Raw genomic sequence first — 115,343 nt, 5'->3', positions numbered from 1 at the left:
ATGGCGCCCTTGATCTCGGCGACCGTGAGCTCCTCACCGCCGAAGTACTTCTCGAGCAGGTGCTCGTCGGACTCGGCGACGGTCTCGAGCAGCTTCTCGCGGTACTCGGCGGCCTTGTCGGCGAGGTCGGCGGGGATCTCCTGGACCTCGTACTTGGCGCCCATGGTCACGTCGCCCTTGGCGTCGCCCGGCCACACCAGCGCGCGCATCTCGACCAGGTCGATGACGCCGACGAAATCGCTCTCGGCGCCGATCGGCAGCTGCAGCACGAGGGGCTTGGCCTTCAGGCGGTTCACGATGGTGTCGACGGTGAAGTAGAAGTCCGCGCCCAGCTTGTCCATCTTGTTGACGAAGCAGATGCGGGGGACTTCGTACTTGTCGGCCTGACGCCACACGGTCTCGGACTGGGGCTCGACGCCCTCCTTGCCGTCGAAGACCGCGACGGCGCCGTCGAGGACGCGCAGCGACCGCTCGACCTCGACCGTGAAGTCCACGTGACCGGGGGTGTCGATGATGTTGATCTGGCGGTTGTCCCAGAAGCACGTCACAGCGGCGGACGTGATGGTGATGCCGCGCTCCTGCTCCTGCTCCATCCAGTCGGTCGTGGCCGCACCGTCGTGCGTCTCGCCGATCTTGTGGTTGACGCCCGTGTAGAAGAGGATGCGCTCGGTCGTCGTCGTCTTGCCGGCATCGATGTGCGCCATGATGCCGATGTTGCGGACCTTGTTGAGGTCGGTGAGCACTTCTTGTGCCACGGGATGTCTTCCTTATCTGTCTCTCCGCCGGCCGGGCGGTCCGTTGTGCGGACGGCCCGGCCGGCGGGATGAGCGGGTGCTTACCAGCGGTAGTGCGCGAAGGCGCGGTTCGACTCGGCCATCTTGTGGGTGTCCTCGCGGCGCTTGACCGCGGCGCCCAGGCCGTTCGAGGCATCCAGGATCTCGTTCTGGAGGCGCTCGGTCATCGTCTTCTCACGACGACCCTTCGCATAGCTGACCAGCCAGCGCAGTGCCAGCGTGTTGGCGCGGTGAGGCTTGACCTCGACCGGCACCTGGTAGGTCGAACCGCCGACGCGGCGCGACTTGACCTCGAGGGTCGGGCGCACGTTGTCGAGCGCCTTCTTGAGCGTGGCGACGGCGTCCTGGCCGTTCTTGGCCTCGACGCCCTTGAGGGCGTTGTAGACGATCGACTCGGCGAGCGACTTCTTGCCGTCGACGAGGATCTTGTTCACCAGCTGGCTGACGATCGGAGCGCCGTAGACCGGGTCGTTGACGACGGGGCGCTTCGGGGCGGGTCCCTTGCGAGGCATGTTTCTCAGCCCTTCTTCGCGCCGTAGCGGCTGCGAGCCTGCTTGCGGTTCTTGACGGCCTGGGTGTCGAGCGCACCGCGGACGATCTTGTAGCGGACACCCGGGAGGTCCTTCACACGACCGCCGCGCACCAGCACGAGCGAGTGCTCCTGCAGGTTGTGGCCCTCGCCGGGGATGTAGGCGGTGACCTCGGTGCCGTTGCGGAGCTTGACACGGGCGACCTTGCGCATCGCCGAGTTCGGCTTCTTGGGCGTGGTCGTGTAGACACGGGTGCAGACGCCTGCCTGCTGCGGGTTCGACTTCAGGGCGGGCGCCTTGGTCTTCGAGACCTTGGGCGTGCGACCCTTGCGAACCAACTGCTGAATGGTTGGCACGTTCTCTCCTTGTAATGCTGTGCGGTTCTCTCGCTCCGCACAGGTGCTGCACGGTGACAGCGTTCGTGGTTTCACCACAGATCCACCCGCGCGGCAAGACCTGCCGAGCGTTTGTGTGGTGGATATGCCGTGGGGGTGGCCTGTTCGCAGACCGTTTCCCGAGATGCGGCGCACCGCAGGCCGACTCCCGCGCCGAGGCACGGTGGACGGCGCGCAATGCGCACACCCAGTCAATGATACGCGTGATCGGGGACTGCGGCAAACGAGCCGGTATCGCCACCCGGTCGCAGCGCCGTGTCAGCCCGCGTTCATCAGCGCGACGAGGACGACGACCGCGATGATCACGAGAGCCGCTGCCGCGACGGCCGCGACCAGCGCGCGCCGCCGGCCCCGCCGCCGCGCCGCCGCGCGGGCGGCGGCCGTGTCGACCGCGGGCTGCGGCGCGTGCGGTTCGACCCCGGCCCGGACCGCCGTCGCGGGGGGCGCCTGCCGCGGAGGGTACGACGCCACGACTCCCCCGCTCGGCGTCTGCGCGACGCGGTTCGAGGCGGCCGGCGCGGCGCGGTCAGGCGCGGCGTCTTCTGCGCCGACAGAGCCCGCAGGCTCGGAGCCGGGGCGCCGCGCAGGGCGCTTCGCGCTCGGGATCGTCTGCTCGGTGTCCGACGGGACGCCGGAGCGCGAGACGACCACCGTGCGCTCGTCGGGCAGGGGCGAGGCCGGGCCCACGCGCCCAGAGGCTCCAGGCGACGCGTCGGCGGTGCCCGGAGGCGACATGGGGAGCGTCACCGAATCGGACGCGCTCGGCGCTCGACGCGAGAGGGTCGTCCGCTCGTCGTCGGGATCGATCACTCCTGGCTCCGCTGCAGCTGCACCTCGGCGTCACCGAGCAGGAACCGCTCAGCGACCTCGACCTCTTCGCCCGGCGGCACCTCGACCTCGGCGCCTGTCTCGGTCGTGAACAGCACCCCGTTGGTGGAGTGCAGGTCGGTCACCCACCAGCGGCCGTCGCGCAGGCGCAGGCGCGCGTGGGTCTTCGACACCGTGCCGTCCAGGATCGCCACGAGCTGCGCCCCGGGGAACGCCGGGTCGCCGTTCGGACGTCGGCCGAGGAAGACGACCTCGGCCGTGAGGGCGACCGGGTCGCCGATCGGCGGAACGAGGGTCCAGTCGGTGCGCTTGCGGCGCGCGATGATCGTCTCTTCGAGCACGTCCTCGTCGTCGGGGATCTCGGGCTTGGTGTGGAACGCCGACACCGACAGACGCGCCGACCGCGGAGCGCCGGCGTACGGCGCGTCGGCGACCGCCGAGACCGGCCCCGACGACTCGGGGAACGCGTCGGCCTCGCTCGCCGGGGCCCACGGGTCGCGGTCGTCCGCCGCAGGGACCGGCAGCGGCACCCGCGTCACGGGCGGTCGCGTGATGTCTTCCAGGCGGGGTGCCTCGTCGGCCTCGTCGGCCTCCGAGCGCCGGCGAGCGCCGACCGCCGCGGTGGGCGGCGCGACGGTCCCCCCGCCCTCTCCACGCGTCGCTGACGCACCGCCCGGAGCCTCGGGGCGCGTGGGCCCAGCCGCGGGCGCGGAGGGCACCGCCGAGATCGGCGCGGGCGCCCCCGCCACGGCACCGGTCACCTCGCCGGTCTTGTCGGTCGTGTCGAGCACGAAGCCCTGCCACGGATCCCTCTCATCGAACGCCGGCGCCGCCGGGGCCGCCGAGACGGGCCTTCCCGGGGCGACCGGGGGCGTCCAGGCGGCGGTGCTCGTCTCGACGTCGACGGTGTCGTCGGACGCGACGGCGGGGGCGGGCACCCCCGCGGGGGCTGCGGCGACCGGCACGGCCGGGGCGGGAGCGGCGGGGGGCGCCGGAGGGCGCGGAGGCATCACGGGAAGCGTCCCGCCGTACACGCCCGCGGGGGCGGGGGGCACGGCGCCCGGCGCGGACGCGCCCGCGCCGTGGTGCGGCATCGGCGGAAGGGACGACGCGGGCGGCGCGAAGCCCGCGGCCGCGGCCGGGACGAAGCCCGCGGCGGCGGGCGGAAGTGCGCCGGTCCGCCCGCCCGCCGGGTAGCCGGGCGGCGAGGCGGGGGCCGGGAACCGGGGCAGCGGCGGCAGGCCCGCGGCCGCCTCGGTCGAGGCGCGGTCCACCGCGAAGGACGCACGGGCCGAGGCATCCGGCGCCCGTCCGATCCAGCGCGCGCTGCCCCAGCCGACGACGGATGCCCAGATGGGAAACGCCACCACGCCCACGACGGTCATGCCGGCGCCGTACCCGAACACGACGTTGAGGCGGTACAGCACCATCGAGAACAGCACGATCATCGCGATCACGTTGATGACCGGCAGGAGGCCCAGCAGCAGCAGCCACGGCGAGTACCCCACCAGCTGCACCAGCACGACCGAGTTGAGGATGGGCACCCACGCCTTCCACGGCTCGACACCGCATTTGCGGAAGACCGCGGCCAGCGCGGCCGACGCCCAGACGTACACGCCTGCCCACAGGAACAGGCCCAGCAGCGGACCGAGGATGGACGCGGTGGCATCGTTGTTCATGACGTGGGACGCACGGCCTCGAACCGGCGTCGCCCCCTCTCGGTTGTTCTCGTGCGGGCGCCCCGTGCGGGCGCCAGCGGTCGCAGCAGTGATGTCAAAGATACGGTCGCGCGCAGCCCGCGCCAGAATCCGTTTTCGCGGCGCAGCTCGCGGCGCTCGGCCTCGACGACCGACCAGAACCGCTCGGCGTCCTCGGGCGTCAGGTCGGCGGGCGAGAAGACGGCGCGGTCCGCCTCCCGTGCGAGGGTCGCCCCGGCGGGCGTCGCGAAGGCGGCGGCGAGCTCGCTGCGGGTCAGCGACGCAGGCGCCGGGCGGCCCTGATCGACGGCGGCGTCGACGTACTCGTCCCAGCCGCCGGCGATGCGCTCCTGCGGCGCTCCGCCGCGGCGGCGGCCGCGACGCCGGGCCGCCTTCATCCACACGATCGCCAGGAACGGTCCGACCGCCAGCGCGAGCACGATGAGCGCTATGCCCCCCAACCGCAGCACCGGCCACAGCCAGGCCAGATCGAGTGCGGCATCCGGCGCGTCATCCCGGCCCGCGGCGGAGTCCTCCTGCGTCGGATCCGGCGGCACGACCTCTTCGACCGAGTCGGGGCGCACCTCGGTGACGTTCTCGGGGTCGCGCTGCTCGGTCACGTCGAGACTCGGGGACTGCGCGTACTGGGGTGTCACGTCGATCGGGATCCAGTCGCCGTCGGCGGACTGCACCTCGGTCCACGCCGTGAGATCCTCGGCGCGGCACCGGCCCGCCTCGCACACCGCGAGCCCGGGCTCGGCGGCCTCCAGCCGCGCCCCGAGCACCACCCGCGACGGGAACCCCAGCTCGCGCGCCATCAGCGCCACGGCGACCGCGAACTGCTCGTCGTCGCCGATCGCGGCGACGTAGTTGTCGGATGCCTCGGCCCGCGGATCGCTCTCGCGCTCGAGCAGGCGCGAGAACATCGTGTCGATGCGCGCGAGCGAGTGCCCGGACGCGCTCGGCTGGAACGAGTAGTCCCCGAGTGCCAGGGTCCACTCGGGCGCGGTGTCGCCGACCATGAGCCCGTGGCTGAGGTACCCGCGTTCGCGCAGCAGCGCCACGAGCCCGGCCAGCTCGGCACCGCCCGAGCCCGCGCCGTTCTCGTCCATCCACGCGCGCAGGCTGTCGGGCACCGGCACGCCCCCCGGGCTCCCCGGGGCGTCGATCTCGTCGAGGACCGGAATCTCGGGCACGACGCCGCGCGTGAGGTACGCGTCGCCCTCGGCAAGACCGCCCCCCACGGTGTGCACCGCGGCGGAGGCTGCCGCGTTGTAGTAGAAGCGGTCCTCGAGCGACGCCGCCCGGCCGCCGTGGAACTCGACGTCCTCGAGACGGCCGACCGTGGGCATCCAGATGCGGTCCCAGGCCTCGATGCGCACCTGCACCGCGACCTCGGCGCCGGGGCCCGCGTCGAGGGCCGAAGGCACGCGCACGAAGCGGCCCGCGTCGGCGGCGCCCTCGCCGCCCGAGCGGAACACCTCGCCGTCGTACGCGTCCAGCGTCGCGATCCGCACACGGTCGGGCAGAGCCCCCTCGACCGGGGTGACCGTGAACAGCACGGATTCCGCGCGCCCGTCGGCGAACAGCGCGCGGTACTCGCTGAGCGGGCTCGGCTCGGCCGAGAAGTCGATGTCGGGCCCGACCGCCGATCTGAGCACCTCGCGGTCGGCTCCGCGCGCAGCGTACGGCACCACCGCAGCCGAGATCGCGAGGGCGCCGACCACCATGCCCGCGCCGAGCGCGAGCCGGCGGCGGTCTGCGGCGGTCGTGCGGCGCGAGATGCGCACACCGCTGGATGCCGCGGCCCGCTGCAGCGCCCGCAGGCGCTCGTCGTGCGTGCGCCAGGCCAGCCACAGCATGCAGGCCAGCAGACCCGCGATGCCGATCGCCGTCTCGACCGGCGCACGCAGCATGACCGGGCCGACCACGAGCGGGGAGCTCACCGACGTGCGGCCGAAGAACAGGCCGAACGACACCATGCCGAGCGCGACGGGCACGGCGGCGTACGCCCAGCGCTCCTCGCGCCACGACAGGACAAGCACGAGGCAGGTTCCGATGAGGAACACCACGAGGGCCGGCACCAGCAGGTTGCGGTACGAGCCCACCGGCAGCTCGACGGTCACGAGGTCCTTCCAGCCGAACACGACGCCGTTGCCGAGTTCGACGAGCCCGCGCAGCAGATCGGGCACGCCGCCCAGCCGCGACGGCACCGCGAGCGGCACGCCGAGGATCAGCATCGCGGCGGCCACGACCCCGGCCACGATCGCCCCGTTCCAGCGGCGCCGGTGCGCCACGGCGGCGATGGCGCCTCCGGCGAGCGCTCCCCCGGCCACCAGCAGCACGAAGGAGCCCGACCGGTGGATCGGCCACGCCGCGAGCGCCGCGGCGGCCACCACGATCACCGTGAACGCGGCGCCGGCGGCCACGCGCGGCACGATCCAGGGAACGCGCGTGTGCGCGTCGGCGACGGATGCCGCCGCATCCGTTCCCCGCCCGGCGCCCGCTCCGGCGCTCACGAGGTCGCCCCGCGAAGCAGAAGACCGGACAGGTCGTCGATGAGGCCGACGGTGAGCACAGTCATGGCCGACAGCGTCTGCATACGCGGATGCGCGCGCTCGTCGCAGATGACGGCGATCACCGCGGTGTCGGCCGAGAACGACAGCGCCGCGTGCTGCAGGCGCGCGAGGGGCACACGAGAGCCCGCCACGACGAACGCGATCGAAAGCTGCTGCGTCGACTCCGCGGTGAGGCGGCACACCTCGCCGACGGGCATCGTGTTCTCGAGCAGTTCGACGCCGCTGAACTCGTCGAGCATCGGTCGCGGCGCGCTCGCCGGGATGCGGCGGATGGCGCGCAGGCGCCCGCGCACCACACGCGGGATCTCTGATCCGACCACGATCTGCACGTCGCGCGCGTCGTGCACGGCACGAAGCCCCAGCGACGCGGCGCACGAGACGGCGAGCTCGAACTCGTCGGCGTCGAGGTACTCGGCCTCGGCGACGCCGAGCACCACAGCCATGCGCGATCGCCGCGACTCCTCGTACTGGCGCACCATGAGCCGGCCGGTCTTGGCGGTCGACTTCCAATGGATCTGGCGGCGGGAATCCCCCGGCGCGTACTCGCGGATCGCGTGGAACGACATGTCGGAATCGACCAGGCGTCGCGTGGGGCTGCCCTCGAGGTCGCGGATGAGCCCTGCGCTCGTCGAGGGCAGTCCCGTGGTGCGCGGGTGCACGTACACCTCATGCACGTCGTCGAACGCGTTCTCGCGGCGCAGCAGCCCGATCGGGTCGCTGCGCACCGTCGTGGCGGGACCCACCGTCACGATGCCGCGACGCAGCCCGGGGATCTCCAGCGGCTGCGCGATCGTGTGCCCGGGCCGCAGCAGCGGCACCCCGAACTCGACCAGCCCCGCACCCACCGGAATGTCGATGCGCCCCGGCAGCGACAGCCGGTGGCCGCCGTTTCGCACGACGATCTCGCCCGAGAGGTCGCCGCCGGCCACGACACGCTCGTGCGCGAGGGTCAGCTCGACGTCGTACGAGCGCACGCCGAACAAGAACGGCACCGCCGCGAGGAGCAGAAGCACCGATGCCGCGCCGGCGACCATCCACTCCATCCATCCGAACACCATTCCGAGCACGAGACCCGCCGTCGCGGCCAGCACGACGAGGGCACCGGCCGGGCGGATGGTCGCGGCGGTCCACTCCGCGGCCGTGGCCACTCGCGAGCCGGCGGTCCGCCACGCGGCCGTGCCCCACACCGCCGCACGCACGAACGCACGGCCTCGGCGCGACGGACCCACGCTCGTCGAGGTGACGTGCGTGCGCTCGGTCCCCCCGCTGCGCCCGATGGCGCCGGTGGACTGGACGGTGCGGGCGAGCCTCGACTCGGCGGCGCTCATACTGGTTCGCGTTTCGAGGGCGGCACGACATCGAGCAGCACCTGCCCGACCACGGTCTCCTGCGTGACCCCGTCGAACTCGGCCTCGGGGTGCAGAATCAGGCGGTGCGACAGCACCGGCACGGCGAGCGTCTTGACGTCGTCGGGGGTCGCATACGTGCGCCCCTGCGACGCCGCACGGGTGCGGACGGCACGGGACAGAGCGAGGGCCCCGCGGATGCTGACACCCAGCCGCACCTCGTCGGCCGTGCGGGTGCCCTCCACGAGCCGCGCGATGTAATCGAGCACGAGCGCGTCGACGTACACCTGGCCGGCGAGATCGGCCATGCCGACCATGGCCTGCGGCGTGATGATGGGGGTCAGGCGCGTCGTGGCGACGGCCGCGCCGTCGAGGATGCGCACGGTCGCGGCATGGTCGGGGTAGCCGAGCGACGTTCGCATCATGAAGCGGTCGAGCTGCGCCTCGGGAAGACGGTAGGTGCCGGCCTGCTCCACCGGGTTCTGCGTCGCGATCACCAGGAACGGCACGCCGACCTCTCGCGAGACGCCGTCGATCGTGACGCGCCCCTCCTCCATCACCTCCAGCAGCGCCGACTGCGTCTTCGGGCTCGCGCGGTTGATCTCGTCAGCGAGCACGATGTTGGCGAAGACGGGTCCCGCGTGAAACTCGAACACGCCCTCCTTCTGGTCGTACACGCTGAGGCCCGTGATGTCGCCCGGCAGCAGGTCGGGCGTGAACTGGATGCGCGTGTTCGTGCCCTGGACCGACTGCGCCATCGCCCGCGCGAGCGAGGTCTTGCCCGTTCCGGGCACGTCCTCGAGCAGCACGTGGCCGTCGCTGAGCATCGCGGTGAGGACGAGTTCGACCACATGACGCTTGCCGAGCACAGCACGCTCGACGTTGTCGGCGAGCTGGCTGAACGTCCGCGCGAACCAGTCGGCCTGCTCCTGCGTGATGGTCATGTCGTCGTCCTCGGGGTCGTGATGGCGGGTGTGATGGCCGGATGCCGACGCCTCAGGGCGCGGGCGCGGGATCCGGATCGGGATCCGGATCGGGATCCGGATCGGGGTCGGGATCGGGATCGGCGGGCGGCGGCGGGGGATCGTTCGGCTGGCACGACGCGGCGAACGAGGTCGACACCGGCGCCAGGCCCCAGCCCTGGGCGTCCCAGTTCACCGAGACGCCGATGCCCTCGACCCGGACGGCGCCGACGGGGACATCCCACGTTCCGTCGGCGTGCGGCAGCACGCGGTCGTGCTTGTCGTAGTAGACGAGGTCGTCTTTGGCGAACGAGAACTTCGCAGAGGAGCCGTCTGGCGCGTTCGAGGAGCGGCCGCGCGGGGCGAGCGCACCGCCGCCGACGCACGCGGGAAGATCCCACGTCGCCTGCACCTGGTACGGCGCGCTTCCGGCGCGGGGAAGGACCGTCGACCACGGGGTCGCCGTTCCCCACCAGTCGTGGACGTAGCGCACCTGGATGCCCGGATCCTGGCCGAACACCGTCGTTGAGGGGCCCCAGCCGCTCCAGTCGAGGTGGTTGCGGTTCGGGATCCGCTCGGAGCTGGTCGGCTCGGCGCGGATGACCCAGTCCGCGCGCTGCCCGTTCACGTTCGGGGTGGCATCCACCGCGAACGTGTAGCCCCTCGGCGCCATGCCGGACTGCTGGGCCTGCACCCGCTGGGTCGTCTCTGCCCGGCCGAACGACCTGTCGCCGTAGTAGGACTCGACGCAGACGCGGAACGTGTACTCCTCGCCGTCCGGAACAGTGAACGTCGCCTGCGAGCCCCCCGCGGCGACCACGCAGGACTGACCCTCCGGGACGATGCCGTACCGCAGCGACGAGCCGTCGCCGTTGCGCTGCGAAGAGGCGATCGCGGTGATCGTCGCGGTGTCGTCGCCGTTCGACACCGCACTCAGCGTCAGCTGCGGCGCCAAGGGCGCGCCGATCCCGTTCGCGAGCAGCCGGTAGATCCCGCCCGACGTCGATCCGGGAAGACCCTGCGGGATCTCGAACCGCGAGAACGCGGTCACCGTGACCTCGGTCGCGAGGTTCGTGCCGATCCGGTACGAGGGCACGACCAGGCTCGTCTCGTCGCCGCCGACCTGCACGCGCACGGTCTCGCCGGTCTGGCTCGCGATCTCGAGGCTGCCGGTCGCCCCAGGGTCGACGCCGTCGATCACGAGCGACACGAAACCGCCCTGCTCGTCGCCGGTGACGACAGGTTCGGCCGTGACGCTCGCCGGCGCACGAGGCGGGTCGTACGCCCACGCCTCCGCGCGCGCGCTCGTCTTGGACTCGCCCACGGCGTTCACCGCCCACGCCTCGTAGGTGCGCAGCTGCCCGTTGGGCGCGACGAACGGCGGGCACGCCCCGTCGGCGTCGCAACGAACGACCTCCTGCCCGTCCTGGCGGATCACGAAGCCCGTGAGCGCGGGGTACGCCAGCCGCGCGTCACCGGGATCCACGCGCAGCGTCACGCTGTCGTTCGCGTACGCCACCTGCCGGACGCTCGCGGGAGCTCTGGGGTAGCCCTGCAGATCGAGCAGCACCCGTCCGTCGCGCTCGGAGTTCGTGACGCGGCCCTGCGCGTCGCGCACCGAGAACGAGGCGGTGCACGTCGCGCCCGGGGCATCCGCCGTCCACGTCGCCGTGATCGACGTCGCCGAGGCCACCGCGAAGTCGACCCCCACGCACGCGCCGGTCGCCCGCACCTCGATGACCTCGAGCGGCGTGCGCGGCAGCGGGTTGACCTCGCCGCCGACGCCCACGACGCCGATCGCGCACGAGGATCCGGTCGCCTGCGAGCACTGCTGCACGACCGATCCGCCCTGGGGCAGCGTCGACGGCGCGGCGCCCACGCGCAGGATGAGCCGTGCAGGGGTCACCGCCGTGTGGCTGGTGACCGACACCACCACGACCTCCTCGCTGCCCGGCACCGCGCGGTCCTCGCCGGTCACGGTCAGCTCCGAGCCCTCCTGCACGACCTCGAAGGCGCCGGAAGCGTGCTCAGTGTGGTAGACGATGCCCTCCCAGTCGGCCCGCAGCTGCCACGTGGTCATGTTCCGCAGATCGAAGGTCGCCGTCTCTCCCGGGCCGACCGTGATCGACGCGGGGCGCAGCTCCGGCTGCGGATCGCGCGGGTGCACCGCGATCGGCACCGACAGGTACGTCCAGTCCTTCGTGCCGACCAGGCGCACCGGCACCTGGCACGCGTCGACCCACGGCGCGCCGGCGCCCGCGTCGTAGCGGATCCTGGTGCCTTCGTCGACCGCGCAGGCGCCCTCCGCGCGGGCACCGGATGCCTTCGCCTCGGCGCCCACCTCGATGCTGCTGCCGCGGGGTCGGGCAACGAAGGCGGTCATGTCGAACGTCGTGGACTCCAGCTCCGTCACCTCGGGAGCGGCCGCGCTCGCGCGCAGCGTCAGCGCGAGATCGTCGTCGCCCGGCACGCGCAGGAACCCGTACGAGACGACCTCCCCCGACGCGCCCTCGCCGGTGACCGCGAAGGGGATCAGGCGGGTCTTCTTGGGCAGGTCGCCGCGCAGCTCGGAACCGTTCACCGACACTCCGGCGGGGTCGCCCCACAGCGACACCTTCAGCGTCGACACGTTTCCGCCCGACCAGGTCACCTTGTCGGCGAGAACGTCGACCCCGCGCGGGAAGTCGTCGCGCGTCTCGACGGTCAGGTTCGTGTCGGCCACGACCGGATAGTCCGGCACGCTCTCGCGCACGACCTTGACCACGACCAGGCCCCGGCCGGTGTTCCCCGAGGACGACTCGATGTCGTAGAGGAACGACATCGTGGCAGGCGTGTCACCCGCCGAGATCACGACGGTCGCGTCATCCCTGTCCAGAATGCGGTCGCTCAGGCGCTCGTACTCGGGGTTGGGGCTGCCGTCGATCAGCGAGGTCGGCACGTCGGGCCGGATGTCGGTGATCGTGAGCGTCCCCATGGTCGGGTCGACGTCGTTGGACAGCGGGCTCACGCGGATCGTGTTGCCCGCGCCGGCCTGCACCTGCACGTAGTCGGTGTAGGTGATCGGGCTCGGGTTGGCCTCGCTGTCGAGCACGCCCACCCGCACCGTCCCCTCGGCGGCCTCGCCGAAGGAGTCCACGACGCGGTACCGGAACGACACCTGACCCTTGTCGCCCGCGACACTGGTGTAGAGGATGCCCGCGCCGTCGGCCGAGATCGTCGCCGCTCCGCGCTCAGGCTGGGCGACGATCCGGTCGAGGGTGACGACATCGCCGTCGGGGTCCATCCCGAACCCGTCGAACCCGATCAGCACCGCCTGGCCGCTGAGCACCCGGCCTTCGAGCCGGTCCGCGGCGGGAGCGCGGTTCGCGTCGTCGTCGATCACGCGCACGCGCACGGTCGCGGCATCCGCGAGCGAGGGCGCACCGGTCGTGAAGACGGTGTAGTCGATGCCGTACTCTCCCGGCTCGCTCGGTGCGAGGTAGCGCAGCAGGTCGCCGGAGGCGAAGGCCAGCGCGTCGGGCGTGGACGAGGCGACTGACGCAGGATTGAGCGTGGGGCGTCCGCCCGACGGAGAGATGTCGTTGTCGAGCACAGGGATGTCGATCTGGGCGCCCGCGCGCACCACGACCGTGTCATCGACCGCGATGGGCGCGAGCTCGGGCGCGGGCGGCAGCAGGTACACCGTGGCCTCGCCCTCGACCGACGAGCCCGAGTCCTCGGTGCCGTCGCTGACGAGGTACGACACGGTGCCCAGCCGCCCCGGACTGCCGTCGGCGGTCGAGCCCGACACCCGCAGGTGGTTCTGACCCACGGCATCCACCGACAGCGTCGCGCCGTCGTCGGCACGAGCCACCACGTCGCTGAGCAGCAGCACGCGCCGCGTGGGGTTGGCGACGGCGTCGAAGACCTGGAGCGTCGCATCCTGCTGCGGGTGCACGAAGGCCACCACCGGCGAGGTCGCCAACTGCGCCGGGGCGTCGGCGGGCAGCAGGGTGATCCGCACCGTCCCGGTGGCCTCGCTCGTGCCGTCGGTCACGGTGAAGTCGACGCGGAACGTGCCGGGATCGCTCGCCGAGAAGTCGAACGAGGTCGAGCCGCCCACGACGGTCGCACTCGCCGCAGCGTCGTCGAGCACGCGCACCGAATCCAGCGACAGGGCCCCGGCGGTGCCGGTGACGTGGCCTTCCACGTCGACCGTCAGTCCCGACGCGACCGTGTCGGTCACCGCGAACGACTGCACCGCGAGCTTCGGCTGCGGCGAGACCGTCACCATGAGGTTCTTCACCGCGGTCTGGCCCTGCGTGTCGGACACCGTCACGGCCAGCTCGACGGTCTGCTCCCCCGCGACGCCGTCGTCGCTGTGCTGATAGACGACCTCGCCGCCGGGGGTCGCCGCGACGCTCCCGATGCCGGTCGTGTTGTGCACCGACAGCAGCAGCAGCGGATCGCCCTCGGGGTCGACCCAGCCGTCGAGCACCGGCACGGTCACTGTGCCGCCGACGGCGACCTCGGGCTGCGGCCACTGCACGAGGCACCGCTCCACACCGCACCACTCCGGTGCGGACTCGGCCGACGACCCGGCCAGAGAGAGCGTCACCGTCGTCGGCGGCGAGCGCAGCCCCCCCACCGCGGTACCGTCCGTGACGGCGTACTCGAACACCGCCGACCCGTGGGCGTCCGGCGCGACCTTCACCGCGAACCGCTGGCCGTCGTCGGTGATCGTCACCGTGCCGAACGCCGGGTCCAGGCCCGACACCGAGTCGGGATCGATCGTGAGGACGTCCTCGTTCGGGTCGTGGTCGTTCAGCAGCACCGGAAGCGTCGCCAGCGCGCCCGCGCGCACGCCGAACGCGTCCGGCTCGGCGATCGGGGGCTTCGGGTCGAGCACCACCTGCAGCTGCTCCTCCGAGGGCACCGCGTCCGGATCCGTGCGGTCGTCCAGTCGCCAGTCCTGGCTCGACGGGATCAGCTTCCCGTCGGGCACCGACCACGCCCACCCCGACCGCGTCTCGTTGAGGATCATCGCCGACTGGCTCGCGACGAACGCGGGCCGACGCTGGTCAGGCAGAGCCTCGCCGTCGTAGTCCAGCGGCACCTCGACTCCGTCGCCCGACCGCCACAGCACTCCCCCGTCATCGCCCTGCCCGAGCCAGGCGGCGTAGGTCTGGCCCTCGTGCGCGATCGGCTGGGCGGGCTCGCCGAGCACAGGCCCCGCCTCGCCTCCCACGCGAGTCTGCATCGCGGCGCCGTCGACCGGCACGCTCACCAGCGATCTGTCGTCGACGAGGTACACGCTCGAGCCGCCGGTGCTTGGAGCGCCCACCCGCACGGCTCCGCCGAGCGGGGCGCGGGTCGAGGCATCCTGCCCCCGCAGCCACACGTCGGCGTCCTCGGTGTCGACGACCGCCCACATGTCGCCCGCGGCGGTGATCGCCGGCGAAGCGAGTCCGTCGACGTCGAGCGGATCGCGCCCGCGGACCTGCTGCTGGCGGATGTCGTAGCGCAGCACTGAGCGGTCGGCGCGCGAGTACGCGAACAGCATGCCGCGCGCGTTGACGGCGATCGCCTCGGCCGTGTACTGGGGCGCGTTCTCGTCGCCCGACGGGAACGGATCCAGCTTCGCGGCGCCACCGGCCGACAGCCGCCCCGCGTACACGGCGCCGGAGTCGGTCAGATAGGCGACGAAGTCCCCCGCGGTGACGACGTCGATCGTGCCGGAAGGGGTCTTCTGCGAGGTCTGCAGGGCGTCCTCGTCGAGGTTCACCGGCGACGCCTCGTCGATGCGGGTGAGAGTGCTGAAGCTGCCGCTGAACAGATACGCGGCGTCGTCGGTCTGCACCACCTGGTCGGGGTTGCTGATGCTGCGGACCGTGTCGAGTTCGCCGACGGCGGTGTTCACGCGCGCGTAGCGGCGGCCGTCACCGGTCTGCAGCGCCCACACCGCCGAATCCACGCTCGGAGTCTCCTGCGCGTCGAGCCCCGGCCACACGACGCTGACGGCGATGACGGATGCCACGACCGCGCCCGCCGCGCCGAGGCCGATCAGCGTCCCGCGCCTCACCCCAGCCCCCCGACGGCCAAGAGCGTGCCGATCACGGCTGCGGCGCCGACGACGACGCCCGCGCCGATGCCGACGACCCACGGCAGCACGCGGGCGCGGCGGCGCGCGGGAGCCGAGATCTCGGTGTCCTCGTCGCGCGCGAGCGCCGCGACCCCGGATCCGCTGCGCGTCTTGCGCGTGCGCTCGCGCTCGACCTGTGAACGAGCCGGCCCGCGCAGCGCCGAGTCCGAGAAGTCCACGGGGGCCGATGCCGGCGACCACTCGGCATTCGGAACCTCGAGAGGCGTCGGAGACAGCCCGAGACCCGCCTGCACCTCGCGCAGCGCGTCGCCGAACGCGCGCGCCGACTCGTAGCGCTTGGCCGGGTCGCGGCTCATCGACGCCGCGAGCACCCGCTGCAGCGCCTCCGGGACGTCGGCGCGCGGGATCTCGACGTACGTCGCGCGCGCGATGCGCCGCCGCAGCAGATCCTTCGTGTTCTGCCCGCGCTCGCGCCGCTCGAACGGGCTGTGCCCGGCCAGCAGCGAGTACACCGTCGCGCCGAGGCTCCACACCTCGCTCGCCACGGTGCCCGACGTGCCCTCGGCCACCACCTCGGGCGCGCTCCACGGGATCGACATCGCCACGACCTCGCCCCCGCTCTTGCGCTGCAGCGACGCCGAGATGCCGAAGTCGGCGAGCACCGGGGTGCCGAACGTCGTGATGAGGATGTTGCTCGGCTTCACGTCGCGGTGGATGAGGCCCGCGCGGTGCGCGGACTCGAGCGCGCTGGCCATGCGCACCCCGATCGCGAGCACCTCGTCGACCGGGAGCCGCTCGACGCGATACCGCTGCGCGAGCGAGCCCGGGCAGTACTCCATGACGATGTACGGGCGGCCGTCGGCCGAGATGCTCGCCTGATAGACGGTCACGATGGACGGATGCGCCGAGAGGTGCGCGAGCACGTCCGCCTCGGCGTTGAACATGCGCCGCAGCTCAGGATCGCGCACGTCGCTGGGCAGCACCTTCACGGCGACGTCGCGCCGCGGCATGTCCTGCTCGTAGAGGAACACGTCGGCGAAGCCGCCGGAGCCGAGCGGGCGGATGTAGGCGAGCCCGGGAAGGATCGGAGGTGCCGAGGGGAGCCGCGTGGCCATGGCAACTCCTCCTTCGCGGCGATTCGACAGTGCAACAGGTGCCGCGTCCGACAGCAAACCCGGCCATGCTAACAAAACCGGATCAAAACCCCCTCCGATCGCGTGTTCGTGACACGCGGCCGCCGGGGTGGGTCAGTCCGGTCCCGCAGCGTCTTCCGGTTCGTGCGGGTCGAACGGCGCGTCCAGCGAGCGGGTCAGGTCGGCGAGCATCGCCTCGATCTGCGGCTCGACGTACTGGGTGACGGCCGCCTGGATGCGCAGGCGGTGGTGCAGCAGGATCGTGCACACCTCGCGCCCGACCATGTTCGCGTAATCGTCGGCGAGCCCCACCTCCTGGCGCAGCGCCGCCTTCGCCTCGTCGCTGAGCGGCGGAAGGGCGGGCACGTCGGCGTCGGCCTCTTCGGCCAGGCCCGCGATCGTGAAGAGGAAGGGGGCTCCGGGCGTCGGCTCGGGATCCAGCGGCAGCCCCTCGAACTCGGGGTCGAGGTCTTCGGCGGGTCGGTAGGTGCGCGCACGGTTGCGCGCGGCCTGCTGGTCGAGCTCGGACTGCAGCATCGGGAGGTTGCGTGCGGTGTAGTCGGCGACCGACTGGTCGACGATCGTCTTGATGCGGGTCGAGAGCCCGTGCTGCACGCCGTGCGGCACATCGGTCCCCAGGCCCGCGGCCGACAGCACCGGCGAACCGAAGCAGCGACGGCATGGGGCCACGCGCCCGCGGTGCGTGGAGGGCTCCCACCGGGGCAGCCACCGCAGCCAGGCGTCCACCGCCTGGCTCACGCGGGTCTCCAACGACCGCTCCTGCATGCTCCTAAAGTAGTCGCCCCAGCGCCGCTGCACGCCTGTTCGCCGGCGTCGGATGCTCGCCAAGCGCCGGGTGCGGGCACGGATGCCTCGTCCCCGGCGTCACTGCTGCTCCCACGGCCACTGGGGGCGATGCGCCCGGGTGCGCGTGAGGGCGATGCCGCCCCACGCCGAGACGAAGGCTGACACGAGCACGACCACGCCGAACCAGCCGGTGACGATGCGGCCGGCCGCGGCTGCCGCCACTGCGAGACCCGAGCCAGCCAGCAGCGCTCCCAGCCCCGCACCCGCGACGTACGCGAGGGCCGTGGCCAGCGCTGTCCACAGCGCGCCCCAGAACGACGCCCTCGCCGGACGCAGCGACAGCGCGAGCCCGACGACGAACACGACGGTCGCGAGGCAGGTGCCGACGACACCAGGCAGGGGCCCGAGATCGGATGCCGCGATCACGTCCTCGTCGAGCAGCAGGCTCGTCATCCCGAGCCCCGCGATCTCGAGCGCGACATACGCGATCGTCGCGAAGACGACGGCGACGGGCTTGCGCACCGGGCCGCCCTGCGACGGGCCCGGTGTGCCAGGCGTGCCCGCGCTCACTGTCGGACGAGCGTCGGACCCGCCTCGAGCGTGCGCTCGTACTCGAACTGGGCCGCGTTGTTGAGCTCGGCGACCTTGCGGCCCCGCGCCGACGCCCACGCGCCGAACCAGATCGTCAGCTCGCGCGCGAACACGAACGCGAACACCGCGAGCGGGGCGAACAGCTGCGACTCGACCAGGGCGAGGCCCTCGCGCGCCGTCAGCAGCCAGAACGGCGCCTGGAAGAGCTGGCCGAGCAGGTGCCCGCCGTAGCCGGCAAGCCCCACCAGCACGCCCACGACCACCCACACGCCCCACCGGCCGCGGTTGATCATCGCCCCCAGCAGCCAGAACGCGAGGTAGAACACGACGATCGGCACCCACAGCGACCACGTCTGCAGCGCGTCCACGGCCGCCGTGCCCACGTTGTCGGCGGTCACCTCGCCGTTCACGGCCCCGATGCCCAGCCACGCCCCGAGGTACAGGACCCCGAACGACAGCGCCGCGAGGAGGCCGATCGCGCCGGCGGCGGCACGGTTGCCGCGAGGCGTGGGCGGCTCGGGCGCCTGCACGAAGATGGGCGCGACCGACGCGACGGCCACGCCCGCGTCGGCGACCGGCTCGCTGGGCGCCACCACAGCGGTCGGCACGTACTCGTCGTAGGCGGTGGTCGGCGCGTCGTACGCGGTCGTCTCGGCCTCGACGGGGTACGCGGTGGTGGCGGCGTCGCTGTGCGAAGCGGCCGCGTCGTATGCGATCGTCTCCTCCGCGGCGCGAGCGGGCTCGGCCGCAGGCTCTGCCCCGGCCGTCTCGGACTCGATCGTCGCGGCCTCGATCGTCGCGGCCTCGGGCGTGGACTGCGGTGCCTCGGGCGCGGGCGCGGCGACCGCGCCACGGCCGGCGGCCTCGGCATCCGCGAGGCTCTCGTTCACGCTCCCGACGACGTCGTCGACGTCGTGACGCTCCTCGGCGACGGGGTCGCCGCTGGTGTTCGTGGGCTCACTCATGGCGGCCGGACTCCTCACGCGGGGGACATTCCGCACCGCGAGGGTAACGCGCCGCGTGCGCCGCGACGCGCAGGCGTGCCGCGAAATGCGCGCGCCACGCTGACCGCGCCGCAGGCGCGCCCCTAGGGTGAGCGCATGCGACACCCACGACCAGAACCTGCCGAGGACCGCCGCCGCACCGCGGGGCCGCGCGCCGCGCGGCGGCCAGGACTGCGCACGGCGGGGGCGGCGGCATCGGCGCTGCTTGCACTGGGGCTGCTGGCGGCGTGCGCGTCCGAGACGCCCGCGGCCCCGTCCGCGGGCCCGAACCCGGCGCCCACGGCGCTGCCGCACGAGTCGATCACCGCCGCGCCCGACCCGTCGCCCAGCGCCACCGCCGCGGTACGGGCGACCATCCCCGACGACTGCCGCGCGATGGTCGATGCCGCGGTGCTCGCACAGCTCGAAGGCATCCCGCTCAACGACCCGGCGTTCGGCCCGTCCGGCGTGCAGCCCGACGGCAGCCTGGTGTGCGTATGGGCCGACCCCGGGGCCGACACCACGGGGCTGGTCACGAAGATCGAGTACAGGTCACGCGGGCCTGCGCTGGACATGCTCAACCAACTCGTCACCGCCGAGGGCTTCACCTGCTACACGCCCGACGGCGGCACCCGCTGCGAGAAGACCTGGCCCAACGCCACCTACCCGGTCACCGACGGGCGCACGCTGTTCTGGCGCGACGACGTGCTCATCGACACCCGCTTCTCGAACCTCGCGCCGTCGGGCTACACCTCGGCGATCGTGGCGAGCATCTGGGGCTGAGCGCCGCAAGGCGCTCAGCCCCAGATCGGTTGTCGAGTAGGCGAGGAACGAGCCGTATCGAGACAGGGGCTGAGCTCGATACACCCGCTGCGCGGGCACTCGATCGCCGCCGTCTCGCGACATCTGCTTCGCGGGCACTCTCGCGGGTTCCGCGGCGCTCACTCCCACACGTGCGCCGCGACGCGCGCGCTGTAGTCGAGCGGATGCCACGCCCTCTCGACGCTCCACAGCCACACGTCGCCGCGGAGCACCTGGTCCTCCACGACGTCCCCCGACGTGCGCGTGCAGACAAGGCTCGCGTCGGATGCCGTCGCGCACGTGAACCCCTCCCCCCGCAGCGCCGCCTCGGCGACGGAGACCGCGTCGGCCGCGCCCACTCGCGCAAGCGTCGACGCGACCTCGCGCCCCCCGTCACCCGTCCACGCGCACGAGACGATCACGCTCGGCGACAGCGCGTCGACGAGCGGCCCCGCATCGGCGGCCCTCAGCATGAGCGACTGCGACAGCAGCACGTCCGGCGTCCACACCAGCTCCGCCCACAAGTCGTTCGGATACAGGCCGCGACAGTCGGCCAGACCCCCCTCGAGCAGGGGCGTGCGCGTCGGCTCCGCTGCCCGCGGCGTGCTCGCCTGGCGCAGCGTATCGCCCGTCCACGCGACGACCACGGGCGTCATCGGAGCCGCCAGATACACGAGCGCGCCAACGACCGCGGCGCACACCATTCCCACCGGCACCGCGATCCACAGATTGCGTCCGCCCACTCTCGCCACGTCTCACCCCCACCTTCACGGTACGTGGGACCTCGGCGACGGGCGCCCCGGCACGCGCGGGAACGCCGAAGGGCCCCGGCGCAGTGCCGAGGCCCTTCGGGTGGCCCGAGTCGCGTCAAGCCCGCTGCGCGGCCGTGACCCGACTCGCGTCTAGTTGTAGTTGCCCGAGAAGTCGTCCGTCGTGAAGCTGTCGAAGTCGACGTAGCTCAGATCGGCGTCCGAGAACGCACCGTCCGAGGCGAAGATGCGGTTGGGGTACCGCTCGCTCTTGGCCTCTTCGGTCGCCTCGACGGTGACGTTGCGGTACTTCGACAGGCCCGTCCCCGCGGGGATGAGCTTTCCGATGATGACGTTCTCCTTGAGGCCGACGAGCGGGTCGCTCTTGCCCTCCATGGCCGCCTGCGTGAGCACGCGAGTGGTCTCCTGGAACGACGCGGCCGACAGCCACGACTCCGTCGCGAGCGACGCCTTCGTGATGCCCATCAGCTCGGGACGACCCGACGCGGGGCGCTTGCCCTCGGCGACCGTCTCGCGGTTGATCTGCTGGTAGCGCTTGAAGTCCACCAGCTCACCCGGGAGCAGCTTCGTGTCGGCGTGGTCGACCACCGTGACCTTGCGCAGCATCTGGCGGACGATCACCTCGATGTGCTTGTCGTGGATCGGCACGCCCTGCGAGCGGTACACGCCCTGGACGCCGTTGACGAGGTACTTCTGCACCTCGCGAGCGCCCTGCACACGCATGACCTCCTTGGGGTCGAGCGTGCCCACCAGGATCGGCTGGCCGACCGTGACGTGCTGGCCGTCCTCGACCAGCAGCGTCGCGCGCTTGAGCACGGGGTAGACGTGCGGCTCGTCGCCGTTGTCGGGCGTCAGGATGACCTTCTTGGCCTTGTCGGTCTCGTCGATCGTGATGCGGCCGTCGGCCTCGGCGATCGGCGAGGCGCCCTTGGGGGTGCGGGCCTCGAAGAGCTCCTGCACGCGGGGAAGACCCTGCGTGATGTCATCCGCCGACGCCGACCCACCGGTGTGGAACGTGCGCATCGTCAGCTGCGTGCCGGGCTCGCCGATCGACTGGGCGGCGATGATGCCGACCGCCTCGCCGATGTCGACGATCTTGCCGGTCGCAAGCGAACGGCCGTAGCAGTTCGCGCAGACACCGACCGCCGAGTCGCACGTGAGCACCGAGCGGACCTTGATCGTCTCGACACCGGCCTCGACGAGCTTGTTGATGAGCACGTCGCCCACGTCGTCGCCGGCCTGGGCCAGGACCTCGCCCTTCGCGTCGACCACGTCGGCGGCGAGGGTGCGCGCGAACACCGAGTTCTCGACGTTCGCGTCCTTGACGAGGGTGCCGTCGAACGACGCCGCCGCGATCGGGAGCTCCAGGCCCTTGGTCGTGCCGCAGTCCTCCTCGCGAATGATGACATCCTGCGAGACGTCCACGAGGCGACGGGTCAGGTAGCCCGAGTCGGCGGTACGCAGGGCCGTGTCGGCCAGACCCTTGCGGGCGCCGTGCGTCGCGATGAAGTACTCCGCCACCGACAGACCCTCGCGGTACGAGGAGATGATCGGACGGGGGATGATCTCACCCTTCGGGTTGTTCACGAGACCGCGCATGCCCGCGATGTTGCGGATCTGCAGCCAGTTTCCTCGCGCGCCCGACGACACCATGCGGTTGATGGTGTTGTCGGCCGGGAAGTTGTCGCGCATCGCCTTCTGGACGGCGTCGGTGGCCTCGGTCCAGATCTTGATGAGCTCCTGGCGACGCTCGGCGTCGGTGGTGAGACCCTTCTCGAACTGCGCCTGCACCTTCGCGGCCTGCTTCTCGTAGCCCGCGACGATCTCGCCCTTGTTCGGGGGCGTGAGGATGTCGCTCAGCGCGACGGTCACACCCGAACGCGTGGCCCAGTAGAAGCCGGCGTCCTTGATGCGGTCGAGGGATGCCGCGACCTCCACCTTCGGGTACTCCTCGGCGAGCTTGTTGACGATCTGCGACAGCTTGCCCTTGTCGGCCTGCTCGCGAACGAACGGGTAGCCCTTGGGGAGCGTGTCGTTGAAGATCGCCTGGCCGAGCGAGGCGTCCACGAGACCGTGGCGCTCGTAGCCCTCGGGGCCTTCGCCCTCGAGGAACGACAGACCCGGGATGCGGATGCGCACCTTGGCCTGCAGGTCGAGGGTGCCCTCGTCCTTGGCCAGGATCGCCTCGCCGACCGAGCCGAACACGCGACCCTCGCCGAGCGCGCCCTGCTTGACCGTGGTCAGGTGGTGCAGGCCGATGATCATGTCCTGCGAGGGCAGGGTCACCGGGCGGCCGTCCGACGGCTTCAGGATGTTGTTCGAGGCCAGCATCAGGATGCGGGCCTCGGCCTGCGCCTCGACCGACAGCGGCAGGTGCACGGCCATCTGGTCACCGTCGAAGTCGGCGTTGAACGCCGCGCACACGAGCGGGTGCAGCTGGATGGCCTTGCCCTCGACCAGCTGCGGCTCGAAGGCCTGGATGCCCAGGCGGTGCAGCGTCGGCGCACGGTTGAGCAGCACGGGGCGCTCGCGGATGATCTCTTCGAGGACGTCCCACACCTGGGCGTGCATGCGCTCGACCTGGCGCTTGGCCGCCTTGATGTTCTGCGCGTGACCGAGGTCGATCAGGCGCTTGATCACGAACGGCTTGAACAGCTCCAGAGCCATCTGCTTGGGCAGACCGCACTGGTGGAGCTTGAGCTGCGGACCCACGATGATGACCGAACGGCCCGAGTAGTCCACGCGCTTGCCGAGCAGGTTCTGACGGAACCGGCCCTGCTTGCCCTTGAGCATGTCAGAGAGCGACTTGAGCGCACGGTTGCCGGTCCCGGTGACGGGACGACCGCGGCGGCCGTTGTCGAACAGCGCGTCGACGGCCTCCTGCAGCATCCGCTTCTCGTTGTTGACGATGATCTCGGGGGCACCGAGGTCGATCAGGCGACGGAGGCGGTTGTTGCGGTTGATCACGCGGCGGTACAGGTCGTTCAGGTCGCTGGTGGCGAAGCGGCCACCGTCGAGCTGGACCATCGGGCGAAGCTCCGGCGGGATCACCGGGACCACGTCCAGGACCATCGACGCCGGGCTCATGCCCGTCTGCAGGAACGAGTTGACGACCTTCAGGCGCTTGATCGCGCGGATCTTGCGCTGACCCTTGCCCTCCGAGATCTGCAGGTGCAGGCTCTCGGACTCGGCGGCCAGGTCGAAGGCCTCGAGGCGGCGCTTGATCGACTCGGCGCCCATGTGGGCCTCGAAGTACTGGCCGAAGCGATCCTGCAGCTCGTGGAAGATCTCGTCTTCGCCCTTGAGCTGGCCGACCTCGAGCGTGCGGAAGTCCTCCCACACGCGCTCCAGGCGCGCGATCTGGTCGTCCGCGCTCTTGCGGTACTGCGCCATGTCCTTCTCGGCGGCGTCCTTGGCCTTCTTCTTCTGGTCGGCCTTGGCGCCCTCCTCCTCGAGCGCGGCGAGCTCCTCCTCCAGCTTGGCCAGGCGGCCGGCGACCTTGGCGTCGCGGCGGTCGCCGAGCGTCTTCAGCTCGAGGCGGATGTTGTTCTCCTGCGTGGCGAGGTCGCGGTGGCGCGCGTCCTCGTCGACCGAGATGACCATGTACGCGGCGAAGTAGATGACCTTCTCGAGGTCCTTCGGCGCCATGTCGAGCAGGTACCCGAGGCGCGACGGGACGCCCTTGAAGTACCAGATGTGGGTGACGGGCGCGGCGAGCTCGATGTGGCCCATGCGCTCGCGGCGCACAGAGGACTTGGTGACCTCCACGCCGCAGCGCTCGCACACGATGCCCTTGAAGCGCACGCGCTTGTACTTGCCGCAGGCGCACTCCCAGTCGCGGGACGGGCCGAAGATCTGCTCTCCGAACAGGCCGTCCTTCTCGGGCTTGAGCGTGCGGTAGTTGATGGTCTCGGGCTTCTTGACCTCGCCGTAGGACCAGCGACGGATGTCGTCGGCGGTCGCCAGGCCGATGCGAAGCTCATCGAAAGTTGTTGCGTCGAGCACGGATTCTCCTGTGTCTCAAATTTCTCGGTGATTGAGTAGGCGGCTTGCCGCCGTATCGAAATCGGGGGGTTCGAGGGCGATTCCGGATGCCTCGGCCGAGGCATCCGGAACCTGCACTAGATCTCGTCGATCGACGAGGACTCGAACCGGGTGGAGATGTTGATGCCGAGCTCCTCCGCCGCGCGGAAGGCGTCGTCATCCGTGTCGCGGAGGTTCACCGCGGTGCCGTCGGCCGAGAGCACCTCGACGTTCAGGCAGAGCGACTGCATCTCCTTCATGAGCACCTTGAACGACTCGGGGATGCCGGGCTCCTGGATGTTCTCGCCCTTGACGATCGCCTCGTACACCTTGACGCGGCCGAGGATGTCGTCGGACTTGATCGTGAGGAGCTCCTGCAGCGCGTACGCCGCGCCGTAGGCCTCGAGGGCCCACACCTCCATCTCGCCGAAGCGCTGGCCGCCGAACTGCGCCTTTCCACCGAGCGGCTGCTGGGTGATCATCGAGTACGGACCGGTGGAGCGCGCGTGGATCTTGTCGTCCACGAGGTGGTGCAGCTTCAGGATGTACATGTAGCCGACCGAGATGGGCGCCGGGAACGGCTCGCCGGAGCGGCCGTCGAACAGCGTCGTCTTGCCGCTGGAGCCGATCAGGCGCTCGCCGTCGCGCGTGGGGTTCGTCGAGTCGAGCAGACCCGCGATCTCCTCCTCGAACGCGCCGTCGAACACCGGGGTGGCGACCTTCGTGCCGGGGGCGGCCTCACGGGCGCCCTCGGGAAGGCGCACGGCCCACTCGGGGTTGCCCTCGACCTTCCAGCCCTGCTTCGCGATCCACCCGAGGTGGGTCTCGAGCACCTGGCCGAAGTTCATGCGACCAGGGATGCCGAGCGGGTTGAGGATCACGTCGACCGGCGTGCCATCAGCGAGGAACGGCATGTCCTCGACGGGGAGGATCTTCGCGATGACGCCCTTGTTGCCGTGGCGGCCGGCAAGCTTGTCGCCCTCGGTGATCTTGCGCTTCTGGGCGATGTAGACCACGACACGGCGGTTGACGCCCGAGCCGAGCTCGTCGTCGCCGTCCTCGGCGTTGAACTCCTTGACAGCGATGATCGTGCCCTGCTCGCCGTGCGGCACCTTCAGCGACGTGTCGCGCACCTCGCGGCTCTTCTCGTTGAAGATCGCGCGCAGCAGTCGCTCCTCGGCCGACAGCTCCGTCTCGCCCTTGGGCGTGACCTTGCCGACCAGGATGTCGCCGGGCTGCACCTCGGCGCCGATGCGGATGATGCCGCGCTCGTCGAGGTCCTTCAGCAGGTCGGGGCTGACGTTCGGCAGATCCCGCGTGATCTCTTCCTTGCCGAGCTTCGTGTCGCGGGCGTCGACCTCGTACTCCTCGATGTGGATCGAGGAGAGGGTGTCGTCCTTCACGAGGTTCTGGCTGAGGATGATCGCGTCCTCGAAGTTGTGACCCTCCCACGTCATGAACGCCACGAGCAGGTTCTTGCCCAGCGCCAGCTCGCCGTTCTCGGTCGCGGGGCCGTCGGCGATGACCTCGCCGGCCTCGACGCGGTCGCCCGCCGACACGATGACGCGCTGGTTGTACGACGTGCCCTGGTTCGAGCGGTCGAACTTGCGCAGGTAGTACTCCTGGGTGCCGCCCTCGTCGAGCTGCACGGTGACCACGTCGGCCGAGACCTCCACGACCACGCCGGCCTTGTCGGCGGTGACCACGTCACCGGCGTCGATGGCTGCGAAGCCCTCCATGCCGGTGCCGACCACGGGCGACTCCGAGCGCAGGAGCGGCACGGCCTGACGCTGCATGTTCGCACCCATGAGGGCGCGGTTCGCGTCGTCGTGCTCGAGGAACGGAATGAGCGAGGTCGCGACCGACACCATCTGGCGGGGCGAGACGTCCATGTAGCCGATCTCGTCGGCGTGGAACAGGTCCACCTCGCCGCCCTGGCCGCGACGGGCCAGCACGCGGTCGCTCGCGAACGAGCCGTCGGCGGTCAGCTCGACACCGGCCTGGGCGACGATGTAGTCGCTCTCTTCGGATGCCGTCAGGTAGTCGATCCGGTCGGTGACCTTGCCCTCGACCACGCGGCGGTACGGCGTCTCGATGAAGCCGAACGCGTTGATGCGGGCGAACGACGCGAGCGAGCCGATCAGGCCGATGTTCGGGCCTTCCGGCGTCTCGATCGGGCACATGCGACCGTAGTGCGACGGGTGGACGTCACGGACCTCGACGCCGGCGCGCTCACGGGAGAGGCCGCCGGGGCCGAGCGCCGACAGCCGGCGCTTGTGGGTCAGGCCCGCGAGCGGGTTGTTCTGGTCCATGAACTGCGACAGCTGCGAGGTTCCGAAGAACTCCTTGATCGCCGCGACGACGGGACGCACGTTGATCAGGGTCTGGGGCGTGATCGCCTCGATGTCCTGCGTGGTCATGCGCTCGCGCACGACCCGCTCCATGCGCGACAGTCCCGTGCGGACCTGGTTCTGGATCAGCTCGCCGACCGCGCGGATGCGACGGTTGCCGAAGTTGTCGATGTCGTCGATGTCGAGACGGATCTCGGCGGCCTGCCCGTTGCGGTGGCCGTCGAAGGTCGTGTCGCCGCGGTGCAGGCGCACGAGGTACTTGATCGTGGCGACGATGTCGTCGACGGTCAGCACCGAGGCGGTCTGGTCGGGGGTGAGCCCGAGCTTCTGGTTGATCTTGTAGCGACCCACCTTGGCCAGGTCGTAGCGCTTCGGGTTGAAGTAGAAGTTGTCCAGCAGCGCGCGCGCGGCCTCGGCGGCCACCTGCTCGCCCGGACGGAGCTTGCGGTAGATGTCGCGGAGGGCGTCCTCCTTGGTGAGGATCGTGTCCTTCGAGAGGGTCTCTTCGATCGACTCGAAGCCGGCGAACTCCTCGAGGATCTGCTCGCTCGAAAGACCCAGCGCCTTGAGGAACACCGTGACCGACTGCTTGCGCTTGCGATCGATGCGCACGCCGACCTGGTCGCGCTTGTCGATCTCGAACTCGAGCCACGCACCGCGCGAGGGGATGACGCGCGCCGACACGATGTCCTTGTCGGAGGTCTTGTCGGGCGTCTTGTCGAAGTAGACGCCGGGCGAGCGGACGAGCTGCGACACCACGACACGCTCGGTGCCGTTGATGATGAACGTGCCCTTGTCGGTCTGGAGCGGGAAGTCGCCCATGAAGACCGTCTGGGTCTTGATCTCACCGGTCTGGTGGTTCATGAACTCGGCCTCGACGTACAGAGGCGCCGCGTACGTCTTGCCGCGCTCCTTGCACTCCTCGATCGAGTACTTCTCGGGCTCGAGGTACGGGTTCGTGAACGAGAGCTGCATCGTCTCGCTCAGGTCTTCGATCGGCGAGATCTCTTCGAAGATCTCCTCGAGACCGCTGGTCGAGGGCACGTCCGTGCGGCCTTCGGCTTCGGCCTCGGCGACGCGCGCCTTCCACGCCTCGTTGCCCACGAGCCAGTCGAAAGACTCGGTCTGCAGGGCCAGGAGGTCGGGGACGGTCAGCGTGTCGGAGATCTTGGCGAACGAGAGGCGGGATGCTCCGCGTCCGTTCTTGAGAGTGGTGGTGGGGTTGGATGCGTTGCGCGCAGCAGCCAAGGGGATTACCTCCGTGGGCCCGGGCGAGGGCTCGTTACCTTGTCGTCAGTTATCGTGCTCTTGTTCCCCGATTGCCTGCGCGACGCACTCCACAAGAGAAAATATGATCGCGTGGGGCGCACAGGCACAGCCGACCACCATATGAGGGCAGGGAGAATCCAAGAGCGCAACTACCCACTATACGTGGGAATCGGTGTCGTGTCTACTTGGATTCTTGAAAACTTCCGAATGCTGCGGTATAAGACCGTCGGGCGACGAATCCTGAGTGTGTTCATCCGCTGAGCACTTCCCCGTCCGGCGTGGACGCGCTACTGTTCCGCCATGACTGGGGTTGAACACCCCGTGATCCATACGCCCGACCAGCGGATCCGGGTGTTCGTGAGCTCGACTCTGCGCGAGCTCGCGCAAGAGCGGCTCGCCGTGCGCGGCGCCGTCGAACGGCTGCGGCTCGCGCCGGTCATGTTCGAGCTGGGCGCCCGGCCGCACCCGCCGCGAGACCTGTACCGGTCGTATCTGGAGCAGAGCGACGTGTTCGTCGGCATCTATGCCGCCAGCTACGGCTGGACCGCGCCGGGCGAGGACGTGTCGGGTCTTCAGGACGAATACGACCTCGCGCCGCGAGAGATGCCGAAGCTCATCTACATCAAGGACGTGCCGGAGCGCGAAGAGAAGCTGGAACGGCTGATCGCGCGCATCCAGGCCGACGACACCGCCGCTTATCTGCACTTCTCCACGGCCGAAGAGCTCGGCGAGCGGGTCGCCGCCGACCTCGCCACGCTGCTGGCCGAGCGCTTCGATCAGTCCAAAGAGGATGCCGCGGCCCCGCCGGGCGTGCCGGGCCTGGCCGCTCGGGTTCCGGCGCCGTACACCGAGACGATCGGGCGCGAGGGCGAGCTCGCCGAGATCCGCGCGCTCCTGGCGGGCGGCCTGCACCGCGTCGTGAGCCTCATCGGGCCGGGCGGCATCGGCAAGAGCCGCCTCGCCATCGAGGCCGCGCACGCCAACGCCGACCTCTTCCCCGACGGGATCTTCTTCGTGCCGCTGGAGGGGGTGCTCGAGCCGGGACTGCTGCTGCCGACGATCGCGTACGTGCTCGGCATCCGCGACACCGGCGCCGACGCCCTCGAAGCGCTCATCGCCCAGGCGCTCGGCGACCGGCATGTGCTCATCGTGCTCGACAACTTCGAGCAGATCATCGACGAGGCGCCCATCCTGGTGCGGCTGTACACGCTGGCACCGGAGGCGTGCTTCCTGGTGACGAGCCGGATGGTGCTGCGGATCCGCGGCGAGCGCGTGTTCGAGGTGGAGACGCTCGGCACGCCATCGCCCGACATGCCGGCATCGCTCACCCAGGCGCTCGCCTCCCCCGCATGCCGCCTGTTCGCCGAGCGCGCCGCGGCCGTCAAACCCGGGTTCGAGCTGACAGCCGACAACGCGGCCGACGTGATCGAGGTCTGCCGGCGGCTCGACGGCCTCCCGCTGGCGATCGAGCTCGCCGCCGCGAAGGTGCGGATGCTGCCTCCCGCCGACATCGCGGCGCGGCTGGGGCGCGCCCTGCCGCTGCTGTCGGCGACCGTGCGCGATCTTCCCGATCGGCACCGCACGATGCGCGCGACGATCGACTGGAGCGTGGGCCTGCTGCCGGACTCCCACCGCGCGATGCTCGAAGACCTCGGCGTCTTCGCCGCGCGATTCACCCTCGAGGCCGTCGAGGCCGTGGGGGCGGTGCGGCCCTGGGGCGACGACGCGATCGAGACGCTCGCGGCGCTCATCGACGCGAGCCTGGTCCAGCAGAGCGACTCGGGCGGGCGATCGGTCTTCTCGCTCCTGGCGATCGTGCGCGAGTACGGGATGGAGGCGCTCGAGCGCCGCGGCGAGGCCGACGCGATGAGGATCGCGCACGCCGAGCACTACCTCGCCCTCGTGCACCGGATCTCGCCCCACCTGCGCGGCTCGGGCCAGATCGACGCGGTCGCCGAGCTCGGGCTCGAAGTGCCCAATCTGCGTGCCGCCGCCCGGCATCTCGTGCAGACCCACCGGCTCGACGACGCGGGCGACTTCGCCTGGAGCCTGCTGGCGTACTGGTGGATCTCGGGCTACTTCGCCGACGTGCGCCTGTGGATGCTGGAACTGCTGGCCGCAGAGCGTCCGATCACCGCCCGCACGCGCGCGATCGCCTCCTTCTTCACGCTGTGGGCCGAGCTGTGGCAACGTCCCAGCGAGCAGGTCGTGTCGGGACTGGGCGAATGCGTGCGACTGTTCACCGAGTCGCAAGACGCCCACGCGGCCGCGATGGCGCTCACCGCCCGCGCGTCGACCCGGCTGCAGTTTCCCGATCTGGACCCGGCGATCGCCCGCGCGGAGCTCGAGGACGCCGTCGGACGCCTGGAGGCCCTGGGCGACCGCTGGGCGCAGTCTCTCGGCGAGGTGGCCCTCGGCCAGCTCGAGGTGGTGTGCGGCGACCTGCCCACGGCGCTCGCGCACTTCGACCGCGCCGTCGAGATCGCCGAGCAGGCCGATGACGCGTTCACGCGCGTGGTCGCCGGCAACAACCGCGCGCGCCTCCGGTTTCTGCTGGGGGCCGGCGAAGACACCGAAGAGGAGTTCCTCCACACGCTCCGGCTGTCGATCCGGCTGCACTTCGTGGACGGCGCCACGTACGGCATCGAGGGCATGTGCGCGATCTGCGCCCTCCGCGGCGACGCGTGGCGGGCCGGCGCGCTGGCGGCGGCCGCGACGACGATCCGCAAGACCACGGGCATCTACGACATCGCGGGGCTCGCCGTGCATCTCGGTCCGCTCGAGGCCGTGCGCGCGACGGACCCCGAGCAAGTCGAGGCGGGCGAGCGCGCGGGCGCCGAGATGGGCCTGGCCGAGGCGATCGAGCTCGCCCTGCCGGACGCGGACGCCGAACTGCGCCGGGCTGCGCTGGTGTGGTGAGGGCTGGGGTGTGCCGATGACCCGATTCCTCGCCTTCGCGTCCGATTCTGGTCGCTGGGGGCAGCCCTTGCGACCGGAATCACGACGCGGGTAGGTGCTCAGCCAGAAACGCGGGCGTGCCGGAACCTCAGCCTGGTGCCCGGCCGGGCCTGCGCGAGCAGGTCGAGCGAGGCATCCGTCACCACCGCGATCACGGGGTACCCGCCGGTCACCGGACCGTCGGCGAGCAGGATCGTCGGCCGCCCGCTCGGCGGCACCTGCAGTGCCCCGGGCACCATGCCCTCGCTCGGCAGCTCGCCCCCGCGCGCGCGTTCGAGCACGGGGCCGTCCAGGCGGATGCCGACGCGGTCGGCGTCGGCGGTCACCGTCCAGACCGAATCGAACAGCGTGGCGCGGGCGGCGTCGGTGAACCAGTCCGCGCGGGGCCCCGGCGCCAGCTCGACCTCGAACTCGTCGTCGTGCGGCACCCCCCACGGGCTGGGCGGCACGACCGGGACAGCGTCTGCCGCTCCGGCGCCGACGGTGAGGCACTCCCCCGCGCGGAGCGCCTCGGGACCGAGCCCGGCGAGACGGTCGGTCGAGCGCGAGCCGAGCACGAGCGGCGCCTCGACGCCGCCGCGCACCGCCAGATACGCGCGCGCGCCGTGCGCGAACCAGTCCAGCTGCAACTCATCGCCCGCGTACCACGCGTGCGCCTCATAGGGGTCGATCGCGCGGCCGGCGAGCCGCAGCGGCCCCCACGCGCCGGCGACGGCGAACCACAGGTCGCACTCGGCGACAGCGCGAAACCCGCCCATCGTCACCTCGATGCCCGCCGCGTCGCGTGCGTTGCCGACGAGCCGGTTCGCGATGCCGAGCGCCGTGCGGTCCAGGGCTCCGGACCGAGACACGCCGACGGATGCCGCGCCCTCACGGCCGCGGTCCTGCACCGTCGCGAGCAGGCCCGGTGCGACGATCCTGATGCCCCGGGTGCTGCCGGAGCCCGGAGTGTTGCCGAAACCTGGGGAGCTGCCGAAGCTCGGGGTGCTGCCGAAGCTCGGGGATACGCCCGAGGGACGAACCGTGCCCGAACGCCCGGATCCCGGCCGATCCCCGACACCCGGCGACGCGCGCACCGCCCGAAACCGCACCGACATGCCCGGTACGAGGAGCGCGGGGGAGTCGGCATCCGGATCCCACAGCGCAGCGCCGGTCGTGCCGATCAGCCGCCACCCGCCCGGCGTCTCGCGCGGGTACGCGCCCGAGAACGCGCCGGCGAGCCCGACCGAACCGGCCGGCACGCGCGTGCGCGGCGACTCCAGGCGCGGCACGTCGAAGGGCCAGTCCGGGCTCACGAGGTATCCGAAGCCGGGCGCGAAGCCCGTGAAGGCGACGGTCCACTGCGCACTGGTGTGCCGGTGGACGAGCGCTTCGGGCGAGATCCCGAGCAGGGCCGCGGCGCCTGCGAGGTCGGCGCCGTCGTACACGACGTCGAGGTCGACGACGTCTCGCGGCGCGGGTGCGGCGGGGGCGGCATCCGCCCGGTCGCCGCGCACCCAGGAGCGCGCCGAGGCCAGCGACAGCACTGCCGGGTCGACCCGCACGAGCACCGTGCGCGCGGCAGGCACGAGGTCGATCACGCCCTCGGGGCGGGATGCCTCGAGCCGGCGCGCGAGCGCGAGCACCTCTTCGAGCGCGCCGACCTCGACCAGGACCGCCCGGTCGCCCATCGGCAGGATCCGCGGGGCGGCGGTCACCACGGGGCACGCACCACGATGTCGTTCGCGTCGAGTGCGGCGCGCACCGCCCGGGCCATCGCGACCGCCGCCGGCGAGTCGCCATGCACGCACAGCGACGCGGCCGCGACGGGCACGACGCTGCCGTCGTGCGCCATCACCACCCGCGCCCGCGCGAGCATGACCGCGCGCTGCGCGACCTTCGCCGGATCGTCCAGCAGCGCCCCCGGCTCGGTGCGCGGCACGAGCGTGCCGTCGGCGCGGTACCCGCGATCGAGGAACGCCTCCTGCACGAACGGCAGCCCGTGCTCGTCGGCCGCGTCGCGGATCGCGCCGCCGAGGCCGAGCACCGGCACGGGCCTTCCCACGGCGCCCGCGAACGTCGCGACCGCCGCGGCGACGGCATCCGCCTGCCGACGGTCGGCGACGATGCGGTTGTAGAGCGCGCCGTGGGGCTTGACGTACCGGATGTCGGCTCCGGCCGCGCGCAGCGCGTCGAGCTGAGCGGTCACGAGGCTCCGCAGCTCCAGCGGGTCGAGGTCGAAGGCGACGCGGCCGAAGTTCGCGCGATCGGGGTAGGACGGATGCGCCCCCACGGCCGCGCCGAGCCGCGCGGCGCGCTCGATCGAGGCGCGCATGGACGCGGCATCCCCCGCGTGCCCGCCGCAGGCGATGGACGCGCTCGACACGACGGCGAACATCGCCTCGTCGTCGGCCGTGGGCACTCCGTCGACGGTCTCGCCGAGATCCGCGTTGAGGTCGATCGACACCATGCCCCCAAGGTAGCCCCGCGGCAGCATCCGCACCCCCCGCGCACAACGCAGGAAGTCGAGCGGGCGTCGGGCCGACTCGCCCGTCATCTCGCGCTTCGACCGCGCGCAGGACTCCCGGTTCCTGCGTTGTGCCCGCACGGTACCGTTGACACATGGCGCGTGCGCATGTCGAGGAACCCCCGCCGCAGGCGCGCCTGTCGGACGGCACGATCGCGCGGGTGCTGCCCTCGGCCTTCGCGAGCGGCTGGGAGCTCGAAGTCGACGGCACCCCGCAGTCGCACGTCGACCTCGACGATCCGACCCACCTGCATTTCGAGTACGTCGCGCGCATGGGCGCGGTGATCGACCAGCTGCGGATGCCCCGCCAGCCGCTGACCGCGGTGCACCTGGGCGCCGGCGCCCTTTCGATACCGCGGTACGTCGACGCGACGCGTCCGGGCTCGCGCCAGCAGGTCATCGAGCTCGAGCCGGCCCTGGTCGACCTCGTGCGCGTGCACCTGCCGTTCCCGCGCGGATCGTCGATCCGGGTGCGCATCGGCGACGCGCGCGAAGGGCTCGGGAGACTTCCGGCGGGACTCGTCGGCAACGTGGACCTGCTCGTGTCGGACGTGTACTCCGGCGCGCAGACCCCCGCACACCTGACCACGGTCGAGTTCTACACCGCCGCCGCACGCCTGCTCGCCCCCGACGGCGTGCTGCTCGTGAACGTCGCCGACGGGGCCGGTCTCGCGTTCGCCCGGCGCCAGGTCGCGACCGTCCGCGCCGTGTTCGCACACGTGCTCGTGCTCGCCGACGTGCAGATCCTCAAGGGCCGCCGGTTCGGCAACCTCGTCATCGCCGCCTCGGCCGCACCCCTCCCGAGCGAATGGCTCCCCCGGCTCATGGCCGCAGGGCCCCACCCGGCCAAGGTCGCGCAGGGCGCCGAGCTGGACGAGTTCGCGCGCGGGGCCCGGGTCGCCACCGACGCCGACGCGACGCCGTCGCCCAGGCCTTCGGCATCCGTATTCGAACGCTGACGCCGCCGCGGGCCCGCCCTTCGCGGCGACTGGCCGCAAAGTGCGCGGCAGCACCGGGACGAAGGGAACGAAACGGACGGAGGATGCCGCGGCACGGCGTGCCCGATGCGAGACAGGGCGAACGTCGGGGCACACTGTAATGCGACGACGGCACACGAAGGGAGTCGACGGTGAGCTTCATCCACGGGTACGACCCCGACACGCTGCGCGAGAAGACCGACGCCCGGCAGTGCAAGGAGCGCCTGGAAGAGATCGGCGAGCAGCGCAGTCTGCCGTCGCTGCTCGAGCGCGTGTGGCTGCTGAAGGTGCTCGACCGGCTCGACGACGCGCTCGTCGTCTCGGAGCAGTCGGTGCGGGTCGCCCGCATGGCCGGCACCCGGAAGGACCTGCTGCGGGCGCGCATCCTGCACGCGAGCGTGCAGCAGTTCCGCGGCGCGTACGCGGCGGCCGAGCAGGAGCTCACCATGTGCGCAGAAGAGGCCGAAGGCCAGGGCTGGTCGGCGATCGCCGCCTTCGCGCTGCAGCACCGCGGCAAGGTGCACTACGACGCCGAGGACTTCGACTCGGCGCGCAGCGACTTCAAGCGCGCGCTCTTCCTGCGGCAGGAGTCCGGCGCGCCCGACGAGCAGCTCGAATCGACCCTCCTCGCCATCGAAGCCGCCGACCGGCGCCGCGCGGCCTCCGCGCTCGCCGGCTGAGGCGTCCGCAGCCGTGAAACAGCTCGCCGTGCCGCCTGCCGATCCGCGCAGTGTCGTAGGTACGTTCTAATCTCACGTCTATGTCGGAACTGAACCGTGTGCGCGTGTGGGCCGAGGCGTTGATCGCCCAGCACCTCGACCCGTCCTGGAGCTTCGCGTTCGACAACGCCAAGAGACGCGCGGGGCTGTGCGACTACACGCGCAAGCGCATCAGCGTGTCGCGCTATCTCGCCGCGCGGTACGACGACGACGACAATCACCAGACGCTCCTGCACGAGGTCGCCCACGCCCTGGCCGGGCCGAGCGCCGGTCACGGCGCGGCGTGGAAGCGCATCGCGCGCGACCTCGGCTACGTCGGCGGCACCACGCACCGCGGCGAGACCGCGATCGAGCTGGCCCCCTGGGTGGGCGTATGCCCGTCCGGGCATGTGGCCCACCGCCATCGCCGGCCGACGCGGGCGACCTCGTGCGCGCAGTGCGCCCCGCGCTACGACGAACGGTATGCCTTCACGTGGACCAGGCGCGAGATCACCCCGGCCGCGCGGCTTGCGGCGCTGACGCCGCGGTAGGCGTTCCCGACGGGCGCTACGCCTGCGACGCGCCGGCCCGCCGCAGGCAGAACCGCCGCACCGACTCCGTCGGAACGACCGCGGCGAGCGCCGCGTAGCGCTCGGCCGCCGCCGCCCGACGGCCGTCGCGCCACGCCAGATCTGCGAGCGCGAGGCGCGCATCCGTCGCGGCGTAGGGCGCGGCGCTCTCGGCGCATTCGCCGAGAGCGCGCTCGATCGCCCGCAGCCGTGCGGTGCGCTCACCGGAAGGCTGCTCGAGCAGCGTGCGATGCAGATCGGCCGAAAGACGCGCGACCACCACCGAGGGCGCGCCCCACACACGCTCGAGCTCGGCGTAGAAGGACACCACACGCTCCCAGTCCGTTTCGGCGAAGCTCGGCGCCGACGTGTGGAGCCCCGCGATCGCCGCCTCCAGGACGAACCGCCCCTCTCCGCGCCGCGCTGCGGCCGCTGCATCGTCGAGCCCCGCCTCGATGAGCGGCCGATCCCATCGGGAGCGGTCGACCTCGTCGAGGGGCACCGCCGCCCCTGCGGCATCCAGCCGCCCCGGCCGACGTGCGAGGCCCAGCCGGATCACGGCGCGCAACCCGCGCACCTCGGAGTCGTCGGGATACTCGGCCACGAGCGCGTCGGCGATCGACAGCGACTGGCGACCGAGGTCGTCGATCGGGTCCTGCGGGTCGAGGACGTCGCGGTGGGCGACCGTGAACATGCCCGCGACGCTCGCGAGCACGACCGGCAGGCGCACCCGGCGCTCCGGCGCCTCGGGCACGTGGAAGCGGCCGCGCGCCTCGGCGAGCGCGTGCTTGGCCCGGGTGAGGCGGGCGGCTGCGGCAGAGGGCTGGATGCCGAGGTGGGCGGCGATCCTCGGGGTGCTCAGGCCGCACACCACGCGGAGTCCCAGCACGAGCCGGGCCTGCTCGGTGAGCGCGGGATCGCAGGCCACGAACAACAACGCGAGCCGATCGTCGAGCGCCCCGCCGAGGCCCGCGCGGTCATCGTCGTCGGCGGGCGGCGCGACATCCGTCTCCCCCGCCCGTCCGCCCGACTCGGCCGCGACGCGCTGAACGTGACGGCGCTCGACGGCGGCGTGGCGGCCGTCGTCGACCCACGTCCGCTTGCCGACCGCGATGCACCACGCGGCGAGCGACCCGAGCGGACCGCCGCCCGAGCCCGCCTGCTCCACGGCCCGCGCGACCGCTTCGGCGGCGACTTCCTCGGCGGCCTCCAGGCTGCCCGTATACGCCGCGAGTGCGCGCACGATGCGCGGCCACGCGTCGACGAAGTCGTCGCCGAGAGCGGCGAGCGGATCGGTCACGAGATCGGGAAGACCTTGCGCCATTCGATGTGACCGCCGGTCGGGACCAGCGCCGCGATACGGCGCGCGGTCGGTTCGTCGGCCACCTCGACCATGTAGAAGCCGGAGACGACCTCGGTCGTGTCGGGGTACGGCCCGTCGGAGTAGACCGCGTCGCGTTCGACACGGTCGCCCGAGCCCGGGGTGACGCGTCCGCCGTGGCGGGCGTTCTGCAGCGCGGCGGCGCTCACGATCCGCGCGCCGAGGTCGGCGAGGGCCTGCTGGAACGCCTTGTGCTCGGGGAAGTTCATCTCGGGCTCGCCGCCCGGCACGGCCGTGCGCGGAGGGGCGTTCAGGTACGCGTCGGAGTCCCAGTCCGGCTCGTGGATCAGGTAGACGTAGGTGTCGCTCATGATGCCTCCCATTCGGGCGCTCGGCGTTGCCGGGCGGTGACGACCATCGTCACACCATGGTGACGAGTTCACCGCTGCGAATTCGACACCGTGTGCCGATCCGGTCCGTCACTCCTGACGCGGCACCGGCCTGAGAACGCCGTCGACGAGCACGACTGCGACAGGGTCCGCGTCGATCGCGGCCGCGGCGAGCACGTCGTCGCGAAGCCCTGCCTCGATGAGCTCCTGGCCTGAGCCGCTCGCGGTCAGCAGGTGCCGCACAGCTCCGCGCAGACCTCGGAACGCCTCACACGCGACCGCTGCCTCGGGCGAGGAGTGGTCGATGCCGAGGGCTGCGAGCGCATCGACGATCGCACCGGCGCCGAGGTGGTCCTCGACCGCCAAGCGCAGCGGAGCACCCGGTTCGCGGGAGTCGAGCTCGCCCGCGGCGATCACCGCGATCGAGGTGCGTGCCCCGCGTCGGCGCTGTTCGTCGAGCACGGCCGCCGCGACGGCGGACGCGTTGCGGAGGCATCCGAGCATCACGACCGCGCCCGGCTCGCAGGCAGCCGCCGCGATCGCCGCGCCGTTGATCGACACGGCGTGCGCCGACGCGTCGAGCGGCACCGTCTCGCCGCCCGCGACCCGCCGCGACACGGTCGACGAGAAGCGCAGCACGTCGACGACGATCACGACATCGGCTTGCGCGACCCGCCCGAGCCCGTCGATGCCCCAGTCGAGACGCACCTGGTAGCGGGACTGGTCGTGGCGAGGCATCCGTTCAGCCTATGTCGACGCACCCAGGAACAGCACGGTGATGAGCATCGCGATGATGACGGTGGCGAACGCGAACGACACGAGGGTGTGCCCGGTCACGACGCTGCGGGCCGCGGTGCTGGCGAGCGAGACGTCCGACGTCGAGAACGTCGTCTGCACCTGCACCGACAGGTACACATAGTCCGTGAAGACGCGGGGATTGCCGTCGGGGTACTGCAGGCAGTGCGCGGCGGCGTCCAGCCGCGCGTAGTGCACGGCGTAGGCGACGATCGTCACACCCCACGACGCGGCGACGACGAGGATGCTGAGCCACACCGTCACCGGCCGGTCGAGCAGCCCCGGCCAGATCGTGAACACCAGCACCGCGGCGATCGCGATGACCGACCACTGCACGGCGATCGTCGGGCCCGTGCCGGACAGGCTCGCCTCGACCGCGCCGAACCGGCCGCGCGGAGTCGAGGCCGCGATCCAGCGCGCGAGCGTCGGTCCGTCGGCGCGCCCGAAGAGGACCACCGTGTGCACGAGGTACACCAGCGACGACCCGGCCGAGAACGACAGCAGTCCGACGACGATCAGCGTCGAGTCCGCGGTGCCCCCGGTGAGCACGATGATGCCGAGCACGACGGCCGCGATCACGACCCCGGCGGCGCACGCGAGCGCGAGGCGGCGGAAGTCGGACGCGAGGAGCGGCACGGACGGCTCGGACGCCGCCCCGGCCGCGGGGCCGGACACGGACTCGGACACGGGACGAGAGTATCCGCGCCGGGAGCCCGGCGGCAGTGCGGCGACGGCCCGGAGTGGCACACTGGACCATGCGCGTTCTGCAGAAGCTCGTGATCGACATCGACTCGGACGCCGCCTGGCGCGCTCTGCACTCGCCCCGGGCCGTCACCGAGCTGTACGCGCCGCTCATGATGCTGGAGCCCCTCGACCGCGAGGGCCTTCCCACGAGCTGGCAGCCCGGCGGCGAGGTCGCCGTGCAGCTGAGCCTGGCCGGAATCGTGCCGATGGGCCGACAGCTCATCCACGTGAGCGATCGCATCGTCGCAGACCCGGCGGCCGGGTCGGGCGGCGGCGACGTGCGGATCTTCCGCGACAGCGGCATCCCCCTGTCCGGTCCGCTGGCCGGGCTCGACGTGTGGGACCACCAGATCGCCGTCTCGCCCGCGCCCGGCGACCCGTCTCGCACGCTGTGGCGCGACCGCCTGGTGATCGGCGGCGCGACCGCGCCGCTGGTGTGGCCGGTGCTGTGGGGCATGTGGCAGTGGCGCGCGACGCGCCTGCGCGCGATCGCCCCGACCTGGGCGCACGACCCCGAACTGCAGACGGGTGGTCGAGAGGGGCACGCGGATGCCTGAACCCACGACCACCGCGAAGACCACCGTCCGCCCGGCCGTCGCGACCGATTCCGGCGACGTCGCCCGCGTACAGGTGCAGGGCTGGCACGAGGCGTACACCGGCCGGATGCCGCAGGCGATCCTCGACGGGCTCGACGTGGAGAGTTCGGAGCCCGGCTGGCGCCGCACGATCGAGGACGGCCCGAGCCGGTACGACACCCACCTGTGGGTCGCCCAGCACGACGGTGTCGTCGTCGGCTTCGTGTGCGCGGGCCCCGGCCGCGACGACGACGGCGTGCCGGGGCGGCGCGAGGTGTACGCCATCTACGTGCTCGCCGAGCACTACGGCTCCGGCGCCGGTCAGGCGCTGCTCGACGCGGCGATCGGCGACGACGCGGCATCGCTCTGGGTGCTCGAGGACAACCCCCGCGCCCGCGCGTTCTATGCGCGCAACCGGCTCGTCCCCGACGGCGCCGTCAAAGACGACGACCGCTGGGGCGAGCCGATCCGCGAAGTGCGGCTGGTGCGCGGCGCGGCCGGCTGAGTCGCAGAACGGGGGCCCCGCGCCCACCCCCGACGCCGCTGACGCGTCGTCTGGAGCCCCCGGGCGGGGCCCAGCCCCGCCCGAAGCCGGGGGCGGGGCATCCGTGGCCTGCGTCTACTCGGCGAGCGCCTCGACCGGGGCGACCCGCGTCGCCAGGCGCGTCGGGGCGACCGCCGCGACCAGCGTGAGGATCGCAGCGGCGACGACGATCGCCACCACCGGCCACACGGGCACGGCCGGCAGCACCAGGTTGCCGCCACCCGCGGCATCCGGGTCGAGCGGGATCGAGCCGAGCAGCGACTGCGCACCCGCCCACCCATAGGCGATGCCGAGCACGAGCCCGGTCGTGACCGCGGCGACCGTGATGTGCGCCGCCTCGAACAGCACGACCCGGCGCACCTGGCCGTTCGCGAGGCCGAGCGCCCGCAGGAGGCCCAGCTCGCGCCGCCGCTGCACGACCCCGAGCGTCAGCAGGTTCACCAGCCCCACGGCCGCGATCACCGCTGAGACTGCGACGAGGGCCATCATGATGGCGCTGAACGAGTCGATGATCGTCGCGAACTCGGGCGGCAGGGCTCCCCCGGAGGCCGCCGCGAGCACCGCCTTCGCCGTCTCGAGGGCGACCGCGAACATCGTCACGAGGGTCACCCCCATGACCACGCCGATCGCCATGCGGCTCGACCGCTCGGGGTAGCGCAGCGCGTTCTCGGCCGCGAGCCGCGCGACCGCCGAGCGCCCGAACGCACGGCCGACCAGTCGCAGCACCGGCGGCATCACGAGGGTCGCGCCGAGCGCGAGACCGGTGAACGACAGGATGCCCCCGAAGAAGGCGACCACCACCCCGAGCGGGGACAAGAGCCCCCCGACGATGCCGGCGGCCAGCAGCGCCGCTCCGGCGATGAAGAGCGCGAGAGCGGCGACGTTGCGTCCGCTGCGCTTGGCGACGACTTCGTGGGATGCCTCGACCGACCCGCCGAGCGCCTGCAGCGGCGTCACCGCGAGCACGCGCCGCGACCCGGCGAACGCCGCCGCCCAAGTCGTGAGCGCGACGATCGCGGTCGGCACCAGAAGCAGCGGCTGCGCGACCGCGTACTCGACGCCGTGCAGGTCGAGCACCGCGCTCAGCACGGCGATGCCGCCCGCCGAGAGCGCCGTGCCCGAAGCGAGGCCGAGGAGCGCGCCGATGAACCCGACGGCGAGGCCCTGCCGGGTGACCTCGGATCGCTGCGAGCGCGCCGAGGCGCCGATCAGCCGCATCAGGGCGATCCGCCGCGTGCGCCCGGCCACGACGGTCGAGAAGGTGTTCGCGGTGACGATCGCCGCGACGTAGACGGCGACGCCCACCAGCAGCACGACGAGAATCCCCGAGACGAACGCGAGGGTGCCGCTCTCGCCGATGACCGGGTCGGCGCGCAACATCGCGTCGATGAATCCCGTCGCCGAGATGAGCACCACGCCGAAGGCGGTCGAGATGGCCGCGACGAGCACGCTCGCGCCCATGCCCCGCTCACGAAGCCACGCCGCCTTTGCGACGGATGCCGCGGGCCGAGGCATCCGCTCCGCCGTCGCCGTGGCCGTGGTCACGACCGCACCTCCGCCGCGCCCTGCGCCAGACGAGGAGAAGTCGCCGGACGAGGGCCGGCACCGCCCGAATCACCCTCGTTTCGCGACATGTCCTCGCCTCGCGAATCACGTGGGATGGCGCCGAGCTCGGCCGCGAGCATGTAGGCCGAGATCTCCTCCGCGGTCTGCCGCGGCTTGTCGGCGACGACCCGCCCGTCGCCGAGGAACAGCACCCGGTCGGCGTGCGACGCGGCGATCGGGTCGTGGGTCACCATCGCGATGGACTGGCCGTGATCGCGGGATGCCGCCGACAGCAGCGCGAGCACCTCGCGGCCCGACCGCGAGTCGAGGTTGCCGGTCGGCTCGTCGGCGAAGACCAGGTCGGGCGCGGTGGCGAGCGCGCGTGCGATCGCGACACGCTGCTGCTGCCCTCCGGACAGCTCGTGCGGGCGGTGGTGCAGCCGCGCCTGGAGTCCCAGCGTCTCGACGAGCCGGTCGATGCGCGCGCGCTCGAGCGGCGACGGCCGGCGCCCGTCGAGGTCGAACGGCAGAAGGATGTTGCCGAGCGCGTCGAGCGTCGGCACGAGGTTGAAGGCCTGGAACACGAACCCGATGCGCCGGCGGCGCAGGATCGTCAGCTCGAGGTCCGAGAGCCCCGTGATGTCGGTGTCGCCGATCCACGCGCGGCCCGAGGTCGGGGCATCCAGCCCCGCCATGATGTGCATGAGCGTGGACTTGCCCGAGCCCGACGGGCCCATGATCGCGGTGAACTCCCCCCGCCGGATGCCGACGCTCACCGCGTCGAGCGCCCGCACCGCGCCCTCGCCCGTTCCGTAGGTCTTCGTGAGCTGCTGCACGCGGGCGGCCAGGCCCAGTTCAGTCGATGTCAGTTCCATGCCCACAACGCTACGGACGGCCCTGACCGCGCCGCGTCGGCCTATCGGGGCATCCGCGTACATCTCGAGGATGATCCCGCGTGCCGGCCGGTCGCCGCGCCTGCCTGCAGAACTCCTCCAGATCGGAACAGCCGGGCGCGACACGCCGGTGCAGGTGGCGGGACGCCGCGAACCGAAGGAGTTCTGCTGAGCCCCGCTACGCGAGGCCGTGCTCGAACGCGAACACCACCAGCTGCACCCGGTCGCGCAGGCCCAGCTTCGTGAGGATGCGGCTGATGTGGGTCTTCACCGTCGCCTCGGACAGGAACTCCCGCGCCGCGATCTCGGCGTTCGACAGGCCACGCGCGGCGAGGGCGAAGATCTCGCGCTCCCGCTCGGTGAGCGCGCCGTACGCGGGCGGCACGGGCCGGGGCGCGGCCTGCGTGAACTGCTCGAACAGCTCGCGGGTGGCGGATGCGGCGATCACGGCCGATCCCGAATGCACGGTGCGGATCGCCGCCAGCAGGAACTCGGGATCGGCGTCCTTCAGCAAGAACCCGCTCGCGCCCTGCCGGATCGCCCGCGCGGCGGCCTCGTCGAGGTCGAACGTCGTGAGCATCACGATGCGCGGCGCCGCACCGGGGGCGACCGGGTCGCTCAGCAGCTCGGCGGTCGCGGCGAGCCCGTCCATGACCGGCATGCGAATGTCCATCAGCACCACGTCGGGCCTGCTCGCGCGCACGACGGCGAGCGCCTCGCGCCCGTCGGCCGCCTCGCCCACCACCTCGAGGTCGGGCTGCGAGTCGACGAGCATGCGGATGCCCGCGCGGAACAGCGCCTGGTCGTCGACCAGCACCACCCGGATCGGCGAGGTCATGCCGCTCCCCCAGCCCGTACACGACGCCGGGGATCATGCGCGACGCGCGGCAGCTGCCCGCCCGCGGCCGGCGTGTCGGGCGAAATCCGCGACGCCGTGCCCGCCCCGCGGCGCCCGCTCACGCCGACGCCCCGATCGGGAGAGTCGCGCGCACGACGAACTCGGCGCCCTCGGCACCGGCGTCCAGGCGCCCGCCTGCGAGCTGCGCGCGCTCGCGCATGCCGATCAGGCCGTGCGCGCCCGCCGCTGCGGGGGCCGGGGCATCCGCTCTCATGCCGTTTCGGACCACGAGCTCGACACGATCCGGATGCCACGCCAGGCGCACCGCGACGGCGCCGCCTTCGCCGTGGCGCAGGGCGTTGGTGAGCGCCTCCTGCAGGATGCGGTACACGGCCAGCTGCACGCCTGCGGGCGACTCGCCGGGCGGCGCGGGGTCGACGTCGACGCGCAGCGCGAGGCCAGCGGCGCGCACCTGGGCGTAGAGGGCCTCGAGGTCGGCGAGGGTCGGCTGGGGCCCGTCGGACTGCGAGTGCCGCAGCTGAGTCAGCAGCAGCCGCACATCGGCGAGCGCCAAGCGCGCAGTCGTCGAGATCGTCGCCAGCGCGGCGGGCGCGGCAGTCGGATCGGCCGCCGCGGCGTAGCGTGCGCCGTCGGCCTGCGCGATCACCACCGCGAGCGAGTGCGCCACGACATCGTGCATGTCGCGCGCGATGCGCACGCGCTCCTCGACGGCGACCGCCTCGGCCTCGGCGCGGATCTGCGCGCTCCGGTTCTCACGCGCCCGGATCGCGGTGCGCACGAGCGCCCCCGTCGTCCACGACAGCAGCAGCGCGAACAGCGCCGCGAACAGCACCACGATCACGAAGGGCACGGCCTGCCACCCCGTCCCCGCTGCGAACCACCCGCTCGCGGACAGGTACACCGTGATCGTCACCGCCCCGACGCACGCCGAGGCCAGCCCCAGACGGAACACCAGCTGCGTGCCGTACGCGGCCGTCGTGTAGAGCACCGCGAAGATCGCCATGTTCGCCGAGATCGGCCCGAGCCCGACCGCCATCTGCAGCACCGCGCCGATCCACGCGATCCCGAGCGCCCGCCCGGGTGAGAGTCGGCGCAACGCCAGCGCCACCGCCATGATCACCGAGACCGCGAGCTCGTTGAGGTCGTGGACCGGCCACCCGCCCGGCGCGAGCAGCCCCGCGCTGGCCAGCAGGAACAGCGCCGCCACCGACACGTCGACGACGATCTGGTAGGTCTTCAGCGCTCGGAACACGCGTTTCACGCTACGTGAGACCGGATGCCGGCGGCATCCGTCCCGCGATGTATCCGGTTTCTGCGACCGTGCAGACCTGTGAACACCCCTTGTCCCGCGCCCGTCGGGGCTTTACTGTGCCGACACGGGCCGAAACCGCAGGGAAACCTGAACGCTGGATCATCGGGAGGGCGACGGCGCCACACCCGAGAGGCGCCCCGTCGGCGGCGGCACGTTGCTGTTCTCGAAAACGGACGGAGACACGATGACGACGATACGAGCGGCGATCAGCCAGACCGGCTGGACGGGCGACAAGGAGTCCATGCTCGACAAGCACGAAGGCTTCGCAAGGGATGCCGCAGCCCAGGGCGCACAGGTGGTGTGCTTCCAGGAGCTGTTCTACGGCCCCTACTTCGGCATCACGCAAGACAAGAAGTACTACCGCTTCGCCGAGGCCGCCGACGGACCGATCGTGCAGCGCTTCGCCGCGGTCGCCAAGGAGCTCGGCACGGTCATGGTGCTGCCGATCTACGAAGAGGCAGAGACCGGCGTCTACTACAACACCGCGGTGCTCGTCGATGCGGACGGCACCATCCTCGGCAAGTACCGCAAGCACCATCTGCCGCACCTGGACCGGTTCTGGGAGAAGTTCTACTTCCGTCCCGGCAACCTCGGCTACCCCGTGTTCGAGACGGCCGTCGGCCGCGTCGGCATGTACATCTGCTACGACCGGCACTTCCCCGAGGGATGGCGCGAGCTGGGCCTTGCCGACGCGCACCTCGTGTTCAACCCGAACGCGACCAAACCCGGCCTGTCGAACCGGCTGTGGGAGGTCGAGGGGCCTGCCGCAGCCGTGGCGAACGGCTACTTCGTGCTGCAGCCCAACCGCGTCGGCCGCGAGGACAACGAGTACGGCGACCTCGCCGTCGACTTCTACGGCACGAGCCAGGTCATCGACCCGCGCGGCAACTTCGTCGGCGAGCGCGGCTCGGGCGAGCACGAGGAGCTGCTCGTGCGCGACCTCGACCTCGACATGGTGCGCGAGATGCGCGACGACTGGCAGTTCTATCGCGACCGCCGGCCCGACTCCTACACGAAGATCGCGAAGGCGTGATCTCGATACACCGCCTGCGGCGGCACTCGATCACCGGAAGACAGGAACTCGCATGACAACGACACTCATCACGGGCGGCACCGTCGTCTCGGCCACCGGACGCGCCGAAGCGGACGTGCTCATCGACGGCGAGACCATCGCCGCTGTGCTGGCGCCCGGCTCGCTGCTGCTGGGCACGGATGTCGCGGCATCCGTCGACAACGTCGTCGACGCGACCGGCAAGTACGTGATCCCCGGCGGCATCGACGCGCACACGCACATGCAGCTGCCGTTCGGCGGCACCGAGGCATCCGACACGTTCGAGACCGGAACGCGCGCGGCCGCGTGGGGCGGCACGACCTCGATCGTCGACTTCGCCGTGCAGACCTACGGGCAGCGCGTGCAGGACGGGCTCGCAGCCTGGCACGAGAAGGCGGCGGGCAACTGCGCGATCGACTACGGGTTCCATCAGATCATCGGCGACGTGAACGAGGCCTCCCTCGAGGCGATGCGCACGCTCCCCGACGAGGGCATCTCGAGCTTCAAGCTCTTCATGGCCTACCCGGGCGTGTTCTACTCCGACGACGCGCAGATCCTGAAGGCCATGCAGGTCAGCCGGGACACGGGCATGCTCACGATGATGCACGCCGAGAACGGCCCCGCGATCGACGTGCTCGCCGCGCAGCTTTTCGAACAGGGCAAGACCGACCCGTACTACCACGGCATCGCGCGGGCGTGGGAGATGGAGGAGGAGGCGACGCACCGGGCGATCATGCTCGCCAAGCTCACCGGCGCCCCGCTGTACGTCGTGCACGTGTCGGCCAAGCAGGCCGTCGAGCAGCTCGCGTGGGCGCGCGACAAGGGCCAGAACGTGTACGGCGAGACCTGCCCGCAGTACCTCTACCTGTCGCTCGAGGAGCAGCTCGGAGCATCCAGCGAGCAGTGGGGGCGCTTCGAGGGCGCCAAGTGGGTGTGCTCGACACCGCTGCGCTCCCGTGAGGATCGGCACCAGGACGCCATGTGGCAGGCGCTGCGCACCAACGATCTGCAGATGGTCTCGACCGACCACTGTCCCTTCTGCATGAAGGACCAGAAGGAGCTCGGCCTCGGCGACTTCCGCAAGATCCCCAACGGCATCGGCTCGGTCGAGCACCGCATGGACCTCATGTACCAGGGGGTCGTATCGGGCGAGATCACCCTCGAGCGCTGGGTCGAGCTCACGAGCACGACCCCCGCGCGCATGTTCGGGCTGTACGGGCGCAAGGGCGTGATCCAGCCCGGCGCCGACGGCGACATCGTCGTGTACGACCCGAACGGGCACACCTCGATCGGGTACGGCGAGGGCAGGACCCACCACATGAACATGGACCACTCCGCGTGGGAGGGCTTCGAGGTCGACGGACACGTCGACACCGTCATCTCCCGCGGCAAGGTCATCGTCGACGGCGGCCAGTACCTCGGCTCCAAGGGCGACGGGCGCTTCCTCAAGCGCGGCCTGTCGCAGTACCTGGTGTGATCATGGACTTCGGCGTCGTCCTGCAGACCAACCCGCCCGCCGCGCGCACGGTGCAGCTCGCCAAGCTCGCCGAGGCGCACGGCTTCAGCCACGTGTGGACCTTCGACTCGCACCTGCTGTGGGAGGAGCCGTACGTGATCCACTCGGCGATCCTCGCCGAGACGAACCGGGTCACCGTGGGGCCGTTCGTGACGAACCCCGCGACCCGGGACTGGACGGTCACGGCATCCGTCTTCGCGACCCTCAACGAGATGTACGGCAACCGCACGATCTGCGGCATCGGCCGCGGCGACTCGGCCGTGCGGGTCACCAACGGCAAGCCGACCACGATGGCCGAGCTGCGCGAGTCGATCCACGTCATCCGCGAGCTCGCCAACTCGCGGGCCGTCCAGCACCGGGGCGCGACCCTGCAGTTCCCGTGGAGCCGCGGCTCCGAGCTCGAGGTGTGGGTCGCCGCGTACGGCCCGATGGCCCTCAAGCTCACCGGCGAGGTCGGCGACGGGTACATCCTGCAGCTCGCAGACCTCGACATCGCCGCGTGGATGATCAAGACGGTGAAGGATGCCGCCGCCGCCGCCGGCCGTGACCCCGAGTCCCTGGCCTTCTGCGTGGCCGCCCCGATGTACATCGGCGACGACCTCGCGCACCAGCGCGAGCAGTGCCGGTGGTTCGGCGGGATGGTGGGAAACCACGTCTCGGACATCGTCGCCAAGTACGGGCACGAGGGCGGCGGCGTGCCGCAGGCCCTCACCGACTACATCGAGAAGCGCACCGGCTACGACTACAACACCCACGGGCGTGCCGACAACAACCATGTCGACTTCGTGCCGGACGAGATCGTCGACCGGTTCTGCGTCCTCGGCACCGCCGAGCAGCACATCGACAAGCTCAAGGCGCTCGCCGAGCTCGGAGTGACGCAGTTCGCCGGCTACCTGCAGCACGACAACAAGGAGGAGACCCTCCGGGTGTACGGCGAGACGGTCATCCCCGCGCTCTCGGCGCATGTGACGGCGAAGGCATGACCAGCGCCGCCGACGCGACCGACGTCGCCGAAGCCCTCGCCCCGCCACGGCGGCCGCGTCGTGCGGGCGCGGCCGGGTGGCTCGCGGTCGTGTGGGGCATCGTCGGGGTGCTGCTGGTCGTCGCGGTGTGGGAGGCGTACAAGACCTTCGGACCGGCCGAGGGGGTCGTCGTGGGAGGAACCCCGGGGCAGGCCGGGTCGGGGTTCATCGTCCTTCCCCGCACGAACGACCGCGCGATGCCCCACGTGTGGGAGATGGCGGCGCGCCTGTTCGCGGCGACCAGCGGCGGCACCACGCCGCCGCTGTGGGTGTCGGTGCTGTCGGCGGCGCTGGTGACCCTCGGCATCGCCGCCGTGGGCTGGATCATCGGCGTCGTGGTGGGCGCCGTGCTCGGCGCCGTCATGCAGCGCTGGCGCGTGGTCGAGTGGGGCGTTCTGCCCTGGATCGTCGTGAGCCAGATCGTGCCGCTCATCGCGTTCGCCCCGGTCGTGAACGCGATCGGCAACCAGATCGACCGCGACGCGTTCCCGTGGCCGCAGTGGCTGTCGGTCGCGATCATCGCGTCGTATCTCGCGTTCTTCCCGGTGGCGGTGGGGATGCTGCGGGGCCTGGCCTCGCCGGAGGGCATCCACCTCGACCTGATGCGCACGTACGCCGCCGGCTACTGGACGACGCTGCTGCGCCTGCGGCTTCCCGCCGCCGTGCCGCACCTGATCCCCGCGCTGCGGCTGGCCGCGGCCAACGCGGTCGTCGGAGCGGTCGTCGCCGAGGTGTCGATCGGCATGCGCGGCGGCATCGGGCGCATGCTCATCCAGCTCGCCGGACAGGCCTCGAGCGATCCCGCCGCCCCATGGGGCCCGATGTTCGGCTCGATCCTGTTGGGGCTCGTGGCGGCCGGATCGGTCGCTCTCCTCGGGGTGTGGCTGAAGAACTACCGACGCGGAGAGGCGACAGCATGACGACAGGCGTGACAGAGAACGGCTCAGCGGGCGGGGCCCCCGCGGTGCGGGCATCCGGCGTCGGCAAGGTCTTCGCCACCGGCACCGGCGACGTCACCGCGCTCACGGGCGTAGACCTCGAGGTCGCGGCGGGCGAGTTCGTGTCGCTGATCGGGCCGTCCGGCTGCGGCAAGTCGACGCTCCTGCGGCTCATCGCCGACCTCGACACCGCGTCGACGGGGTCGCTGCAGATCTTCGGCAAGCCCGCGCACCGCGCCCGCCTCGACCAGGACTACGGCATCGCCTTCCAGCAGGCGGGGCTGCTTCCCTGGCGCACGGTCGGCGAGAACATCGCGCTGCCGCTGCAGCTGCACCGCACCCCGGCCGTCGAACGCGAGGCGCGCGTGACCGAGCTGGTCGAGCTCGTCGGCCTGTCGGAGTTCGCCGCCCGCTACCCCGACGAGCTTTCGGGAGGGATGCAGCAGCGCGTCGCGATCGCGCGGGCGCTGGCATCCCGCCCCCGCCTGCTGCTGATGGACGAGCCGTTCGGCGCCCTCGACGAGATGACCCGCGAGCGGCTGCAGTCAGAGCTCACCCGCATCGCCGCCGAGACGGGAGCGGCGGTCGTGTTCGTGACGCACTCGATCCCCGAGGCGGTGTTCCTGTCGGACCGCGTCGTCGTCATGAGCCCGCGGCCGGGCCGCATCACGACCGTCATCCCGGTGGAGCTGGGCGACGCGCGCGACGAGTCGCTGCGCGAGTCGCCCGCCTACTTCGCGCACGTCACCGCGGTGCGCGAAGCGCTGCACGGCACGCCCGTGGCAAGAGTGGACGAGCGATGACGACGACCGAGACGACGGTGGCCGATGCCGCCCCCGCCGCCCGCGCGAAGACCGCGACGACGCTCCCGTCGGGGTGGCTGCGATGGGGTGCGCCGATCCTCGTCGGGCTCGCGGGGCTCGCGGTGTGGGCGATCTGGGTCGACGTGCTCGGCACCGCGCCGCGCATGCTGCCCAGCCCTGTCGCGGTCGCGCAGGAGTTCGTGCTGCGGTGGAGCATCATCGCCGAAGACATGGGCGTCACCGCGCTCAACGCCCTCATCGGTCTGGTCGCCGGCGCCGTGCTGGGCGTCGCGCTCGCGGGGCTGGCCGCCTCGTTCCGCCCGATCGACGGCCTGCTCGCACCGCTTGCCGCCGCGATCGCGGTGGTCCCGATCGTGGCGGTCACCCCGATCCTCAACACGATGTTCGGCGCGTCGAGTCAGTTCGGCCGGCAGGCGGTCGCGGCGATCGCCGCGTTCATCCCGATCTTCGTCAACACCCTGCGCGGGCTCCGGCAGACCCGGGCCGTGCACCGGGACCTCTTCCGCGCGACGGCGGCCACACCCGCCCAGACGTTCTGGTCGCTGACCCTTCCCACGGCGCTGCCGTATCTGCTCACGGGGCTGCGGATCGCGGCATCCCTCGCTGTCATCTCGGCCCTCGTCGCCGAATACTTCGGCGGCCCCGCCGACGGCGTCGGCACCGCGATCGCCACCTACGCGAAGTCGGGGCGCGCCGCCCTCGCGTGGGCGTACGTGTTCGGAGGCATCCTCATCGGCCTCGCGTTCTTCCTCGTCACCTCGCTCCTGGAGCGGATCGTGACGCGGCGGCAGCCGGTCTGACCGGCGATCCCTGCACCACCCGCACCACCATCGAAAGGAACACAGCATGAGACACAGCATCAGGCGCGGCCTCGTCGCCCTGTCCACCGTCGCCATCGCATCGCTCGCGCTCGCGGCGTGCTCCGGTTCCTCGTCGCCGGACCCGTCCGGCGAAGCGGACGCCGACTTCGAGCCCCTCACATCGATCAAGCTGCAGCTGCAGTGGCTGCCGCAGGCGCAGTTCGCCGGGTACTACATCGCACAGGAGAAGGGCTATTTCGAGGACGAGGGCTTCGACGACGTCGAGATCATCCCCTCGGGCGGCGACATCGTGCCGCAGGACGCCCTCGTCGCCGGCGACGCCGACTTCGCCATCGCGTGGGTGCCGAAGGTGCTCGGCACGCTCGAGGCATCCGGTGTGGAGCTCACCGACATCGCGCAGGTCTTCCAGGAGTCCGGCACCCTGCAGGTCTCGTGGGCCGGCGACGGCATCACGAGCGTGGCGGACTTCGAGGGAAAGCGCATCGGGTCGTGGGGCTTCGGCAACGAGTGGGAGATCTTCGCGGCGATGGCCGCCGAGGACCTCGACTCGACCACGGTGTCGATCGTCACACAGGACTTCTCGATGAACGCGCTGCTTGACCGCGACGTCGACGCCGCGCAGGCGATGACCTACAACGAGTGGGCGCAGATCCTCGAGGTCGTCAACCCCGCCACGGGCGAGCTATATCAGCCAGAGGACTTCGACGTCATCTCCTACGAAGACACCGAGGGCGCGATGCTGCAGGACGCCATCTGGGCCGACACGCAGCGCCTGAACGACGACCCTGCCTACGCCGACGCCGCCGTGCGGTTCCTGAAGGCGATCACGAAGGGCTGGCTCTTCGCGCGCGACAACCCCGAAGAGGCCGCCGACATCGTCTACACGATCGCGACCAGCCCCGGCGTGGACGCGTTCCCCGTCGGGCCGGTGCATCAGCTGTGGCAGATGAACGAGGTCAACAAGCTCATCTGGACCGGCGCCGACTTCGGCAAGATCGACCAGGCGGCGTGGGACAAGACCGTCGCGGGCGCGCTCGCCGCGGTCAACCAGGACGGCCTGAACCTCATCACCGCCGAGCCGAGCGACACGGCGTTCTCGAACGAGTACATCGAGAAGGCGCTCGCGGCACTCGCCGACGAGGGCGTCGACACCTCGGGCGCCTACACGCCCATCGAGGTCGAGCTCACCGCCGGCGGTCAGTAGCGCCTCCGGCGCGGCCCGCGCGCACAACGCAGGAACTACCTCCGGCGCGGCCCCCGCGCACAACGCAGGAACTACCACCGGCGCGGCCCGCGCGCACAACGCAGGAGTTCCGCGGCGACACGCCGGGGTGCGGCATCCGCTCCCCGGCGTGTCGGCCGGAGTCTCCTGCGTTGTGCGCGGGCTGCGCGCGACGCACCCGCCCACACCGGGGGGCTCCTGCGTTGTGCGCGGGCTGCGCGCGACGCACCCGCCCACACCGGGGGGCTCCTGCGTTGTGCGCGGGCTGCGCGGGCTGCGCGCGGGCTGCGCGCGACGCACCCGCCCACACCGGGGGGCTCCTGCGTTGTGCGCGGGCTGCGCGGGTTGCGCGCGGGCTGCGCGCGACGCACCCGTCCACACCGGGGGGCTCCTGCGTTGTGCGCGGGTTGCGCGCGACGCACGGCTCACGCAGGGAGAGTCATGCGTTGTGCACGGGTTGCGCTCGACACACCCGTCTATGGCGGGGGAGGATCGACTCATGACCACCGACATCAGCGCCGACACCGACCTGGATGCCGAGGCCCGTCGCCTCGACCGTGAGCACGTGTTCCACTCGTGGCTCGCCCAGGGAAACCTCAACCTTCCCGTCATCGCGGGGGGTGAGGGCGCGATCGTGTGGGACCACGCGGGCAACCGACTGCTCGACTTCTCGAGCCAGCTCGTCAACGTGAACATCGGGTACCAGCATCCGGCCGTCGTCGCCGCGATCCAGGAGCAGGCGGCCACCCTCGCGACCGTCGGCCCCGCCACCTCGAACCTCACCCGCGGGCACGCCGCGCAGCGCATCCTCTCGAAGGCGCCCGCGGACTTCAAGAAGGTCTTCTTCACCAACGGCGGCGCCGACGCGATCGAGAACGCGATCCGCATGGCGCGCCTTCACACCGGCCGCGACACGGTGCTGTCGACCTACCGCTCGTACCACGGCAACACGGGCGCGGCCATCGTCGCCACGGGCGACTGGCGACGGATGCCGAACCAGTACGCCCGCGGACACGTGCACTTCTTCGGGCCGTACCTGTACCGCTCCGAGTTCTGGGCGACCACGCCCGAGGAGGAGTCGGCCCGGGCCCTGCACCACCTCGAGCGCGTGATCGTCTCGGAGGGACCGCAGACCATCGCGGCGATCCTGCTGGAGTCGGTCCCCGGCACTGCCGGCATCATGATCCCCCCGCCCGGTTACCTCGCCGGAGTGCGCGCCCTGGCCGACAAGTACGGCATCGTGCTGATCCTCGACGAGGTGATGGCCGGGTTCGGTCGCACCGGCCGCTGGTTCGCGTTCCAGGGCTACGACGTCGTGCCCGACCTCATCACCTTCGCGAAGGGCGTGAACTCCGGGTATGTGCCGGTGGGCGGCGTCATCATCTCGCAAGCCATCGCCGCGACGTTCGACGACCGCGTGTTCCCGGGCGGGCTCACCTACTCGGGGCATCCGCTGGCGGCGGCATCCATCGTCGCGACCATCGACGCGATGCACGACGAAGGCATCGTCGACAACGCGCGGCGCGTGGGCGCCGAGGCGATCGGGCCGGGCTTGGCGGCACTGGCCGAGAAGCACCCGACCATCGGCGAGGTGCGCGGCGAGGGCGTGTTCTGGGCTATCGAGCTCGTGTCCGATCCCGAGACGCGCGAGCCGCTCGCACCCGCCGCGATCGCGGGACTCAAGAAGGACCTCATGGCGCGGGGCCTGCTGCCCTTCACCGCCGAGAACCGCATCCATGTGGTGCCGCCGTGCGTGGTCACCGCCGACCAGGTCGGCCAGGCGATGGAGATCTACGATGCCGCGCTGACCGCGTTCGAGGCATCCTGAGCCCGCGTCAGAGCCGTTTCAGCGAGCGGAGACAGGGTGTGGCAGCAACCGCTGCGCACAGAGATCGGAAGGGGCATCCGCCCGAAACGGATGCCTCGATGGAGAGGAAGATGATGACCGACACCACCACGACACTCGAGCAGGCCGACACTCCTGCCGGCGGCACCCTCGACCACTGGGTGTCGGGCGCCCCGTGGCAGGGAGAGTCCGAGCGGACCGGCCCGGTGTACAACCCAGCCCTCGGGCGCGTGCAGAAAGAGGTGCGCCTCGCGTCGGCAGACGACGTCGACCACGTCGTGGGCGTCGCCGCTGAGGCGTGGGCGCAGTGGCGGGATGCCTCGATCGCGAAGCGCCAGACGGTGCTGTTCGCGTTCCGCGAACTGCTCAACGCCCGCAAGGGCGAGCTCGCCGAGATTCTCACCGCCGAGCACGGCAAGGTGCTGTCGGACGCGCTCGGCGAGATCGCGCGCGGCATGGAAGTCGTCGAGTTCGCGTGCGGGCTCGGTCACCTCACGAAAGGCGCGTACTCCGAGAACGTGTCGACCGGCATCGACGTGTACACGCTGCGCCAGCCCCTCGGCGTGGTGGGCATCATCAGCCCGTTCAACTTCCCGGCGATGGTGCCGCTGTGGTTCTTCTCGATCGCGCTCGCCGCGGGCAACGCGGTCGTGCTGAAGCCCTCCGAGAAGGATCCGTCGGCCGCGAACTGGATGGCCGCCCTGCTGACCGAGGCAGGCCTGCCCGACGGCGTGTTCAACGTCGTGCACGGTGACAAGGAGTCCGTGGACGCGCTGCTCGAGCACCCCGACGTGCGCGCGATCTCGTTCGTCGGCTCCACCCCCATCGCGAAGTACGTCTACGAGACGGCGACCCGCCAGGGCAAGCGCGTGCAGGCGCTGGGCGGGGCGAAGAACCACATGCTGGTGCTTCCGGATGCCGACCTCGACCTCGCCGCGGACGCCGCCGTGAACGCGGGCTTCGGCTCGGCCGGTGAGCGCTGCATGGCCATCTCGGTCGTGCTGGCGGTCGACTCGGTGGCCGACGCGCTGGTCCAGAAGGTGTCCGAGCGCATGGCGACGCTGCGCACCGGGGACGGCATGCGCGGGTGCGACATGGGCCCGCTCATCACCGGCCAGCACCGCGACAAGGTGTCGTCGTACATCGACGTCGCAACCGCCGACGGCGCCTCAGTGGTCGTCGACGGGCGCGGGGTAGAGCCCGACGGCGACCCCGACGGCTTCTGGCTCGGCCCCACCCTCATCGACAAGGTGCCGACCTCGTCGTCGGTGTACACCGACGAGATCTTCGGGCCAGTGCTGTCGGTCGTGCGCGTCGACGGGTACGAGGACGGCCTCGAGATCATCAACTCGTCGCAGTACGGCAACGGCACGGCGATCTTCACGAACGACGGCGGCGCCGCGCGGCGCTTCCAGCGTGAGGCGACCGTCGGCATGATCGGCATCAACGTGCCGATCCCCGTGCCGGTCGCGTACCACTCGTTCGGCGGGTGGAAGGCGTCGCTGTTCGGCGACGCCAAGGCCTACGGCCCGCACGGCTTCGAGTTCTTCACCGCCGAGAAGGCCGTCACGTCGCGCTGGCTCGACCCCTCGCACGGCGGCCTGAACCTGGGGTTCCCGCAGCACACCTGAGCCGTGGCGCCGGTCTGCGTGGCCCGGTCGGCGCGAGCGTGTCCCACTTTGTCGGCTGGAAGGGCCGTCCGAAGCGACGAAGTGGGACACGCAGCCGCAGGCAGACGGCGAACACGGATGCGGGCGGGGATACGCTCGGTCGGGTGACCGATCCCTTCTCGACCCCGCGTGAGCAGCTCGAAGCGCTCGCGGTCGATCCTGAGCTGTTGGCGTCCTGGCCGCGCGAGGGCGTCGACCCGGCGGTCGCGAAGTCCGCGGCGGTGCTCGTGCTCTTCGGCGCGCGCGACGGCGTCGAGGTCACGAACGACCCGTACGACCTGGATCTGCTGCTGCTGGCGCGTGCGACCACCCTGCGCTCGCACGCCGGGCAGGTCGCGTTCCCGGGCGGCCGGAGCGAAGACTCCGATGAGGACATCGTCGCCACGGCGCTGCGCGAAGCGCAGGAGGAGACCGGGCTCGACCCGGCGGGTGTGGATGTGCTCGGGGTTCTGCGGCCGCTGCCCCTGGCGTACTCGCTGCACGTGGTGACTCCGGTGCTCGGGTGGTGGCGGCATCCGTCGCCTGTCGCGGTGGGCGATGCCGCGGAGTCCTCCGCCGTCTTTCGCACACCGGTCGCCGATCTGATCTCGCCCGAGCGCAGGTACACCTCGGTCATCCACCGCGACGGCCAGACGTGGAAGGGCCCGGCATGGGTGCTCGACGCAGACGGCGCCGAACAGATCCTGTGGGGGTTCACGGGGCTCATCGTCGATAGCATCCTCGACCGTCTCGGCTGGGCGCAGCCGTGGGACGCGACGCGCACGATCCTCGCGCCCGTGTGACCCGCCCCGGCCGCACCGGCGTGCGACTCAGTCTTGCCCGCCCGCCGGCACGATCGGGCGGTGCTCGAAGAACGTCTGCAGGACGACGGTGCTGCGGGTGTTGACGGATGCCGCCTGCCGGATGTCGCGCAGCAGCGCCTCGAGCGCCCGCGGCGAGGCCACCCGCACGAAGAGCATGTAGCTCGCGTCCCCCGCGATCGAGTGGCACGCCTCGATCGCGGTCAGGTGCGCGAGTCGTTCGGGCGCGTCGTCGGGCTGCGCGGGGTCCAGCGGTGTGATCTCGACGAACGCCGCCAGCGGCTTGCCGACCGCCTCGGGGTCCAGCAGCGCCCGATAGCCGGCGATCACGCCGCTGGCCTCGAGTCGACGCATGCGCGCCTGCACGGCCGACACCGAGAGCCCGACCTTCTCGGACAGCTGAGCGAGCGTCGCACGCCCGTCGAGAGAGACCTCCTGCAAGAGGCGCAGGTCGACAGAATCATCCATAACTGGAACAATATCGGCAGTATTGTCCCAGCACCGGAATTATTTCGGGCAAAGCTTCGGATCGGAGGATTCCATGCCTATGACCGCGCACCCCGCGAAGACCAGCGCCGCAGAACCCGCCCCCACGCCCACTTCCCCCGCCGCCGGCGCGTCGGGCCGTGCCTGCGGGGGCGTGGACCCCGTCGCCGAGAGCATCGAGACCTCTCCGGCGTGGCTCGCGCTGAAAGACGCCGCGACGGGGCTGCAGTCCCTGCAGGCACAGGACGGTTCGATTCCGGATGCTGCCACCCACGCCGAGGCGCGCGCCTATGTCGAGAGCGTGGTGGAGTCGATCCGGTCGCTCGCTCCCGCGTTCCCGCACGACGCGGAGTACCTCGCCGCGTCGATGCATGACTTCGAGCGTTGGGCGGACACCGGGTTCGGCATCCCGGACTTCCACGACTCGCTCGTGGCCTTCCAGCCGCAGCAGCACCGGGTCGACGGCATCCGTCATCTCGTCGTCTTCCCGATGTACACGCAGAACGGATCACGCAACCGCTTCGTCGAGGCCGTCATCGTCGAGGTGATCTGGCCCGCCTTCGTCGCACAGCTCGAGACCGATTACACCAATGGCCTGTTCGTGTCGCTGCGGCTGGTCGACTTCACGCCGGGTTACGACACGAACTCGGCGGTGCTGTTCCCCGAGACCGTCGCGATGCGCGAGATCCCGGAGTTCACGTGGGGTGCGATCTTCCAGGATCGCGAGGCGGCGCGCTTCCGGCGCGTCGTGCATGCCGCCGCCGACATCACCAAGCTCGACCTGCCCGCCGACGCGCAGCGCCTGCTCGATGACCAGGCGCTGGCCGAGAAGACGTTCGTGATGTGGGACCTCATCCACGACCGCACGCACATGCGCGGCGATCTGCCCTTTGATCCGTTCATGATCAAGCAGCGGATGCCGTACTTCCTGTACTCGCTGGAAGAGCTGCGTTGCGACCTCACGGCGTTCCGCGAGTGCGTCGCGATCACCGAGCGGCTGCGGGCCCGTGCCGCAGCCGGCGAGACGCTCGACGCACAGGAGGCCGAGACGCTCGACCACGCCGTGCTCGTGCAGTACGCGGTGATCTTCGACCGCGTCTTCCGCTTCGCGATCACCGGCACCCGCGTGCGCAACTACGACGCGGTGGGCGGGCAGCTGCTGTTCGCGTGGCTGCACCAGCGTGGGGTGCTGCACTGGACCGACACCTCGCTCACCGTCGACTGGGACGCCGTGCCGGCTGCGGTCGTCGCGCTCGGCGACGCGATCGACGACCTGTACTGGCGCTCGATCGACCGGCCGAAGTCCGCGCACTGGCTCGCGACCTACGACCTGGTGCGCTCCACGCTCACCCCGCACCCCGCGTCGGCGTGGGCCCGCGGCCTCTCCGACGAGGTGCTCGCCGGACCTCCGTCGGGCTACACCGACGCTGTGCTCGATGACGAATTCCCGCTGTCGATGTTCTACGAAGCGCTCGAGAAGAAGATGCGGTCGGTGATCGAGTCGACCGTGGGCATCCGCGGCGGTGACGCCTGACCGAGGCTGCGTTCGTGTCGAGAACACGCGTTCTCGCCGAGACACCACGTCGCCGCCGGTGAAGACGGGGTCGTTCGGCGAGAACCTGCGTATTCGACGACGCCGCAGGCGGCGCCGCCCGCGTCAGAGGGAGCTCGGCCGGTCGTGGCCGGCCGAGCCGGCGGCGGCCTCTCGCGACGAGGTCGGGAACACGGGGCTCGGTGGCGCAGCGCCCGCCGCGCCGTGACCGGCCTCGGTCCCTTCGCCCGCCTCGGCGTCGGTGTCGACCACGCCCTCGCGGTACTCCTCGGACAGCACCCGGTAGGAGCGGGTGCTGAAGGCCAGCAGCGCCGCGACGACCATGATGAGTCCGGCGACCAGGAAGACCAGCGCGATCCCCCGCGCCTCACCCTCGCCCAGCAGCCGGCCCCACGTCCGCTCGCCGACGTCGGAGCGCATGTACGGGATGATCCAGAACTGCGCGATCGGCGCGATGAGGAACGCGGTGATCGGGGCCGCCGCCGACTCGAACGCCGCCGCGAACCCGAAGACCCGCCCCTGCCGGCTGAACGGCACGACCTTCTGGATGACGGTCTGCTCGGCCGCCTCGGCCGCGGGGATGATCGCCATGTAGAGGAAGATGCCGACGACGTACAGCCACGCCCATTCGCGGATCGTGAAGAGCGCGCCGAGCACCCCCATGACCATGACGACCAGCAGCAGCGTGCGGATCGGATTGCGCCCGAGCCCCCACTTGGCGATGACCAGCCCGCCGATGATGAACCCGAGCGACGAGATGCCCAGCACGACGCCCCACCACTGCACCGTGAACAGCGTCAGGCCGTAGGGGTCCATCAGGGCCATGTAGACGCCGCCGATGAAGTTGTTGAACGTCGAGAACACGATCAGCGCGAACAGGCCCGTCACGGCGCGAACAGCGCGGATGCTGCCCCGCAGGTCGAGCGCCTTCGCATGCGACTCGTCGGGGACCGGCGTGTCTTCGGGGATGCGCAGCAGCAGCAGGTGCGCGAACGCGAGCACTGTCGCCACGAGCGCGATCACCAGGGTGCCGCCCATGCCGAGGAAGCCCACCGAGAGCCCGCTGAACACGCTCGTGACGAGGAACGCGATGCCGCCGACCGTGCCGACCATGCCGTTGGCATTGACATGCCGCTCGACCGGGACGAGCAGCGTCACGGTCGTCGACAGGGCGATGCTGCGCAGGTTCTCGACCACCGACCCGATCAGGATGATGCCCGAGAACAGCCAGAACCACGGACCGCCGAGGTCGACGAGCGCCGACTCGGGCTGCGCGAGGTAGAGCGCGCCGGCGATCAGGAACGAGATGAGGGTCACGATGCTCGACAGCACCATCACCCGGTGCTTGCGGTGCCGGTCGACGATCGTGCCGAACACCATCGCGAACAGGGCGATCAGCAGCATGTACGTGCCCCCCACGATGCCCGTGGCCAGCACGGACTGCGTCTCGAGGTACACCCAGAACGTCAGCGCGAACCACAGGAAACTCGTCGTGATGTTCGCCGCGGCCGTGTTGATCAGCACCTGGACGAACGTGCGCATGCCGCCGGGCGGCGGCGTGTGCGCGGCGGCGACCTCGCGGGGGCTGTCGGACATGCCCTGACGCTACGCCGAGGTTCCGACATCCGGAACCCGGCCTAGGCTTGTACCTCGTGACCCCGATCCACGACACCAACGTCCGCGGCTTCGCGTCGGACAACTACTCCGGCATCCACCCCGAGGTGCTCGCGGCGATCGCCGCGGCCAACGACGGCCACCAGGTCGCCTACGGCGAGGACGACTACACCGAGCGCCTGCAACAGGTCTTCGCCGGCCACTTCGGCGAGGGCGTCGAGGCCTTCCCCGTCTTCAACGGCACCGGCGCGAACGTCACCGGGCTGCAGTCGATGCTCCCCCGCTGGGGCGCCGTGGTCGCCGCATCCACCGCCCACATCAACGTCGACGAGGGCGGCGCACCCGAGCGGGTCGCCGGCATCAAGATCCTGAACGTGCCCACCGACGACGGCAAGCTCACGCCCGAGCTCATCGACCGGGAGGCATGGGGGTGGGGCGACGAACACCGCGCGCAGCCGCTCGTGGTGTCGATCACGCAGTCCACCGAGCTGGGCACGCTGTACACGCCCGACGAGATCCGCGCGATCGCCGACCACGTCCACCCGCTCGGCATGCACCTGCACCTGGACGGCGCGCGCATCGCGAACGCCGCCGCAGCGCTCGACCTGCCGCTGCGGGCCTTCACACGCGACGTCGGCGTCGATGTGCTGAGCTTCGGCGGCACCAAGAACGGGGCGCTCGGCGCCGAGGCCGTCGTGGTGCTCAACCCCGACGCATCCGCCGGCCTGACCTTCCTGCGCAAGCTCAACATGCAGCTCGCCTCGAAGATGCGGTTCGTGTCGGCGCAGCTGATCGCGCTCGCCGAGGGCGACCTGTGGCTGCGCAACGCCCGCCATTCGAACGCGATGGCGCAGCGCCTGCGCGCGGGCGTCGAGGCGGGACTCGAAGGCGGCTCGATCCGGGGCGTCTCGTTCTCGCAGCCCACCCAGTCCAACGGCGTGTTCGCCGTGCTGCCAGACGGGGTCGCCGACCGGCTGCGCGGCTCGTTCCGCTTCTACGACTGGGACGCCGCGAAGAACGAGGTGCGCTGGATGTGCTCGTTCGACACCACCGAGCAGGACGTCGACGCGTTCGTCGCGGCCATCGCGCGGGAGACGACCGCGGGCTGAGGTCCGAAGACGACGGATGCCGCGGGTGCGCGCCCCGCGGCATCCGGATGTCTTCTCGGGTCAGGCAGCCGTCTCGTCTTCGGCCTCGTCGCTGTCGGCCTGGTCGTGCGCAAACGGCGTGACCTCGGCGCCCGCGGCGTCGTCGCGCTCGTTCGGGGACTCGCCCTCGGCGTCGAGGATCGCGTCGGCCGCCGGTTCGCTCTGGCCTTCGTCCTCGCCGTCGGGCCCGAGGAGTTCGACAGCATCCTCGGCCTCGCCGGACTCCGCGTGCTCGGCCGTCACCGCGCGGACGGCGACGTCTTCGGCGTCGAGCACGGTCTCGGGGCGGATGAGCTCCTTTACCTCGGCCATGAAGCTCATGAGCTGGTGCTGCTGCCAGCGCAGCTGACGCGTGCGGTCCTCGGCGTCGCGCAGCACCGACTGAGCCTGGGTGGTGACGGTGTCGATGATGCGCTCGGCCTTGGCGCGGGCACGCTCGAGGTGCTCGCGGGCGCGCAGGTTCGCGTCGGCCTCGAGCTGCTGCGACTGGGCGCGCATGAGACGGTCGAAGTCATCGGCCTTCGCCGCGACGCGCTGCGCGTGCTCGAGCGAGGCCGCGACCTGCTCGTTGGCGTCCTGCGTGATGCGCTCGGCGTGGGCGACAGCCTGGTTGTGCAGCATGAGGAACTCCTGCTGCGCGTCGTCCTGGCGACGGGTGAGCGACTCCTCGAACTCGAGCGCGCGCATCTTGAGCTCGCGCACAGCCTCTTCGGCCTCGGTGCGCATCTGCGTGGTCTCACGCGCGACCATCGAGCGCAGCGTCGCCGCGCCGCGCTCGGCCTCGCTGCGGATCGCGGCGGCCTCCTGCTCGGCCTGGGACACCTTCTCGCCGGCGTGCGCGGCCTCGCGCTCGAGACGCGCCTGGTGCGCCATCAGCTCGGTCTCGATGCGCAGGCGTGCCTGCTGGGCGTCGTTGTCGGACTGCGCGTGGACGGCCTCCGCCTCGGCCTGCAGCTCTTTGCGGCGGTTGCCGATCTCTTCGCGGGCGGCTTCGAGCAGGCGGTCGGCCTGCACGGTGGCGTTGCGGATGATGAGGCTCGCCTGCTCTTCGGCCACCCGCAGGATCTCTTCGAACTGCGGGCGCCCGCCGGCCTCGTTCGTGTTCTCGACCAGCTCGTCGGTGAGCGTCTGCACACGCTTCTCGGCCTTCGCGGCGCGCGCGTTCGCGGCGGTCAGCTCGGCTTCGAGGCGCTGCACGGCCTCGCGCGTGTCGGCGGTCGCGGACTGCACCTCGTCGCTCACGCGCTCCTCGGCCTTCGCGGCGCGCGCGTTGGCGGCGGTCACCGCGGCCTTCATCTTCTCGAGCGCCTCGCGCGCCCGCGCGTCGGCCTCTTCGAGCTTGGACTCGTAGTCGGCCTCGAGGCGCAGCAGAGCGTCGCGGTTCTGGGTTCCCGCAGCCTCGCTCACCCGGCGGTAGCGCTCCTCGAGGAACGAGATCTCGTCGGCGCTGGCCCGCAGGCGCGCGGTGAGTCGCGCGACGGCCTGATCGACCTCGTCTTTGTCGTACCCGCGGAAGGCCATCGCGAACGACGGTGCCGAACTCGCGCTGTCACCGCCGATCAGTTCGTCGAAGGGGCTCGCTTCGTCGACGCCCGGGCGGCCGGGCACCTGCTGATCCGACATGATGACTCTCGCAATTCTGCTGATCCGGGGGGTGTGCTCGGCTGCGAGGCGCACCGGCGGCTCCGCACCTCACGACAGGAGGGGTGCGCCGGATCGTGAAGATGAGGGGACGTCGCTTGCGTACGCGACACCACCGAGGGTCGGCGCCGGGGCGCCGCTGGGGTTATCGAATCCTACCTGCCGTTCTGATGCGCTCACGACGGGTTCGAGACATCCGCTCCCGCAGGGTCAGCGCAGTGCCCCCACGCTCGCCAGCGCAAGCCTGACGAGAGTGCCGCGGCCGCCCTCCATCTCTGCGGACAGGGCATCGGATGCCGCCTCCTCGGGCTTGAGCCACGTCACCTCGAGCGCATCCTGACGGGGCTCGCACGTGCCCGTGACCGGTACGACGAACGCGAGCGACACGGCGTGCTGCCGGTCGTCGTGGAAGGGGCTGACTCCCGGGATCGGGAAGTACTCCGCGACCGTGAACGGCACCGGCTGCGGCGGCAGCAGCGGGAAGGCAATCGGCCCGAGGTCGTTCTCGAGGTGGCGGAACAGCGCGTCGCGCACCGTCTCGCCGTACCGCACACGCCCCGACACGATCGTGCGGGTGATCTCTCCCACGGGCGTCGCGCGCAGCAGGATGCCGACGTCGACGACCGTGCCCATGCCGTCGGTGCGCACCGGCACGGCCTCGACGTACAGCATCGGCAGGCGGCGGCGCATCTCGGCAAGCTCGATGTCGCTGAGCCACGCCGGGTTCGAGACGCTCCCCGTCGGCGGGCCGAACGGGTCGTCTCCGGCCGGCTCGGGGTCGGGGGTGCGCACGGACATGCCTCCTGTATACCCCCTCGCCTCGGTCCCGCGCCCGGGTTGCGCCGGCCGGCCTCCCGGTTCGCTCCGGCCGCGTCGGCCGGTCCATGCGCGCGACGCGGCTTCCCGGCGCTCGCGCGCTGCCCACGGCGACACGGGTGTCGGAGCCCGGTGGGAGGATGTCGGCATGCCCGAAGATCTGCTCCTCGACGCCGACGCCGCCCTGTGGTCGATCGATCGCGGGTCCCTCGACGGGCGTGACCTGCTGCTCCTGCTGCACGGGTACGGCGCCGACGAGCACGATCTGTACGGGCTGCGGGCGTATCTTCCGCAGCAGCTCGCGGTCGTGAGCCTCGCCGCCCCGCTCACCCCGCCGTGGCCGATGCCCGGCCGGTCGTGGTACCCGATCGAGGGACTCGACGGCCGCGACCTCACGCAGGTCACCGCGGCGGCGCGGGCCGTGATCTCATGGCTCGACGAGCACGCGGGGGGCGCGGCATCCGTCGGTCTTCTCGGCTTCTCGCAGGGCGGGGCGGTGTCGCTGCAGGCGCTGCGGCTCGCACCCGAGCGATTCGCGTATGCGATCAATCTGAGCGGCTACGTCACCCCGGGCGCGCTCGCCGGCGACGTACGGCTGGCCGAGGTGCGGCCGCCGGTCTTCTGGGGGCGGGGCACGAACGACGACGTGATCCCGCAGCCGCTCGTCGACCACACCACACAGTGGCTGCCCGACCGCGTCGACCTGAGCGGGCGCGTGTACCAGGGGCTCACGCACAGCATCTCCGAGCCCGAACTCGCCGACGTGCGCGCGTTCATCGAGAAGCGGCTGGCCGATCCCGCGCCCGGTCCTTCGCCGGCCGAGCCGAGCGGTCCCGCGCCGGGCTGAGCGCTAGTGGCGGCCGGGTTCGCCTTCGGGGCCGGCGTCCTCGGGGTGAGCGTCGCCGGGGTAAGCGTCGTCGGGACGGGAGTCGTCGGGGCGGGAGTCGTCGGGGCGGGAGTTGTCGGGGTGAGCGTCGGCGGGGTGAGCGTCGGCGGGCCCGGAGTCGGCGGGGCCGACGTCTTCGGGCCCGGCGCCTTCGGGGTAAGCGTCGTCGGGGCGCGCCTGGTCGGGCCCGGAGCCGGTGGGGCCGACGTCCTCGGGGCGAGCCTCGTCGGCACCGGCGCCATCGCGGCCCGCACCCGCCGCACCACCGGCCTCGGGGCCGGCGCCTTCCGTCGGACCGGCACCCGCAGCACCATCCACCGCAGCCACGCCCGCCTCGCCCGCGGCCTGTCGGCGCGCGGCATCCGCCGCCGTGAACGCGACGGCGAACGCGACGCCGAGGCCCATCCCCATCGCCAGGCCCAAGCCGATGTTGCCGAAGGCCACGCCGAACACGACGCCCACGCCCATGCCGATCGCAATGCCGGCCCCCATCCGACGGCGGCGAGGTTGACGGGCTGGGGCTCCTGATCGGGCATGCCGCGACGATATGCGCCTGCCTCGCCGGATGCCTCCCCGATGCGACGGAGATGCGCGCATTCCCAGCATCCGTCGCGCTCGATCCGTTAGGCTGGCCGGCGTCCCTGTCCCGAGTGTGAGGAATGAGATGACGGAGATCGTCGCGTCCGCGCTGTGACCCCGCGCTGATCGTCGAACCGACGTGTCCGCGCCGCTCACCGAGCATCCCTCGTTGCTGAGCACCGATCCGCGCTGACCGTCGACCCTCCGCCTCACCGGCCGGACCACTCTCGTTCCGGCGCGCCCGCGGCGTCTCGATGTCAGCGCATGACTGACACAGGAGACCTCATGCCCGCCCACACTCTCACCCCTTCCGTCGTGCTCGACCGCGTCTGGTTCGCCTGGCCCGACGGCACCCCCGCCCTCACCGATGTCTCGGGCTCGTTCGGCACGGGCCGCACCGGCCTCGTCGGCCGCAACGGCTCCGGAAAGTCCACGCTGCTGCGGCTCGTCGCCGGAGAGCTCACGCCCGACTCCGGCTCAGTCGTGAGCGCCGCGGATGCCGCCTACCTTCCGCAGCGGCTCATCCTCGATGTCGATCGACCCGTCGCCGACCTGCTCGGCGTGGGCCGCGCGCTGCGCGCCGTGCGCGCCATCGAGTCCGGCGACCCCGACCCCGCGCACTTCGACGCGGTGGGCTCCGACTGGGACGTCGAGGCCCGGGCGCAGGCCGCCCTGGCCGAGGCCGGCCTCGAGCCCGGCATGCTCGACCGCCGCGTCGGCGAACTGTCGGGCGGCGAGGGCGTGCTCACAGCGGTCGCCGGCATCCGCCTGCGTTCTGCACCCGTCACCCTGCTCGATGAGCCGACCAACAACCTCGACCGCGATGCGCGTGCCCGCCTGTACGACCTGGTGCGCGCCTGGCGCGGAGCGCTCATCGTGGTCAGCCACGATGTGGCGCTGCTCGAGCTCATGGACGACACCGCCGAGCTGTACGACAGCGAGCTGTCGGTGTTCGGCGGCCCGTACTCCGAATGGCGGGCGTGGCTGGATGCCGAACAGGACGCTGCCCGCGACGCCGAGCGTGCCGCCCGACAGTCGCTGCGGCGCGAGAAGCGCCAGCGGATCGAAGCCGAGTCGACCCTCGCCCACCGCGCCGCGATGGGTCGCAAGGCCCAGGTCGACAAGCGCGTGCCCGGCATCGTGGCGGGAAACCGCAAGAGCGCGGCGCAGGTGTCGGCCGGGCGGCTGCGCGGCGAGAAGGCCGACCGCGAGGCATCCGCCCGCGAAGCGCTCGACGCGGCAGGCCGCCGCGTGCGCGACGACGCGACGGTCAAGATCGATCTGCCCGACCCCGGGGTCGCTGCGGGGCGCCGCATCGCGACTCTCACCGACGGCACCCGGTCGTGGACCGTGCAGGGCCCCGAGCGCGTCGCGCTCATCGGCCCGAACGGCGCCGGCAAAACGACGCTGCTGGAGCGGCTCATCACGTCGGCCGCGCCGTACTCAGGAAGAACGCACTCTGAGGCAGCCCACGGCCGCGAAACTCCGCGGCGGGGCGACACCTCACGCGAAGTTCTCCTGCGTTGTGCACGCGCCGAGGCGCACACCGACCGCGTCGGGCATCTGCCGCAGCGCGTCGACGGGCTCGACGACGCCGCGACGGTGCTCGAGGTCGTGCGCGACGCGGCGCCGGAGGTGCCCATCCCCGAGCTGCGCAACCGGCTCGCGCGGTTCCTCATTCGAGGCGCGGCGGTCGAGCGGCCGGTCGCCACACTGTCCGGCGGCGAACGGCTGCGCGTCGCGCTCGCGCGGCTGCTGCTGACCGACCCGCCGCCGCAGCTGCTCGTGCTCGACGAGCCGACGAACAACCTCGACCTCGACACGGTCGATCAGCTCGTCGACGCGCTCGCGGCCTACCGCGGCGCGGTGCTCGTGGTGAGCCACGACGACGCGTTCCTCGAGCGGCTCGGCGTGCACCTCACCCTCGAGCTCGGCCGCGACGGGTCGATCACCGAGCGCTGACCGGCGCGTGGGCCGCACGCGAGCTCCGGCCGAGTGCTGCGGTTCGGGGCGACAGCGCCTGTTCGATGTGGCGCCGTCGCACCGAACCGCAGCACACCCACAAGCGGACGTCGAGCGGGGCGCGGCGGGGCGACAGGCGGTGACGGATGCTGCGGCCGAGGCATCCGTCACCGTCATCGAGCCTCGGTACCCGGTACCCGGCCCCCGCCCCGGTACCCCACACCCGGCCCCCGCACCCGGCACCCCGCACCCGGCACCCGGCCCCCGGCACCCCGCATCCGCCCTCACACACACCCGCCCCGGCCCCACGCCCGCGACGCGCCCCACGCCCCCCGACGCGCCGGCGCCTCAGGCGCCGGGGTCGTCGCCGCGCGTCCAGGCGATCGCGATGAGCCGGCGCAGCACGTCGAGGTCGATGTCGTCGACCCTCTTCACATAGACGCAGCCCGCGCCCTCGGTGTAGGCGCCGAGCTTCGGCAGGAGCGCCGCGCCCTCGGGAAGGTCCTTGAGCCCGTAGAGCGAGAGCTGCGCCTTGCGCGGCGAGAAGCCGGTCTTCGGCCAGTCGCCGCGGCGCTTGGGATCCGACGGCGACACGTACACGTAGCTCCCGTACCCGACCATGGACGCGCCCCACAGCACCGGCTCGGCCCCGGTGACCTCGCGGAAGACCTCGGCGAGGACGAGTCCGTCCTCACGCCGCTTCGCGGGCGTCGCGGACTCGAGGAACGCCTGGACGTCGGCATCCGTCGGCTGGGTCTTGATCTGGGCCATGCCCGTATTCTGCGCCGCCCGCGGGCCGAAGGGAACCCGTCACAGGCGGGCGGCGGGCCGACGCCACCAGCGGTGCGCCCGGTCACCGCTGCCGGGAGCCGTTCGATCGGTCCGGTGCCGACGAACCACTGCCGCACCATCAGGCCGGGCACGCGCAGAAGCCCGTTGACGAGGTCGCCGATGCCCGTGGGCGGTCCCCACACGATCAGCGCACCCTGCGCGGCGTAGACGCTCACGGCGACGGCGCCGACCGCGCGAAACGGCACGAAGACGACATCGACGCCGCGCCGGGCGGTGGGATGCTCCCGCCGCGCGAGCCACACGACCGCGACGCGGCCGAACGCGACCAGGCGCCCGCGGGCCCGGGCACGAGCCACGGGCTCCGGCCCGAATGTCGGCGGTGAGGGAGAAGATGGGTGGGATGGGCGATGACGTGCTCGAACGGTTCGGTCCTGCGACGCAGGACTGGTTCCGCGGCGCGTTCGCGAAACCAACCGACGCGCAGACGGGCGCGTGGCGGGCGATCTCGGCGGGCCGGCACGCGCTCGTGGTCGCCCCCACCGGGTCGGGCAAGACGCTGTCGGCGTTCCTGTGGGCCATCGACCGGATCTTTCGCGAGAAGGATGCCGCGGCCCCCGCCGCTGCGAAGGGGCGAGGTCGCGCCCGACGATCGGCCGAGCCGGCCACGCACGTGCTCTACATCTCGCCTTTGAAGGCGTTGGGCGTCGACGTCGAGCGCAACCTCCGCTCGCCGCTGGTCGGGATCGGGCAGTCGGCGCGGCGCCTGGGCCTCACCGTGCCCGAGGTGACGGTCGGCGTGCGCTCGGGCGACACGACCTCCAGCGATCGGCGCAGACTCGTCGTCGACCCGCCCGACATCCTCATCACGACTCCCGAGTCGCTCTATCTCATGCTCACGAGCCAGGCCGGCGAGACACTGCGGGGCGTGCACACCGTCATCGTCGACGAGGTGCACGCGGTCGCGGCGACCAAGCGCGGCGCGCATCTGGCGGTGAGTCTCGAACGGCTCGACGCGCTGCGGCAGGCACGGGATCCGGATGCCGCGCCCGCGCAGCGCATCGGACTCTCGGCGACCGTGCGACCCATCGACGAGGTCGCGCGGTTCCTCGGCGGCGCGCAGCCGGTCGAGATCGTCGCCCCGCGGGCCACGAAGAAGTTCGACCTGCGGGTGGTCGTGCCGATCGACGACCTGTCGAACCCGCCTCCTGCGCCGGGAGCCGCCCCGGTCTCCGATTCCGACGAGGGGTCGACCGCCCCACACCCTGTCCCCGAACTCGCCGAGGGGGCGCCCGCCGGGAGCGCAGGCCCCGCCGAGCGCGAGCCGATCGATGAGGACTGGTTCGCCGGCCCGTCGACCATCCGCGGCGGCCGCTCCGCCGGCGGCACCGAGATGACCGGGTCGGTGTGGCCGCACGTCGAGGAGGCGATCGTCGACCGCATCCTGCAGCATCGTTCGACGATCGTGTTCTCGAACTCGCGGCGCCTCGCCGAGCGGCTGACGGCGCGGCTCAACGAGATCTATGCGGAGCGGCTGGGTCTCGATACGCCGGCTTCGCCGGCTACTCGACCGGCGGGAAACAGCGACTCGCCGGTCATTCGACCCGCGGGAAACGGCGGCTCGCCGGTTCGACCGGGTGCGAAGGGCAATTCCGTCCCCGCGGCGATGATGGCGGGTCTCGATACGAGCGCTTCGCGCCCTACTCGACCGCCGGGTTCTGTGGACGGCGCTCCCCCGGTGCTCGCCAAGGCCCACCACGGCTCGGTCTCGAAGGAGCAGCGGGCCATCGTCGAGGACGAACTCAAGTCCGGCGTGCTGCGGTGCGTGGTGGCGACTTCGAGCCTCGAACTCGGCATCGACATGGGCGCGGTCGACCTCGTGATCCAGGTCGAGGCGCCGCCGTCCGCGGCATCCGGTCTGCAACGGGTCGGGCGTGCCGGCCACCAGGTGGGCGAGGTGAGCCGCGCGGCGCTGTTCCCGAAGCACCGCAGCGACGTGCTGCACACCGCGATCGTCACCGAGCGCATGCTCGCCGGGCAGATCGAGGCCATCTCGGTGCCGCAGAATCCGCTCGACATCCTCGCGCAGCAGACGGTCGCGGCTTCGGCCGTCGGCCCCCTCGACGTCGAGGGCTGGTACGAGACGATCAAGCGCAGTGCGCCGTTCCGCTCGCTGCCGCGGTCGGCGTACGAGGCGACGCTCGACCTGCTGGCGGGGCGCTTTCCGTCCGACGAGTTCGCAGAGCTGCGGCCCCGCGTCGTGTGGGATCGCGACCGCGGCGTCATCACGGGCCGCCCCGGTGCGCAGCGCATCGCGGTCACGAGCGGCGGCACGATCCCCGACCGGGGCCTGTTCGGCGTGTACGTCGCCGGCCAGACCCGGGGCGCCCGCGTGGGCGAGCTCGACGAAGAGATGGTGTACGAATCGCGCGTAGGCGACGTGTTCACGCTCGGCACGACGAGCTGGCGCATCGTCGAGATCACCCACGACCGCGTCAACGTCGTCCCGGCCTTCGGGCAGCCGGGCAAGGTGCCGTTCTGGCACGGTGACGGCCTCGGGCGGCCCGCCGAACTCGGCGAGGCGCTCGGCAGGTTCTCGCGCGAGGTGTCGGCGGCGCCACCCGAGAAGGCGATGACGCGGTTGACCGATGCCGGCCTCGACGACAACGCGATCGGCAACCTGCTGTCGTACCTGGCCGAACAGCGCGAGGCGACCGGCACCCTGCCCACCGACAAGGCCCTCACCGTCGAGCGCGGGCGCGACGAGGTCGGCGACTGGCGGGTCATCCTGCACTCGCCGTACGGCATGCCGGTGCACGCGCCGTGGGCGCTGGCGGTGAACGCGCGCATTCGCGAGCGCCTCGGCGTCGACGGCTCGGCGGTGGCCAGCGACGACGGCATCATCGCGCGGATTCCGGATGCCACGGCCGAGCCCCCGGGCGCAGAGCTGTTCGTGTTCGACCCCGACGAGCTCGAGCAGCTCGTCACCGACGAGGTCGGCGGGTCGGCGCTGTTCGCCTCGCGGTTCCGGGAGTGCGCGGCGCGGGCCCTGCTCATGCCCCGCATGAACCCGAACCGGCGCAGCCCCCTGTGGCAGCAGCGGCAGCGGTCGGCGGCCCTCCTCGAGGTCGCGCGGCGCTACCCGACGTTCCCGATCATCCTCGAGACGCTGCGCGAGGTGCTGCAGGACGTCTACGACGTGCCGTCGCTGCTGCGCATCGCCCGCGGGATCGGCGAGCGTCGCATCCGGCTCATCGAGGTCACGACCGCGCAGCCGTCGCCGTACGCGCGCGACCTGCTGTTCGGCTACGTCGGCGCGTTCATGTACGAGGGTGACTCGCCGCTGGCCGAGCGGCGCGCGGCGGCCCTGTCGGTCGACCCGGCGCTGCTGAGCGAGCTGCTGGGCAGAGTCGAGATGCGGGAGCTGCTCGACCCCGAGGTCATCGCCCAGTTCGAGCGCGAGGCCCAGCGGCTCGACCCCGACCGCCGCGCGCGGGGCGTCGAGGGAGTGGCGGACCTGCTGCGCATGCTGGGGCCGATGGATGCCGCCGAGGTCGCCCCGCGGCTGCAGCCCGCGGACACCAGGTCGTCCGGCGATGGGGATCTCGACACGCCGCCTTCGGCCGCTGCTCGATCGGCGGTGAGCGACGAGCGCCACGCGACCGAGGCCGAGGCATCCGCTCATCTCGAGGCGCTCGTCGCGGCGCGGCGCGCGATCGCCGTCACGATCGCCGGAGTGCCGCGGTTCGCGGCGATCGAAGACGCCGGACGCCTGCGCGATGCGCTGGGTGTCGCGCTGCCGGTGGGGGTGCCGACCGCGTTCGTCGAGCCCGTCGCCGATCCGCTCGGCGACCTGATCGCGCGGCACGCGCGCACGCACGCTCCGTTCCCGGCGGGCGACGTCGCCGGACGGCTCGGCATCGGTGTGGCCGTCGCACGGCAGACGCTGCAGCGGCTCGAGGCCCAGGGGCGCGTGGCGAGCGGGTTCTTCCTTCCCGAGCGGGCGGGTGGCGCAGCCGGTGCGGCAGCCGCACCGGATGAGACCGAGTACTGCGACTCCGAGGTGCTCAGGCGCCTGCGGATGCGGTCGCTCGCTGCGATCCGCGGCAGTGTCGAGCCGGTTGCGCCCGACGCGTTCGCACGCTTCCTGCCGGTGTGGCAGCACCTCACCCGGCCGCTCGAGGGCGTCGACGGCGTCGCCGCCGTCGTGGAACAGCTCGCCGGCGTGCCGATCCCGGCAAGCGCATGGGAGTCGCTCGTGCTGCCTGCGCGGGTCGCCGACTACACCCCGGCGATGCTCGACGAGCTGACCGCGAGCGGCGAGGTGATCTGGTCCGGCCACGGGTCGCTGCCCGGACGCGACGGATGGGTGGCCCTGCATCCCGCCGACGCCGCGCCGCTCACTCTCCCCCCGGTCGACGACGAGCTCGCCCCGGCGGCCGGCAGCCTCGAAGCGCTGATCGTGAACGTGCTCGGCGCCGGGGGCGCGTACTTCGCCGCGCAGCTGCGGCAGCTCACCGATGCCGAGAACGAGCAGTCCGTCATCGAGGCACTGTGGAGCCTGACGTGGTCGGGGCGGGTCACGAACGACACGTTCGCCCCGATCCGCACGCTCCTCGGCGGTGGGTCGCAGGCGCACCGCGTCTCTCGCCGAACGCCGCGCGCGCGCATGTACCGGGGGGCGACGCTGGCCCGCGTGAGCGCGAACGCGCCGCCGCGCCCGCCCGCGATCGGCGGACGCTGGTCGCTCGTGCCCGAGCCCGAGGCCGACCCCGCGCTGCGCGCGACGGCGGCGGGGAGCCTGCTCCTGGACCGATACGGGGTGGTGACGCGCGGATCCGTGCAGTCCGAGGGTGTCCCAGGCGGCTTCGCTCAGGTGTACCGCACGCTCGCGGGGTTCGAAGAGGCGGGGCACTGCCGACGCGGGTACCTGATCGAAAAGCTCGGCGCGGCGCAGTTCGCGGCATCCGCCACCGTCGACCGCCTGCGCGAGTTCGCGGGGCTGCCCGACCCGCCACCATTGCGGGCGGTCACCCTCGCCGCCACCGACCCGGCGAACCCGTACGGCGCGGCGCTGGCATGGCCGGCCCTCGAGGGCGTGTCGCACCGCCCGGGCCGTAAGGCCGGCGGGCTGGTCGTGCTCGTCGACGGAGCGCTCACGCTCTATCTCGAACGCGGCGGCAAGTCGGCCCTGGCCTTCACCGGCGATGAGGCGGCGATCGCCGCCGCCGCCGGCGACCTCGCCGCGACGGCGCGTCGGCGCAGCCTCGACACGCTCACGATCGAGCAGGTGAACGGGGCCTTCGTCTACGGCACGGGCGTCGGCCGCGCCCTGCGCGACGCAGGTTTCGTCGAGTCGCCGCGCGGGCTCAGCCTGCGCCGCGAGCGCATTCAGGCGGGCTGACATGCCCCCGCTCCCCTCTTCTCGACCACCGCGCGTGCACAACGCAGGAAAACCCAGGCCGGACGCCGCCGGCCCTCCGTCGCGCACACTGCGCGGCGGTGATTCTCCTGCGTTGTGCACGACCGGCGGCGGGAACGGACGCACCGGTGCCTGAGGGCGACACCGTGCATCGCACGGCGCGCCGACTCGACGACGCGCTCGCGGGCGGCACGGTCACCCGCTTCGACCTGCGCGTGCCGCAGGCGGCGACCGCCGAGGCCACCGGCGAGGTCGTGCATGGCGTGGTCGCGCGCGGAAAGCACCTGCTGATGCGGGTGGGCGACCGGACGCTCCACTCCCACCTCAAGATGGAGGGCGAGTGGCACCTCTACCGGCCGGGCGAGCGCTGGCGCAAGCCCGGCTTCAAGGCTCGTGCCGTGGTCGCCGTGGACGGGCCGCGAGTGGCGTACGAGGCGGTCGGCTTCGACCTCGCCGACATCGCGCTGGTCGCCACCGCCGCCGAGGAGTCGCTCGTGGGGCATCTCGGCCCCGACCCGCTCTCAGGCGACTGGGACCCCGCCGAGGCCGCGCGCCGGCTGGGCGCCGATCCGCGGCCGATCCACGTCGCGCTGCAGGACCAGCGCAGCATCGCCGGCTTCGGCAACGAGTACGCGAACGAGATCCTGTTCGTCGTGGGCATCCTGCCCACGACGCCTGCGACCCAGACGGATGCCGCGGCCGTCGTCGACCTCGGAGCACGGATGATCCGCGCCAACCGCGACCGGGTCGAGCGCACATTCACCGGAGACTCCCGGCGCGGCCGAACGACCTGGGTCTACCGCCGCGAGGGACGGCCCTGCCGGAGGTGCGGCACGCTCATCCGCGCGGGGACGCTCGGCGCCGATCCCACCCGCGAGCGGATCGTGTTCTGGTGCCCGAACTGCCAGCGCGCGTCGACGGGTGAGAATCCGCCCGAAGCACGCGAGGATGGACGCACGACATCGCATCGGAGTTGATAAGCGTGGGCACGACCGTCTACGAACGACACAAGCCGCAGGCATCCACCGTCGAGCACAGCCTCTCGGGCACCCGGCAGAGCGTGTTCTGGCTCGACGACCTGCCGGGCTCGGCGCCCCGGCCGCGCTTCGGCGGCGAGTCGGTCGCCGACCTGGTGATCGTCGGCGGCGGATACACCGGGCTGTGGACCGCCCTGCAGGCCAAGCGCCGCGCCCCCGACGCCCGCGTCGTGGTGCTCGAGGGCAAGCGCGTGGGGTGGGCGGCATCGGGCCGCAACGGCGGATTCTGCGACGCGAGCCTCACCCACGGGCGCGAGAACGGCGCGACCCGCTGGCCCGACGAGATCGACGCGCTCGACCGGCTGGGCCTTGCCAACCTCGACGCGATGGGCGCCGACATCGCCGGCTACGGCATCGACGCCGACTGGGAGCGCCCCGGCGCCCTCAGCGTGGCCGTCGAGCCGCACGCGATCGCGTGGCTGGACGAATGGGCTCAGGATGCCGCCACCCGCGGCGACGACAGCGTCAGGCTGCTCGACACGGCTGCGGTGCGGGCATCCGTTCACTCGCCCATCTATCTCGGAGCCGTGTGGGAGACCCGCACGACCGCCCTCGTACACCCCGGAAAGCTCGTCACGGGGCTCGCGCATGCCGCCGAGGAGGCGGGGGTGGTGATCTTCGAGCACTCGCCCGTGCATGCGATCGACGAGGACGGCGGCGGCGCGGTGAAGATCGTGACGACGCACGGGCGCATCCGCACGCCCCGGGTGGCGCTGGCGACCAACGTGTTCCGCTCGGTGCTGGCCCGCAATCGCCTGATGACCGTGCCGGTGTACGACTATGCGCTGATGACCGAGCCGCTCACGCACTCCCAGCTCGCCTCGCTCGGCTGGAACGACCGCCAGGGCATCAGCGATCTGGCCAACCAGTTCCACTACTACCGACTCAGCCGCGACAACCGGATCCTGTACGGCGGGTACGACGCCGTGTACCACTATGGGCGGCGCGTACGCGAGCAGTACGAGGACCGGCCGGCGACCTTCCGCACGCTCGCGAGCCACTTCTTCACCACGTTCCCGCAGCTGGAGGGGCTGCGCTTCAGCCACAAGTGGGCGGGCGCGATCGACACCTCCACGCAGTTCTGCGCGTTCTTCGGCACCGCACGGCGCGGGCGCGTCGCGTACGCCGCCGGGTTCACCGGGCTGGGGGTGGCTGCGACCCGGTTCGCGGCCGACGTGATGCTCGACCTGCTCTCGGGCGAGCAGACCCCGCGCACGCGGCTCGAGATGGTGCGCAAGCGCCCGCTTCCCTTTCCGCCCGAGCCCGCCGCCGCGATCGGCATCAACGCGACCCGCTGGTCGCTCGATCGCGCCGACCACCACGCGGGCCGGCGAAACCTGCTGCTCAAGACGCTGGACGCGCTCGGGCTGGGGTTCGACTCGTGAGCCGGCTCACTCCCGGGCAGGCGACGGTCGCCTTCACCGCTCCGGCTGAGGCGGCGCCGGGAACCGCGGGGCGCGTGGGCGCAGCGGCGACCCCGGGCGCCGCGTTCGAGCCGGTGCCGGCCGACCAGGTCGTGTCGGGTGCCCCGCAAACCCGGTTCGTCGATCTCGACGAGGCATCCGGCCGCGTCGTGGGCGTGTGGGAGATGACGCCGGGCGGCATGGGCGACGTCGAGGCGGACGAGGTGTTCGTGGTGCTCGCGGGCGAGGCGACGCTCGAGTTCGTCGAGCCGGCGCTTCCGGCGATCGAACTGCGCCCGGGCGTTATGGTCCGGCTCGAGCGGGGAATGCGGACCGTCTGGACGGTGCGCGAGACGCTGCGGAAGGTGTACGTCGCGCCGTAGCGGGCACCGAATCGTTTCGCGGGAATGAATTCCGCGGGATCGGCGTTGTCTCTTCTTCGGCGCCCCGTGTGGCGCCATCGGAGGGGAACGTGGGCAAGAACTACGTCGACATCGAGGACGACCACGGTGAGACGCTGCGCTACCGCAAGCACGTCAACGGCCGAGGCCTCATCGCGAACGGCGCGAAGGTGCATCCGAGCGCCGTCGTGGAGTCCGGCGCGTACGTCGAACCCGGCGTCGTCATCGCCGCGCAGGCGCACATCGGCCGGGGTGCGTGGATCGAGGCGGACGCCATGATCGGCCCGGGCGCCGACATCGCCCCGCACGCTCACGTCGGCCCGAAGGCCGCGATCGGCGCGGGCGCGAAGATCGGCGTCCGCACGTACGTCGGCACCGGCGCGCATGTCGCCGGCGGCGCGCTCATCGGCGACGACGAGAAGATCGCCGAGGGCGAGAAGGTCGCCACCGACCGCCGCGGGCTGCGGCTGGCCGCGTAACCGCCGGAACCGGCCCTCGCTCACGCGAGGTCGCGCAGGCGCGCGGCGATGCCCGCTTCCTCGCCCGCGCGGCGCTCGTAGGTGACGGCGATGATGAGCAGCACCGCGCCGACCACCGCGAGCGTGATCCACCACGGCATCGACTCGATCTCGCGGCCGATCTGCACGAGGAACGCGAGCGCATTCTCGACCGGCAGCACCACGATCCCGATGAGAAACGGCGCCGCGAGGCGGCGGCTCGCACCGGCGAGGATCGCGGCGAGCGCCATCACGATCACGAGGATCGCCCGCCAGGTCAGCGGGTCCGTGAAGGTCGCCGCGACCGAGGCGCTCATCGCGACGACGATTCCGGGCGCGAGGAGTGCCCATGACCCTGTGAAGCCGGCGGGCCACGCGTTGAGCGTGGGGCGAACGGATGCCGCGGCATCCTGTTGTGCACGGCGCAGGGCGAGCACGCCCGCGAGCAGGAGTCCCGCGCCCAGCGGCAGCGAGAACCACTCGACGCGCAGGTCGCGGGGGCTCCAGGCGACGACGGCGGTGACGAACGCGAGGGCGAACACGAACCCCGCCGGCGGGAGCCCGGTCGGTGCTCGAAGCCCGCGCCGGGCGATGGCCACGAGCGCGACGAGAAGCGCCAGCATGAGCGCCCACATGGTCCAGATCGTGAACCAGTCGCGGTGGATCGCCGGCCACGCCGCGACAGCCACGACGACGAACGCGGGCGCGAAGAGCCACCGCGTGCGGGCCGTTCGCGAGTCGGGGGTCGCATCGCGACGCAGCGCCCGTGCCGCCAGCGCCGCCGGCGCCGCCCCGACGATCCCCCACGCGAGGCACACGGCGACGAGCGGCACCGCGACGGCGACGGCGTCCAGTCCCAGCCCGTAGCGGATCGCCTGCGTAGCCCCCGCCGCACTCGCGACGATCACGGCGACGAAGGTCACCGGGCGAAGACTTCGCAGCGCCTCGTGACGCGCGAACAGCCCCGCGATCGGCAGCAGCACCCAGGCCGCCGCCACGAGGGCATACGACCGCAGCGGAGGACCCCACACCGCCGCCACCGCGACGACCGGCACGACGGCGGTGAGCAGCCCCGCCGCGTACAGCGGCATCCCCCGCGCGCCGCGCAGCGTCAGCACGACGCCCACGATCGCGGTGCCGAGCGCGGGCGGGAGCAGGTATGGCTCGAGCGTGTCGACGCCCGCCATCCCCCATACGCACCAGAGCGCGCCTGTGAACGCGGCTCCCGAGAGCGCCCAGCCGTAGCGGCGGCCGCCCCACAGCGCCGTGGCGGCGGCGCCTGAGCCGAGGATCACGAGTACGAGGAACGTCGTTCCGAGCCCCGCGGCATCGCGCACCAGCGCGAGCAGCACCGCGATCGCCGCCGTGAGCAGGGCGGACGCCTCGATCGCGAGGCGCACGAGCGCGGCATCGGTCTCACCGATCTTCGAGACGAGCGCCGGGCCGATCACCGGCCCGCACGGCAGCACGAGCGCCACGACGGTCGCGATCGCCGGAAGCACGACCGGCGACCCGCTGCCGGGGAGCACCTGCGCGCCGAGGCACACGATCACCACCGCGAGCGACGGCACGAGCACGGCCGCGGCGGCGACCCGCACGAGCGTTCCGAGGCCGGCGCGGCGCGTCACGACGAGGGTGAGGCACAGCAGGAAGATGAGCCCGGTCGACAGGGCCGTCCAGCCGCTGCGCTCGACCAGGACCTGGGCGACGCCGATCAGGAACGGCACCGAGGTGACCACGAGGATCGCGTACCACGATCGCACGCGCACCCACGGCAGGAACGTCGCCGCGATCGCGACGAGCGCGCCGGCCGAGGTCGTGAGGCACAGCCGGGCGACGCCGTCGACACCCTGCACGCCGAGCACCGTGGCGAACACGACGAGCGCATAGGCGTACCCGGTGCCCACGTGCACGAACCGGGCGGATGCCGGCACCGTGAGCGCGAGGCACGCGATGGCGACCACGACCCCGGCGCCGGCGAGCGCCGCGAGGTCGAGGTCGCGCCACGAGAGGATCACTGCGAAGAGCACCAGCAGATGCGCGCCGGCGATGAGCGGCATACGGGTCGCGATCGACGTGCGACGCAGGGCGGGCACGCGGGCGAGGGCGAGGCTCACGGCCGCCGCGAGCGCGAGGCCGATCGCCACGCGTCCGGCGACGGTGATTCCGGGCACGGTGAGGAGTGTGAGCGCCGAGAGCGCCACGAACCACAGGCCGACCTGGCCGACCCAGCGCATGCCGGCCCGCGGGGCGTCGGGCGCGGGGATGCTCGACGGATGCGTCGTCCCCTCGGCGGTCGCGTCCGCAGCGGCGGGCGCGTCCGAACCGTCGGTCGCCTCCGGAACGCCCGTCACGACCGGGTTCGGCGCTGCCGGAGCCGGCACGAGCACGCCCGCAGCGCCGGTCGTCGCGGCGGGGTGGAGGCGTTCGTGCAGCAGCGCGAACGCCCCGAGCCCTGCGCCCAGGGCGGCGAGGCCCAGGACGACCGCCAGCGCGATGGGACCGTACAGCGTCTCGGCGCGGTAGAGCGTCCACAGGCCGAGCAGCGCCGCCGACAGCGTCGGCGAGATCGCGCTCAGGGTCACGACCGCGAGCGCGCCGCCCGCGAGCGCGCCGCGCCGCACACCCATCGGCACGGGAAGCAGCACCGCGACGACGATCGCCCCGGCGACCGCGGCGGCCGGGACCACCGCGACTTCCCACCCTCCCGAGACCCATCGCCCCAGCCCGAGGACGACGAACGCGGCCGTGCCCAGCGCCCCCGCGATCACGCTCCACAGTCCCGCCGCGATCCGGCGTGCCGAGAAGAGCGCAAGGGCGGCGGATGCGGCGAGCACGCCGCTCATCGACAGCCAGAACGACTCCGCGGGCAGCGCGCCGAACAGCCAGCCCTGCGCGATCGCGACCGCCAGCGCGCCCAGCTGCACGGCCGTGAGGGTCACGCGTTCGCCGTGGAGGGGCATCCGGAATCGGGAATCGAACCGCGCGGTGAACGCGATCAGCACGTGTGCGGCCAGGGCGGTGCCGAGGTGCCCGGGCACCGGCGCGCCGACCGCGTAGCCGATCATCGCGGGCACCAGGGCCAGCGCGACCAGCGCGCCCCACAGCCACGTGCGGATGCCCACGTGCAGGCCGAGCCACGTCATCGCGGCACCGGCGACCGCCGTCGCACCGGCCGCGATGGACCACGGGTGCTGCGGTGCGAGCGCGGTCAGCGCGTGCACGTCGAGCCCGAGGAAGATCATGCCGAGCGCGCCCACCGCCTCTGCCGAGAACTGCAGCCGGCGTGCGGCGAGCAGACGTGCGCCGAACAGGAACACCACCGTGACCGCGCCGACGATGAGCCCGCGGGCGAGCTGGTCGGTCAGGTCGGGGTTGAAGAACGTGAAGACGATCGCCGCGACCGCGACGAGCCCCGCGCCGGCGACGGCGAGCACGGACTGGACGGTGGCGCTCGATCCCGGCGCGGCGGCGAGCGCAATGCGCGGGTCGACGTCGCCGACGGCAGGCGCGGGCGCGACCCGCGGCGGCTGGGCGATGGGGCCGACCGGCACGCGGTCGAGCACCTCCTGCCGCGCGCGCAAGGCGGCGACGGCGGCCTGCGAGGCGTCCCACAGCTCCCCGCCGATCCCGGTGTAGTCCGCCCCGCAGCGCGGGCACCGCTGCACCCCGAGGCGCTCACCGCACCGCGGGCACAGGAGGAAGTCCTCGAGCCGCTCGATCGCAGTCTCGCTCCACAGCGGCCGGCGCGTGGCGACGGCGCTCACGAGGCACCCTCGGACGAGGCATCCGCGTCGTCGTCGACCCACACGAGGATGTCGCCGGGCTGGCATTCGAGCACGCGGCAGATCGCGTCGAGCGTCGTGAAGCGGATGGCCTTTGCCCGCCCGTTCTTGAGCACCGACACGTTCGCGGGGGTGATGTCGATCGCTGCGGCGAAGTCGGCGACCGACATCTTCTTCTTCGCGAGCTCGACGTCGAGGTTGATGACGATCGGCATCACACCACCTCCGACAGGTCGTGCTCGAGCTGCGACGCCTTCTTCAGGAGTCCGCGCAGCACCACCAGCAGCAGCGACAGCCCCGCGCCGACGACGATGCCGAGCAGGCACAGCAGCACGATCGAGGGCGACCCGGCGGGTGCGGTGGTGAGAAAGCCGAGCGTCGCGACGACCAGCACCGTGGCGACCACGACCGCGACGAGGCTCGTGTCGACCCACACGAACGCGCGCGGAGTGAAGATGCTGTCGGCGCCCACGAGGGTCAGCAGCCGCCACACGCAGATGAGCACCACCTGCGCGCACAGGGTGAAGATCACGCCGATGACGATGCCGGGCACCTCGAGGTAGGCGAGGTAGGGGTACATGCCGGCGAGCGATCGCGCCATGCCCGGCAGCACCACGATCTGGCACATGAGCAGCAGCGCGAGCAGCACGACGATGAGCGCCTTGAGCAGGATGATCGTGATGCGGTGCATGATTTCCTATCGATAATCGATCGATGCTTATCGCAGAACAATACATATCCATCGACTTTCGACACAAGACGTTGCTGTCGCACCCTCGCGCTAGGGTGGCGGGGTGACGCCCGCTGCGAGATCCCGTGCGCACCGCGGGCGCGGCATCCGGTGGCTTGCGATCGTGCTGGGCGCGGCGATCGTCGCCGTCGTGGGGTGGTCGGCCGCCGCCGGCCGGCTGCCGTGGCAGCTGACGGATGCCCCGCCGCCGCCTGTGCCGACCGCTCCCGCGCGCCCGGCCGACGCGTTCCCGCTCATCGTCGAGCGCGTCGTCGACGGCGACACGCTGCACGCCACCGTCGACGGGCCGAATGAGACCTTCGACATCCACGACTCGCTGCGCATCCGGCTCATCGGGATCGACACGCCCGAGGCGAACCCCGCGGAGTGCTGGTCGGCCGAAGCCACCGTGCACCTGCGCGCCCTCGCCCCCGAGGGCTCGGTGCTGTGGGGCGCCGTCGACCGCGACCCGTTCGACCGGTACGACCGGGCCCTGCTCTACCTCTGGACTGCGCAGGACCGCTTCGTGAACCTCGAGCTCGTCACCGCCGGAGACGCGCAGACCCTCACGGTCGAGCCCAACGACGCCCACGCCGACCTGTTCGCCGCGGCCGAGGCATCCGCCCGGGAACAGGGCGCGGGGCGATGGGGCGCGTGCTGACCGAGCGTCACGCGAAGAGGAACAGCACGAAGCCGACGAGCGGCAGCGTGCCCTGCACGAGCGCCGCGCGCAGGTGCTTCACCCCGGTCGACAGCAGCACGAGGGACGCTGCGGCCATCGAGGCGAGCGAGAACAGCACCAGCGCGCGCCCCGCGATGCCCGCGGCCGAGCCGGCATCGCCCGCCCAGAACAGCACGAGGCCGAGCGTCGCGCCGATCGCCAGGAACAGGTTGTAGAACCCCTGGTTGTACGCCAACGGCTTCGTCGCGTCGGCCGTCGCCTGGTCGGGCACGCCGAACCGCTTGTAGATGCGCGGCTGCGTCCACTGGATGCTCTCCATGACGAAGATGTACACGTGCAGGAGCGCCGCGAGGGCGGCCAAGACCGTGGCGATGATCGGCACCATGAGCGAACGATACCGCCCTCGCCCCGCTCGCGCGCCCGCCGCGCGCATCGCCGCCGGTACGTTGGTCATCATGGCGAACAGCGGCGCGCGCGGGCGCAGCGGCGCGCAGGGCGGGCGCAGCGGCGCGCAGGGCGGCGGGCGCAGCGGGAAAGGCGCCGGATCGCGGCGTCAGGCCGCGAAGGGCGCCGCGCGCGGCGGACGGGGCGCGAAGCCGGGTGCGAAGCCGGATGCGAAGCCGCCGGGACGAGCCGCGCCGCGGCCCCCCGCGAATGCCGAGCCCCCCGAGACCCTGCCGGACCGGTTCACGCTGGGCGTGGTGCCGGGCGCGACGCCCGGCAAGTGGATCGACGCATGGCGCAAGCGCATGCCGCAGGTCGAACTCGAACTGCGGCACATCGCGGTCGCCGACCAGCGCGACGCGCTGCAGGCTCCCGGGTCCGCGGAACTGCTCCCCCTCGACGCGGCGCTCGTGCGGCTGCCGATCGACCGGTCAGGTCTCAGCGTCATCGCGCTGTACGACGAGGTGCCCGTCGTCGTGGTCTCGGCGCAGTCCCACCTCACCGCCGCGGACGAACTCGACCTCGCGGACCTCGCCGGCGAGGTCGCCGTCGTGCCCCGCGACGACGTGCTCGCACTCGACGTGCCCGGTGCGGTCGCGGCATCGTTCGACCCGCCCGCCGACACCGCCGAGGCCATCGCCACCGTCGCCGCCGGCATCGGGTTCGTCGTGGTGCCGATGTCGCTCGCGCGCCTGCACCATCGCAAGGACGTCGAGCACCGTCCGCTGCGGGGCGCGCCGGTCTCGACCGTCGCTCTCGCGTGGCCGGCCGATCGCACCACGCCGCTCGTCGAGGTTTTCGTGGGCATCGTGCGCGGACGCACGGCGAACTCGTCGCGTTGACCGCACGGGCGACTTAGAATCTCGCCATGACTGCGCCCGCGCTGTACGTCTGCGTCCGCCCGCAGCAGAATGCTGCCGAGGCGGAGTACGAGTCGTTCCGCCAGGCGATGCGCCTCGAACCCGACCGGCTCGACCGGATCGACCTCGTGCGCGAGCCGCTGCCACCGGATGCCGGCGAGCGCTGGCGGGCGTTCGTGGTCGGCGGGAGCCCGTTCAACGTGTCCGATCCGGAGTCGACGAAGACCGACGTGCAAAAGCGCCTCGAGGCCGATCTCGAGCGCATCGCGGGTTGGGCCGCGAGTGCCGGCGCGCACGTCTCGGCGTTCTTCACGTGCTACGGCATCGGGATCGTCACGCGCCTGCTGGGCGGAGAGGTGACCCGCGCCTACCCCGAGGACACCGGACCCGTGACGGTCTCGCTCACCGCCGAGGGGCGCCGCGACCCCCTGTTCGGGGGGCTCGCCGAGCGCTTCACCGGGCTCACCGCCCACAAGGAGGGCACGGGGCGCCTGCCCGCCGGCGCCGTGCTGCTGGCGACGAGCCAGACGTGCCCCGTGCAGGCGTACCGCGTCGGCGACCGCCTGTGGGCGACCCAGTTCCACCCCGAGCCCACGGCGAAGGCGTTCACCGAGCGCATGGCGGTGTACCGCGACGACGGCTACTTCGCGTCGGACGACTTCGAAGCGATCTCGGGGCGCGTGCTGGCGGCATCCGTCACCGAGCCGGTGCGCTCGCTGCGCGCCTTCGCGCGGCGTGTGCTCGTCGACCAGCCGCCCGCCGCGTAGCCGTCGCGAACCGCGGCCTCGGCGGCCGGGTCGATCCCGCGCCCGCCCGGCGCGGCCTGCTGCGCCGTCTGGGCGTCACGCCCGCTCGGGCGGATGCACGAGCAGGTCGATCCGCTCGGCGAGATAGGCCTCGAGGGGCTGGTAGCCGGCGGCGGGGCTCCAGCGCACGCTCGGCACGCCGTCGATGACGGCGAGAGGGCCGGATGCCTCACCCCGCGCAAGAGCGTCGAGGTCCACGCGCGTCCACCCGAGGTGCACCGGGGTGCCCTCGGGGTAGCGCGCGCGGTGCGCGGCCTCAGCCAGCTCACCCCGGCGCCGCTGCGACTCGGCCGTGTAACCGCGTCGCGCGGAAAGCCGCGAACGGACCACCTCGCCGGTCGCCAGCATGCCGTCGTCGGTGAGCAGCACCGCCCCGAGGTGCCACGCCGTTCCGCGCGGCACGATCCGCGACGCCCGCGCGATGCCGAGGATGCGCCGCGGCTCGACGACCTCGCCCACCGCCACGCGCGGCGCGTCGGCGAGTCGCACGCGCGCATGGGCGAGGAGTTCGGCGACGGATGCCACGCGTTCAGGCTACGCGGGCCGCGGCATCCGTCGCTCTGGCTCAGCGCCGGGGCTGAGCGGCCATATCGCTGCGCAGACCGACGGCGCCCTCACCCGGTCGCCGCGCAACGCGTTCGCGATCAGCGGGACCAGCAGCACCGCCCACGACCGAGAGGCGCACGGCCCGGGCCAGAGCGCGCGCCGACCGCCTCAGTCCGGCGCGTCGTGCGTGCTCCGCGCGCGCTCGGCGGCCTCACGCGCGGAACGCGCGACGGATGCCGTGGACCGCTGCTGCTCGTCGAGGTCCGCCAGCTCTGCCTGGAGCGTGCGTTCCTCGTGTTCGAGGCGATCGAGATCGCGGCGCAGATCGCCGAGGCGCTCGCGCACGTGGTCGGCTCGCTCCCGCACCCTCGCCCGGCGCGCCTCGACCTGCGCGAGGGCGCGTTCGGCCTCGTTCCTCGTGCGCTCCGCCTCGCGCGCGGCCCGCTCGGCCGACTTCCGCGCGCGCCGCTCGGCGAGATCGTCGCGGGCCGCAGCCGGCGCCGCGACCTGCGGCAGCGACCCGCCCACAGCCTCGGCGAGGTCGTCGCCCTCGAACGCCCCGGCTTCGAGCGGCTTGACGAGGCGCCCGGTCATCACCGCGGCGGCGGCTGCGGCATTCAGCACCGCCGCGTTGATCGTCTTTTCGACGTCCTCCCGCGCAGAGGCGCTCACCGCGATGCCGGCCGCGTCGGCGAGCTCGACGGCCTGCGCGGCCAGAGCCGCGACCAGTTGGCGGCGCTGGCGGCCGAGGCGCGCGAGCTCACGCGCGTCGAGGTCGTCCTGCGCCTCGCGCAGCGCCGACGCCAGCGCGAGCGCGTCGGCGAGCTGGCCCTCTCGCGCGAGCAGGCCGACGACCCACGCGGCGACGGTCGGCTTGGGCAGGCGTTTGACGAACGGGGCGAGCGAGCGGGAGGATGCCCCGGCCCGCGCGTTGCGCGCCGCCGTGAACCGGTCGGGGGTCAGCGCGTAGAGCTCGGCCGCGATCGCGTCGAGCTCTGCGTCGTCATGCGTGGGCACGGGCCCATTCTCGCCCCTGGCGAGCGCGCGAGGGCCTCACGCACGGAGGGCTCGCGCGGAACCTCGTGATCTCGGGGCGGTCCGGTTTCGCAAGGCCCCGCGGCTCAGGCCGAGAGGACGGATGCCGCCTGCCGCGCGGCGCCGAGCGCCACGTACTCCCCCGGCTCGGGCACCTCCACGGGAATGCCCAGCACGAGCGGCGCGATCTCGCGCACCGCCTCGGACTGCGCGCCGCCGCCGATGAGCAGGGCCCGCTCCAGCGGAACGCCCAGCTCGCGCAGCGCGTCGAGACCGGCGGCAAGGCCCGAGAGCATGCCCTCGACCGCCGCGCGCGCGAGGTTCTCGCGGGTCGTCGAGGCGAGAGTCATGCCGGTCAGCGACGCGGTGGCGTCGGGAAGGTTCGGGGTGCGCTCGCCCTCGAAGTAGGGCACCAGCGCGAGCCCGCCGGCACCGGGTGCGGCCGCCAGCGCGAGGTGCGAGAGCTCGGCGTGCGGGACGCCCAGCACACGGCCGATCGCGTCGAGCACGCGCGCGGCGTTGAGGGTCGCCACCAGCGGCAGGAAGTGCCCGGTGCAGTCGGCGAAGCCCGCGACGGTGCCGGTCGGGTCGATCGTGCGCTCCTCGCTCACGGCGAAGACGGTGCCGCTCGTGCCGATCGAGACGACCACGTCGCCGGGAGCGGCGCCGAGGCCGAGCGCGGCTCCGGCGTTGTCGCCGGCGCCCCCGCCGACGCGGCGGCCGGCCTGGTCGGCGACCCACTCGTGCGGGCCGAGCACGCGCGGCAGCACGGCGTCATGGCCGAGCGCGGCCATGAGCAGGTCACGGTCGTAGGAGCCGTCCGCAGGGTTCCAGTAGCCGGTGCCCGAGGCATCCGATCTGTCGGTCACGAGCTCGTCGAGCACAGGCCCGCGCGGCGACTGGTCCTCGGGGCCGAAGCCGCGCAGGCGCCACGTGAGCCAGTCGTGCGGCAGCGCCACGGCGGCGACGCGCTCGGCGTTGGCCGGCTCGGCATCGCGCAGCCAGCGGAGCTTGGTGATGGTGAACGATGCCACGGGCACGAGGCCCGTGCGCCGGGCGAGGTCTTCGGCGCCGAACTCGGCCGTCAGATCGGCGGCCGCCTGCGCGGAGCGGGTGTCGTTCCACAGCAGCGCATCGCGCACGACGCGCCCCTGTGCGTCCAGCGCGACCATGCCGTGCTGCTGCCCGCCGATCGCCCACGCCTCGACCGCATCATCGCCTGCGGCGCTGGGCCCGAGCCCGCCGGCGTCGGCGATGGCAGCCTGCAGCGCCGTCCACCAGGCCTCGGGATCGACCGAGGTGCCGTCGGGGTGGGATGCGCGGCCCTGCCGCACGATGGCGCCGGTGGCGGCATCCGTGATCACGACCTTGCACGACTGCGTCGACGAGTCGACCCCCATCACCAGCGTCATCGCCGCTCCTTCTTGAGTGTTGTTGTCTCCACGCCCCGCGCACAACGCAGGAGATCCGGAATACTCCATGCCCGCAGACCGGCGTGTCGGCCCCGCCCTGCCAGATTCTCCTGCGTTGCGCACAGCAGCGGTGCGCGGGGGGGCGTCAGCGCGCGCCGAGCAGGTGCTCGGTCGCCAACTGCTGCAGGCGCACGAAGCCGAAGCCCTTGCCGCCGAGGTACTGCGAGGCGTCGAAGTCCTCGTACGCCGAGCGGTCGGCGAGGAAGTCGTCGTACGACTCGCCCTCGTTCAGGGTCGGCACCGACAGCTCGGGCACGCGGGCGGCCTCGAGTGCCTGCTGCACCTCGGGGTCGGCGCGGAAGGCGGCGGCGCGCTCCTTGAGCAGAAGGTACGTCTGGATGTTGGCCTTGGCCGAGTCCCACACGCCGGTCTCGTCCTCGGTGCGCGAGGGCTTGTAGTCGAAGTGACGCGGGCCGTCGTAGGCCGGCACGCCGCCGGGGCCGCCGTTTTCGAGCAGGTCGACCAGCGCGAACGCGTTGTGCAGGTCGCCGTGACCGAACACGAGATCCTGGTCGTACTTGATGCCGCGCTGGCCGTTGAGGTCGATGTGGAAGAGCTTGCCGTGGAACAGCGCCTGGGCGATGCCGGCGGCGAAGTTCAGGCCCGCCATCTGCTCGTGGCCGACCTCGGGGTTGAGGCCGACGAGCTCGGGGCGCTCGAGCGAGTCGATGAAGGCGATCGCGTGGCCGAGCGTGGGCAGCAGGATGTCGCCGCGGGGCTCGTTCGGCTTGGGCTCGATCGCGAAGCGGATGTCGTAGCCCTTGTCGGTCACGTACTGGCCGAGGAGGTTGACCGCCTCGCGGTAGCGCTCGAGCGCGGCGCGGATGTCCTTGGCCGAGTCGTACTCGGCGCCCTCGCGGCCGCCCCACATGACGAACGTCTTGGCGCCCAGCTCGGCACCGAGGTCGAGCTGACGCAAGACCTTGCGCAGCGCGAAGCGACGCACCTGGCGGTCGTTCGAGGTGAAGCCGCCGTCTTTGAAGACGGGGGCCGAGAAGAGGTTGGTGGTGACCATCGGCACGATGAGGCCGGTGTCGGCCAGCGCGCCCTTGAGGCGGTCGATCTGGGTCTGGCGCTCGGCGTCGGTCGAGCCGAAGGCGAACAGGTCGTCGTCGTGGAAGGTCAGGCCGTAGGCGCCGATCTCGGACAGCTTCTCGACGACGTGCACGACGTCGAGGGCGGGGCGAGTCGGGCCGCCGAACGGGTCGGTGCCGTTGTAGCCGACGGTCCAGAGTCCGAACGAGAACTTGTCGTCGCGCGTGGGGGTGGGCATGTCGCTCCTTTGCGTGGGTGCGTGAGCGCGGTGGCGCGCGTAATTGTTGTGCTTAACAACCTATACCAGAACGGATGCCTCGTCCAGCCCGGGTCACGGCATCGGCACGCTCCCCGGCACAGCCGTCACGCACGGGTGCGCAGCTCGACGACGTCCACGTCGGCGACGCCCTCGCCCACGGCGAAGGGACCGACCCACGTGCCGACGAACCAGCTCGTGCGGCCCGTGGTGAGCACCCCCCGCACGTCGGCCGTCGCCACGACGAAACCGGCGGCGATCAGCTCGACGCAGAAGCCCTCCACGCGCATCGCGAGCGCCACCGGCGCACCCGCGGGAAGGGTCGTCGAGCCGAGCTCGATCGTGCGCCCCGAGTCTTCGAGCACCGCGCGCACGCGCCCGGCGCGGTCCACCGAGAGCTCGACGAACCCGAGCTCGGACGTGCGCAGCAGCAGTCCGGCGCGCAGCGCGCCCTCGCCCGCCGACAGCTCCACGACGGTGCGCACGTCGACCCGCGAGTCGGGCAGCCGCCGCGCGAGAAAGGATGTCGCCCCGACCTGCGACGGCTCGTCGGACGTCGCGGTCAGCCGCACGAAGCCGGGCCGCGCGCCGGCATCCGCGAACGCCGACGGCAGCCTCCGCACGCCGTTCCACGCGAGGTCGAGCGCGGGCGCGTCGAAGTCGTCGCGCACGAGGTCGGGCCACGGCTGCTGGTCGGCGACGCCCTCGGCCTCGACGACCGCCTCGACCCGGCCGGAGCCCGGGGCGAAGACCGGCCGCCCGGCCTGCCACTCGACCGGCACGAGAACCGTCTGCCGCGCCGTGAGCGCGTCGGTGCCGGCATCCGTTCTCGTGGCCAGGGCGACCGCCCACGTGCGGCCGTCAGGCGCCTCGACGAGGTCGGCGTGCCCGACGTTCGCGATCGGCGCGCGCGCGCCGAGGTGCCGGTGCGTGAGGCGCGGGTTGCCGGGGTCGCCGCGGTACGGGCCGGTGATCTGGTCGGCGTAAGCGACGCACACCGAGTGGTCGCGGTCGGTGCCGCCTTCGGCCGCGACGAGCAGCCAGCCGCCGTCGGGGTGCGGCAGGATGTGCGGCGCCTCGGCCCAGCCGGCGCCGTCGAGGGCACCGGTCCAGATCGCGGTGCGCTCGCCGAGCGGCGCGAACGTCTCGGGGTCGAGCTCTGCCAGCCACACCGCGTTCGCGCCGGTCCACGCGTCGCCCGCGGCGGGCGCGGTCGCGCACAGCCACAGCCGGTCGCCGTCGAAGGTGAGCGACGGGTCGATTCCCGGCATCCCGTCGAACCACACCGGCTCGCTCCACGGGCCCGCCGGGTCATCCGCGGTGACGACGAAATGCCCCGAGCGGGCAAGCGGATGCCCCGCCCCCGCCACGTGCGTGCACACCACGTAGAAGCGGCCGGCGTGATGGCGGATCGTCGGCGCGTAGAGGCCCTTGGACGACGGGATCGGCGCGAAGTCGAGGCCGCAGTCGCCCTCGAGCTGCTCGGGACGGTGGATCGCGTGGCCGATCAGCTGCCAGTCGACGAGGTTCGTCGAGCGGTGGATCGGCAGCCCCGGCAGGTACTCGAACGTCGAGGTGACGAGGTAGTAGGCGTCGCCGACGCGGCAGATGCTGGGGTCTGGGTGGCAGCCGGGCAGGATCGGATTGCGGTACGTGCCCACGGGCTCAGCGGTCCTCGCGGCTGCGCGCCGGAGCGGCTGCGGCGCGCGGCGGGGCCGTCGACGCGCGCGCGATGAGTCGCGGCTCGAGCTCGCGGTGCATCGCGGCCTCGTCGAGCGCAGCGCCCGCGAGCCGCTCGAGCAGCAGCGTCACGGCCGTCTCGCCGAACTCGCGCAGGTCCGCGCCCACGCTCGTCAGGCGCGGGAACGACAGCTCGGCGACGTACGTGTTGTCGAAGCCGACGAGGCTGACGTCGTCGGGCACGCGCACACCCTCTTCGGTCCAGCGCGCGAGCAGGCCCAGCGCGACCAGGTCGTTGTAGGCGATGACGGCCGTCGGTCCGCCCCCGAGCACGGTGTCCGCCGCCTCGCGCCCGCCGTCGGCGTCGGGCGCGTAGCCCGACAGCTCGATGAGATCGACGCCCGGGAACAGCTGCGCGGCCTCGCGGATCGCGCGCGAGCGGCGCGCCTGCGACCACGAGCGCGCCGGGCCGCCGACGTAGGCGATGCGCCGATGGCCGAGCTCGTGCAGATGCCCGATCGCGGCACGCGCCCCCGCCCGCTCGTCGATCGTGACGGTGGGCACGACGATGCCGGGGACGGCCGCGCCGGCGGGTGCGGATGCCGCGCTCGGCGCGCCGTCGAAGGCGTCGGGCCCCGATGGCGGCGAGACGAGTTCGCGGTTCACCAGCACGCACGTCGTCGTCGCCGCGAGCTGGGCGAGCGCGGCGTCGGACAGGCGCGAGGACGCCAGGATGATGCCGTCGATCTGCGGGCCGACCGCACGCACCTCGGCAGCCTCGACGTCGGCCTGCTCGGCGGTGTCGACCACGACCAGCCCGTATCCGCGCTCGCGCGAGCTGGCCTGGGCGCCCTTGGTGAGCGACGAGAAGTACGGGTTCTCGATGTCGGGCACGACCAGGCCGATGACGCCGGTGCGGCCGCCGCGCAGCCCGCTCGCGGCGCGGTTCGGCTGGTAGCCGAGCTCGTGCACGGCGGCCAGCACGCGGTCGCGCGTCTCTTCGGACACACGGTGCGGCGCGCGCAGGGTGCGCGAGACCGTCGCGATGGACACGCCGGACCTGGCCGCGACGTCATGAACTGTGACCACGCTTGCGCCCCTCGCTGATCGGGTGGGTTGAAGCGATCTTCCCCGATCGCACCGCTCGGACACTAGGATAACAACGTTTACATCCGGAGGAACACCGCAATGACGCCGACATCCGAGCGCCCGCCCGCCGATCGCGGGTGGTCGTGGCATCCCGATCGCGCCCTGCCCGCCGACCCGGGCGTGCGCGCCGTCGCGCGACAGGTGCTCGACGCGACCCAGGGGCTGCCGATCATCTCGATGCACGGGCACGTCGATGCGACGATGCTCGCCCTCGACGCGGCCTTCCCCGATCCGGCGACGCTGCTGGTCACCCCCGACCACTACATCACGCGCATGCTCGTGTCGCAGGCGACCTCGCCCGGCCCCGTGCGCGACGCCGGGGTGCGCTCCCCCGCCGACCTCGGGGTCGGACCGGGCGCCGACGCCGACCCTCGCGAGATCTGGCGGCGTTTCTGCGCCGGATGGACGGCGCTGCGCGCCACGCCCACCCGGTACTGGCTCGAACATGTGCTGCACGACGTGTTCGAGGCATCCGTCGCCCCCTCGCCCGAGACGGCCGACGACCTCTTCGACCACATCGCCGAGCGCCTCGCGCGACCCGAGTATCGCCCGCGCGCGCTCTTCGAGCGCTTCGGCATCGAGGTGCTCGCCACGACCGATCCGCCCGACTCGCCCCTCGACGCGCACGCCGCGCTGGCCGCCGACGGGTGGGGCGGCCGCGTGATCCCGACGTTCCGTCCCGACGTGCTGCTCGAGCCGGGGCTCGCCGGATGGCGGGGCGAGCTCGACCGGCTGAGCGCCGCCGCAGAGATCGACGCGCACTCGTACGACGGATTCCACGACGCGCTGCGGGCGAGGCGTCAGGCGTTCATCCGCGCCGGGGCGCGCGCCACCGACCACGGGCACCTGCGCGCCGACACGACGCGTCTTTCCGCCGCCGATGCCCGGGCCCTGTTCGCCGCCGCGCTGCGCGAACCGCTCGCGGCCGAGGCATCCGCCGCCCTCACCGCCCATCTGCTGTTCGAGCAGGCCGCGATGTCGGCAGACGACGGACTGGTCATGCAGCTGCACACCGGCGTGCTGCGCGACCACGACCGCGGTGCGGCGGCCGCGCACGGGCCGAACATCGGGTTCGACATCCCTGTCGCCGGCGAGTTCACGCGGGGGCTGCGTCCGGTGCTCGAGGCGTTCGGCAGCCACGAGAACTTCCGGCTCATCGTGTTCACCGTGGACGAGACCGTCTCCTCGCGCGAGCTCGCTCCGCTCGCCGGCGCGTATCCCGCGATGCGGCTCGGCGCCCCGTGGTGGTTCCTCGACGCCCCCGACGCGATGCGCCGCTTCCGCGAGGCCGTCACCGAGACGGCGGGCCTGCGCAACACGAGCGGGTTCGTCGACGACACGCGCGCGTTCTGCTCGATCCCCGCCCGTCACGACCTCGCCAGGCGAGCGGATGCCTCGTACCTCGCGCGCCTGGTCGCCGAGCACCGCCTCGACTTCGACGAGGCGATCGACACCGCGATCGACCTCGCCTACCGCCTGCCCAAGGAGAGCTACCCCGTGCCCGAGACCGCCGCCCGCCCGCTGCCGGAGACCGTCGCATGAACGCCGACGCCCCCCGCGCCGCACAAGGACACCTCGCCAGACGAGGACATTCTGCGAAACGAGGATGCCTCGGCCGAACTCGTCCTCACCTCGGCGTTTCTCCTCGTTCGGCGAGCCGGCCCGGGGCCGTCGCATGACCGCCGGCACCCGCATCCGCTCGGTGGAGGTGCTCATCTCGAGCCCCTCCCGCAACTTCGTGACGCTGCGCATCACGACCGAGGACGGCGTCACCGGCCTCGGCGACGCGACCCTCAACGGCCGCGAGCTGTCGGTCGCGTCGTACCTGCGCGACCACGTCGCCCCGTTGCTGATCGGCACCGACGCGCACCGCATCGAAGACACATGGCAGCTGCTGTACCGCGGCGCCTACTGGCGCCGCGGCCCCGTCACGATGACCGCGATCGCCGCGGTCGACGTGGCGCTGTGGGACATCAAGGCCAAGCGCGCCGGCATGCCGCTCTACCAGCTGCTCGGCGGCGCGTCGCGCGAGGGCGTGCTCGTGTACGGCCACGCGTCGGGGCGCGATCTCGCGGCACTGCACGACTCGGTGCGCACCCTCACGTCGGCGGGCTTCCAGGCGATCCGCATCCAGGCCGCGGTGCCCGGCATCACCACCGTGTACGGCGTGTCGAAGGTGTCGACCGGGCGCTCGTCGTACGAGCCCGCCGGCCGCGGCGCGCTCGCGGTCGAATCCGGCTGGGACACCGACCGCTACCTGCGGTTCGTTCCCGAGATGTTCGCGTCGGTGCGCGAGGAGTTCGGCGCCGAGCTGCCGCTCCTGCACGACGGGCACCACCGCATGACCCCGATCCAGGCCGCGCGGCTCGGCAAGGACCTCGAGCCGTACCGCCCGTTCTGGCTCGAGGACTGCACGCCCGCCGAGAACCAGGAGGCCCTGCGCCTCGTGCGGCAGCACACCACGACCCCGCTTGCGATCGGCGAGGTCATGAACACGGTGTGGGACTTCCAGACGCTCATCCGCGAGCAGCTCATCGACTACGTGCGCGCGTCGGTCGCCCACACCGGCGGCATCACGGGTCTGCGGCGCATCTTCGACTACGCCGCGCTCTACGGCGTGCGCTCGGGAAGCCACGGCGCGACCGACATCTCGCCCGTCGGCATGGCGGCGGCGCTGCACCTCGACCTCGCGATCAACAACTTCGGCATCCAGGAGTACATGCAGCACGACCCGCTCGTGGCCGAGGTATTCCACTCCGCGTATACGTTCGAAGGCGGCTACCTGCACCCCGGCGACGAGCCCGGCATCGGCGTCTCATACGACGACGACGCGGCCGCCCGCTTCGCGTACGAGCCCGCGTATCTTCCGGTCGCGCGGCGCGTCGACGGGACCATGCATGACTGGTGACGCGGGCACGCGAGTCGCCCCGCCCGCCGAGCATGCGATGTGGCTTCCGGATGCCGCCACCGCCCACCTCTCGGGCCGCAGCGTCGCGGTGCGCGGCGCCGGGGCGCTGCTCGACACGGTGCGCCGCGAGGCGCAGCGCGCGGGGATGACGTTCGTCGACGCGGGCGCGCAGCTCGTCGTCGAGGCATCCGCCGCCACAGGCCCCGAGGCGTTCGAGATCTCGCGCGCAGACGGCACGACCCGCGTGCGCGCCGGCGGCGAGGCGGGCGCGCTGTACGGCTGGTTCCACATCGTGCGGCTCGGCGCCGCCGCGTTCGCGGACGACCTGCCGACGACGACGCACGAGCCGCAGCACGCGCTGCGCATGCTCGACCACTGGGACAACCTCGACGTGCACCCGGTCATGGGCCAGGTCGAGCGCGGCTATGCAGGCGGCTCGATCTTCTTCGAGGGCGGGCGTGTGCGCGGCGACCTCTCGCGCGTCGAGCGCTACGCGCGGCTGCTCGCGTCGATCGGCGTCAACCGCGTCGGGCTCAACAACGTCAACGTACACCGCCGCGAGGCGCGGCTGCTCACCGACGACATCGGCGAGGTCGTGCGCCTCGCCGAGGCGTACCGCCCGTGGGGCATCCGCGTGCACCTGTCGGTGAGCTTCGCCGCCCCGATCACGCTCGGCGGCCTCGACACCGCCGACCCGTTCGACGCCGACGTGCAGCGGTGGTGGGCGGATGCCGTGGACCGCGTGTACGCGGCGATCCCCGACTTCGGCGGGTTCGTCGTCAAGGCCGACTCCGAGGGGCAGCCCGGGCCGTTCGCGTACGGCCGCGACCACGCCGACGGCGCGAACCTGCTCGCCCGCGCGCTCGCGCCGCACCGCGGCCTGCTGCACTGGCGCGCCTTCGTCTACAACCACCAGCAGGACTGGCGCGACCGTCGCACCGACCGCGCCCGGGCGGCATACGACCACTTCGCGCCGCTGGACGGCCGCTTCGACGACAACGTGATCCTGCAGGTCAAATACGGACCGATGGACTTCCAGCCGCGCGAGCCCGTCTCGCCCGTGATCCCCGCGATGCGCCAGACCGCCGTCGCGCTCGAACTGCAGGTCACGCAGGAGTACACCGGCCAGCAGCGCCACGCCGTCTACCTCGCGCCGCAGTGGCGCGAGATTCTCGGCTTCGCGCCGTTCGGCGACGACGGCCCCGCGTTGGCCGACCTCGTGCGCGGAGGCATCGCGGCGGTGTCGAACGTCGGCGACGACCCGTTCTGGACGGGGCATCCGCTCGCCCAGGCGAACCTGTACGCCTATGGCCGCCTGGCGTGGGACGCGCGCCTGCACCCCGGTGCGATCCTCGACGAGTGGATCGCGCTCACCTTCGGCCACGACCAGGCTCTGCGGCGCGGCATCCGATCGATCCTGGATGACTCGTGGCGCACGTACGAGGCGTACACCGCGCCCCTCGGCGTCGGGTTCATGGTGACCCCCGGATCGCACTACGGTCCGTCGGTCGACGGCTACGAATATTCCCCGTGGGGCACGTACCACTTCGCCGACCGCGACGGCGTGGGCGTCGACCGCACCGTCGCGACCGGCACGGGCTACGCCGGTCAATACCCCTCGCCGTGGCGCGAGAGGTACGAGTCGCTCGAGACGGTGCCCGACGAGCTGCTGCTGTTCTTCCACCATGTGCCGTACACGCACCGGCTGCGCAGCGGAGCGACGGTGATCCAGCACATCTACGACACCCACGCCGACGGCGCCGCCGCGGTCGACCGCATGATCGCCGAGTGGGACTTGCTCGACGGGCGCGTTCCCTCCGACGTGTTCGCGCGTGTGCGGGGGCTGCTGGCCGAGCAGCAGCGGTCCGCGCGCGAGTGGCGAGACCAGGTGTGCACCTACTTCTGGCGCAAGTCCGGGATCCCGGATGCCGCGGGGCGGGTCATCCCGTAGCCGTCAGCCCGGCGGCTGATCGCCTCGCTCGTGCGCTGCGTCGGCCGCGGCATCCGGCGCCAGGAACCGCTCTTCGATGTCGCGCTCCATCGGCCGCGCGGTGACCCGCGCGAACCCGACGAAGATCGACGCGGTGAGCGCGACGAACCAGCCTGACGCGAAGAACGTGAGGGCGACGGCGACGATGAGAAGCGACGCGAAGCCGAGTCCGACCAGCGGGCGCGCCGCGAGGTAGTACGACGCGAGGCGCGCCACGTCGCGCGCGCGGAACGAGAACCACGAGCAGATCACCACGGCGATCCCCGCCCAGACCGCCAGGACGGCCAGCAGCACCCACGAGATCACCACGAGCAGGGCCGGCACCCCCGCGGCCGGGCCGAACGCGATGCCGATGCCGACGGCGGCGCCGACTGCGACCACCGGGATCCATACCCACAGCACATCGGCCACGTTCATGCGCCAGCCGCGCCAGAAGCGCGGCCACGGGTTCTGGTCCGGGCCGCGCGTGCCGCCGCGTAGCGCGTAGAGCGCGGCCGAGAACGCGGGCGCGAACGGCACCGCGCACAGCGCGTACAGCGGAATGCTGCCCGGCTCCGGCACGACCAGCGCGAGGCCGACCAGCCCCGGCGCGGCGGCGAGCAGGAAGCCCGCCTCGACCATGAGGTACCAGTACACGGATGCCGCGACCCGCCCGATCCGCGTATCGCGGGGGTCGGGGGTGCTCGCTGTGGGGGCCATGTCGACCATCCTTCCTGTCGGCCGCCCGCATGCGAAGGTCCGGTTCCGTCCACTCGGGGGTGTGGACGGAACCGGACCTCCGGCCGTGCGGCTACTTGTCGGAGTCGCCGCCGCCGGCCAGCACCTCGGCCTGCCGCTTCTGCGCCTCGTTGAGCATGGTGATGTATTCGTCCATGTTCGCGGCCTTCAGCTCACCGATGTACGCATCCCACTCGCTGAGCGGACGGTCGCCGTTGATGAACGCAGCCGTGTTCTGGCGCACGATGTCCAGCAGCGCGGTCTTCCACAGGCCCGCCTGCTCGTTCTCGATCTCGTCGAGCGGAGCGGACGGAGCGGTCTGAAGCTGCGTCTTGGTGAGCATCGTCTCGACGAAGTCGAGCGTCTCGGGCAGCATCATCGAGGTCCGCAGGTCCTGCGTGGCGCCCTCGGCCGGCATGAACGCGCCGTTGGCGAAGCCGCCGTCGACGTTGAGCAGCTTGGTCGCGCCCGGGTTCAGCAGGTTCGTCGCGCGGTCCCAGTCCTTCGTGAAGGTGCGGGTGTCGCCCTTCTTGGTGAAGGTCTCGTCCTCGACGCCCCACTTCGCGAACTCGAGGCCCTCATCCGAGTAGTACAGCCAGTCGACGAACTGCAGCAGCGCCTTGAAGTGCTCGCTCTCGGCCGCCTTGGCAGAGAGCATGAGCCCCGGCAGGCCGTCGACGCGGCCGCCCGAGGCGAGGTTGTCACCGGCGGGGCCGGCGGGCACGCGGATGAGCGCGACCTCGGCGTCGGTGTTGCCGACCTCGGTGAAGGACTGCCGCGCGGTGGTGAGGAACTGGTCGTTGCCCGAGATCACGAGCGAGTTGCCGTTGAAGAAGCTCGCCTTGGCGTCGTCGTCGGTCTGCGTCACGCTCGACTTCGTCATGAGGCCGTCCTCGACGAGGCCGTGGTAGTACTCCAGCAGGTCCTTGTACTCGTCGGTCGCACCCGCGTAGACGAACTCGTCGCCGGTCCACCAGCCGCCCGAACCCGCGGACAGGCCCCAGCCGGCGGTGATGCCGAAGTTCGGCGCCGCGAAGTTCAGCGCGCCGCCCAGCGGGTCGGGGCTGTTGAACTCGTCCGAGATGACGTCCTTGTCGGGGTAGGCCTTGTGCACCTTCTCGAGTTCGGCCTTGAAGTCGTCGAACGTGTCGGGCTCGTAGCTGAGGCCGAGTTCGTCCCAGATGTCCTTGCGGACGACGTACGAGTACTGCGGGACCACGACCTCGGAGACGCCCGGCAGCAGGTAGAACTTGCCGTCGGCCTGGCGCAGGTTGTCGATGTCCTTCTGCAGGCCCCACTTCTCGACCTTGTCGGTGAAGTTGGGCATGTACTGCGTGAAGTCGCTGATCGGCAGAAGTGCGCCGCCCGCGACGAACGGGGTCTCCTGGCCGGGGTAGGTGACGGTGATGATCTCGGGGGCGTTGCCCGAGGCGACCGCCGCGGAGCGGGCGTCCTCGTAGCCCACGCGGGGAGCGCTCTCGATGTCGAACGAGACCTTGTTGGTGCCTTCGAGCGCCTGGAAGATGGGCCAGTCCTCGTTGAGCGGGTAGGCCTCGTGGTCGCGGTAGAAGATCGAGAACTCGACCGGCTCCGACGCCACGAAGGTGTCGCCGACGCCGAAGTCGGCCATCGCGCCGACCTCTTTGCCGGTGAAGTCGAAGCCGCTCTCCTCGGCCTCTCCGCCGCCGGCGCCGCAGCCGGACAGCACCAGGCCGCCGGCGGCGAGGGCGGCGGTCAGGGCGATCGCGCCCTTGCCGCGGCGCGTCATCGCGCGTGCTCGCTGTGTCATCTCTGGGGATTCCTCTCGTTTTTTCGGGGGATGGTTCAGGCTTTGACCGAGCCGAGCATGACGCCCGACACGAAGTACTTCTGAAGGAACGGGTACAGGCACAGGATCGGGAGTGTCGTGAGCAGCATCGTGACCGCCTTGACGTTCGCCGCGATCTGGAGGCCTTCGTCCGATCCCGCGGGGGCGGATGCCGCCATCAGCAGATTCCGCAGGTAGACCGTGACCGGGTAGAGCTCGGGTTTGCTCATGTAGAGCACCGCCGAGAACCACGAGTTCCAGAACGTCACGGCGTAGAACAGCACCATCGTCGCGATGACCGCCTTGCTCAGCGGCAGCACGATCTTCCAGAGGATCCCGTAGGTGGTGAGCCCGTCGATCGAGGCGGCCTCTTCGAGGTCTTCGGGGAAGTTCTCGAAGAACGACTTCATCACGAGCAGGTTGAAGATGCTGATGGCGTTGGGGATGACGATCGCCCAGATCGTGTTGCGGAAGCCGAGCGAGTTCACCAGGACGTAGTTCGGGATGAGCCCGCCCGAGAAGAACATCGTGAACACCGCGAGACCGACGAAGAACGCCCGGCCCTTGAGCCGCTTCTTCGACAGCGCGTACGCGAACGTGGTGGTGAGCACCATCGCGATCGCGGTGGCGACGGTGGTGTACACGACGGTGTTGCCGTAGTTGCGCCAGAACAGCGGGTCGGACATCACCATCTGGAACGTCGTCAGGTTGAACCCGCGCGGCCAGATGCTCACCTGACCGGCGTTGATGTAGCCCTGCGAGCTGAACGCGACGGCGAGGACGTTCAGGAACGGGTACAGCGTCACGAAGCAGATCGCCACGAGCGCGACCACGTTCAGGACGCGGAATGCCGTGTAGCCCGCGGAGTCCTTGACGCCCCCGGTCGTCTGGCGGCGGAACAGGCGCGACATCGCGCGGTCGGGCTGCGTGCGCAGGCTTTCGGTCACCACAGGCTCGATCCCGTCACTCGGCGTGAGATGGCGTTGGCGCTGAGCACGAGCGTGAGCCCGATGAGCGCCTCGAACAGACCGATCGCGGTCGCGTACGAGAAGCTGCCCGACCCGATGCCGACGCGGTACAGATAGGTCGCGATGATGTCGGCGGTCGAGTAGATGAGCGGGTTGTACAGCAGCAGCACCTTCTCGAAGCTGACCGACATGAACGTGCCGATGTTCAGGATGAGCAGCACGATGATCGTCGGGGCGATGCCGGGAAGGGTCACGTGCCACGTCTGCTGCCAGCGGTTGGCGCCGTCGATGCGCGCCGCCTCGTAGAGCTGCGGGTCGATCGTGGTGAGCGCGGCGAGGTAGAGGATCGTGCCCCAGCCCACCGTCTGCCAGATCTCGGAGCCGACGAAGATCGGGCGGAACCACTCGGGCTGCTGCATGAACTCGAGCGGCTCGCCGCCGAGCCCTTCGATGATCTGGTTCACGGCGCCGCGCGACGACACCAGCTGCAGCACCATTCCTGCCACGATCACCACCGACATGAAGTGGGGCAGGTAGCTGATCGACTGCGCGACGCGCTTGAACTTCGCCGAGCGCAGTTCGTTGAGCATGAGCGCGAGGATGATCGGCAGCGGGAAGATCAGGATGAGGCACAGCGCGCCGAGGATCAGCGTGTTGAAGAACACGCGCCAGAACGTCGGGTCCTGGATGAACATCTCGAAGTAGCGCAGGCCCACCCACTCGTCGCCGAAGATGTTTCCGCCCGGCCGATACCGACGAAACGCGATGATGTTGCCCGCCATAGGGATGTACCGGAAGATCACCAGGAACGCCACCGGCAGGATCAGCAGCGTGTAGAGGCGCCAGTCCCGCTTCAGCGCCGTGCGCCACGTGAGGGCGGCCATGTCACGCGTGCGGCGGAGCCCGCCCGGACGACGCGGGTCGCCTCCCGGCTGCTGGGCGTCCTCCTCGGACTCCATTTCGATCGCCGCCGCAATGGCGACGTTGCTGCTGACCGACATGCGCTCCCTTGCGGCTGTCTTCGGCGGCATCCGTGCGCACCGAAAGTTTCGTGATACTGGGCGATACATGTTGAACATAAACGCCCGCCGATCGCAATGTCAACGTTTTCATTGTATCTTTTCCTGACTGTGACATTCCGGGCCGGCGACGCCGCCGCGCCGTTCCGCACGCCGAGAGAAGACGCATGCCCCGCTTCGATCTGTCCCCCGCGCAGCTGCGCGAGTACCGCCCGCCCGTGTCCGAGCCGGCCGACCTCGACGCCTTCTGGGCACGCACGATCACCGAGGCGCGCGCGGCCGGGCGGCCGGTGATCCGCGAACGCGCGGATGCCCCGCTCGCCCTGTTCGACACGTTCGACGTCGTCTTCTCCGGGTTCGCCGGCGACCCCGTGCGGGCGTGGCTGGTGCTGCCGCGCGGGGTGCGGCATCCGCTCCCTGCCGTCGTGGAGTTCGTCGGCTACGGGCGCGGACGGGGCCTGGCCCATGAGCGTCTGCACTGGCCGGCTGCCGGGTACGCGCAGCTCATCGTCGACACGCGCGGCCAGGGCAGCGAATGGGGAACGGGCGGCGAGACCCCCGACCCGCACGGCTCGGGTCCCGCGGTGGCGGGGTTTCTCACCCGCGGCATCGACGACCCCGGCCACTACTACTACCGGCGCGTGTTCACCGACGCGGTGCGCGCGATCGACGCCGTGCTCTGCTTCGACGAGGTCGACCCGGATCGGGTCGCCGTCACCGGCAACAGCCAGGGCGGCGCCATCGCGATCGCCGCGGCGGCGCTGCACGAACAGGTCGCGGCGGCGCTGCCGACCGCCCCGATCCTGTGCGACCTTCCCCGCGTCGTCGGGCTCACCGGCGCCGAGCCGCACCACGAGATCGTGCGCTACCTGGCCGTCCACCGCGGCGCCGAGGAGCGCGTGTTTCGCACCCTCTCGTACTTCGACGGCGCGCACCTCGCGGCGCGCGCGAACGCAGCCGCGCTCTTCGGCTGCGGGCACATGGACACGATCGCCCCGCCGTCCGGCGCGTACGCCGCGTTCAACCGCTGGGGCGGCGCCGACCGCGAGATGGCGGACTACCCGTGGAACCACCACGAGGGCGGCGAGGGCGTGCACTGGCTGCGCCAGGCAGCGTGGCTCGCCGCGCGCTTCGGCGCACCCGAGGCCGAGGCATCCGCCCTGCCGCCTGCCGCCGGCGCCGGAACCGCCCGATGAGCGCCCCCCGCCTCTCGCGCACGGCGCTCGCCGCCGCCGGCCGCCCGCTGGCCGCCGCCCCGGTTCGCATCGTTCACCTCGGGGCCGGCGCGTTCCATCGCGCGCACCAGGCCTGGTACACGGCACGGGCGACGGATGCCGCGGACTGGGGCATCGCCGCCTTCACCGGGCGCAGCGACCAGGTCGTCCGACGCCTCGCCCCGCAGCGCGGCGTCTTCACGCTCGTCGAGCGCGGCCCGCAGCACGACCGGTTCGAGCTCGTGGGCAGCATCGCCGAAGTCCATCCCGCCGCCGACCTGCACCGGTTGCGCGCGCTCGTCGCCGCACCCGAGACGGCCGTCGTCACCCTCACCGTCACCGAGGCGGGCTATCGCCTGCGGCCCGATGGCGAACTCGATCTCGACGACCCCGACGTGGCCGCCGACATCGCGGCCCTCGCCGGCGACGGCCGTCTGCTTCGCACCCCGCTCGCGCGGCTGCTGCGCGCGCTCGACGACCGCCGCCTCGCGCACGCGAACCCGCTGGCGATCGTGCCGTGCGACAACCTGCCCGCCAACGGCGAACGGGTGCGGCGGGCCCTCGCCTCGCTCGCGCGGGCGGCGGGGGTGGCGGATGCCTCGGCCGTGGCATCCTTCGTCACCACCAGCGTCGACCGCATCACGCCTCGCACCACCGCGGCCGACCTCGACGCCGTCGAGGCCGGCACCGGATGGCGCGACGAGGCGGCCGTGGTGACCGAGCCGTTCACGGACTGGACGCTGTGCGGGCAGTTCCCCGCCGGCCGCCCGCAGTGGGAGGCCGCCGGCGCGCGGTTCGTCGACGACATCGAGCCGGCCGTGCGGCGCAAGCTCCTGCTGCTCAACGGCGGGCACCTCGTGCTCGCGTTCGAGGGCCAGCGGCGCGGCTGCACGACGGTCGCCGACGCGATGCGCGTGCGCGAGTGCCGCGCCGCGCTGGAGCGGTTCTGGGACGAGGCGGACCGCACGTGCGGGGGCGGCAACGCCGAGTACCGCGCGCAGCTGGTCGCGCGTTTCGAGAACCCGCGGATCGAGCACGGCCTGGCCCAGATCGCCGTCGACACCGTGACCAAGCTGCGCCTGCGCGTGCTGCCGGTCGTGCGCGCCGAACGCGCCGCGGGCCGCTCGGCGGCGGGCGCGGCGGGGGTGGTCGCGGCGTGGGCGGCGTGCCTTCGCGACGGCCTGGCCACCACCGCGGGCGATCCCGCGGGCGCATTCGCGGCGCTCGCCGAGGCGGCCGACGAACGGGATGCCGCGTTCCTGGCATCGGCGGCCGTCGGTGAGCGATAGGTTCGATGTGCGCAGGATGCGGCATCCGGAATGCACGAAACTATCGCCATATCTGCCGAAAGTCATGCACAATCGGTAGTGCGGGCACTGCCGCCCGCGCTTCCCCCCGCTTCTGAGGATCGAGAGTCATGGCTGACACCCCGCGGATCACCCTCGCCGCCATCGCCGAAGAGGCAGGAGTGTCGCTCGCGACGATGTCGAAGGTCCTCAACGGCCGAACGGATGTCTCGCCCTCGACGCGCGCGCGCCTCGAGGAGCACCTGAACCGCCACGGCTACACACGACGCAAGACCAGCCAGCCGCACGAGTTCGTCGAGCTGGTGTTCCACGAGCTCGAGCCGAGCTGGTCCATGGAGGTCATCGAGGGCGTCGAAGAGGTCGCGCACGGAGCCGGGCTCTCGGTGGTGCTCACCGTCTCGGGCGACCGCCACTCGCCCGACCCGCACTGGATCGACGGGGTGCTGCGCCGCCGGCCCGCCGGCGTGGTGCTGGTGTTCTCCGAGATCTCGGCGCCGCAGCGCGAGAAGCTGCACTCGCGCGGCGTGCCGTTCGTGATCGTCGACCCCGCGGGCGACCCGTCGCCCGACGTGCCGTCGGTCGGCTCGGCGAACTGGTCGGGCGGGCTCATGGCCACGCGCCACCTCATCGAGCTGGGCCACCGCCGCATCGCCGCGATCACCGGCCCCGAAGACATGATGTGCTCCCTCGCGCGCATCGACGGCTACCGCTCGGCGATGAACGCCGCGGGGCTTTCGATCGACCCCCGGTGGATCCGCTTCGGCGACTTCCACCCGGGCGGCGGCGAGCGGCACGCGCGCGAACTGCTGGCCGCGGATGACCCGCCCACGGCGATCTTCGCAGGCAGCGACCTGCAGGCGATGGGTGCGATCTCGGCCGCCACCGATGCCGGCCTGCGGGTGCCCGACGACCTGTCGGTCGTCGGCTACGACGACATCGCGCTGGCACGCTGGATGAGCCCGCAGCTCACGACCGTGCATCAGCCGCTGCGGCGCATGGGCGAAGAGGCGACGCGGCTCGTGCTGCGACTGTCCGAGGGCGCGAGCGTCGAGACGCTGCGCATGGACCTCGCCACCCACCTCGTGGTGCGCGGCAGCACCGCCCCGCTCGGGGTCTGAGGCGGCGCCGGGGCCGTGCGCGCTGCGCCGGCGCGGACTCGGCCGCCGGCGACGCGCGCCGCTCCCGAAGCCCGTGCGGGCAGTGCGCGAAAACGCGCACGCGGATGCGCCGCTTCGCGGCATCCCTCCGCCTTCGCGTGCCGCACTGAGGCACGATGGCGAAACTTCCGACGAAGTTTCGTAACAGTTGCGTAACGGGATCACCGCCCGGCGTCTCCTGTCTATTAGTTTGCGAGAACGACAAATCCCCCTGCGCGCAAAGGAGCGCCCCGTGAGAAGACGCCGCAACGCCCTCTCCGCCTTCGCATCCGCGATCGCGACCGGAGCCCTGTTGGTGACCTCCCTGTCCGTCATCCCCGCCGCGACCGCGGCCGTCTCGGGTGTCTCGTCGGTGGACTTCGAAGACGGCACGCTCGGCGGCTGGACCCAGTCAGGCGGCGGCGCCGGCACCCTGACCTACGTCGCCGACCCCGACGACCCCGGCAACCAGGTGCTCAGCGTCAACGAGCGCGACGCCGACTACGTCGGGATCGAGAGCCCCACCGGTCTGTTCGCCGAAGGCACCGAGTACACCTTCTCGGCCCGCGTGCGCCTGGCCGCCGACGCTCCCGCCGACACGTCCAGCGCGCGCTTCGTCGTGAAGACCGGGTACCACTGGGTGGGCGACACCACCATCACGAAGTCGGCCTGGACGACGGTGACCGGCACGCGGATCGCCGACTCCGACGACTCGAACGTCTTCATCGGCACCGCCGAGCTCTCCCCCGCTGCGCCCTACACCTACCTGATCGACGACATCGAGATCACCACCGAGACCGCCGAGCCCGCGGGGCCGGCGGTCGTGCTGCAGAGCGACTTCGAGACGGGCATCGCACCGTGGACGGGTCGCGGTGCGACCATCGCGCAGACCGATGCCGCAGCCCACGGCGGCGCGCACAGCCTGGCCATCACCAACCGCACCGACACGTGGAACGGCGCGTCGATCGACGTGTCGACGCTCTTCGACGAGGGGGTCGAGTACACCATCTCGGCGTGGGTGCGCCTGGCCGACCCGGCCGCGACCCCGGTCGGCGTCAACCTCGGCGCGAACCAGCCCGGGGCGGCCAACGAGTACCCGTGGGTGGGCTCGCGGCCGACCGTCGGCGGCACCGAATGGGTGCAGCTGTCGGGCGTGTACACGAGCGACGCGGCGCACCCCGCCGCGATCCTCTACGTCGAGGCCGCAACGGCGGGCGTGGACCTGCTGCTCGACGACGTGCTCATCACGGCACCCGCGACCGACCCGGGCCAGACGCCCGGTCAGGCCCCCGGCACCGTGCTGATCGAGACGAACTTCGACGACGGCCAGATCGACGGCTGGTCCCCGCGCGCGGGCTCCGGAACGTCGAACCCGACCGTGAGCGTGGTCGAGGCCGGCGCGCTGGACACCTCGCACGCAGCCCAGGTCTCGAACCGCACGCACGAGGGCGACGGCATCCAGCACGACGTGAAGGACCTGCTGCTGCCGGGCGCGACGTACGCGATCGAGGCGTACGTGCGCTTCGCGCCGGGCTCCGAGCTCGGACGCGGACTCACCGTCTCGATGCGCACCGTGACCGGCTCGACGCAGACGTTCGGCAACCTCGTCCAGGTCGAGAACGCCACCGACACCGGCTGGACGAAGGTCTCGGGCCAGTTCACCGTGCCCGGCTACGACACCGCCGCCGAGCTGTACTTCGAGGCGCGCTACAACAGCGGCAACACCTCGACGTTCCTCGTCGACCAGGTCAAAGTGTGGGTGCCCGAGCCCATCGACGCCGACCTGTCGCTGGCGCCGCTCAAAGACACCGTCGACTTCCCCGTCGGCGCCGCCATCGACCAGCGCGAGACCAGCGGCGGGGCATCCGCTCTGCTCCTGCACCACTTCGACCAGATCACGCCCGAGAACCACATGAAGGTCGAGAACTGGTACAACGCCGAGAAGCAGTTCACGCCGCACTCGCAGGCCGCCGCGCTGCTCGACTACGCGCGCGACGAAGACCTGCGCCTGTACGGGCACGTGCTGGTGTGGCACTCGCAGACCCCGGCGTGGTTCTTCCAGGACGACAGCGGGCGCGAGCTGACCGACTCCGACGCCGACAAGCAGTTCCTGCGGGACCGCCTGCGCACGCACATCTTCGACATCGCCGAATGGATGTCGGACGAATACGGCCTGTTCGGCTCCGACACGAACCCCCTCGTCGCGTGGGACGTGGTCAACGAGGTCGTCTCCGACCAGTCGACGCCCGACGGGCTGCGCACCAGTGCGTGGTACCGCGTGCTCGGCGAGGAGTACATCCACCTCGCGTTCGAATACGCCGACGAGGCCTTCAACGACACCTACGCCGCCGACGGCACCGACCGCCCGGTGAAGCTGTTCATCAACGACTACAACACCGAGCAGGACCTCAAGGGCGAGCAGTACGAGGCCCTCGTGAAGCGGCTGCTCGCGGCGGGCGTGCCGGTCGACGGCGTGGGACACCAGTTCCACGTGTCGGTCACCACGCCGATCTCGTCGCTCGCCGGTGCCCTCGACCGGTTCGCGGGCCTCGGGCTGCTCCAGGCGGTGACCGAGATGGACGTCACGATCAACCCCGCCAACGAGCCCAACCGCATCGCGCAGGGGCACTTCTACCGCGACGCGTTCAACGTGTTCCGGGCGTACGAGGCCGCGGCGCCGGCATCCGAGAAACTGTTCTCGGTGACCATCTGGGGCCTCACCGACAACCGCTCGTGGCGGTCGGCGCAGCAGCCGCTGCTGTTCGACGGCTCGCTCGGCGCGAAGCCCGCCTACTACGGCGCCGCCGGCGACGACGAGGGCCTGCCGCCGCTCATCACCACGGCCAACGTGTTCGGCGGAGACGTCGCGCTCGAAGACGGCTTCGAGAATGCGGTCGAGTGGCGCAACCTTCCCGAGAACGCGCTCACGAACGCAGCCGGCGGCTTCCAGCTGCGCTGGAACGACGACCACCTCACCGCCCTCGTGCGCACGCCCTCCGAGCTCGAACGCGTCGAGTTCACCTACGGCGGCGCGGAGTACGTGTACCAGCCCGGAGCGGCAGAGTCCGTCGACGGGGTCGACACGGTCGTCAACGGCCAGCACTACATCGTCGCGCGCCTGCCGCACACCGGGGTCACGCGCGGCTCGACGGGGCAGTTCGACGTGCGCGTCGTCGCCGGCGGCTCGGTCGCCGGCGCGTGGAACTCGCCCGGGTCGACCGGCACGCTCACCTTCCTCGAGCCGCTGTCGTTCGTCGAGGTGCCCGAGGCGACGGATGCCGCACCCGCTGTCGACGGTCAGGTCGACGCCGTGTGGTCCACCGTCGACCCGGTCACCACGGCGACCCGGGTCGAGGGCAGCGCCGAGGGGGCGAAGGCCTCCGTGCGGACACTGTGGCGCGGCGATGTGCTCTACGCGCTGTACGAGGTCACCGACCCGGTCATCGACGTCTCCAGCAGCGACCCGTGGAACCAGGACAGCGTGGAGCTCTTCCTCGACCTCGAGAACCGCAAGAGCGGCGGGTACGGCCCGAACGACGCGCAGCTGCGCGTCACGGTCGACAACGACCAGTCGTTCGGCGCGGGCAACGCCGCAGCGCAGGCGGCACGGCTCACGAGTGCGACGGCGCTGGTCGACGGCGGCTACGTCGTCGAGCTCGCGGTCGACCTGACGGGAGAGTCCGGCGGCCAGAGCGACGTGCCGCTCGGCGGGCTCGACACGTTCCACGGCATCGACTTCCAGGTCAACGACGGCCGTGCCGGTGCCCGGTACGCGGTGCACACGTGGGCCGAGCCCACCGGCACGGGGTACCAGACGACCGCCCGCTGGGGCGTCGCGCACCTGGTCGCCGGTGAAGACGGCGGCGAGCCGGGCGAGCCGGGCGAGCCGGGTGAGCCGGGCGAGCCGGGCGAGCCGGGTGAGCCGGGCGAGCCGGGTGCCGGTCAGCCTCCGCTGTCGGGCGACGAGCTGACCGACGCGGGCCGCGGCTCGATCTCGGCGCCGACGTCGGCGCGCCCCGGCGACACCATCACGATCGACCTCGGCGACGAACACGCGAACGAGCAGGTCGAGGCGTGGCTGTTCTCGACGCCGCGACTGCTCGCCGAAGGCACGTCGTCGTCGATCGGCACCTTCTCGGTGACGATCCCGCTGGATGCCGAGCCCGGCGCGCACCGCATCGCGGTGTTCGACGCGGAGGGGCAGCTCATCGGCTGGGTCGACATCACGATCCTGGGGGCTGCCGCCAGCGGCACGCTCTCGGTGACGGGCGCCGAAGCCCCGCTGGGGATCGCGTTCCTCGGCGCGTTCGCCCTGGTGCTCGGCGGCCTGCTGTTCGCGGTGCGTCGGCGCCCGGTGCGACAGGGCTGACACGCCCGCCGGATGGGGCGGTGCGGGCATCCCGCACCGCCCCATCGTTTCCCGCCCCTGGGTCGCGCGCCGTGCGGGGTCGACTGCGCCGCTCGGCAACACCTCCCCGGAGGCGCCGGTGCCGCGCCACGCGCCCGTGCCGCGGTGGTCGCGTCTCCCCACCCGCCCCTCGTCGAGAAACCGCGGTCTCGCCGAAACCGCACGTCATCCGCGTCGATGACATGCGCACTCGGCGAGAAACCACGTACTCGACGGGCCGGGCGGCGCGCCGGGCGGCTGGCTCGACGCGGCGGCCCACTCGGCGGAGCAGCGTCCCACAGGGGCAAGGCGCACCGCGAACCCTCTTCTCGATGAGACCGCGCGCATCCATGACAAGGCCCCGCCGCCCGTCGAGAAACCGCGGTCTCGCCGAAACCGCACGCCATCCGCGTCGATGACATGCGCACTCGGCGAGAAACCACGTACTCGACGGGGCGGGTGGCGCGGCGGGGGGCTGACGCGACGAGGTTCCGCGCACACGAGCCGCGGGATGCTGTGCTCGTTCAACCACCCGCGGGATGCTGTGCTCGTTCAACCACCCGCGGGACGCTGTGCTCGCTCAACCACCCGCGGGCCGTTGGCCGGGGCGCACGCGAGAGAAGGCGCGGGCGGCTCGGCACGCGCACGCGAGAGAGGGCGCGGGCGGCTCGGCCGCTCGCGCCCTCTCTCGCGCTCAGGACGGGTCAGGCGTCAGGCAATACCGTGACGGTCGCGTGCAGAGCGCGGGTGTGGTCGACCACGCGGGTCTGGCCGGTCACGCGCACGGTGCGCGAGGTGACGATCTCGGCGCTCGACCGGCCGAACGACAGCACGAGGTCGCCCGGTTCGACGATGCGGCGTCCGTCGACGCCGGTGAAGGAGGTGATGTCGGCGGGCACGTCGAACGACACGGTCGCCCGCTCGCCCGCGCCGAGCTCGACGCGCGCGTACGCGATGAGTCGCTGCACGGGACGCACGGTGGAGGCGACCGGGTCGTGCAGGTACAGCTGCACGACCTCGACGCCCGCGCGATCGCCCGCGTTGCCGACATGCACCGACACCGTGACGGAACCGTCGACGGGCAGCTCGGCCGCCGACGCCGAGGCATCCGCCCACACGAACGGCGCGTAGCCGATGCCGTGGCCGAACGCGAACGCCGCAGTGGTGTCGATGTTCGAGACCCCGCTGCGGCGTGCGAGAGGCGCGGCGAGGTATGTCGAGGGCTGGGCGCCGGGGTTGGACGGCACGCTCACGGGAAGGCGACCGCTCGGGTTGACACGTCCCGAGAGAACACCGGCGAGTGCGCCGGTTCCCTCCTCGCCCGTGAAGAACGACTCCACGATCGCCGCGGCCCGCTCCACAGCAGAGCCGAGCGCATACGGACGACCGGCGAGCAGCGTGACCACGGTCGGGGTGCCGGTGGCGATCACCGCGTCGACGAGGTGCTGCTGCGCCCCCGGAAGGGTCAGGTCGGCCGCGTCGCAGCCTTCGCCGCTCGTGCCGCGGCCGAAAAGGCCGGCCCGGTCGCCGAGGGCGAGGATCGCGACGTCGGCGCCGCGCGCCGCGGCGAGCGCCTCGTCGAAGTCGCGCTCTCCGCCGTCGACCGTCGTGCCCTGCACGTAGGTGATCTCGGCGTCGGGAAACTCCCGGGCGAGGGACTCCCGCAGGGTCGGCAGCTCGATGCCCGCCCCGAAGGCGGGGTGATGGATGCCGACATGCAGCGGGAACGAGTAGCACCCGAGCACCGCGAACGGGTCGTCGGCGTTCGGACCGATGAGCGCGATGCGCTTAGGCGTCTTGAGCGGAAGCACGCCGTCGTTGCGCAGCAGCACGATCGCGCGCTCGGCGAGCTCGCGCGCCAGGGCGCGGTTCTCGGCGGGGTCGAGGTCGACCGATCCGCGCACGTCGTCGGCCGTGGCATCCTCCCGACCCGACAGAACCGCCGGCGTGTAGCCGTCGGCGCCGTCGAGCAGGCCCAGCTCGATCTTCTGCGACAGCACGCGACGCAGCGCCCGGTCGATGAGCGCCTCAGGCACGATGCCGTCGCGCACGGCGGCGACGAGGTCGGGGCCGAAAGTCTTGCGGCCGGGCAGTTCGACGTCGATTCCCGCCTTGAGCGCCTGGTGCGCAGCATCCGTCCAGTCCGCCGCCACGCCATGCTGGGTGAGCAGGAACGCGATCGCGAAGTAGTCGGCCACGACGGTGCCCTCAAAACCCCACGTGTCGCGGAGCAGACCCGTCAGCAGCGACTCGTCGGCCGCCGAGGGCACGCCGTCGAGGTCGGTGTACGAGTTCATGACGCTGCGCACGCCGCTCTCGCGGATCGCCATCTCGAACGGCGGCAGGATCACATCGGCCAGCTCGCGGCGCCCGATCGACACGGGGGCGAGGTTGCGGCCGGCCTTGGAGGTCGAGTACCCGGCGAAGTGCTTGAGGGTCGCCACGACACCGGCCGACTCGAGCCCCTTGATGTAGGCCGTCGCGGTCGTGCCGACGAGGTACGGGTCCTCGCCGATCGTCTCTTCGACGCGGCCCCAACGAGCGTCGCGCACGACGTCCAGCACCGGCGCGAGGCCCTGGTGCACGCCCATCTTGCGCATGTCCGCGCCGATCTGCGCTCCGACGCGCTGCACGAGGTCCGGCGACCACGAGGCTCCCCACGAGAGGGGCACGGGGTACGCCGTCGCGCCCCACGCGGCGAAGCCGGCGAGGCACTCCTCGTGCGCGAGCGCGGGGATGCCCAGGCGCGACTCGTCGACGATGCGCTGCTGCGTGCGCAGCAGCGACACCGCACCGGCGGCCGGATCGACCGGAACCGTGCCGTACGTGCGCGTCAGCTGCCCGAGACCCAGCGGCGCGACGTCGGCGAGGTCGATGTCCTCGGTCATCTCGTTCTGGTTCGGGGCAACCTCGGCGCCGTCGTTGGACGCGGCGATCCAGATGCCGTAGAGCTGCGCGATCTTCTCTTCGAGGGTGAGCGCGGCCACCAGGGCTTCGGTGCGATCGGCGACCGGCAGGGACTCGTCCCGCCACGGAGCGATCCCGGTCTCGGGCACGGTCATCCCTTCACCGCCCCGGTCAGACCACCGACGATCCGCTTCTCGGCCATCAGGAAGAACACGAGCGCCGGGATCATCGACAGCGACGTGTACGCCAGCACAGAGCCGGTGTCCTGCGAGTACTGCGTCGAGAACTGCGTGACACCCAGCGGCAGCGGCCACAGCTCCTGCGGCAGGCTGCCCGTCGAGATCACGAGCAGCGGAAGGAGGTATGCGTTCCAGCTCGCGACGAACGCGAGGATGCCGACCGTGATGAGACCCGGCTTCGCCAGCGGCAGCAGGATGCGCCAGAAGAAGCCCATGCGCGTGGCGCCGTCGATCACGGCGGCCTCTTCGAGCTCGTCGGGGATCGCCCGCAGGAACGGCACCAGGATGATGATCGTCGTGGGCAGCGCGAACGCGATGCCGGGGATGATCACTCCGAGGTACGTGCCGTGCAGGCCCAGCGTGCGCAGCAGCAGCGTCAGCGGCAGCGCGGCCACCGTCAGCGGGAACATGAGACCCGCCGCGAACAGCGTGTACAGCCCCTGACGCCCGCGGAAGTTGTAGCGCGCGAGCACGAACGCGGCCATGATGCCGGCGATGACGACGCCGGCGGTCGTGGCGACGGCGAGCACGACGCTCGCGAACACGTTGCCCCAGAAGCGGGGCGAGGTCAGGACGCGCGCGTAGTTGTCGAGCACCCACGGGTCGGGCAGGCCCGCCGGGGCGGCGTTCAGGTCGGCGGTCGTGCGGAAGCCGCCGATGATCACGTACAGCACCGGTCCGATCGCGACCGCCGCGAGGATGAGCGCGATGAGGTAGACGAACGGCTGGCCCCAATCGAAGCGGCGCTTCTCGGGTGCCGGCTCGTTCTTCTCGGTGACGATCGCGCCACTTCGGATGGTGGTGGTCGTCATCACTGGACGCCTCTCGTGATGGATCCGGCCAGGTCGCGGCGCAGGGCGAAGCGCTGGTAGACCAGCGCGATGACGAGCGAGATCACGAACAGGATGACGGCGATCGCGCTGCCGTAGCCGGGCTGCCCGGCGAACTGGCCCTGCTGCACCATGTAGGTGGCCATCGACTCGGTCGCGATGCGGCGCACCGCGGGGGCGACCGTGACCCAGATCATGTCGAAGACCTGGAGCGATCCGATGATCGACAGGAACGCCCAGATGCGGATCGTGGGGCCGAGCAGCGGAAGGGTGATGTGACGCTGGATCTGCCACCAGGTGGCGCCGTCGATGGCGGCGGCCTCGGCGAGCTCTTCGGGCACTCCCTGCAGGCCCGCGAGCATCAGCAGGATCGCGAAGCCGAGGTACTTCCACGTGAGGATCAGGAAGATCGTCCACAGCGCGATGTTCGGGTCGGCCAGCCAGTTGGCCTTGAGGAAGCCCAGGCCGAGCGCGTCCAGCAGCGCGTTGACGCCGCCGTTGGGCTGGAGCAGCATGCGCCAGGCGAGACCCGCGATGACCTCGGCGAGCACGTACGGCACGAAGATCAGGAGGCGGAAGACGGAACGTCCGCGCAGCTTGCGGTTCAGCAGCAGGGCGACCGCGATGGCAAGCGGCCCCTGGACCAGGAGCGACGCCGCGAGGATGAAGAAGGTGTTGCCGATCGCTCGGAGGAACTCGGGCGAGGTGAGCGCCCGCACGTAGTTGTTGAAGCCGATGAAGCGGCCGGGGTCGGCGAGGTTCTCCCACCGGAAGGCCGGCGGCAGGTTATAGAAGCTGTAGATCGCCGCGAGGATCACGGGGAGGATCACGAAGCCGAGGAAGAGAATCAGCGCGGGGCCGACGAAGACGACGATCTCGGTCCACTTGCGGACGTTGCGCCGGTTCCCTCGGCGCTGGGGAGCAGGGCCCGGGCCCGCGGAGACCGCGGGCCCGGGCGTGGTGACCAAACTAGTCATATGTGAATGTGCAGGCTTGGCGTTACAGCGTCGCTGCCGCGTCCTTCATCTTCTGGACGATCTCCTCAGGCGAGCCGACACCTGCGAACAGGTTGACGATGCCCTCGTTCATCGCGTTCCCGACGGTGGTGCCGAACGCGGTGTCGAGCCAGAGCTGCACGAAGGATGCCTCGGACAGGCCCTGAGCGACCAGGAGGAGGTTGGGGTCCTCGAGCGAGGTCTGTGCGGCCGCGACGGTCGGGATGCCCGAGCCGCTGGCGGCGAACTTCGCCTGGACCTCTTCGCTCATGATGAATTCGAGCAGCTCGGCGCACTCCGGCGGAGCGTCGGCCGCGCAGCCGAAGCCGTCGCCGCCGCCGAGGGCGGCCGAGGGGTCGCCCTCAGCGCCCGCGATGCCCGGAACCGGGAACCAGCCGAGGAACGGAGGAACCTGCTCGTCGGGGGTGAGACCGCCGATGACACCGGCGTTCCAGTGGCCCATGAGCTCCATGGCGGCCTGGCCGTTGGCGACGAGGCCGGCGGAGCTGCCCGCGCCCTCCTGCGCCTTGGTGCCGAGGAAGCCGTCCTGGAACGGCTCGATGCCGAGGAAGTCCTGCAGCTGCTTGCCGGCGTCGACCCAGCACGGGTCGTCGAAGTCGAAGTCGGTCTCGGCGGCACGCAGGGTGTCGGGAGCGCAGGACTTCAGCGCGAACTGGTACCACCAGTGCGCGGCAGGCCAGCCGTCACCGGCGCCCACGGCGATCGGGACGACGCCCGACTCGCGCAGCTTGCCGACGACGTCGATCAGCTCGTCGAAGGTCGTGGGGACCTCGACGCCCGCGGCCTCGAACATGTCGGTGTTGTACCAGAAGCCCTCGATGCCGAAGGTGAAGGGGATGCCGTAGGTCTTGCCGTCGACCTGCCAGGGGTTGACCGTGGCTCCGACCGACGAGATCGTGTCGGGGATGACGTCGTCGAGCTCCATCAGGTAGCCGTTGGCGACCTGGTCGCGCAGCTCACCGCCCGGCCACACCTGGAAGAGGTCCGGCGGGTCGCCCGCCGCGAGCGCGTTCGGGATGAGCGTGCGCTGGAGCTCTTCGTTCTGGTACCCGGTCTGCTCGACGGTGACGCCGGGGTGGGCGTCTTCGAACTCTTGGGCGACCTCTTCCCAGACGGCGGGCATGGGGCCCGACGTCGCGTTGTGCCACCACGTGATGGTGACGTTGCCGTCGCCGTTGTCGGCGCCGTCGCCACCGCCGCCGGCACAGCCGGCGAGCATGCCGACCGCGAGGCCGGCTGCGGCGACGCCCGCGGCGTACCGCATTGCGCTGCGTTTGTTCATCTTCGAACCTCTCGAAAGTTTCGACTCCCACGTCGAAAGTGATCTGGACGGCATAAGAATAGGCCGTTCCCTATTTCGAGTCAAGGCCAACATATTCGGCGCGCGCAGCGCCGCCGCTCACGGCGTTCGCCTACAGTTGACGGATGACCGACCGCGCCGGCACCGTCGAGGGCGTGCGGCGCGCCAATCTGGCGCGCATCCTGCAGCTCGCCCACCTCGAGCGCGCCCTCTCGCGATCGCGGCTGACCGCGCTCACCGGCCTCAACCGGTCGACGGTGGCCGACCTCGTCGCCGAGCTCACCTCGCGAGGCCTCACCATCGAGCGGGCACCGGATCCCTCGCACAAGGTCGGGCGCCCCTCACCCGTGGTGGCCCCAGACCCGTCGGTCGTCGCCATCGCCGCCAACCCCGAGGTCGACGCCCTCACGATGGCCGCGATCGGGCTGGACGGCACGCTCCACGCGCGCCGCCGCATCGACGTCGACCACCTGATGCCGCCCGAGGAGGCGGCGGGGCTCATCGCCGAGGTGACCGACCAGTGGCGCACCTCCGTACTGGCCGAGTCCC

87 protein-coding genes (2 of these 87 cut by a window edge) are annotated in these 115,343 nt (G+C 71.8%); 37 read left to right on the top strand and 50 right to left on the bottom strand.

Annotated elements, in window-relative coordinates; translation table 11 throughout:
- From fusA to AB1K54_RS00915, 13 genes are all read right to left on the bottom strand, one after another.
- On the bottom strand, nt 1-755 hold the start of the coding sequence (fusA, locus tag AB1K54_RS00975) for an elongation factor G (RefSeq protein ID WP_371200822.1). Its footprint begins 1,360 nt before the window's first position; only the first 755 of its 2,115 coding nucleotides appear in the window; its start codon is at nt 753-755; its stop codon lies off the left edge, out of view.
- 80 nt (nt 756-835) lie between these two features.
- Nucleotides 836-1,306: a 30S ribosomal protein S7 gene (gene rpsG / locus AB1K54_RS00970; protein WP_042538706.1), complete on the bottom strand. Its 471-nt coding sequence runs from the start codon at nt 1,304-1,306 to the stop codon at nt 836-838.
- A gap of 5 nt (nt 1,307-1,311) precedes the next feature.
- Nucleotides 1,312-1,680 (bottom strand): 30S ribosomal protein S12, encoded by a 369-nt coding sequence (rpsL, locus tag AB1K54_RS00965; RefSeq protein WP_029145644.1) that lies wholly within the window; start codon nt 1,678-1,680, stop codon nt 1,312-1,314.
- Between the two features lie 297 nt (nt 1,681-1,977).
- Entirely contained in the window at nt 1,978-2,529 is a 552-nt protein-coding gene (locus AB1K54_RS00960) for a hypothetical protein (protein ID WP_371200821.1), read from the bottom strand.
- The gene (locus AB1K54_RS00955) at nt 2,526-4,226 is read right to left on the bottom strand and encodes a DUF5684 domain-containing protein (protein WP_371200820.1); all 1,701 of its coding nucleotides are present in this window, start codon (nt 4,224-4,226) and stop codon (nt 2,526-2,528) included. The genes AB1K54_RS00960 and AB1K54_RS00955 overlap by 4 nt, the downstream gene beginning before the upstream one ends.
- Nucleotides 4,223-6,763, bottom strand: coding sequence for a transglutaminase domain-containing protein (locus tag AB1K54_RS00950; protein WP_371200819.1), 2,541 nt, complete (start codon nt 6,761-6,763; stop codon nt 4,223-4,225). Before AB1K54_RS00950 ends, AB1K54_RS00955 begins: the two co-directional genes overlap by 4 nt.
- Nucleotides 6,760-8,151, bottom strand: coding sequence for a DUF58 domain-containing protein (locus AB1K54_RS00945; protein ID WP_371200818.1), 1,392 nt, complete (start codon nt 8,149-8,151; stop codon nt 6,760-6,762). The genes AB1K54_RS00950 and AB1K54_RS00945 overlap by 4 nt, the downstream gene beginning before the upstream one ends.
- Nucleotides 8,148-9,113, bottom strand: a complete 966-nt coding sequence (locus AB1K54_RS00940; protein ID WP_371200817.1) for an AAA family ATPase — start codon at nt 9,111-9,113, stop codon at nt 8,148-8,150. Before AB1K54_RS00940 ends, AB1K54_RS00945 begins: the two co-directional genes overlap by 4 nt.
- 52 nt (nt 9,114-9,165) lie before the next feature.
- Nucleotides 9,166-15,192 (bottom strand): Ig-like domain-containing protein, encoded by a 6,027-nt coding sequence (locus AB1K54_RS00935; protein ID WP_371200816.1) that lies wholly within the window; start codon nt 15,190-15,192, stop codon nt 9,166-9,168.
- Entirely contained in the window at nt 15,189-16,328 is a 1,140-nt protein-coding gene (locus AB1K54_RS00930) for a serine/threonine-protein kinase (RefSeq protein ID WP_371200815.1), read from the bottom strand. The genes AB1K54_RS00935 and AB1K54_RS00930 overlap by 4 nt, the downstream gene beginning before the upstream one ends.
- Before the next feature lie 132 nt (nt 16,329-16,460).
- Nucleotides 16,461-17,132 carry a spermidine/putrescine ABC transporter substrate-binding protein gene (locus AB1K54_RS00925; protein ID WP_371200814.1) on the bottom strand — a complete coding sequence of 224 codons (672 nt, stop codon included), beginning with the start codon at nt 17,130-17,132 and terminating at the stop codon, nt 16,461-16,463.
- A gap of 99 nt (nt 17,133-17,231) precedes the next feature.
- Nucleotides 17,232-17,675 (bottom strand): hypothetical protein, encoded by a 444-nt coding sequence (locus AB1K54_RS00920; RefSeq protein WP_371200813.1) that lies wholly within the window; start codon nt 17,673-17,675, stop codon nt 17,232-17,234.
- 44 nt (nt 17,676-17,719) lie between these two features.
- Nucleotides 17,720-18,709 (bottom strand): ABC transporter, encoded by a 990-nt coding sequence (locus tag AB1K54_RS00915; RefSeq protein ID WP_371200812.1) that lies wholly within the window; start codon nt 18,707-18,709, stop codon nt 17,720-17,722.
- 135 nt (nt 18,710-18,844) lie between these two features.
- On the opposite strand from AB1K54_RS00915, the gene AB1K54_RS00910 reads away from it, so the two are divergent.
- On the top strand, nt 18,845-19,510 hold the full coding sequence (locus tag AB1K54_RS00910) for a hypothetical protein (RefSeq protein ID WP_371200811.1): 666 nt from the start codon (nt 18,845-18,847) through the stop codon (nt 19,508-19,510).
- Between the two features lie 158 nt (nt 19,511-19,668).
- On the opposite strand, the gene AB1K54_RS00905 is transcribed toward AB1K54_RS00910, so the two are convergent.
- The 3 genes from AB1K54_RS00905 to AB1K54_RS00895 all read right to left on the bottom strand — a co-directional run bounded on the left by AB1K54_RS00905 (nt 19,669) and on the right by AB1K54_RS00895 (nt 27,920).
- Complete coding sequence (locus AB1K54_RS00905) at nt 19,669-20,271, bottom strand: hypothetical protein (RefSeq protein ID WP_371200810.1); 603 nt, start codon at nt 20,269-20,271, stop codon at nt 19,669-19,671.
- Between the two features lie 159 nt (nt 20,272-20,430).
- Complete coding sequence (gene rpoC / locus AB1K54_RS00900; RefSeq protein ID WP_371200809.1) at nt 20,431-24,303, bottom strand: DNA-directed RNA polymerase subunit beta'; 3,873 nt, start codon at nt 24,301-24,303, stop codon at nt 20,431-20,433.
- A 116-nt stretch (nt 24,304-24,419) separates the two neighbouring features.
- Nucleotides 24,420-27,920, bottom strand: a complete 3,501-nt coding sequence (locus AB1K54_RS00895; protein ID WP_371200808.1) for a DNA-directed RNA polymerase subunit beta — start codon at nt 27,918-27,920, stop codon at nt 24,420-24,422.
- A 321-nt stretch (nt 27,921-28,241) separates the two neighbouring features.
- Here AB1K54_RS00895 and AB1K54_RS00890 point away from each other — a divergent pair, with 321 nt between their 5' ends.
- On the top strand, nt 28,242-30,860 hold the full coding sequence (locus tag AB1K54_RS00890; RefSeq protein ID WP_371200807.1) for a DUF4062 domain-containing protein: 2,619 nt from the start codon (nt 28,242-28,244) through the stop codon (nt 30,858-30,860).
- A gap of 98 nt (nt 30,861-30,958) precedes the next feature.
- On the opposite strand, the gene AB1K54_RS00885 is transcribed toward AB1K54_RS00890, so the two are convergent.
- Together AB1K54_RS00885 and AB1K54_RS00880 are read right to left on the bottom strand one after the other, a co-directional pair.
- The gene (locus AB1K54_RS00885; protein ID WP_371200806.1) at nt 30,959-32,596 is read right to left on the bottom strand and encodes a 5-oxoprolinase/urea amidolyase family protein; all 1,638 of its coding nucleotides are present in this window, start codon (nt 32,594-32,596) and stop codon (nt 30,959-30,961) included.
- Nucleotides 32,593-33,348, bottom strand: a complete 756-nt coding sequence (locus AB1K54_RS00880) for a 5-oxoprolinase subunit PxpA (RefSeq protein WP_371200805.1) — start codon at nt 33,346-33,348, stop codon at nt 32,593-32,595. The genes AB1K54_RS00885 and AB1K54_RS00880 overlap by 4 nt, the downstream gene beginning before the upstream one ends.
- Nucleotides 33,349-33,500: 152 nt before the next feature.
- On the opposite strand from AB1K54_RS00880, the gene AB1K54_RS00875 reads away from it, so the two are divergent.
- From AB1K54_RS00875 to AB1K54_RS00865, 3 genes are all read left to right on the top strand, one after another.
- Nucleotides 33,501-34,364: a spermidine synthase gene (locus AB1K54_RS00875; protein WP_371200804.1), complete on the top strand. Its 864-nt coding sequence runs from the start codon at nt 33,501-33,503 to the stop codon at nt 34,362-34,364.
- Between the two features lie 170 nt (nt 34,365-34,534).
- Nucleotides 34,535-35,062, top strand: coding sequence for a hypothetical protein (locus AB1K54_RS00870; RefSeq protein ID WP_371200803.1), 528 nt, complete (start codon nt 34,535-34,537; stop codon nt 35,060-35,062).
- 80 nt (nt 35,063-35,142) lie between these two features.
- Nucleotides 35,143-35,631: a SprT-like domain-containing protein gene (locus tag AB1K54_RS00865; protein ID WP_371200802.1), complete on the top strand. Its 489-nt coding sequence runs from the start codon at nt 35,143-35,145 to the stop codon at nt 35,629-35,631.
- A 16-nt stretch (nt 35,632-35,647) separates the two neighbouring features.
- On the opposite strand, the gene AB1K54_RS00860 is transcribed toward AB1K54_RS00865, so the two are convergent.
- The 4 genes from AB1K54_RS00860 to AB1K54_RS00845 form a co-directional block, all read right to left on the bottom strand.
- A complete protein-coding gene (locus AB1K54_RS00860) occupies nt 35,648-36,949 on the bottom strand; it encodes a DUF6596 domain-containing protein (RefSeq protein ID WP_371200801.1) in 1,302 nt (433 codons plus the stop codon).
- Nucleotides 36,946-37,341, bottom strand: coding sequence for a YciI family protein (locus AB1K54_RS00855; protein WP_371200800.1), 396 nt, complete (start codon nt 37,339-37,341; stop codon nt 36,946-36,948). Before AB1K54_RS00855 ends, AB1K54_RS00860 begins: the two co-directional genes overlap by 4 nt.
- Before the next feature lie 108 nt (nt 37,342-37,449).
- Nucleotides 37,450-38,097: a 2-phosphosulfolactate phosphatase gene (locus AB1K54_RS00850; RefSeq protein ID WP_371200799.1), complete on the bottom strand. Its 648-nt coding sequence runs from the start codon at nt 38,095-38,097 to the stop codon at nt 37,450-37,452.
- Nucleotides 38,098-38,106: 9 nt separating this feature from the next.
- Nucleotides 38,107-38,841: a DUF1345 domain-containing protein gene (locus AB1K54_RS00845; RefSeq protein WP_371200798.1), complete on the bottom strand. Its 735-nt coding sequence runs from the start codon at nt 38,839-38,841 to the stop codon at nt 38,107-38,109.
- Nucleotides 38,842-38,909: 68 nt separating this feature from the next.
- On the opposite strand from AB1K54_RS00845, the gene AB1K54_RS00840 reads away from it, so the two are divergent.
- Both AB1K54_RS00840 and AB1K54_RS00835 read left to right on the top strand, forming a co-directional pair.
- Nucleotides 38,910-39,455: a hypothetical protein gene (locus tag AB1K54_RS00840; protein ID WP_371200797.1), complete on the top strand. Its 546-nt coding sequence runs from the start codon at nt 38,910-38,912 to the stop codon at nt 39,453-39,455.
- Nucleotides 39,448-39,978 carry an N-acetyltransferase family protein gene (locus AB1K54_RS00835; protein WP_371200796.1) on the top strand — a complete coding sequence of 177 codons (531 nt, stop codon included), beginning with the start codon at nt 39,448-39,450 and terminating at the stop codon, nt 39,976-39,978. The genes AB1K54_RS00840 and AB1K54_RS00835 overlap by 8 nt, the downstream gene beginning before the upstream one ends.
- Before the next feature lie 114 nt (nt 39,979-40,092).
- Here the strand turns inward: AB1K54_RS00835 and AB1K54_RS00830 are convergent, their stop codons facing one another.
- The 4 genes from AB1K54_RS00830 to AB1K54_RS00815 form a co-directional block, all read right to left on the bottom strand.
- Nucleotides 40,093-41,532, bottom strand: coding sequence for an FtsX-like permease family protein (locus AB1K54_RS00830; protein ID WP_371201152.1), 1,440 nt, complete (start codon nt 41,530-41,532; stop codon nt 40,093-40,095).
- A 26-nt stretch (nt 41,533-41,558) separates the two neighbouring features.
- Nucleotides 41,559-42,437, bottom strand: coding sequence for an ABC transporter ATP-binding protein (locus AB1K54_RS00825; RefSeq protein ID WP_371200795.1), 879 nt, complete (start codon nt 42,435-42,437; stop codon nt 41,559-41,561).
- A gap of 196 nt (nt 42,438-42,633) precedes the next feature.
- A complete protein-coding gene (locus AB1K54_RS00820; RefSeq protein ID WP_371200794.1) occupies nt 42,634-43,293 on the bottom strand; it encodes a response regulator in 660 nt (219 codons plus the stop codon).
- Nucleotides 43,294-43,411: 118 nt separating this feature from the next.
- Nucleotides 43,412-44,566 (bottom strand): sensor histidine kinase, encoded by a 1,155-nt coding sequence (locus AB1K54_RS00815; RefSeq protein WP_371200793.1) that lies wholly within the window; start codon nt 44,564-44,566, stop codon nt 43,412-43,414.
- 244 nt (nt 44,567-44,810) lie between these two features.
- On the opposite strand from AB1K54_RS00815, the gene AB1K54_RS00810 reads away from it, so the two are divergent.
- The 10 genes from AB1K54_RS00810 to AB1K54_RS00765 all read left to right on the top strand — a co-directional run bounded on the left by AB1K54_RS00810 (nt 44,811) and on the right by AB1K54_RS00765 (nt 56,318).
- Nucleotides 44,811-45,659, top strand: coding sequence for a nitrilase-related carbon-nitrogen hydrolase (locus tag AB1K54_RS00810; RefSeq protein ID WP_371200792.1), 849 nt, complete (start codon nt 44,811-44,813; stop codon nt 45,657-45,659).
- A gap of 52 nt (nt 45,660-45,711) precedes the next feature.
- A complete protein-coding gene (gene hydA, locus AB1K54_RS00805; RefSeq protein WP_371200791.1) occupies nt 45,712-47,154 on the top strand; it encodes a dihydropyrimidinase in 1,443 nt (480 codons plus the stop codon).
- A 2-nt stretch (nt 47,155-47,156) separates the two neighbouring features.
- The gene (locus AB1K54_RS00800; protein WP_371200790.1) at nt 47,157-48,176 is read left to right on the top strand and encodes a TIGR03842 family LLM class F420-dependent oxidoreductase; all 1,020 of its coding nucleotides are present in this window, start codon (nt 47,157-47,159) and stop codon (nt 48,174-48,176) included.
- Complete coding sequence (locus tag AB1K54_RS00795; RefSeq protein WP_371200789.1) at nt 48,173-49,135, top strand: ABC transporter permease; 963 nt, start codon at nt 48,173-48,175, stop codon at nt 49,133-49,135. Before AB1K54_RS00800 ends, AB1K54_RS00795 begins: the two co-directional genes overlap by 4 nt.
- Nucleotides 49,132-49,956, top strand: a complete 825-nt coding sequence (locus tag AB1K54_RS00790; RefSeq protein WP_371200788.1) for an ABC transporter ATP-binding protein — start codon at nt 49,132-49,134, stop codon at nt 49,954-49,956. The genes AB1K54_RS00795 and AB1K54_RS00790 overlap by 4 nt, the downstream gene beginning before the upstream one ends.
- Nucleotides 49,953-50,777 (top strand): ABC transporter permease, encoded by an 825-nt coding sequence (locus AB1K54_RS00785; RefSeq protein WP_371200787.1) that lies wholly within the window; start codon nt 49,953-49,955, stop codon nt 50,775-50,777. Before AB1K54_RS00790 ends, AB1K54_RS00785 begins: the two co-directional genes overlap by 4 nt.
- Nucleotides 50,778-50,823: 46 nt before the next feature.
- Entirely contained in the window at nt 50,824-52,002 is a 1,179-nt protein-coding gene (locus AB1K54_RS00780) for an ABC transporter substrate-binding protein (RefSeq protein ID WP_371200786.1), read from the top strand.
- A gap of 517 nt (nt 52,003-52,519) precedes the next feature.
- Nucleotides 52,520-53,848: an aspartate aminotransferase family protein gene (locus tag AB1K54_RS00775; RefSeq protein WP_371200785.1), complete on the top strand. Its 1,329-nt coding sequence runs from the start codon at nt 52,520-52,522 to the stop codon at nt 53,846-53,848.
- 113 nt (nt 53,849-53,961) lie between these two features.
- The gene (locus AB1K54_RS00770; protein ID WP_371200784.1) at nt 53,962-55,497 is read left to right on the top strand and encodes a CoA-acylating methylmalonate-semialdehyde dehydrogenase; all 1,536 of its coding nucleotides are present in this window, start codon (nt 53,962-53,964) and stop codon (nt 55,495-55,497) included.
- Between the two features lie 143 nt (nt 55,498-55,640).
- Nucleotides 55,641-56,318, top strand: coding sequence for a CoA pyrophosphatase (locus tag AB1K54_RS00765; protein WP_371200783.1), 678 nt, complete (start codon nt 55,641-55,643; stop codon nt 56,316-56,318).
- A gap of 27 nt (nt 56,319-56,345) precedes the next feature.
- On the opposite strand, the gene AB1K54_RS00760 is transcribed toward AB1K54_RS00765, so the two are convergent.
- Entirely contained in the window at nt 56,346-56,804 is a 459-nt protein-coding gene (locus tag AB1K54_RS00760) for an Lrp/AsnC family transcriptional regulator (protein ID WP_371200782.1), read from the bottom strand.
- 79 nt (nt 56,805-56,883) lie between these two features.
- Between AB1K54_RS00760 and AB1K54_RS00755 the strand changes: the two genes are divergently transcribed.
- Nucleotides 56,884-58,356, top strand: coding sequence for a DUF6421 family protein (locus tag AB1K54_RS00755; RefSeq protein ID WP_371200781.1), 1,473 nt, complete (start codon nt 56,884-56,886; stop codon nt 58,354-58,356).
- 123 nt (nt 58,357-58,479) lie between these two features.
- Here AB1K54_RS00755 and AB1K54_RS00750 read toward each other — a convergent pair whose 3' ends face one another.
- Nucleotides 58,480-59,970 carry an MFS transporter gene (locus AB1K54_RS00750; RefSeq protein WP_371200780.1) on the bottom strand — a complete coding sequence of 497 codons (1,491 nt, stop codon included), beginning with the start codon at nt 59,968-59,970 and terminating at the stop codon, nt 58,480-58,482.
- A 56-nt stretch (nt 59,971-60,026) separates the two neighbouring features.
- On the opposite strand from AB1K54_RS00750, the gene AB1K54_RS00745 reads away from it, so the two are divergent.
- The gene (locus tag AB1K54_RS00745; RefSeq protein WP_371200779.1) at nt 60,027-61,097 is read left to right on the top strand and encodes a low specificity L-threonine aldolase; all 1,071 of its coding nucleotides are present in this window, start codon (nt 60,027-60,029) and stop codon (nt 61,095-61,097) included.
- Between the two features lie 60 nt (nt 61,098-61,157).
- Here AB1K54_RS00745 and AB1K54_RS00740 read toward each other — a convergent pair whose 3' ends face one another.
- The gene (locus AB1K54_RS00740) at nt 61,158-62,759 is read right to left on the bottom strand and encodes a DivIVA domain-containing protein (RefSeq protein WP_371200778.1); all 1,602 of its coding nucleotides are present in this window, start codon (nt 62,757-62,759) and stop codon (nt 61,158-61,160) included.
- 228 nt (nt 62,760-62,987) lie between these two features.
- A complete protein-coding gene (locus tag AB1K54_RS00735) occupies nt 62,988-63,575 on the bottom strand; it encodes an NUDIX hydrolase family protein (RefSeq protein ID WP_371200777.1) in 588 nt (195 codons plus the stop codon).
- A gap of 166 nt (nt 63,576-63,741) precedes the next feature.
- Here AB1K54_RS00735 and AB1K54_RS00730 point away from each other — a divergent pair, with 166 nt between their 5' ends.
- Complete coding sequence (locus tag AB1K54_RS00730) at nt 63,742-64,440, top strand: alpha/beta hydrolase (RefSeq protein ID WP_371200776.1); 699 nt, start codon at nt 63,742-63,744, stop codon at nt 64,438-64,440.
- Nucleotides 64,441-64,443: 3 nt separating this feature from the next.
- On the opposite strand, the gene AB1K54_RS00725 is transcribed toward AB1K54_RS00730, so the two are convergent.
- The gene (locus AB1K54_RS00725) at nt 64,444-64,971 is read right to left on the bottom strand and encodes a hypothetical protein (RefSeq protein WP_371200775.1); all 528 of its coding nucleotides are present in this window, start codon (nt 64,969-64,971) and stop codon (nt 64,444-64,446) included.
- 372 nt (nt 64,972-65,343) lie between these two features.
- Here AB1K54_RS00725 and AB1K54_RS00720 point away from each other — a divergent pair, with 372 nt between their 5' ends.
- A complete protein-coding gene (locus tag AB1K54_RS00720; RefSeq protein ID WP_371201151.1) occupies nt 65,344-67,020 on the top strand; it encodes an ABC-F family ATP-binding cassette domain-containing protein in 1,677 nt (558 codons plus the stop codon).
- Between the two features lie 348 nt (nt 67,021-67,368).
- On the opposite strand, the gene AB1K54_RS00715 is transcribed toward AB1K54_RS00720, so the two are convergent.
- Nucleotides 67,369-67,791: a DUF1801 domain-containing protein gene (locus tag AB1K54_RS00715; protein WP_371200774.1), complete on the bottom strand. Its 423-nt coding sequence runs from the start codon at nt 67,789-67,791 to the stop codon at nt 67,369-67,371.
- Nucleotides 67,792-68,212: 421 nt separating this feature from the next.
- On the opposite strand from AB1K54_RS00715, the gene AB1K54_RS00710 reads away from it, so the two are divergent.
- The 5 genes from AB1K54_RS00710 (at nt 68,213) to AB1K54_RS00690 (ending at nt 76,551) form a co-directional block, all read left to right on the top strand.
- Nucleotides 68,213-73,213, top strand: a complete 5,001-nt coding sequence (locus AB1K54_RS00710; RefSeq protein ID WP_371200772.1) for a DEAD/DEAH box helicase — start codon at nt 68,213-68,215, stop codon at nt 73,211-73,213.
- Nucleotides 73,214-73,359: 146 nt separating this feature from the next.
- Entirely contained in the window at nt 73,360-74,208 is an 849-nt protein-coding gene (locus AB1K54_RS00705; RefSeq protein ID WP_371200770.1) for a DNA-formamidopyrimidine glycosylase family protein, read from the top strand.
- 5 nt (nt 74,209-74,213) lie between these two features.
- Nucleotides 74,214-75,653 carry an NAD(P)/FAD-dependent oxidoreductase gene (locus AB1K54_RS00700; protein ID WP_371200769.1) on the top strand — a complete coding sequence of 480 codons (1,440 nt, stop codon included), beginning with the start codon at nt 74,214-74,216 and terminating at the stop codon, nt 75,651-75,653.
- The gene (locus AB1K54_RS00695; RefSeq protein ID WP_371200768.1) at nt 75,650-76,054 is read left to right on the top strand and encodes a cupin domain-containing protein; all 405 of its coding nucleotides are present in this window, start codon (nt 75,650-75,652) and stop codon (nt 76,052-76,054) included. The genes AB1K54_RS00700 and AB1K54_RS00695 overlap by 4 nt, the downstream gene beginning before the upstream one ends.
- 89 nt (nt 76,055-76,143) lie before the next feature.
- Entirely contained in the window at nt 76,144-76,551 is a 408-nt protein-coding gene (locus AB1K54_RS00690) for a transferase (protein WP_371200767.1), read from the top strand.
- 20 nt (nt 76,552-76,571) lie between these two features.
- Here AB1K54_RS00690 and AB1K54_RS00685 read toward each other — a convergent pair whose 3' ends face one another.
- The 3 genes from AB1K54_RS00685 to AB1K54_RS00675 are packed head-to-tail and all read right to left on the bottom strand — an operon-like array spanning nt 76,572 to nt 81,045.
- Nucleotides 76,572-80,336 carry an SCO7613 C-terminal domain-containing membrane protein gene (locus tag AB1K54_RS00685; RefSeq protein ID WP_371200766.1) on the bottom strand — a complete coding sequence of 1,255 codons (3,765 nt, stop codon included), beginning with the start codon at nt 80,334-80,336 and terminating at the stop codon, nt 76,572-76,574.
- Nucleotides 80,333-80,569, bottom strand: a complete 237-nt coding sequence (locus tag AB1K54_RS00680) for a helix-turn-helix domain-containing protein (RefSeq protein ID WP_371200765.1) — start codon at nt 80,567-80,569, stop codon at nt 80,333-80,335. Before AB1K54_RS00680 ends, AB1K54_RS00685 begins: the two co-directional genes overlap by 4 nt.
- Nucleotides 80,569-81,045 (bottom strand): DUF2975 domain-containing protein, encoded by a 477-nt coding sequence (locus AB1K54_RS00675; RefSeq protein WP_371200764.1) that lies wholly within the window; start codon nt 81,043-81,045, stop codon nt 80,569-80,571. Before AB1K54_RS00675 ends, AB1K54_RS00680 begins: the two co-directional genes overlap by 1 nt.
- 103 nt (nt 81,046-81,148) lie before the next feature.
- Here AB1K54_RS00675 and AB1K54_RS00670 point away from each other — a divergent pair, with 103 nt between their 5' ends.
- Nucleotides 81,149-81,745, top strand: a complete 597-nt coding sequence (locus AB1K54_RS00670) for a thermonuclease family protein (RefSeq protein WP_371200762.1) — start codon at nt 81,149-81,151, stop codon at nt 81,743-81,745.
- A 7-nt stretch (nt 81,746-81,752) separates the two neighbouring features.
- Here the strand turns inward: AB1K54_RS00670 and AB1K54_RS00665 are convergent, their stop codons facing one another.
- Complete coding sequence (locus AB1K54_RS00665; RefSeq protein WP_371200761.1) at nt 81,753-82,151, bottom strand: DUF1304 domain-containing protein; 399 nt, start codon at nt 82,149-82,151, stop codon at nt 81,753-81,755.
- On the opposite strand from AB1K54_RS00665, the gene AB1K54_RS00660 reads away from it, so the two are divergent.
- Nucleotides 82,150-83,052 (top strand): LysR family substrate-binding domain-containing protein, encoded by a 903-nt coding sequence (locus tag AB1K54_RS00660; RefSeq protein WP_371200760.1) that lies wholly within the window; start codon nt 82,150-82,152, stop codon nt 83,050-83,052. The genes AB1K54_RS00665 and AB1K54_RS00660 overlap by 2 nt on opposite strands.
- Before the next feature lie 26 nt (nt 83,053-83,078).
- The gene (locus AB1K54_RS00655; protein ID WP_371200759.1) at nt 83,079-83,837 is read left to right on the top strand and encodes a GMP synthase; all 759 of its coding nucleotides are present in this window, start codon (nt 83,079-83,081) and stop codon (nt 83,835-83,837) included.
- 75 nt (nt 83,838-83,912) lie between these two features.
- Here the strand turns inward: AB1K54_RS00655 and AB1K54_RS00650 are convergent, their stop codons facing one another.
- From AB1K54_RS00650 to AB1K54_RS00625, 6 genes are all read right to left on the bottom strand, one after another.
- On the bottom strand, nt 83,913-84,401 hold the full coding sequence (locus AB1K54_RS00650; RefSeq protein ID WP_371200758.1) for a glutaminase: 489 nt from the start codon (nt 84,399-84,401) through the stop codon (nt 83,913-83,915).
- A gap of 189 nt (nt 84,402-84,590) precedes the next feature.
- On the bottom strand, nt 84,591-85,439 hold the full coding sequence (locus AB1K54_RS00645) for a transposase (RefSeq protein WP_371200757.1): 849 nt from the start codon (nt 85,437-85,439) through the stop codon (nt 84,591-84,593).
- A gap of 104 nt (nt 85,440-85,543) precedes the next feature.
- Nucleotides 85,544-86,869 (bottom strand): xylulokinase, encoded by a 1,326-nt coding sequence (gene xylB / locus AB1K54_RS00640; protein WP_371200756.1) that lies wholly within the window; start codon nt 86,867-86,869, stop codon nt 85,544-85,546.
- A 145-nt stretch (nt 86,870-87,014) separates the two neighbouring features.
- Nucleotides 87,015-88,202, bottom strand: coding sequence for a xylose isomerase (gene xylA / locus AB1K54_RS00635; RefSeq protein WP_371200755.1), 1,188 nt, complete (start codon nt 88,200-88,202; stop codon nt 87,015-87,017).
- 125 nt (nt 88,203-88,327) lie between these two features.
- A complete protein-coding gene (locus tag AB1K54_RS00630; RefSeq protein WP_371200754.1) occupies nt 88,328-89,881 on the bottom strand; it encodes a family 43 glycosylhydrolase in 1,554 nt (517 codons plus the stop codon).
- A 4-nt stretch (nt 89,882-89,885) separates the two neighbouring features.
- Entirely contained in the window at nt 89,886-90,989 is a 1,104-nt protein-coding gene (locus tag AB1K54_RS00625; RefSeq protein ID WP_371200753.1) for a LacI family DNA-binding transcriptional regulator, read from the bottom strand.
- A 99-nt stretch (nt 90,990-91,088) separates the two neighbouring features.
- Between AB1K54_RS00625 and uxaC the strand changes: the two genes are divergently transcribed.
- From uxaC to AB1K54_RS00610, 3 genes are all read left to right on the top strand, one after another.
- Nucleotides 91,089-92,591 (top strand): glucuronate isomerase, encoded by a 1,503-nt coding sequence (uxaC, locus tag AB1K54_RS00620; RefSeq protein WP_371200752.1) that lies wholly within the window; start codon nt 91,089-91,091, stop codon nt 92,589-92,591.
- A 133-nt stretch (nt 92,592-92,724) separates the two neighbouring features.
- Entirely contained in the window at nt 92,725-93,957 is a 1,233-nt protein-coding gene (gene manD / locus AB1K54_RS00615; RefSeq protein WP_371200751.1) for a D-mannonate dehydratase ManD, read from the top strand.
- Nucleotides 93,947-95,908 (top strand): alpha-glucuronidase, encoded by a 1,962-nt coding sequence (locus AB1K54_RS00610; RefSeq protein ID WP_371200750.1) that lies wholly within the window; start codon nt 93,947-93,949, stop codon nt 95,906-95,908. Before manD ends, AB1K54_RS00610 begins: the two co-directional genes overlap by 11 nt.
- Before the next feature lie 3 nt (nt 95,909-95,911).
- Here the strand turns inward: AB1K54_RS00610 and AB1K54_RS00605 are convergent, their stop codons facing one another.
- From AB1K54_RS00605 to AB1K54_RS00590, 4 genes are all read right to left on the bottom strand, one after another.
- The gene (locus AB1K54_RS00605) at nt 95,912-96,646 is read right to left on the bottom strand and encodes a glycosyltransferase (protein ID WP_371200749.1); all 735 of its coding nucleotides are present in this window, start codon (nt 96,644-96,646) and stop codon (nt 95,912-95,914) included.
- 91 nt (nt 96,647-96,737) lie between these two features.
- Entirely contained in the window at nt 96,738-98,453 is a 1,716-nt protein-coding gene (locus AB1K54_RS00600; protein WP_371200748.1) for a sugar ABC transporter substrate-binding protein, read from the bottom strand.
- A gap of 35 nt (nt 98,454-98,488) precedes the next feature.
- A complete protein-coding gene (locus AB1K54_RS00595) occupies nt 98,489-99,382 on the bottom strand; it encodes a carbohydrate ABC transporter permease (RefSeq protein WP_371201150.1) in 894 nt (297 codons plus the stop codon).
- Nucleotides 99,383-99,414: 32 nt separating this feature from the next.
- Nucleotides 99,415-100,440, bottom strand: coding sequence for an ABC transporter permease (locus tag AB1K54_RS00590; protein WP_371200747.1), 1,026 nt, complete (start codon nt 100,438-100,440; stop codon nt 99,415-99,417).
- 185 nt (nt 100,441-100,625) lie between these two features.
- Here AB1K54_RS00590 and AB1K54_RS00585 point away from each other — a divergent pair, with 185 nt between their 5' ends.
- The 4 genes from AB1K54_RS00585 to AB1K54_RS00570 all read left to right on the top strand — a co-directional run bounded on the left by AB1K54_RS00585 (nt 100,626) and on the right by AB1K54_RS00570 (nt 108,484).
- The gene (locus AB1K54_RS00585; protein ID WP_371200746.1) at nt 100,626-101,654 is read left to right on the top strand and encodes an acetylxylan esterase; all 1,029 of its coding nucleotides are present in this window, start codon (nt 100,626-100,628) and stop codon (nt 101,652-101,654) included.
- Entirely contained in the window at nt 101,651-102,961 is a 1,311-nt protein-coding gene (locus tag AB1K54_RS00580) for a mannitol dehydrogenase family protein (RefSeq protein ID WP_371200745.1), read from the top strand. Before AB1K54_RS00585 ends, AB1K54_RS00580 begins: the two co-directional genes overlap by 4 nt.
- Before the next feature lie 128 nt (nt 102,962-103,089).
- The gene (locus AB1K54_RS00575) at nt 103,090-104,097 is read left to right on the top strand and encodes a LacI family DNA-binding transcriptional regulator (protein ID WP_371200744.1); all 1,008 of its coding nucleotides are present in this window, start codon (nt 103,090-103,092) and stop codon (nt 104,095-104,097) included.
- 271 nt (nt 104,098-104,368) lie between these two features.
- Nucleotides 104,369-108,484, top strand: coding sequence for an endo-1,4-beta-xylanase (locus AB1K54_RS00570; protein WP_371200743.1), 4,116 nt, complete (start codon nt 104,369-104,371; stop codon nt 108,482-108,484).
- Between the two features lie 722 nt (nt 108,485-109,206).
- Here AB1K54_RS00570 and AB1K54_RS00565 read toward each other — a convergent pair.
- The 4 genes from AB1K54_RS00565 to AB1K54_RS00550 are packed head-to-tail and all read right to left on the bottom strand — an operon-like array spanning nt 109,207 to nt 114,776.
- Nucleotides 109,207-111,564: a glycoside hydrolase family 3 N-terminal domain-containing protein gene (locus AB1K54_RS00565; RefSeq protein ID WP_371200742.1), complete on the bottom strand. Its 2,358-nt coding sequence runs from the start codon at nt 111,562-111,564 to the stop codon at nt 109,207-109,209.
- Entirely contained in the window at nt 111,561-112,460 is a 900-nt protein-coding gene (locus tag AB1K54_RS00560; protein ID WP_371200741.1) for a carbohydrate ABC transporter permease, read from the bottom strand. The genes AB1K54_RS00565 and AB1K54_RS00560 overlap by 4 nt, the downstream gene beginning before the upstream one ends.
- Nucleotides 112,460-113,455 carry a carbohydrate ABC transporter permease gene (locus tag AB1K54_RS00555; RefSeq protein ID WP_371200740.1) on the bottom strand — a complete coding sequence of 332 codons (996 nt, stop codon included), beginning with the start codon at nt 113,453-113,455 and terminating at the stop codon, nt 112,460-112,462. The genes AB1K54_RS00560 and AB1K54_RS00555 overlap by 1 nt, the downstream gene beginning before the upstream one ends.
- A gap of 22 nt (nt 113,456-113,477) precedes the next feature.
- Nucleotides 113,478-114,776, bottom strand: a complete 1,299-nt coding sequence (locus AB1K54_RS00550; protein ID WP_371200739.1) for an ABC transporter substrate-binding protein — start codon at nt 114,774-114,776, stop codon at nt 113,478-113,480.
- A gap of 143 nt (nt 114,777-114,919) precedes the next feature.
- Here AB1K54_RS00550 and AB1K54_RS00545 point away from each other — a divergent pair, with 143 nt between their 5' ends.
- Nucleotides 114,920-115,343 carry the start of an ROK family protein gene (locus AB1K54_RS00545; RefSeq protein ID WP_371200738.1) on the top strand. It continues 779 nt past the right edge of the window, so 424 of the gene's 1,203 nt are visible here — the first part of the coding sequence; the start codon lies at nt 114,920-114,922; its stop codon lies beyond the right edge, outside the window.

Origin of the sequence: Microbacterium sp. BWT-B31, from assembly GCF_041379855.1 — a bacterium.
GTDB lineage: Bacteria > Actinomycetota > Actinomycetes > Actinomycetales > Microbacteriaceae > Microbacterium.
The sequence above is the reverse complement of the archived record's forward strand: the minus strand, read 5'-3'. Positions and strand labels throughout refer to the sequence as shown.

Bases quoted from the DNA above. Each gene is read 5' to 3' on its own strand.
- AB1K54_RS00770 (WP_371200784.1), top strand. From the start codon at position 53,962: ATGACCGACACCACCACGACACTCGAGCAGGCCGACACTCCTGCCGGC.
- AB1K54_RS00810 (WP_371200792.1), top strand. From the start codon at position 44,811: ATGACGACGATACGAGCGGCGATCAGCCAGACCGGCTGGACGGGCGAC.
- AB1K54_RS00710 (WP_371200772.1), top strand. From the start codon at position 68,213: ATGGGCGATGACGTGCTCGAACGGTTCGGTCCTGCGACGCAGGACTGG.
- uxaC (WP_371200752.1), top strand. From the start codon at position 91,089: ATGACGCCGACATCCGAGCGCCCGCCCGCCGATCGCGGGTGGTCGTGG.
- AB1K54_RS00790 (WP_371200788.1), top strand. From the start codon at position 49,132: ATGACGACAGGCGTGACAGAGAACGGCTCAGCGGGCGGGGCCCCCGCG.
- AB1K54_RS00660 (WP_371200760.1), top strand. From the start codon at position 82,150: ATGAGCGAACGATACCGCCCTCGCCCCGCTCGCGCGCCCGCCGCGCGC.
- AB1K54_RS00730 (WP_371200776.1), top strand. From the start codon at position 63,742: ATGCCCGAAGATCTGCTCCTCGACGCCGACGCCGCCCTGTGGTCGATC.
- AB1K54_RS00720 (WP_371201151.1), top strand. From the start codon at position 65,344: ATGCCCGCCCACACTCTCACCCCTTCCGTCGTGCTCGACCGCGTCTGG.
- AB1K54_RS00855 (WP_371200800.1), bottom strand. From the start codon at position 37,341: ATGAGCGACACCTACGTCTACCTGATCCACGAGCCGGACTGGGACTCC.
- AB1K54_RS00755 (WP_371200781.1), top strand. From the start codon at position 56,884: ATGACCGCGCACCCCGCGAAGACCAGCGCCGCAGAACCCGCCCCCACG.
- hydA (WP_371200791.1), top strand. From the start codon at position 45,712: ATGACAACGACACTCATCACGGGCGGCACCGTCGTCTCGGCCACCGGA.
- AB1K54_RS00605 (WP_371200749.1), bottom strand. From the start codon at position 96,646: ATGGCCCCCACAGCGAGCACCCCCGACCCCCGCGATACGCGGATCGGG.
- AB1K54_RS00880 (WP_371200805.1), bottom strand. From the start codon at position 33,348: ATGGTGTCGATCGACCTCAACGCGGATCTCGGCGAGACCGTCGACGGA.
- AB1K54_RS00800 (WP_371200790.1), top strand. From the start codon at position 47,157: ATGGACTTCGGCGTCGTCCTGCAGACCAACCCGCCCGCCGCGCGCACG.
- AB1K54_RS00595 (WP_371201150.1), bottom strand. From the start codon at position 99,382: ATGTCGCGCCTGTTCCGCCGCCAGACGACCGGGGGCGTCAAGGACTCC.
- AB1K54_RS00715 (WP_371200774.1), bottom strand. From the start codon at position 67,791: ATGGCCCAGATCAAGACCCAGCCGACGGATGCCGACGTCCAGGCGTTC.
- AB1K54_RS00565 (WP_371200742.1), bottom strand. From the start codon at position 111,564: ATGACCGTGCCCGAGACCGGGATCGCTCCGTGGCGGGACGAGTCCCTG.
- AB1K54_RS00575 (WP_371200744.1), top strand. From the start codon at position 103,090: ATGGCTGACACCCCGCGGATCACCCTCGCCGCCATCGCCGAAGAGGCA.
- AB1K54_RS00955 (WP_371200820.1), bottom strand. From the start codon at position 4,226: ATGAACAACGATGCCACCGCGTCCATCCTCGGTCCGCTGCTGGGCCTG.
- AB1K54_RS00865 (WP_371200802.1), top strand. From the start codon at position 35,143: ATGTCGGAACTGAACCGTGTGCGCGTGTGGGCCGAGGCGTTGATCGCC.
- AB1K54_RS00750 (WP_371200780.1), bottom strand. From the start codon at position 59,970: ATGTCCGACAGCCCCCGCGAGGTCGCCGCCGCGCACACGCCGCCGCCC.
- AB1K54_RS00925 (WP_371200814.1), bottom strand. From the start codon at position 17,132: ATGCAGGAGCGGTCGTTGGAGACCCGCGTGAGCCAGGCGGTGGACGCC.
- manD (WP_371200751.1), top strand. From the start codon at position 92,725: ATGACCGCCGGCACCCGCATCCGCTCGGTGGAGGTGCTCATCTCGAGC.
- AB1K54_RS00840 (WP_371200797.1), top strand. From the start codon at position 38,910: ATGCGCGTTCTGCAGAAGCTCGTGATCGACATCGACTCGGACGCCGCC.
- xylA (WP_371200755.1), bottom strand. From the start codon at position 88,202: ATGCCCACCCCCACGCGCGACGACAAGTTCTCGTTCGGACTCTGGACC.
- AB1K54_RS00735 (WP_371200777.1), bottom strand. From the start codon at position 63,575: ATGTCCGTGCGCACCCCCGACCCCGAGCCGGCCGGAGACGACCCGTTC.
- AB1K54_RS00850 (WP_371200799.1), bottom strand. From the start codon at position 38,097: ATGCCTCGCCACGACCAGTCCCGCTACCAGGTGCGTCTCGACTGGGGC.
- AB1K54_RS00580 (WP_371200745.1), top strand. From the start codon at position 101,651: ATGAGCGCCCCCCGCCTCTCGCGCACGGCGCTCGCCGCCGCCGGCCGC.
- AB1K54_RS00890 (WP_371200807.1), top strand. From the start codon at position 28,242: ATGACTGGGGTTGAACACCCCGTGATCCATACGCCCGACCAGCGGATC.
- AB1K54_RS00555 (WP_371200740.1), bottom strand. From the start codon at position 113,455: ATGACTAGTTTGGTCACCACGCCCGGGCCCGCGGTCTCCGCGGGCCCG.
- AB1K54_RS00785 (WP_371200787.1), top strand. From the start codon at position 49,953: ATGACGACGACCGAGACGACGGTGGCCGATGCCGCCCCCGCCGCCCGC.
- AB1K54_RS00760 (WP_371200782.1), bottom strand. From the start codon at position 56,804: ATGGATGATTCTGTCGACCTGCGCCTCTTGCAGGAGGTCTCTCTCGAC.
- AB1K54_RS00590 (WP_371200747.1), bottom strand. From the start codon at position 100,440: ATGTCGGTCAGCAGCAACGTCGCCATTGCGGCGGCGATCGAAATGGAG.
- AB1K54_RS00835 (WP_371200796.1), top strand. From the start codon at position 39,448: ATGCCTGAACCCACGACCACCGCGAAGACCACCGTCCGCCCGGCCGTC.
- AB1K54_RS00665 (WP_371200761.1), bottom strand. From the start codon at position 82,151: ATGGTGCCGATCATCGCCACGGTCTTGGCCGCCCTCGCGGCGCTCCTG.
- AB1K54_RS00655 (WP_371200759.1), top strand. From the start codon at position 83,079: ATGACTGCGCCCGCGCTGTACGTCTGCGTCCGCCCGCAGCAGAATGCT.
- AB1K54_RS00560 (WP_371200741.1), bottom strand. From the start codon at position 112,460: ATGACGACCACCACCATCCGAAGTGGCGCGATCGTCACCGAGAAGAAC.
- AB1K54_RS00875 (WP_371200804.1), top strand. From the start codon at position 33,501: ATGGCGCGTGCGCATGTCGAGGAACCCCCGCCGCAGGCGCGCCTGTCG.
- AB1K54_RS00830 (WP_371201152.1), bottom strand. From the start codon at position 41,532: ATGCCTCGGCCCGCGGCATCCGTCGCAAAGGCGGCGTGGCTTCGTGAG.
- AB1K54_RS00945 (WP_371200818.1), bottom strand. From the start codon at position 8,151: ATGAGCGCCGCCGAGTCGAGGCTCGCCCGCACCGTCCAGTCCACCGGC.
- rpsG (WP_042538706.1), bottom strand. From the start codon at position 1,306: ATGCCTCGCAAGGGACCCGCCCCGAAGCGCCCCGTCGTCAACGACCCG.
- AB1K54_RS00940 (WP_371200817.1), bottom strand. From the start codon at position 9,113: ATGACCATCACGCAGGAGCAGGCCGACTGGTTCGCGCGGACGTTCAGC.
- AB1K54_RS00585 (WP_371200746.1), top strand. From the start codon at position 100,626: ATGCCCCGCTTCGATCTGTCCCCCGCGCAGCTGCGCGAGTACCGCCCG.
- AB1K54_RS00725 (WP_371200775.1), bottom strand. From the start codon at position 64,971: ATGGGGGCCGGCATTGCGATCGGCATGGGCGTGGGCGTCGTGTTCGGC.
- AB1K54_RS00675 (WP_371200764.1), bottom strand. From the start codon at position 81,045: ATGCACCGCATCACGATCATCCTGCTCAAGGCGCTCATCGTCGTGCTG.
- AB1K54_RS00910 (WP_371200811.1), top strand. From the start codon at position 18,845: ATGCGACACCCACGACCAGAACCTGCCGAGGACCGCCGCCGCACCGCG.
- AB1K54_RS00795 (WP_371200789.1), top strand. From the start codon at position 48,173: ATGACCAGCGCCGCCGACGCGACCGACGTCGCCGAAGCCCTCGCCCCG.
- AB1K54_RS00550 (WP_371200739.1), bottom strand. From the start codon at position 114,776: ATGAACAAACGCAGCGCAATGCGGTACGCCGCGGGCGTCGCCGCAGCC.
- AB1K54_RS00740 (WP_371200778.1), bottom strand. From the start codon at position 62,759: ATGTCGGATCAGCAGGTGCCCGGCCGCCCGGGCGTCGACGAAGCGAGC.
- AB1K54_RS00825 (WP_371200795.1), bottom strand. From the start codon at position 42,437: ATGGAACTGACATCGACTGAACTGGGCCTGGCCGCCCGCGTGCAGCAG.
- AB1K54_RS00915 (WP_371200812.1), bottom strand. From the start codon at position 18,709: ATGAGTGAGCCCACGAACACCAGCGGCGACCCCGTCGCCGAGGAGCGT.
- AB1K54_RS00600 (WP_371200748.1), bottom strand. From the start codon at position 98,453: ATGACACAGCGAGCACGCGCGATGACGCGCCGCGGCAAGGGCGCGATC.
- AB1K54_RS00930 (WP_371200815.1), bottom strand. From the start codon at position 16,328: ATGGCCACGCGGCTCCCCTCGGCACCTCCGATCCTTCCCGGGCTCGCC.
- AB1K54_RS00680 (WP_371200765.1), bottom strand. From the start codon at position 80,569: ATGCCGATCGTCATCAACCTCGACGTCGAGCTCGCGAAGAAGAAGATG.
- AB1K54_RS00820 (WP_371200794.1), bottom strand. From the start codon at position 43,293: ATGACCTCGCCGATCCGGGTGGTGCTGGTCGACGACCAGGCGCTGTTC.
- xylB (WP_371200756.1), bottom strand. From the start codon at position 86,869: ATGACGCTGGTGATGGGGGTCGACTCGTCGACGCAGTCGTGCAAGGTC.
- AB1K54_RS00780 (WP_371200786.1), top strand. From the start codon at position 50,824: ATGAGACACAGCATCAGGCGCGGCCTCGTCGCCCTGTCCACCGTCGCC.
- AB1K54_RS00610 (WP_371200750.1), top strand. From the start codon at position 93,947: ATGACTGGTGACGCGGGCACGCGAGTCGCCCCGCCCGCCGAGCATGCG.
- AB1K54_RS00775 (WP_371200785.1), top strand. From the start codon at position 52,520: ATGACCACCGACATCAGCGCCGACACCGACCTGGATGCCGAGGCCCGT.